Annotated in this window: 102 protein-coding genes and 4 pseudogenes (1 of these 106 cut by a window edge); 49 read left to right on the forward strand and 57 right to left on the reverse strand. The window is 63.3% G+C overall.

Annotation, left to right across the window (positions count from 1 at the left end; translation table 11 throughout):
- Positions 1 to 97 (forward strand): annotated as a pseudogene (locus IVA81_RS40735) (IS21-like element helper ATPase IstB); the annotation flags it as partial.
- A 326-nt stretch (positions 98 to 423) separates the two neighbouring features.
- Here the strand turns inward: IVA81_RS40735 and IVA81_RS27470 are convergent.
- The 7 genes from IVA81_RS27470 to IVA81_RS27500 all read right to left on the reverse strand — a co-directional run bounded on the left by IVA81_RS27470 (position 424) and on the right by IVA81_RS27500 (position 3904).
- On the reverse strand, positions 424 to 669 hold the full coding sequence (locus IVA81_RS27470; RefSeq protein ID WP_247323806.1) for a hypothetical protein: 246 nt from the start codon (positions 667 to 669) through the stop codon (positions 424 to 426).
- 183 nt (positions 670 to 852) lie between these two features.
- Positions 853 to 1467, reverse strand: a complete 615-nt coding sequence (locus tag IVA81_RS27475; RefSeq protein WP_247323808.1) for an SAVMC3_10250 family protein — start codon at positions 1465 to 1467, stop codon at positions 853 to 855.
- A gap of 545 nt (positions 1468 to 2012) precedes the next feature.
- Complete coding sequence (locus IVA81_RS27480; protein WP_247323810.1) at positions 2013 to 2183, reverse strand: hypothetical protein; 171 nt, start codon at positions 2181 to 2183, stop codon at positions 2013 to 2015.
- A 110-nt stretch (positions 2184 to 2293) separates the two neighbouring features.
- Positions 2294 to 2614 carry a hypothetical protein gene (locus IVA81_RS27485; protein ID WP_247323812.1) on the reverse strand — a complete coding sequence of 107 codons (321 nt, stop codon included), beginning with the start codon at positions 2612 to 2614 and terminating at the stop codon, positions 2294 to 2296.
- A gap of 205 nt (positions 2615 to 2819) precedes the next feature.
- Entirely contained in the window at positions 2820 to 3029 is a 210-nt protein-coding gene (locus IVA81_RS27490) for a hypothetical protein (RefSeq protein WP_247323815.1), read from the reverse strand.
- Between the two features lie 44 nt (positions 3030 to 3073).
- Positions 3074 to 3268, reverse strand: a complete 195-nt coding sequence (locus tag IVA81_RS27495) for a hypothetical protein (protein ID WP_247323817.1) — start codon at positions 3266 to 3268, stop codon at positions 3074 to 3076.
- A 435-nt stretch (positions 3269 to 3703) separates the two neighbouring features.
- Positions 3704 to 3904 (reverse strand): hypothetical protein, encoded by a 201-nt coding sequence (locus tag IVA81_RS27500; RefSeq protein ID WP_247323819.1) that lies wholly within the window; start codon positions 3902 to 3904, stop codon positions 3704 to 3706.
- Positions 3905 to 4177: 273 nt separating this feature from the next.
- Between IVA81_RS27500 and IVA81_RS27505 the strand changes: the two genes are divergently transcribed.
- Together IVA81_RS27505 and IVA81_RS27510 are read left to right on the forward strand one after the other, a co-directional pair.
- The gene (locus tag IVA81_RS27505) at positions 4178 to 4336 is read left to right on the forward strand and encodes a hypothetical protein (RefSeq protein ID WP_247004662.1); all 159 of its coding nucleotides are present in this window, start codon (positions 4178 to 4180) and stop codon (positions 4334 to 4336) included.
- Between the two features lie 285 nt (positions 4337 to 4621).
- Positions 4622 to 4804, forward strand: coding sequence for a hypothetical protein (locus IVA81_RS27510; protein ID WP_247323820.1), 183 nt, complete (start codon positions 4622 to 4624; stop codon positions 4802 to 4804).
- Positions 4805 to 6129: 1325 nt separating this feature from the next.
- Here IVA81_RS27510 and IVA81_RS27520 read toward each other — a convergent pair.
- Together IVA81_RS27520 and IVA81_RS27525 are read right to left on the reverse strand one after the other, a co-directional pair.
- Complete coding sequence (locus IVA81_RS27520; protein ID WP_247323822.1) at positions 6130 to 6390, reverse strand: hypothetical protein; 261 nt, start codon at positions 6388 to 6390, stop codon at positions 6130 to 6132.
- A gap of 3 nt (positions 6391 to 6393) precedes the next feature.
- Positions 6394 to 6818: pseudogene (locus tag IVA81_RS27525) on the reverse strand (hypothetical protein).
- A gap of 194 nt (positions 6819 to 7012) precedes the next feature.
- On the opposite strand from IVA81_RS27525, the gene IVA81_RS27530 reads away from it, so the two are divergent.
- Together IVA81_RS27530 and IVA81_RS27535 are read left to right on the forward strand one after the other, a co-directional pair.
- Positions 7013 to 7198, forward strand: coding sequence for a hypothetical protein (locus IVA81_RS27530; RefSeq protein WP_247323824.1), 186 nt, complete (start codon positions 7013 to 7015; stop codon positions 7196 to 7198).
- Between the two features lie 75 nt (positions 7199 to 7273).
- Complete coding sequence (locus IVA81_RS27535; RefSeq protein ID WP_247323827.1) at positions 7274 to 8854, forward strand: recombinase family protein; 1581 nt, start codon at positions 7274 to 7276, stop codon at positions 8852 to 8854.
- Positions 8855 to 9677: 823 nt separating this feature from the next.
- On the opposite strand, the gene IVA81_RS27540 is transcribed toward IVA81_RS27535, so the two are convergent.
- Both IVA81_RS27540 and IVA81_RS27545 read right to left on the reverse strand, forming a co-directional pair.
- The gene (locus tag IVA81_RS27540) at positions 9678 to 10094 is read right to left on the reverse strand and encodes a hypothetical protein (protein WP_247323828.1); all 417 of its coding nucleotides are present in this window, start codon (positions 10092 to 10094) and stop codon (positions 9678 to 9680) included.
- Positions 10095 to 10172: 78 nt separating this feature from the next.
- Positions 10173 to 10460 carry a hypothetical protein gene (locus IVA81_RS27545; protein ID WP_247323830.1) on the reverse strand — a complete coding sequence of 96 codons (288 nt, stop codon included), beginning with the start codon at positions 10458 to 10460 and terminating at the stop codon, positions 10173 to 10175.
- Between the two features lie 144 nt (positions 10461 to 10604).
- On the opposite strand from IVA81_RS27545, the gene IVA81_RS27550 reads away from it, so the two are divergent.
- From IVA81_RS27550 to IVA81_RS27625, 17 genes and pseudogenes are all read left to right on the forward strand, one after another.
- Complete coding sequence (locus IVA81_RS27550) at positions 10605 to 13628, forward strand: BTAD domain-containing putative transcriptional regulator (protein ID WP_247323832.1); 3024 nt, start codon at positions 10605 to 10607, stop codon at positions 13626 to 13628.
- Positions 13629 to 13981: 353 nt separating this feature from the next.
- Positions 13982 to 14806, forward strand: a pseudogene (locus tag IVA81_RS27555) (ABC transporter substrate-binding protein).
- A complete protein-coding gene (locus IVA81_RS40420; protein WP_253075492.1) occupies positions 14736 to 14951 on the forward strand; it encodes an ABC transporter substrate binding protein in 216 nt (71 codons plus the stop codon). Before IVA81_RS27555 ends, IVA81_RS40420 begins: the two are co-directional and overlap by 71 nt.
- Before the next feature lie 1162 nt (positions 14952 to 16113).
- Positions 16114 to 16998, forward strand: coding sequence for an AraC family transcriptional regulator (locus tag IVA81_RS27560; protein WP_247323834.1), 885 nt, complete (start codon positions 16114 to 16116; stop codon positions 16996 to 16998).
- A gap of 198 nt (positions 16999 to 17196) precedes the next feature.
- Positions 17197 to 18270, forward strand: a complete 1074-nt coding sequence (locus IVA81_RS27565) for a sugar ABC transporter substrate-binding protein (protein WP_247323836.1) — start codon at positions 17197 to 17199, stop codon at positions 18268 to 18270.
- A gap of 59 nt (positions 18271 to 18329) precedes the next feature.
- Complete coding sequence (locus IVA81_RS27570) at positions 18330 to 19154, forward strand: ATP-binding cassette domain-containing protein (RefSeq protein ID WP_247323838.1); 825 nt, start codon at positions 18330 to 18332, stop codon at positions 19152 to 19154.
- Positions 19151 to 20407, forward strand: a complete 1257-nt coding sequence (locus tag IVA81_RS27575; RefSeq protein WP_247323840.1) for a sugar ABC transporter permease — start codon at positions 19151 to 19153, stop codon at positions 20405 to 20407. The genes IVA81_RS27570 and IVA81_RS27575 overlap by 4 nt, the downstream gene beginning before the upstream one ends.
- Positions 20408 to 20434: 27 nt before the next feature.
- A complete protein-coding gene (locus tag IVA81_RS27580) occupies positions 20435 to 21163 on the forward strand; it encodes an SDR family oxidoreductase (RefSeq protein ID WP_247323842.1) in 729 nt (242 codons plus the stop codon).
- Between the two features lie 7 nt (positions 21164 to 21170).
- Positions 21171 to 22796 (forward strand): FGGY-family carbohydrate kinase, encoded by a 1626-nt coding sequence (locus tag IVA81_RS27585; RefSeq protein WP_247323844.1) that lies wholly within the window; start codon positions 21171 to 21173, stop codon positions 22794 to 22796.
- A 171-nt stretch (positions 22797 to 22967) separates the two neighbouring features.
- Complete coding sequence (locus IVA81_RS27590) at positions 22968 to 24299, forward strand: extracellular solute-binding protein (protein WP_247323846.1); 1332 nt, start codon at positions 22968 to 22970, stop codon at positions 24297 to 24299.
- 80 nt (positions 24300 to 24379) lie between these two features.
- On the forward strand, positions 24380 to 25333 hold the full coding sequence (locus IVA81_RS27595; protein ID WP_247323848.1) for an ABC transporter permease subunit: 954 nt from the start codon (positions 24380 to 24382) through the stop codon (positions 25331 to 25333).
- 4 nt (positions 25334 to 25337) lie between these two features.
- Complete coding sequence (locus IVA81_RS27600; protein WP_247323850.1) at positions 25338 to 26258, forward strand: ABC transporter permease subunit; 921 nt, start codon at positions 25338 to 25340, stop codon at positions 26256 to 26258.
- Between the two features lie 9 nt (positions 26259 to 26267).
- A complete protein-coding gene (locus tag IVA81_RS27605; protein ID WP_247323851.1) occupies positions 26268 to 27029 on the forward strand; it encodes a glycerophosphodiester phosphodiesterase family protein in 762 nt (253 codons plus the stop codon).
- A complete protein-coding gene (locus IVA81_RS27610; RefSeq protein ID WP_247323853.1) occupies positions 27026 to 28555 on the forward strand; it encodes an alkaline phosphatase D family protein in 1530 nt (509 codons plus the stop codon). Before IVA81_RS27605 ends, IVA81_RS27610 begins: the two co-directional genes overlap by 4 nt.
- Positions 28556 to 28651: 96 nt before the next feature.
- The gene (locus tag IVA81_RS27615) at positions 28652 to 29599 is read left to right on the forward strand and encodes a sugar-binding transcriptional regulator (RefSeq protein ID WP_247323855.1); all 948 of its coding nucleotides are present in this window, start codon (positions 28652 to 28654) and stop codon (positions 29597 to 29599) included.
- Positions 29600 to 29750: 151 nt separating this feature from the next.
- On the forward strand, positions 29751 to 30770 hold the full coding sequence (locus tag IVA81_RS27620; RefSeq protein WP_247323856.1) for an alcohol dehydrogenase catalytic domain-containing protein: 1020 nt from the start codon (positions 29751 to 29753) through the stop codon (positions 30768 to 30770).
- Positions 30771 to 30835: 65 nt separating this feature from the next.
- Positions 30836 to 31225: an NUDIX hydrolase gene (locus IVA81_RS27625; protein WP_247323866.1), complete on the forward strand. Its 390-nt coding sequence runs from the start codon at positions 30836 to 30838 to the stop codon at positions 31223 to 31225.
- Between the two features lie 65 nt (positions 31226 to 31290).
- Here IVA81_RS27625 and IVA81_RS27630 read toward each other — a convergent pair whose 3' ends face one another.
- The 6 genes from IVA81_RS27630 to IVA81_RS27655 form a co-directional block, all read right to left on the reverse strand.
- Positions 31291 to 32910: an inositol monophosphatase family protein gene (locus tag IVA81_RS27630; RefSeq protein WP_247323868.1), complete on the reverse strand. Its 1620-nt coding sequence runs from the start codon at positions 32908 to 32910 to the stop codon at positions 31291 to 31293.
- A gap of 71 nt (positions 32911 to 32981) precedes the next feature.
- A complete protein-coding gene (locus tag IVA81_RS27635; RefSeq protein WP_247323872.1) occupies positions 32982 to 34286 on the reverse strand; it encodes an ABC transporter substrate-binding protein in 1305 nt (434 codons plus the stop codon).
- A 29-nt stretch (positions 34287 to 34315) separates the two neighbouring features.
- Positions 34316 to 35140: a carbohydrate ABC transporter permease gene (locus tag IVA81_RS27640; protein WP_247324318.1), complete on the reverse strand. Its 825-nt coding sequence runs from the start codon at positions 35138 to 35140 to the stop codon at positions 34316 to 34318.
- Between the two features lie 50 nt (positions 35141 to 35190).
- Complete coding sequence (locus IVA81_RS27645) at positions 35191 to 36120, reverse strand: sugar ABC transporter permease (RefSeq protein ID WP_247323876.1); 930 nt, start codon at positions 36118 to 36120, stop codon at positions 35191 to 35193.
- Positions 36117 to 37283 (reverse strand): ABC transporter ATP-binding protein, encoded by a 1167-nt coding sequence (locus IVA81_RS27650; RefSeq protein ID WP_247323877.1) that lies wholly within the window; start codon positions 37281 to 37283, stop codon positions 36117 to 36119. Before IVA81_RS27650 ends, IVA81_RS27645 begins: the two co-directional genes overlap by 4 nt.
- A gap of 6 nt (positions 37284 to 37289) precedes the next feature.
- On the reverse strand, positions 37290 to 38114 hold the full coding sequence (locus IVA81_RS27655) for a metallophosphoesterase (RefSeq protein WP_247323878.1): 825 nt from the start codon (positions 38112 to 38114) through the stop codon (positions 37290 to 37292).
- A 1319-nt stretch (positions 38115 to 39433) separates the two neighbouring features.
- Between IVA81_RS27655 and IVA81_RS27660 the strand changes: the two genes are divergently transcribed.
- Positions 39434 to 42685 carry an outer membrane beta-barrel protein gene (locus IVA81_RS27660; RefSeq protein WP_247323879.1) on the forward strand — a complete coding sequence of 1084 codons (3252 nt, stop codon included), beginning with the start codon at positions 39434 to 39436 and terminating at the stop codon, positions 42683 to 42685.
- Here the strand turns inward: IVA81_RS27660 and IVA81_RS27665 are convergent.
- A complete protein-coding gene (locus tag IVA81_RS27665) occupies positions 42682 to 42819 on the reverse strand; it encodes a hypothetical protein (RefSeq protein ID WP_247323880.1) in 138 nt (45 codons plus the stop codon). The genes IVA81_RS27660 and IVA81_RS27665 overlap by 4 nt on opposite strands.
- 316 nt (positions 42820 to 43135) lie before the next feature.
- Positions 43136 to 43627 (reverse strand): hypothetical protein, encoded by a 492-nt coding sequence (locus IVA81_RS27670; protein WP_247323881.1) that lies wholly within the window; start codon positions 43625 to 43627, stop codon positions 43136 to 43138.
- Positions 43628 to 43888: 261 nt separating this feature from the next.
- On the opposite strand from IVA81_RS27670, the gene IVA81_RS27675 reads away from it, so the two are divergent.
- On the forward strand, positions 43889 to 46945 hold the full coding sequence (locus IVA81_RS27675; RefSeq protein WP_247323884.1) for an adenylate/guanylate cyclase domain-containing protein: 3057 nt from the start codon (positions 43889 to 43891) through the stop codon (positions 46943 to 46945).
- Between the two features lie 49 nt (positions 46946 to 46994).
- On the opposite strand, the gene IVA81_RS27680 is transcribed toward IVA81_RS27675, so the two are convergent.
- Positions 46995 to 48200: an ABC transporter substrate-binding protein gene (locus tag IVA81_RS27680; protein ID WP_247323886.1), complete on the reverse strand. Its 1206-nt coding sequence runs from the start codon at positions 48198 to 48200 to the stop codon at positions 46995 to 46997.
- A 165-nt stretch (positions 48201 to 48365) separates the two neighbouring features.
- Between IVA81_RS27680 and IVA81_RS27685 the strand changes: the two genes are divergently transcribed.
- Positions 48366 to 49133 (forward strand): FCD domain-containing protein, encoded by a 768-nt coding sequence (locus IVA81_RS27685; RefSeq protein WP_247323888.1) that lies wholly within the window; start codon positions 48366 to 48368, stop codon positions 49131 to 49133.
- Between the two features lie 69 nt (positions 49134 to 49202).
- On the forward strand, positions 49203 to 50816 hold the full coding sequence (locus tag IVA81_RS27690) for an acyl-CoA synthetase (protein ID WP_247323890.1): 1614 nt from the start codon (positions 49203 to 49205) through the stop codon (positions 50814 to 50816).
- Between the two features lie 32 nt (positions 50817 to 50848).
- On the opposite strand, the gene IVA81_RS27695 is transcribed toward IVA81_RS27690, so the two are convergent.
- Positions 50849 to 51538, reverse strand: coding sequence for a helix-turn-helix domain-containing protein (locus IVA81_RS27695; RefSeq protein ID WP_247323892.1), 690 nt, complete (start codon positions 51536 to 51538; stop codon positions 50849 to 50851).
- Here IVA81_RS27695 and IVA81_RS27700 point away from each other — a divergent pair.
- The gene (locus IVA81_RS27700; protein WP_247323894.1) at positions 51537 to 51677 is read left to right on the forward strand and encodes a hypothetical protein; all 141 of its coding nucleotides are present in this window, start codon (positions 51537 to 51539) and stop codon (positions 51675 to 51677) included. The genes IVA81_RS27695 and IVA81_RS27700 overlap by 2 nt on opposite strands.
- A gap of 398 nt (positions 51678 to 52075) precedes the next feature.
- Here IVA81_RS27700 and IVA81_RS27705 read toward each other — a convergent pair whose 3' ends face one another.
- Positions 52076 to 53278 (reverse strand): MFS transporter, encoded by a 1203-nt coding sequence (locus IVA81_RS27705; protein ID WP_247323895.1) that lies wholly within the window; start codon positions 53276 to 53278, stop codon positions 52076 to 52078.
- A gap of 173 nt (positions 53279 to 53451) precedes the next feature.
- Here IVA81_RS27705 and IVA81_RS27710 point away from each other — a divergent pair, with 173 nt between their 5' ends.
- The 3 genes from IVA81_RS27710 (at position 53452) to IVA81_RS27720 (ending at position 56383) form a co-directional block, all read left to right on the forward strand.
- The gene (locus IVA81_RS27710; RefSeq protein ID WP_247323897.1) at positions 53452 to 54255 is read left to right on the forward strand and encodes an MBL fold metallo-hydrolase; all 804 of its coding nucleotides are present in this window, start codon (positions 53452 to 53454) and stop codon (positions 54253 to 54255) included.
- Between the two features lie 155 nt (positions 54256 to 54410).
- Positions 54411 to 55421, forward strand: a complete 1011-nt coding sequence (locus tag IVA81_RS27715) for an alpha/beta fold hydrolase (protein WP_247323898.1) — start codon at positions 54411 to 54413, stop codon at positions 55419 to 55421.
- A 14-nt stretch (positions 55422 to 55435) separates the two neighbouring features.
- A complete protein-coding gene (locus IVA81_RS27720) occupies positions 55436 to 56383 on the forward strand; it encodes a fatty acid desaturase (RefSeq protein WP_247323899.1) in 948 nt (315 codons plus the stop codon).
- Positions 56384 to 56439: 56 nt separating this feature from the next.
- Here IVA81_RS27720 and IVA81_RS27725 read toward each other — a convergent pair whose 3' ends face one another.
- Together IVA81_RS27725 and IVA81_RS27730 are read right to left on the reverse strand one after the other, a co-directional pair.
- Positions 56440 to 56688, reverse strand: a complete 249-nt coding sequence (locus IVA81_RS27725; protein WP_247323902.1) for a hypothetical protein — start codon at positions 56686 to 56688, stop codon at positions 56440 to 56442.
- A gap of 136 nt (positions 56689 to 56824) precedes the next feature.
- On the reverse strand, positions 56825 to 57805 hold the full coding sequence (locus IVA81_RS27730) for a YafY family protein (protein ID WP_247323904.1): 981 nt from the start codon (positions 57803 to 57805) through the stop codon (positions 56825 to 56827).
- 103 nt (positions 57806 to 57908) lie between these two features.
- Here IVA81_RS27730 and IVA81_RS27735 point away from each other — a divergent pair, with 103 nt between their 5' ends.
- Together IVA81_RS27735 and IVA81_RS27740 are read left to right on the forward strand one after the other, a co-directional pair.
- Complete coding sequence (locus IVA81_RS27735) at positions 57909 to 58553, forward strand: glutathione S-transferase family protein (protein WP_247324319.1); 645 nt, start codon at positions 57909 to 57911, stop codon at positions 58551 to 58553.
- Positions 58554 to 58570: 17 nt separating this feature from the next.
- Positions 58571 to 59005, forward strand: coding sequence for a DUF6157 family protein (locus IVA81_RS27740; RefSeq protein WP_247323906.1), 435 nt, complete (start codon positions 58571 to 58573; stop codon positions 59003 to 59005).
- On the opposite strand, the gene IVA81_RS27745 is transcribed toward IVA81_RS27740, so the two are convergent.
- The 4 genes and pseudogenes from IVA81_RS27745 to IVA81_RS27760 all read right to left on the reverse strand — a co-directional run bounded on the left by IVA81_RS27745 (position 59006) and on the right by IVA81_RS27760 (position 63104).
- Positions 59006 to 59791, reverse strand: coding sequence for an enoyl-CoA hydratase/isomerase family protein (locus tag IVA81_RS27745; RefSeq protein ID WP_247323908.1), 786 nt, complete (start codon positions 59789 to 59791; stop codon positions 59006 to 59008). It lies immediately after the preceding gene.
- A gap of 12 nt (positions 59792 to 59803) precedes the next feature.
- Positions 59804 to 60910 (reverse strand): cyclic nucleotide-gated ion channel, encoded by a 1107-nt coding sequence (locus tag IVA81_RS27750; protein ID WP_247323910.1) that lies wholly within the window; start codon positions 60908 to 60910, stop codon positions 59804 to 59806.
- 188 nt (positions 60911 to 61098) lie between these two features.
- Positions 61099 to 61314, reverse strand: a pseudogene (locus IVA81_RS27755) (hypothetical protein); the annotation flags it as partial.
- Between the two features lie 344 nt (positions 61315 to 61658).
- Complete coding sequence (locus IVA81_RS27760) at positions 61659 to 63104, reverse strand: TAXI family TRAP transporter solute-binding subunit (RefSeq protein WP_247323912.1); 1446 nt, start codon at positions 63102 to 63104, stop codon at positions 61659 to 61661.
- Positions 63105 to 63520: 416 nt separating this feature from the next.
- Here IVA81_RS27760 and IVA81_RS27765 point away from each other — a divergent pair, with 416 nt between their 5' ends.
- Complete coding sequence (locus tag IVA81_RS27765; protein WP_063994636.1) at positions 63521 to 63868, forward strand: DUF3307 domain-containing protein; 348 nt, start codon at positions 63521 to 63523, stop codon at positions 63866 to 63868.
- A gap of 308 nt (positions 63869 to 64176) precedes the next feature.
- Positions 64177 to 64575, forward strand: coding sequence for a hypothetical protein (locus IVA81_RS27770; protein WP_247323914.1), 399 nt, complete (start codon positions 64177 to 64179; stop codon positions 64573 to 64575).
- Here the strand turns inward: IVA81_RS27770 and IVA81_RS27775 are convergent.
- Positions 64572 to 64895: a YkgJ family cysteine cluster protein gene (locus tag IVA81_RS27775; protein WP_247324320.1), complete on the reverse strand. Its 324-nt coding sequence runs from the start codon at positions 64893 to 64895 to the stop codon at positions 64572 to 64574. The genes IVA81_RS27770 and IVA81_RS27775 overlap by 4 nt on opposite strands.
- 16 nt (positions 64896 to 64911) lie before the next feature.
- A complete protein-coding gene (locus IVA81_RS27780; protein WP_247323916.1) occupies positions 64912 to 65610 on the reverse strand; it encodes a YafY family protein in 699 nt (232 codons plus the stop codon).
- Between the two features lie 120 nt (positions 65611 to 65730).
- Here IVA81_RS27780 and IVA81_RS27785 point away from each other — a divergent pair, with 120 nt between their 5' ends.
- On the forward strand, positions 65731 to 66006 hold the full coding sequence (locus IVA81_RS27785; protein ID WP_247323918.1) for a hypothetical protein: 276 nt from the start codon (positions 65731 to 65733) through the stop codon (positions 66004 to 66006).
- A 36-nt stretch (positions 66007 to 66042) separates the two neighbouring features.
- On the forward strand, positions 66043 to 66771 hold the full coding sequence (locus IVA81_RS27790; RefSeq protein WP_247323920.1) for a glutathione S-transferase family protein: 729 nt from the start codon (positions 66043 to 66045) through the stop codon (positions 66769 to 66771).
- Between the two features lie 267 nt (positions 66772 to 67038).
- Here the strand turns inward: IVA81_RS27790 and IVA81_RS27795 are convergent, their stop codons facing one another.
- The 9 genes from IVA81_RS27795 to IVA81_RS27835 form a co-directional block, all read right to left on the reverse strand.
- Positions 67039 to 68190: an ABC transporter substrate-binding protein gene (locus IVA81_RS27795; RefSeq protein ID WP_247323922.1), complete on the reverse strand. Its 1152-nt coding sequence runs from the start codon at positions 68188 to 68190 to the stop codon at positions 67039 to 67041.
- 90 nt (positions 68191 to 68280) lie between these two features.
- Positions 68281 to 68700, reverse strand: a complete 420-nt coding sequence (locus IVA81_RS27800; RefSeq protein ID WP_145630794.1) for a thioesterase family protein — start codon at positions 68698 to 68700, stop codon at positions 68281 to 68283.
- Positions 68701 to 68710: 10 nt separating this feature from the next.
- Positions 68711 to 69472, reverse strand: coding sequence for an SDR family NAD(P)-dependent oxidoreductase (locus tag IVA81_RS27805; protein ID WP_247323924.1), 762 nt, complete (start codon positions 69470 to 69472; stop codon positions 68711 to 68713).
- A 26-nt stretch (positions 69473 to 69498) separates the two neighbouring features.
- The gene (locus IVA81_RS27810) at positions 69499 to 71382 is read right to left on the reverse strand and encodes a feruloyl-CoA synthase (RefSeq protein WP_247323926.1); all 1884 of its coding nucleotides are present in this window, start codon (positions 71380 to 71382) and stop codon (positions 69499 to 69501) included.
- Positions 71379 to 72188: a crotonase/enoyl-CoA hydratase family protein gene (locus IVA81_RS27815; RefSeq protein ID WP_247323928.1), complete on the reverse strand. Its 810-nt coding sequence runs from the start codon at positions 72186 to 72188 to the stop codon at positions 71379 to 71381. The genes IVA81_RS27810 and IVA81_RS27815 overlap by 4 nt, the downstream gene beginning before the upstream one ends.
- A gap of 227 nt (positions 72189 to 72415) precedes the next feature.
- On the reverse strand, positions 72416 to 72877 hold the full coding sequence (locus tag IVA81_RS27820) for a DUF3237 domain-containing protein (protein ID WP_247323930.1): 462 nt from the start codon (positions 72875 to 72877) through the stop codon (positions 72416 to 72418).
- An 11-nt stretch (positions 72878 to 72888) separates the two neighbouring features.
- The gene (locus IVA81_RS27825) at positions 72889 to 74208 is read right to left on the reverse strand and encodes a TRAP transporter permease (protein ID WP_247323932.1); all 1320 of its coding nucleotides are present in this window, start codon (positions 74206 to 74208) and stop codon (positions 72889 to 72891) included.
- A gap of 2 nt (positions 74209 to 74210) precedes the next feature.
- Complete coding sequence (locus tag IVA81_RS27830) at positions 74211 to 74720, reverse strand: TRAP transporter small permease (RefSeq protein ID WP_247323933.1); 510 nt, start codon at positions 74718 to 74720, stop codon at positions 74211 to 74213.
- A 235-nt stretch (positions 74721 to 74955) separates the two neighbouring features.
- A complete protein-coding gene (locus IVA81_RS27835) occupies positions 74956 to 75972 on the reverse strand; it encodes a TRAP transporter substrate-binding protein (protein WP_247324325.1) in 1017 nt (338 codons plus the stop codon).
- Between the two features lie 262 nt (positions 75973 to 76234).
- On the opposite strand from IVA81_RS27835, the gene pobA reads away from it, so the two are divergent.
- Entirely contained in the window at positions 76235 to 77404 is a 1170-nt protein-coding gene (gene pobA, locus IVA81_RS27840; RefSeq protein ID WP_247323935.1) for a 4-hydroxybenzoate 3-monooxygenase, read from the forward strand.
- 231 nt (positions 77405 to 77635) lie between these two features.
- Positions 77636 to 78091: a PaaI family thioesterase gene (locus tag IVA81_RS27845; RefSeq protein WP_247323936.1), complete on the forward strand. Its 456-nt coding sequence runs from the start codon at positions 77636 to 77638 to the stop codon at positions 78089 to 78091.
- On the opposite strand, the gene IVA81_RS27850 is transcribed toward IVA81_RS27845, so the two are convergent.
- A complete protein-coding gene (locus IVA81_RS27850) occupies positions 78048 to 78932 on the reverse strand; it encodes a LysR family transcriptional regulator (protein WP_247323937.1) in 885 nt (294 codons plus the stop codon). The genes IVA81_RS27845 and IVA81_RS27850 overlap by 44 nt on opposite strands.
- A 121-nt stretch (positions 78933 to 79053) precedes the next feature.
- Between IVA81_RS27850 and IVA81_RS27855 the strand changes: the two genes are divergently transcribed.
- Positions 79054 to 79680: a pyridoxamine 5'-phosphate oxidase family protein gene (locus IVA81_RS27855; RefSeq protein WP_247323938.1), complete on the forward strand. Its 627-nt coding sequence runs from the start codon at positions 79054 to 79056 to the stop codon at positions 79678 to 79680.
- 220 nt (positions 79681 to 79900) lie between these two features.
- Here the strand turns inward: IVA81_RS27855 and IVA81_RS27860 are convergent, their stop codons facing one another.
- From IVA81_RS27860 to IVA81_RS27870, 3 genes are read right to left on the reverse strand one after another with little or no spacing between them, the layout of a single operon-like run.
- Positions 79901 to 80632: an ABC transporter ATP-binding protein gene (locus tag IVA81_RS27860; RefSeq protein WP_247323939.1), complete on the reverse strand. Its 732-nt coding sequence runs from the start codon at positions 80630 to 80632 to the stop codon at positions 79901 to 79903.
- Complete coding sequence (locus tag IVA81_RS27865) at positions 80629 to 82398, reverse strand: branched-chain amino acid ABC transporter ATP-binding protein/permease (protein ID WP_247323940.1); 1770 nt, start codon at positions 82396 to 82398, stop codon at positions 80629 to 80631. Before IVA81_RS27865 ends, IVA81_RS27860 begins: the two co-directional genes overlap by 4 nt.
- A 7-nt stretch (positions 82399 to 82405) precedes the next feature.
- On the reverse strand, positions 82406 to 83446 hold the full coding sequence (locus IVA81_RS27870; protein ID WP_247323947.1) for a branched-chain amino acid ABC transporter permease: 1041 nt from the start codon (positions 83444 to 83446) through the stop codon (positions 82406 to 82408).
- A 180-nt stretch (positions 83447 to 83626) separates the two neighbouring features.
- Here IVA81_RS27870 and IVA81_RS27875 point away from each other — a divergent pair, with 180 nt between their 5' ends.
- Positions 83627 to 84148, forward strand: a complete 522-nt coding sequence (locus IVA81_RS27875; protein ID WP_247323949.1) for a MarR family transcriptional regulator — start codon at positions 83627 to 83629, stop codon at positions 84146 to 84148.
- 110 nt (positions 84149 to 84258) lie between these two features.
- On the opposite strand, the gene IVA81_RS27880 is transcribed toward IVA81_RS27875, so the two are convergent.
- From IVA81_RS27880 to IVA81_RS27925, 10 genes are all read right to left on the reverse strand, one after another.
- Complete coding sequence (locus IVA81_RS27880) at positions 84259 to 85542, reverse strand: glycerate kinase (protein WP_247323951.1); 1284 nt, start codon at positions 85540 to 85542, stop codon at positions 84259 to 84261.
- A 194-nt stretch (positions 85543 to 85736) separates the two neighbouring features.
- A complete protein-coding gene (locus tag IVA81_RS27885) occupies positions 85737 to 86966 on the reverse strand; it encodes an ABC transporter substrate-binding protein (RefSeq protein WP_247323953.1) in 1230 nt (409 codons plus the stop codon).
- A gap of 179 nt (positions 86967 to 87145) precedes the next feature.
- Positions 87146 to 88375: an ABC transporter substrate-binding protein gene (locus tag IVA81_RS27890; protein ID WP_247323955.1), complete on the reverse strand. Its 1230-nt coding sequence runs from the start codon at positions 88373 to 88375 to the stop codon at positions 87146 to 87148.
- A gap of 248 nt (positions 88376 to 88623) precedes the next feature.
- The gene (locus IVA81_RS27895) at positions 88624 to 89850 is read right to left on the reverse strand and encodes an ABC transporter substrate-binding protein (RefSeq protein WP_247323958.1); all 1227 of its coding nucleotides are present in this window, start codon (positions 89848 to 89850) and stop codon (positions 88624 to 88626) included.
- Positions 89851 to 89970: 120 nt separating this feature from the next.
- Positions 89971 to 91206: an ABC transporter substrate-binding protein gene (locus IVA81_RS27900; protein WP_247323960.1), complete on the reverse strand. Its 1236-nt coding sequence runs from the start codon at positions 91204 to 91206 to the stop codon at positions 89971 to 89973.
- Between the two features lie 38 nt (positions 91207 to 91244).
- Positions 91245 to 92264, reverse strand: coding sequence for a branched-chain amino acid ABC transporter permease (locus IVA81_RS27905; RefSeq protein ID WP_247323962.1), 1020 nt, complete (start codon positions 92262 to 92264; stop codon positions 91245 to 91247).
- Positions 92265 to 92266: 2 nt separating this feature from the next.
- On the reverse strand, positions 92267 to 93145 hold the full coding sequence (locus IVA81_RS27910; RefSeq protein WP_247323964.1) for a branched-chain amino acid ABC transporter permease: 879 nt from the start codon (positions 93143 to 93145) through the stop codon (positions 92267 to 92269).
- A gap of 13 nt (positions 93146 to 93158) precedes the next feature.
- Positions 93159 to 93872: an ABC transporter ATP-binding protein gene (locus IVA81_RS27915; RefSeq protein WP_247323966.1), complete on the reverse strand. Its 714-nt coding sequence runs from the start codon at positions 93870 to 93872 to the stop codon at positions 93159 to 93161.
- Positions 93869 to 94666: an ABC transporter ATP-binding protein gene (locus tag IVA81_RS27920; RefSeq protein ID WP_247323967.1), complete on the reverse strand. Its 798-nt coding sequence runs from the start codon at positions 94664 to 94666 to the stop codon at positions 93869 to 93871. The genes IVA81_RS27915 and IVA81_RS27920 overlap by 4 nt, the downstream gene beginning before the upstream one ends.
- A gap of 66 nt (positions 94667 to 94732) precedes the next feature.
- Positions 94733 to 95599, reverse strand: coding sequence for an IclR family transcriptional regulator (locus IVA81_RS27925; RefSeq protein ID WP_247323969.1), 867 nt, complete (start codon positions 95597 to 95599; stop codon positions 94733 to 94735).
- Between the two features lie 131 nt (positions 95600 to 95730).
- Between IVA81_RS27925 and IVA81_RS27930 the strand changes: the two genes are divergently transcribed.
- The 7 genes from IVA81_RS27930 (at position 95731) to IVA81_RS27960 (ending at position 105607) form a co-directional block, all read left to right on the forward strand.
- A complete protein-coding gene (locus tag IVA81_RS27930) occupies positions 95731 to 97827 on the forward strand; it encodes a 3-hydroxyacyl-CoA dehydrogenase NAD-binding domain-containing protein (RefSeq protein ID WP_247323971.1) in 2097 nt (698 codons plus the stop codon).
- Positions 97828 to 97911: 84 nt separating this feature from the next.
- Positions 97912 to 99573, forward strand: coding sequence for a dicarboxylate--CoA ligase PimA (gene pimA, locus IVA81_RS27935; protein WP_247323972.1), 1662 nt, complete (start codon positions 97912 to 97914; stop codon positions 99571 to 99573).
- 25 nt (positions 99574 to 99598) lie between these two features.
- Positions 99599 to 100789 (forward strand): pimeloyl-CoA dehydrogenase large subunit, encoded by a 1191-nt coding sequence (pimC, locus tag IVA81_RS27940; RefSeq protein WP_247323974.1) that lies wholly within the window; start codon positions 99599 to 99601, stop codon positions 100787 to 100789.
- A 133-nt stretch (positions 100790 to 100922) separates the two neighbouring features.
- Positions 100923 to 102065: a pimeloyl-CoA dehydrogenase small subunit gene (gene pimD / locus IVA81_RS27945; protein ID WP_247323975.1), complete on the forward strand. Its 1143-nt coding sequence runs from the start codon at positions 100923 to 100925 to the stop codon at positions 102063 to 102065.
- Positions 102066 to 102220: 155 nt separating this feature from the next.
- The gene (locus IVA81_RS27950; protein WP_247323977.1) at positions 102221 to 102994 is read left to right on the forward strand and encodes a glucose 1-dehydrogenase; all 774 of its coding nucleotides are present in this window, start codon (positions 102221 to 102223) and stop codon (positions 102992 to 102994) included.
- Between the two features lie 229 nt (positions 102995 to 103223).
- Positions 103224 to 104729: a glycerol kinase GlpK gene (glpK, locus tag IVA81_RS27955; RefSeq protein WP_247323979.1), complete on the forward strand. Its 1506-nt coding sequence runs from the start codon at positions 103224 to 103226 to the stop codon at positions 104727 to 104729.
- 284 nt (positions 104730 to 105013) lie between these two features.
- On the forward strand, positions 105014 to 105607 hold the full coding sequence (locus tag IVA81_RS27960) for a GNAT family N-acetyltransferase (protein ID WP_247323981.1): 594 nt from the start codon (positions 105014 to 105016) through the stop codon (positions 105605 to 105607).
- 297 nt (positions 105608 to 105904) lie between these two features.
- On the opposite strand, the gene IVA81_RS27965 is transcribed toward IVA81_RS27960, so the two are convergent.
- On the reverse strand, positions 105905 to 106327 hold the full coding sequence (locus IVA81_RS27965; protein WP_247323983.1) for a DUF6636 domain-containing protein: 423 nt from the start codon (positions 106325 to 106327) through the stop codon (positions 105905 to 105907).
- 126 nt (positions 106328 to 106453) lie between these two features.
- On the opposite strand from IVA81_RS27965, the gene IVA81_RS27970 reads away from it, so the two are divergent.
- Positions 106454 to 107083: a glutathione S-transferase family protein gene (locus IVA81_RS27970; protein WP_247324327.1), complete on the forward strand. Its 630-nt coding sequence runs from the start codon at positions 106454 to 106456 to the stop codon at positions 107081 to 107083.
- A 241-nt stretch (positions 107084 to 107324) separates the two neighbouring features.
- Here IVA81_RS27970 and IVA81_RS27975 read toward each other — a convergent pair whose 3' ends face one another.
- From IVA81_RS27975 to metF, 3 genes are all read right to left on the reverse strand, one after another.
- Positions 107325 to 108182, reverse strand: coding sequence for a tetratricopeptide repeat protein (locus tag IVA81_RS27975; protein WP_247323985.1), 858 nt, complete (start codon positions 108180 to 108182; stop codon positions 107325 to 107327).
- Positions 108183 to 108604: 422 nt separating this feature from the next.
- Positions 108605 to 112462, reverse strand: a complete 3858-nt coding sequence (gene metH, locus IVA81_RS27980; RefSeq protein ID WP_247323987.1) for a methionine synthase — start codon at positions 112460 to 112462, stop codon at positions 108605 to 108607.
- Positions 112463 to 112468: 6 nt separating this feature from the next.
- Positions 112469 to 113389 (reverse strand): methylenetetrahydrofolate reductase [NAD(P)H], encoded by a 921-nt coding sequence (gene metF, locus IVA81_RS27985; RefSeq protein WP_247323988.1) that lies wholly within the window; start codon positions 113387 to 113389, stop codon positions 112469 to 112471.
- 390 nt (positions 113390 to 113779) lie between these two features.
- Here metF and IVA81_RS27990 point away from each other — a divergent pair, with 390 nt between their 5' ends.
- A protein-coding gene (locus IVA81_RS27990) for an LLM class flavin-dependent oxidoreductase (protein WP_247323990.1) crosses the window boundary here: on the forward strand, positions 113780 to 114298 show its 5' portion. It continues 501 nt past the right edge of the window; the window shows 519 of its 1020 coding nt (coding positions 1-519); the start codon lies at positions 113780 to 113782; its stop codon lies beyond the right edge, outside the window.

Here is a 114298-nt window from a genome sequence, read left to right on the forward strand (position 1 = left end):
GGCCAGCTCCGACGAGACGAGCGCTACCAGCAAAGCCCGCCGTGCTAAGGGGTCAAAATTGGACGCCGATGAGGGGTCAAATTTGCAAGCCGATTGACAGCTGTTCGGCGGCTTTCCGAAATTCTGCAGCTTCCTCGATGAGCCCCTGACTGAACGAGGCGGACTGCTTGATGCGGCGACGCATGCCAAAATATCCTCGAGATCGGCCATTGGCGGAACTCTTGACGCCCCAACGCAGACGTTCAATTTAGGTCCCGAGTGAGGAACAGAGTGCCGGCGGGTCTTTGAATGACGTGATGTCAAACCTGGTCGTTCTGCAGTGGTCTGCGGGGAATTTGCTGCCCTCCGAAAAACCTCCAGGCTGGAGCCGATGTGGTCTCTACTCCGGCCGATGCAATCGGCTTGATGTAGAGCAGTCGGAAGTCAGTTTAATCGGATGTCATAGCGACGTTTGAGCCGGTCGCTTGTCGTCTTTGCGGCGTATTGAACGCGCGCAAGATCGCAGCCTTCCTGTGCGACGACATGCAGCTTCCAGTCTGTGGTGCCGAGTCGGTAATCTGGCTCGAACTCAACTTCGATGGAGACAACCCTTTCTGTGCCTGGAAAACTCCGGATCTCTTGCAGCGCAATTCGCTCAAGCTCGTCCTTCGAAACCGGTGATCTCGACACCGTTCGCTCCTAAGGGGTGGAGGCGGCAGTTTAAGCCGCTCGACTACTCAATGCAGTCATGATCTCGACGTTCCCCCGAGGGGCGCATCGCGATCCTCCAAGCTCGCGCCGATCTTATGGGCTGATCAGGGCATTTCGTATCGGGAACGGCGAGAGAAAATCGGACGCTGGGTGGGGACGAGCTCAAGCCTCGCGGACGAAAATTGGACTGGCAACCAAGAAGTTGGGCGATGCGAGGATCACTTTGGCAACGAATGCCACAGGTCGGGGACGATTTCTAACGCGTTTTAGAGCATCGACGACAGACGCTTCCATCTGTTTCTCGAAATTCTCATACCTCTCTCTCTTTGCTGGGAAAGTCGGATTAATTTCGTCGCTCGTTTCTGCCATGAACTTGATTTCGTAGTAGTCGATCGTGTGGTTCGCGTCCTGTTTCGCCGCACCAATCAAACTCGACGACGAACCTATTAATGCAACGCTTTTCGAGCCGACGATGCCGCCAAAAAACGCGATCTCTGCCGCGTAATCCGCGACGCGGCCGAATGAGAGGTTGGCAGTATCATCGACATACGCTTTCGGGGCGGCAATCGTACCGCACTCCCCTCCCGCGAGAATTTGGTTTCTGATTTCTTCCGCCTTTGCGTAGATCGACTTCTTCCCGGCGTCGCTATCCACCGATGCTTCAAAAAATGGCATCTTCAGTTTTATGGCAGCTTTGATTTTGCTGAAGCGCGTCACTCCAATCTGGCTGTGAAGCATGCCCACCTTGGTTTCGGAAATGTACAGGTAGTATTTCATCGGCAGCCTCATTTGTTTGTCAAAATGCGCCGAGCGGATGCTCATCGAGTTCGGGTCGCGCTAGAAACGGGCGATTCGGCGGACAGCGCGGCAGGTCCGTTACGGGCCATGAGCCGAACTTCCGCACCGGCCGTTTAGCTCCCGTTAGTGTTTGGTGATGCAGAGCTGACACGTGTCCAACCGTGTAGGGCGCTATGAAACGCGCAAAACAGACTTTGGCTTTAGTTGGCTCGGTGCTGTCGATGTCTGTCATCGCAAGCGCAACTTACTTTCTGTTTTGGCATAAGAGCCTGACGGCAATTCTTTCCTTTGTGTCTATCGTCCCCGTCTTTCTAATTATCGCCCTCGGCCTTCTGAAATTAGCTCGCGATAGGTGAGCGCACCGCCGTATATCCGCTCTGGGTCACAAGCGTTCTTCGAACGCATGCCTCCTGGAAGCGGACGTTGCAACCGTCGGAGCGAAGCCCGTTGCGGGCCAGAAGACGACTTGGAATGATATCCTCGGAGATCGGTGAAGAGCGTGGCTGGCTAACCGTTCACTCCCTTCAGGTTTGCAGGACCTCAAAAACCACGGCGACCCGTCTTCTTATTTCGTCCTCGATTTCTTTGAGCAGCTGGAGGAGGTTGGGGCCGTCCATTTCCTCACGCGCCGCCCGCTTATAGCGCTCCAGGATCGTCAGCTCGGTCGTCGAAAGAGGCCCAGCCCCGATTTCCATGCGCGTTTCCCATTCCAAAGGTTCGTGGCCTCTACTCTAGCTCATCGTCCCAAACGTGTTTGCGGCGCGACTGGCATTGGAAGTATCGGACGTTTCGATCATTGTGGGGATCAAACACCTTGAGGACAACGACCAACACGCCCGAACACCGAGGACAAGAAGGTCTGGGCGACGCGGTCCGCGATGTGGCGAGCTCGGTCATCAGGCATGCATACGTTGAATCGAGACCGGGCCGCATTGTCCTGGGTTAGTAAATCAGGCCTGATCTTTGTCCGGCCGCGCGGCTTCCCGAGGAATGTTGACGGCAGTGGCTGCCTCAACAGCTCCATACTGCGTGCGATTAGCTCGCGGGTTCGGGCGATCAGCTCGATGTCACGCGAGGCGAGACGCCGCCGCAAATCATTATGGTCATTGTTGATCGACTTGGACATCAGCCGCTCCTCTGCCTAGCAGGCAGGAGCGCGGCGCGTCTCTCAGCCACCGACGCCTACGGGCAAAGCCTCGGCCGGTGATACGCAGACCGTGCGCTTATCTTTCGCGGATAGCCAGCTAATTAAATCGGGCTATGCAAGATCCAGCTATGTGAAGGCTGGAACATGTCGGGCTGCGTGACGCTCTCTACGTGCGAAAGCGCGGTTAATCGGCCCCGGTCGCTAACTGGCGGCCTTGCTCTTTGTCTTCTTGGTAGCCTCTGACCTCTGTGCGCACCATGTAGCTAGCGAGCAAAGCGCGGCGGCATTCGGTGCGGATCAATTCGCCATTCAGATCGAGGGCGTCTCGCTCGTCCCGCAGTTTGCGGGCTTCTTGGATGGCAAGTTCGGCACGACAGAGCAGCGCATCTGGCATTGGCAAAAAATGCACGTGCTAAACAAAGGTTGCATTTGCATAGGTTAGGGATGATCCGACAACGAGCCCTCGTCTTTCACCGCCCGGGTCAGCAATTGCTGAGAACGCCAGAGCATTTCGCTTGCGATGGCGAGGCGTTCGGCCGTCTCTGATCGTGCCAAGAGACACTTGGACTGAAGCTGCTCCAGCTCGCCCGCGATCATTCGATGAAGAATATCCGGGAGGGGAAACGCGGTCATAGGAACCATCCTTGGTTCCTACAAAACGCTGTTCCCCGCGGCCGGTTCCCCCACCCAAAGTAAGGCCGCAGGCGCTGCGTTGAAACAGAACCTGCGGCCGGTGCCTCGACGTTCCGCACGATCGGCGGGGCACGCCACGTTGCTAGCATAATGGACGGCTAGCATGTACTGGCGGGCCCCATTGATCAGGGATCTGGCCTCAAAGTCGCTTGGCGAGCGCGACAACCGGTGTGGCTTTGGTGCCGCCTCGGAGCCGGCTAGGAATCCGGTCACGAGCTGCATAGCCAGCCGCAGAATCGAGAGCGCGTCTTCGGGCGCCTCCGGCAGGGCGGACACGATTTGGACAGCGTGGCGGCAATGCCAGAGCTCCTCTTTCATGCCATTGCCCCGTGCTGCCAACTCTGCGAGCCGACTTGGTCGAGCAAGCTGTCAAGGTCACCTATGCCTGTCGTCCGGCTCCCGGCCATCGTACTCCTGCTCGGTGTCGTCCGTGCAGCCAACCGCCCAGCGCTCCTGGTTGCTGCTGTTGGTCGAACCGAGCGACGGCTCCTGGTCGCCCGCAGCGCCTTCGTCCTCGCACTGCTCCTCCAACTCGGTGATGACGTAGATATCGGAGGCGTCGAGGAAGGCGATCAACCGCTCGATTTCGGCCTGAGGGCGGTTTGGCGGCGCCGCTCTTGGCGAGCGAGGCGGATCGTTGGCACAAAGTCGGATCCCGGCAAGGATCGCCCCGCCATCGTCCTGGTGCCAAACGCAGCCCGGCAAGGCTGTTTGACGGGAGTTCTCACGCTCCGCCTGTCATCTCACCTGATTAACAAATCCATCCCCTTCAGGGGCGAGTGCGCTGGAACGTTTGGTGCCGCGGCGCGTCCTGAAGAGGCATCGATCCTGTTGCCTGTGGATCGACCGATGGACACAGTAGTTGCCTATGCGATCTCGGCCTTTATCGTCGGCTTTGGCATCGGGATCTTCATTGCCGGTCTAAACTCTGGCGCGCCAGCTTTCTGGGCCTGCGTCGCCCTGATACCCGTTGCGATCGGGCTCCTGAGCGCTTTCGGTCCCAAATAAGAAATCCATCCCCTTCAGGCGCGCTTCGGTGCGCCCGGGACTGTTGGGACCGTTGACCCCACGTGCCTAATCCGAATTGCCTACTGCCCTAATGCGCGCCCCCCCGGCTGATCGACACCGGCAGAGAAACGGCCCCAGCAAAATCACGATGGTGCTGGGGCCGCTGAAGTGCCTGGCGGTAATGGAAACGCCAAGGTGGTTTGAGCCTAGGAAAAACCGGCAATCAGTTCTGTCCGCTTTTGCACACACCGGGTATAGTTCCCGTTTGGGAACGGACCGACCGCAATGAAAGACATGCAGGCTCAGTTGGAAAAGCTCCGCAGGGATGCGGCGGAGTGCGCCCTCATCCGCGATTTGGCCAGCGATGCTAAGAAGCGAGAACTCTTCAGCCGGCTGGCGGATCACCTAAGCGTGCTCGCCGCCGAAGTCGAGCGTGCGATTGCGGAGGGTGTGAAGAGCAAAGGATGACTGGGGGGCGGCCTTTCGAAGATCCGATAGACCTAGGCGGGTCTCCCAAGCTGGTGACGCTGCTAGACGTCGGCGAGTGCAGGAAAGGTCCGCCAGAAAGCGGCCGCCAATTGGCGCGGCCTTAGTTCATCTTCCGGCGGAGCTTCCGGATGATCTCTCGCAAGTCGTTGGCGTACTCCTCAACGATCCGCCGTGCCTCCTCCACGAGAGTGGCTCGGCCTCTTTCTCCTCGCTCTGTTCCTCGGGTTTGGTCATGGCCCGATGGTGCAACTAGCTTTAAAGAAGCCCGTTGACTTAAATCAAGGCCTTACTCCGTTTACCGCAACCCCGGTGAGTAAGCCAATCGCTGAGATGGGCGCCGGTCTCAGCTAAGCGTGCCCTTCTAAGAAGCCCCTCGCGCTCACTACCCGCAGGCAATTGGTCAGCCAGTGCTTTCAGTGGGCGGCCTGTTCGGCCAATCGTTCTTCAAGGGTTCGAGTTTGCTTCACCCTTCGGCGGCGCTGTGTCATGGCGCGTTCCTCAGCCGTTTACGAGGACTCCGCAACGGTATTAGGCAGGTTCAGTTCCTAACATGAAACGAGGCCACGCCTCGGGAGCCAGGCCTGCGTCGCTCAGTGCTCAGAAGGCCTCTCCCTTTGGGCTTTGCGCGCCATCTCCATCCACTCTCCTGCGAGCTTCAACCAAGCCTCCTTGTCGACCTCCCACGTGGCCTTCCGAGCCTCGTCTAGGCAGTCCTGCGCTTGCTGAACGTATCTTGCAAAATCAACTTCGCTCATCGCGATCAATGCGGCCGCGAAAGGAAGGTGCCTGCAAAAGTAAGCCGCAGGCGCGCTGGCTTGAGACAGATCCCGCGGCCGGTGCCGCGACGAACCGCGCCAGCATCGCGACATGCAGGACGCGCAATGCCAAGTGCCCCTTGGCTCGATCCCAAACCGCTGAACGCCTCGCGATCGCAGGCGAAATGTTCTTTCGTTGGCGAGTGAGAGTTAGCCCCCTCGATTGCCGCCTACACGCCGCACCAGGGGTATCTTACGAGGAACGACTCTCCGGCCGGGGAGATTAGGATTTCGGTCTGTGGCGCGATCTAGACGCGTCATCCACCCGGGACGGTCCGTCGTCAGACGCGCGTTTGGCGATGGGCCGGCTCTCGCAAGCCCACCGCAGCCTCTTCCCTAGGAACTGGTAGCAAGTAACTGGATTGGTGCTGTGCTCCGGCTCAAAGCCCCCCTTGGGGCCGGAGCGTTCCAACGGCCCCAGCCGCCGCCAAACGCTGGGGCCTTTTTTTTGCGCCGAATTGCGGCCGAGGAGGACCCGAAGTTGCTAGGTCACAGGCTCTTGCCTGGACTTAGAAGGCGCACATAGGTGCCGCTCTCGTGCAGCTCGAGCAAGCCTTGCTGGACAGCGTGCTTGATCCCCGCGCCGAACTCCGCGCCGCTGCCCTTCAGCGTGTAGAGGAAAGGTGCGTTGATTTTCTCAATATGAATGCGGCCGTCCTGGGCCGGCTCGATGCTGGCGGTGAGCTGAACCAACTGACGCGCTGCGGTTTCAGGATCTGAATAGGGTCGTTGGGCCGTGAACCTTGTCATGCTCTACCGCTCTTCGGTCGGATGCACCCATTTATAGGGCGTGATCTGCCTTGTCTCGGTCAACTTGATCATGCGGGCCGGGGCGCGTAGCGTGGCGTGCGGCACGATCGACATTTCAGGGAAGCTTCCAACTTCCAGAGCGGGGTGTCTCGAGGTCGGCGAATGGCCTCCAGTGGCAGGCTGGCGCGTGTCTTACAGCGGGAGCACTCGACTTCCAGCCAGGCAAGCCGTCCGTTAAGACATTGGCCGATCGTTGGAGAGGGTTGGGCAGGACCGCCGTAGCCCTCCATGCGAACGGACCAGGCGTCGGCCTCCGCCCGGTCTGCCTCACGGGTGGCCTGCTGGGCACGCTCACGCGCTCCCTTAGCATGGATCTTTGCACCCATGATCCGGCCGCCCCAGATGACCTCTCGCGACTTGGTGCTCATGCCAGATAGATTCCGGCGAATGGATCAAGAGGCAAGCCGCTAGCCCTATCTACCTACCGTCCCGTCGCCGCCAAAAGGTTGGTCAAGCATCGATGGACGTCCTAAGATCAAGTTTTGAAAAACCGAAATAATCACTTGCTCCGTCGGGCAAAACGGTGGTTCATAAGACGCTGGCTCTAACCAGAGGACCAGCCATGGCGGATGAAGCCGAAGCTTCTAACGAGTTGTCCAAGATCGCTAAGCTCAACGGTGACTTCAGGAGGAACTACGGAACCCTTCTGGGGGCGTTCCTGTACCTGAGATCGATCAGTGCCGCGCGCGGGCGCTCTTGGCTATGGGGCGGCCTGTTTTCCGTCGTCTGCTCGGCCGTGCTAGGATGACTGAGCAAGCACGGTTTCTCGTTGCTCTGGTGACTGCATCAAGCGGAAGTGAGCCCCTTTATAGCGGAGGCGCACATGACCAACGCCGTGATCATTCGCCCTGCGTCTGATCTGCTATCACCCTCAAGCGCGGGACGGGCCGCCCAATACGTGCGGATGTCGACGGACCATCAGCGCTACTCTACGCAGATCCAAGCCGCCGCGATTGCCGTGTATGCCGCGCAGCATGAGCTCGTGATTGTTCGCACCTATGGGGACGAAGGCCGAAGCGGTCTTCGCATCCAGCGTCGCGAGGGGTTGATCGAGCTAATTGATGACGTCCGTAGCGGCCGCGCGGATTTCGATCATATCCTCGTCTATGACGTGAGCCGATGGGGAAGATTTCAGGACGTCGATGAAAGCGCATACTACGAGTTCACTTGCCGGCAGGCAGGGATCAAGGTTTGCTACTGTGCGGAGGAGTTCGATAACAACGGCAGCGTCATCGCAAGCATCGTGAAAAATATCAAACGGGTGATGGCGGCCGAATATTCACGAGAGCTCTCGGTCAAGGTCCATGCTGGCGCCTGCCGCGTCGCCAGTCTCGGGTTCAAGCAGGGTGGCCCTGCGGGGTATGGCCTCCAGCGCGAACTGCTCGATGAAAACGGGCGCTCAAAGGGGATATTGCTGAAAGGCCAACGCAAGCATCTACAGACGGACCGGGTCGTGATCCGGCCGGGGGCGGAGAACGAGCAGCGTATCGTAGCTCGCATCTTTCGGGAATTTGTCGTTCATGGCCGTTCGCGAGGATCCGTTGTTCGCTGGCTGAACAATGAGGAAATCCCCAACCACAGAACGAAGCCGTGGTCACTTGCCATAGTCCGTCAGGTCTTGAGTAACGAGACCTACATTGGCAATAGCGTCTATAATCGAATGTCAGTCCGGTTGAGGCAGGCGAAGAAGAGGGATCCACCGGAGCTATGGATTCGAGCCACTGGTCTTTTCGAGCCGATCGTTGACAAGAGCATATTCCTTAAAGCCCAGAATCTGTTGGAGGAAAAACAAGGCAGGTGGTCGAATGAACTGCTTCTTAGGAAGTTGCGGGAGACGTTGTCGGCGAATGGGAAGCTGAGCGCCTCGATTCTGGCTGGTACGGAAAATGTGCCGAGCCCCGCACTTTACGCACACCGTTTCGGAAGCCTGAGGGAGGCCTTTCGCCGTGTCGGATACGTTGATTCTGAGCGGAGTTACGATTACGCCGACGCGCGAAAGCTATCAAAAGCTGAGCTATCGAGACAGGTAGAAACTCTGGTCACTCATATCACGGCGCGTGGTGTCACCGCAGTCTTTGATGCCGAAACTGGAGTGATGACGGTTGCAGGCAAGCTCGCGATCTCGGTACGGATGGCGCGGTATTACGTCGGGAGATGCCACGCGCCATGCTGGTTCGTCCATCGGCGCACGATCGAACCAGCCGGACTGATTCTTGCGCTACGATTGGATGATAAGACAAACAGGGAGGTCGTTGACTACTTCCTCATACCTTTGAGCGAAATGGCCAAGCATGTAATTGGGCTAACGGCGACGTCCCGCTCTCGCTATGCAGTCTATCGCTGCCCCACGATAAGCGATGTGCTGCGGGTCACGATGGAGAAGGTCGCGGCATCGTTGAGGTGACGGGCTGGGGGCGCCGGTGTTCATTACAAGTCCGCGCGCCGGCAATCGCCAGATATCCGATGGGAGTAGTTGAGGCACCTGCCATGGTGGGGCGCTCGAAGGAGCTTGCGACTGACAAGCTGAAGTTTTTCGAGCGCATTGAAGAGGCGGCCGAATGGCTTGGCGGGGTCCACCTTGTCCATTCAAATGGAGCTATACAATACGTCCGGAATCCACTGGAAACCGTCGAGACGCTGTGCTCCGTCGGCCCAACAAAATTGGTCTGGCAGCGCGTGCTCATCGGCGCGGAGACTAGGTGCGAGGTTCAGACATCATTCCTAAATGACAACGGCCCAGGGACATCGCTGGCTTCCAAGGAGAAGCTCGTCAAGTACGGGCGAACTTGGATATCTCGAAAGAGAATTCGTTCACGCTCATCAAGGCTATCGCATTGTGCAGCGAGGGCCAGATCCGGATGAGCGGGGACGGAGCAATTCAAGTTCGAGCGCTGCTAACTGTGCAGTTCACGCAGCTACAAAGAAATGAGGGTGTTCTCGGCGCGGTCGCATGCGGCCATTGTTGATGACCAATCCGCCGTGTTGATGCAGTGCCCTTCGGCGTCCTTCAGGCACCTTGCTCTCCCGGCTTGCCTAGGATCCGCCGATCGGCCAATCGGAGGAGTGTCGGCCGCTCGCTAAGGGCTCGCGTAGGGAGAGCCATACTTCTCGCAAGTTTGCGCTACGCAGTTGTCCGGGGCGCAATCGGCTTTCAGAGCGCTAGCGGACCAAGGGCGAGTATGTGACCCCATGGCGGACTTGCGGTGCTATTGTTTGCCAGGGGAGGATCATCCCTCCGGTCCGGGAATGAAGCAGCGCCACAAAGGAGTCATTCTTCCATCGGCGTAGGACGGCCACCACCAAACCATCGACCTGCCGCTGAGGTTCTGCCGGTTGAGCACGACAGAGTTTGGCACGTCAAACCACTGCCCGGGTTCGTTGGGCCGATGCGGATGTTTCAGAAGGACTCTATAGCCATTTTTTGCCATATCCCACTCGGCCTCCGCATATTGGCCGTCCCCACCATCACAGCACGGCTCACCTGCCTTGTTCTTAAGACTTTTGAACCAAGCGTTCAGTTCTGGTCGCATCAGGTCATGTGAATAGGCTGTGTTGATGCCGAAAAATGTGACCGTACACAATCCCACCGTGCGCGCTACGATCAACCGACAAAGATGCGCCGGGCGTCCATTGGAACTGGTCATGGAAACCTCCGTTTCCCCACCCGTTTGCGTGGGCCGCGCGGTTCTATTGGGAGCCAGACACCGCGCGACGCCCGCGACTTACCGCGAAGGCTCGATCGCCATAACCGGGGAGAGTACCAGCGCTGTGATCGCTCGGCCGCCGCTGGTGCTCTGCTCGTCGCGTGCTCCTTGGCGCGGCGCCAGAACCGGGCCTGACAGGCCGGCCGTGGACGTGTCTTGTCGCGCATTGGCGGGACCCACTGCCGCGAACTGATGCGGCGTGATCGGAAAACCCATAACTTCATACGTCGGCAGTTCTGCAGCGTTGGCTCCGATTGTGCCCATCATGAAGGCTGCGGCGGCTGCGATCGACAAGCGGTTCCACATGGTGATCTCCATTGGTGTTAGTGGGCCCTGACCTCGCACGCAGACTACTTGCCGGTCGCAATGGACCTGTCGGCCCGAGCGTGATAAATTCGCAAAATCGTCGGACCGGGTGCTTTTTGCATCCTGAGCCTAGGGCCGGCGGATATGGCGAAGGCAAACCTCGCACTTCTCGGCGGTTTCCGGCTCCAGATGGAGGACACCGGAGAGCCCATCCCGTTGGTCACCAAAAAGACGACAGCCCTGCTGGCCTATATGGCGCTGCACGAGGGGGAGGCACAGGCCCGGCCCAAGCTTGCGGCGCTGCTGTGGGGCGACCACATCGAGGCGCAGGCCCGCGACAGCCTTCGCCAGGCGCTGAGCCTTTTGCGCAAGGCATTGTCATACGCCTGTCCGGGCGCGTTGATTGCTCACGAGGATACGATCGGTCTCGCGCCAGCCGCTCTCACGATCGATGCAAGGACATTCGAGGATCTCATCAGGAAATCGGGTGTCGAGAATCTGGAGCGGGCTATCGAACTCTACCGTGGTGAATTCCTTGAGGGCTTTCAGGTAGCGGCACCGGAATTTGAAAGCTGGGCAGCGACGGAGCGTCAGCGGTTCCGTCAACTTGCCTTAGATGGTATGGCAAGACTGCTCGATCATCACCTCTCTGCAGGTGCGCTCGAACGTGGCATTCACATCGCAACACGCCTGCTTGCCGCAGATCCTCTGCAAGAAGTGGTTCATTGCACCCTGATGAAGCTATATGCCCAGCAGGGCAGACGGGGCGCGGCGCTCCGCCAATATCGCACTTGTGTCGAACTCCTCTCCAGAGAATTGGGCATCGAGCCCGATGCGCAAACCAAAACACTTCACCGCGACCTCCTGCGAGAGTGGAATCGTACACAGCTCAACTCCTCCGTGGTGCGCAGCGCAGTGCCACAGGGACCTGCCAGCGTGAGCAGCGATGGATCGCCACCCGCGGACGTTTTGGACAAAAGCATTTCCTCGTCGATGCACGCGATTGCTGCGCCTGGTAATCTACCTGCCGAGACAACGAGCTTTCTCGGGCGTGACAGGGATATCGCCAAGGCCGGCGGCATCCTGTCCAGCGCGCGGCTGGTGACGCTGACGGGTCCCGGCGGGATCGGCAAGACACGACTTGCACTGCGGCTTGCGGCACAGATGCATCGAGATTATGCAGACGGCACGTGGCTGGTGGAGCTTGCCGCATTCGATGATCCCAATGCGATCGGTCATGCTATCGCCGATGTCTTCGGCATTGCGCAGCAGGCCGGCAAGACCATTGAGCAAAGCGTCGCCCATTCGCTGTCGAGACGAAGCTTGCTTCTCATTCTCGATAATTGCGAGCACTTGATCGATGCGATAGCCGCTCTTGCACGGCAGATTCTGTCGGCATGCCCACACGTCAGCCTGCTGGCGACCAGTAGAGAGACGCTGATGATAGAGGGCGAGCGAACCTACCCGCTGGCGCCACTCGAGTGCGGCGGCGGAGTTGAAGCACCGGCCGTGGAGTTGTTCGTGGAGCGCGCGCGATGCGCGGAACCACGCTTCGAGCTCAATGGTGACGCCGAAACGGTGCTCGAAATATGCCGCCGCCTCGATGGCATCCCCTTAGCCATCGAACTCGCAGCTGCCCGAACGCGCGCAATGAGTCCCGCTCAGATACGCGATCGCCTGCATGAACGCTTCCACCTGCTCACCAACGGGTCGCGACGCGTCCTGAAGCGGCATCAGACGCTGCGCCACGCCGTGGAATGGTCGTATGACCTGTTATCGTCGTCTGAGCAGGCCCTCCTTTCGCGCGCGTCGGTGTTCTCCGGAGGTTTCGGGCTGGAAGCTGCCGAGTGCGTTTGCAGCGGCGGCGACATCGCTACCCCGGACGTTCTGCTTATCCTGGACTCGTTGGTGCGGAAATCGCTGCTCGGTACCAGACGAGTCGGGAATGCTGTCCGATACAGCCAGCTCGAAACGATTAGACAGTTTGCCGAGGAGCGGCTCGCGGTGCTGGGCGAAAGGGAGGCCGTTCGCGATCGTCATGCGCAATTTTTCGCGCAGGCAGCAGAGACGCACCACAGAGTTTGGCGAAGCCCGCAGCAACTGATGGCCTACGCCTGGCTCGATCAGGAGATCGACAACCTGCGGGGGGCGTTTCGGTGGGCGAGTAGTCAAGATAATATCGACGTCGCGGCCCGCATTGCGTCGAGGATTCCGGGCATGGCAGTACTCCGGGTGCGCAGCGAGCCTCTCAATTGGCCGACAGAGATCGTCGATGCAGTTCGTCGTGCCGATCATCGCCGGCTCGGAGCCGTGCTAACCTATGCAGCGATCCGGACGTGGAACCTGGGAAATGTTCAAGAGGCGACGCGCTACGCCGAGGAAGCGATAGCGCTGATCGGCAACGCCAACTTTGATCCGCCGGTATGGGCGTTCGCGGTTCTAGCCATGATCGAGTCCCGACAGGGCAATGCCGAAAGAGCGGTCAGATTTGCGCGGGCCGGCGCCGAGCACCCAGCTGACCAGCGCGAGCGGCAATGCCTCGCCACGCTTCCTTTCTATCTGGCAATGGCCGGCGCGCATGAAGAGGCGATGGCGATCGCCGACGACATTTTGGAAAAGGTTGCGGCCACAAGAACGCCAAGTTCGCTCGTTGCTGCGCTGTTTTCCCAAGGAAGAGCCTTCAGCAAAGCCAACCCAGTACGTGCCTTGGATGCGCTCGAGAAGGCGCTGGCTCATGCGAGGACATCTGGCAACCGTTACTGGGAGATCGTCATCATACCGGCCGTCGCGGAGCTGCAGGTGCGGAACGGTGATCCGGGCAAGACGTTACGATCGCTCCCCCAAATGCTCGAAATCTGGGGGCAATCAAACGAAATTGGGCTTGCGACCCTCACCACTGCTACCCTGATTCTCCTGTTTGAGCGACTTGGCCATCCGACGGCTGCGGCCACGCTCAGCGGTGCCCTCTCGCAAATGATCCCGTCCAGCAGTTTTTTCCCGGAGCTACCTGACACCGTCGCCCGCATCCGCCGCGTGCTGGGCGATCCCTCCTTTGAGCAGGCGAAAAGGCACGGTGCGGGAATGACCCATCGCGAAGTGGTTGATTATGCGTCCAATCAGGTCCGGCACGCATTAAATGTAATGGGTGCGTCCACTGCGGCCTCGTGATGGAATTGATCCCGAAGGGTGCGGCAGGCGTGACTGACGATTGCTCGCAGGGCGTCGGATTTGATGATGTAGAAAGAAGTGACGAGGGCACGTCTGAATAAGCCGAAGCGAAGCAAGGTAGCCTTCTAGCGAGGTCAGCTTCTGGCCCTTTTGGGAGGTGGCTGCTAACCTCGCGTGCGTCCGATTGTCGGTGCAGACCGGAAGTGCGCGGGCAGTAGTCCAAACGGCGCTTTGGCCCATTGTCACTCTCGCTAATGCCCGATTTGCGACGCAAATGCGCCCGCACTGAGTGCGACAATCATTGAGGCGTGATATTCTGCATCCCGTCGTCCTCAAGCAGCCATGAGGAACGAATGAAGCGGCGGGAGTTCATAGCGGCTACTGCGGCGGTGCTCGTTTCGCCCCAGAGTTTGTGGGCACAGAGGAAGCCTCGTCGCATTGGCTTTCTTGCGGTCGGTGATGGGAGCGGGCGGGCCCTTAATCAAGCCGAGCGTGTATTCCTTGATGGGCTGCGACACCACGGCTGGGTAGGTGGAAATCTGATTATCGAATTGCGCTTTTCTCATCCTCCCCATCAACTGCCAGCTTCAGTCGCCGACCTGATCGCCCTCAATCCCGATGTGCTAATCGCCGCGGGACCTCAAGCGGCCCTAGCCCTGAAATCGGCAACTGCCACCATTCCAATTGTATTCGTCGCTGTGCTGACCCCGTCCGCCTCGGCCTCGTTCAAAGCCTATCGCGACCGGGGGTAACATAACGGGTATTACGACCAACGTACCCGAAGATTTTTCGGTAAACGTATCGAAATCCTTCGCGAACTTATTCCCGGCGCCTCGAGAATCGCGATCTTGGTCAATCCAAAGAACCCAATGCTCTACTTAGTGGAAGAGACACGCAGCAAGGCGCGGAAGCTCGGCATAGTGCTGCTGACAGTTGAAGCGGCCACGGCCGAGGAACTTGACATCGCCTTTGCTTCGGCTTCTGCCCAGAACGCCGATGCGATAATTGATTTCGGTGATCCGCTCACCTATGTCGAGGCGCCGCGAATAATCGCACTCGCGGCGAAGCATCGTCTGCCCGCAAACTACTTGTTTCGAGTCTACGCCAATGGCGGAATTGTCGATCTACGGCGCGGATACAGCCGATCTATTCCGCCGTGCAGGCAATTTGGTCGATAGGATACTCAGAGGCACCAAACCTGTCGACCTACCGGTAGAGCGGCCGACGAAATTCGAGCTTGTGATCAACATGAAGACCGCCAAGGCGCTTGGCCTCACCGTGCCGCCCTCACTACTCGTCCGCGCCGATGAGGTGATCGAATAATGTCTTGCTAGGGTCCATGACTCCCTGCCGGGACCAACGAAGATTTGGCTGGATCCGCAAAGACCATGCCAGCGGAGTGCAACCTGGTTTCACGCAGAGAGCGCTGTAGGACTATCGGGTGGGTGGCACCTTCCATCCATAGGACTGGCGCGGGATCTGGCCAGTAACGTCGACGTCCTTTTCGTCAGAGAGGCGCCAGGCCGCCACTCCGAAGCAGACGGTCAGTACCACGGCTGTTGTTAGCAGCAGCATCGATAGAAACTGGCTCAAATCAACACCCCTGAACGCGACGCATGGGCGAGCGACCATGGAACGTCGATTCGGAAAATGCAGATGCGTTGACCTAACGGTGGAATTTCCCCAAGCTTCTGCTGCGGCCGGCGAACTTAAGTGCTGGAGGGGACCATTAGTGCTGGCGCGAACCGTTCCGAGAATGTTGCGGCCTTCGCATCCCGCGCTGCAGAAACGGCGGCCGAAATAAACGATGAAAATCCGATCGTTGCCAGAGCTACGAGCACTACGCCGAAAATCAGGCTACGCATCTAACCCTCCTTCAGGGCCGATCATCGTTTCTCAATATGGGATCGCATTGTTTCAACACCGCTTCGTGCGGCGACCAAAATGGCTTCGTGTGCGCGGCGTGCGCACCGAGAGATCAAAATGAAGCCAGTCATGATCATTGCGAGCGTACGTTCTGAAGAGCAGGGCCCCGGTCGCAGCACACCATTCTATGGGTTGAATACGAGCGGCGAAAAACAGCCTCAATCATCGGACGTGGGCAATCCTTCCGCGGTCATGACCTGCTGTGCGCAACCCGGCCGGTCCGCGAGATCGCACTTTCAATAGAGCCGCCATCACGGAACGCCGTTTCGCGGAGAGTGCAAACCCGGAAAGATTTGGTCTCAAATCCCGTTCATGTTGGGCGCGGCGTCCAAGCACTCCCGGCGCGACGACTGCCGCCGATCCGCACACGCGTAGGATTCTGCGGGTCTCGCAACTGCGTTCTGCACGTCAAAAAAGTATCAGTTGCACATTGAAATGGTGGTGGCGTGCCTGGGTACCGGTCGCTACTCTTCCGACGAGAGGAAGCGCTGAGCAAATTCAGCCAATAAGGGAACAGGGGCGGATCATTGCAAGCCGCACCGGCCCGAAGGGAGCGGACATGGAACCGGACCTGGAAGTTGTCCAGATACGGCGCGGCGAGTCATTCAAGGCGTGGTCACACGGCTACCCGTTCCATACGGTCCGCTGGCATTTCCACCCCGAATACGAGCTCCATCAGGTTGTAGCCACCTGCGGTCGCTATTTCGTCGGCGACTTTATCGGCGAGTTCGAGCCGGGCAATCTCGTCCTTACCGGCCCCAACCTGCCGCACAATTGGGTGAGTGATCTGCCGGCGGGGAGTACCATTCCGCTGCGGGGACGCGTCCTCCAGTTCAGCGAAGAATTTGTAGGCGACCTGATAAAGGTCATGCCTGAGCTTTCTGGCCTTGCCTCGCTGCTCGAATTCTCCCGCCGCGGCGCGCTTTTCACCCGCAGCGCGAGCGACAAGATCGCCCCGCTCATGGAGGAGATCGTGACGGCGAACGGCGTGCGTCGGATCGAGCTGTTCCTGACGATCTTGGGAACACTCTGCCGCGCCCGAAATGCGCGCCCGCTCTCCAGCCCGAATTATATGCCCGACCCGTCTGGTTATATGTCTGCGGGCATGAACAAGGCGCTCGCCTTCATCCGGCAGAACCTGACGCAGTCTTTCGGTGAAGCCGACCTCGCGGCAATCGCAGGCCAGTCGCAGAGCGCGTTCTCGCGCTCCTTCCGCCGGCACACAGGCATGTCGCTGGTGCAATACGTCAAGCGGCTTCGCATCAACCTCGCCTGCCAGATCCTGATGAGCGACGAGCAGGCGTCCATCACCGACATCTGCTTCGAGGTCGGCTTCAACAATCTCTCCAATTTCAACCGGCAGTTTTTGGCCGAGAAAGGCATGCCGCCTTCGCGCTTCAGGCGATTGCTCGCGCAAAACAGCAACACGGCACGCGCTGCCTAGTCGGCGAAAAAGAAGAGGAGGACGAACAACGGGACGAAGAACGTGGGCATGCCGATGGCAGCCCGCGACAGGAATCGCTTGTCCAGGAATTCCGCGCGACTTCGCAGCACCGGCACTCATCACCGCCGGGGACGGGAGCGGCGATGACTCATCTTAGGGATCAACCACAGCACTCCAGTTCTGGAAAGGAAAGTCCGAATGAAAAGGTTCTCCTCGAAAAAGACGGGCACATTGGCCTTGGCTTTGTCGCTGCTCGGTACAACGGCCATGTTCTCGCAGGCCGCGGAAGTGAAGGACGCGACCGTTGCCTTCCTGATGCCGGACCAGGCTTCCACCCGCTACGAACAACATGACTATCCGGGTTTCGCCGCGGAGATGAAGAAGCTCTGCGAGAGCTGCAAGGTGATCTACCAGAACGCCAGCGCGGATGCTGCGCGGCAGCAGCAGCAATTCAACTCGGCGATCTCGCAGGGCGCCAAGGTGATCGTGCTCGATCCCGTCGACTCGACCGCCGCGGCCTCCCTGGTCAAGATGGCACAATCGCAAGGCATCAAGGTCATTGCCTATGACCGGCCGGTCCCGGACGCCAAGGTCGATTTCTACGTGTCCTTCGACAATCAAGCCATCGGCAAGGCCATCTCCGAATCGCTCGTTAAGCATCTCAAGGCCACCAACGTGACGGCGAAGGAGGGTGAGGGCGTGCTTGAAATCAATGGATCGCCGACCGATGCCGCGGCAGGACTCATCAAGAAGGGTATCCACGAGGGCCTTGATAAGAGCGGCTATCCCATTCTCGCCGAATACGACACGCCGGACTGGGCGCCGCCGAAGGCGCAGCAATGGGCGAGCGGCCAGGTCACGCGCTTCGGCAAGAAAATCCTCGGCGTCGTGGCCGCCAATGACGGCACGGGCGGTGGGGCAATTGCCGCTTTCAAGGCCGCAGGTGTCGATCCGGTGCCGCCGGTCACGGGCAACGATGCGACGATCGCCGCGCTCCAGCTCGTCATCGCTGGCGATCAGTACAACACGATCTCCAAGCCCAGTGAGATCGTGGCTGCTGCGGCTGCCCAAACGGCGGTGAAGTTCCTCTCCGGTGAGACGCCCAAGGCGGAAACCACGCTATTCAATGCGCCATCGAAGCTGTTCGTGCCGGCGGTTGTCACGCAGGAGAACCTGAAGGCGGAGATCATCGACAAGAAGATCCAGACGGCTGACCAGCTCTGCACGGGCCGATATGCCGCCGGCTGCAAGAAACTTGGCATCACGCAGTAAACTGCGTCCGTCCCGGCCGCTCGGCCGGCCGGGACGAACGTCGAGAGGGCGGACAGGACATGACAACGATCCCGGATGTCGATCAGGCGCAGGGCGGACCGCGCGAGCCGGTCTTGAGTCTTCGCGGAATTTCCAAGCATTTTGGCGCCGTGTCCGCCCTGACCAACGTTGATCTCGACGTGCATGCCGGCGAGGTCGTAGCGCTTGTGGGTGACAACGGCGCTGGAAAATCCACACTGGTGAAGATCCTTGCCGGCGTGCATCAACCGACCTCCGGGACGATTGCCTTCGGCGGCGAACATGTCGTCCTGTCCGATCCATCCACCGCACTCGGCCTCGGCATCGCAACTGTTTTCCAGGATCTGGCGCTCTGCGAGAATCTCGATGTGGTCGCAAATATCTTCCTCGGCCGCGAGCTCAATCCGCTGCGGCTCGACGAGGTCTCCATGGAGCTTCGCGCCTGGACCTTGCTCAACGAATTGTCGGCGCGGATCCCGAGCGTGCGAGAGCCCGTTGCGTCGCTGTCCGGTGGACAGCGCCAAACCGTGGCGATCGCCCGTTCACTGCTCACTGAACCGAAGCTCATCCTGCTCGACGAGCCCACCGCCGCGCTTGGCGTCGCCCAGACCGCCGAGGTGCTCGACCTCGTCGAGCGCGTTCGCGCCCGCGGCCTCGGCGTCATCATGATCAGCCACAACATGGAGGACGTCCGCGCGGTCGCCGACCGGATCGTGGTGCTGCGCCTCGGCCGCAATAACGGCGAATTCGAGCCTGACGTCTCCAATCAGGATCTCGTCACGGCCATTACCGGTGCGGATGAAAACTCGGTCTCGCGGCGCGCCAACCGGCGCCGCGCCCATCAGTCGCCGGAGCTTGGGCGATGACCGACGATACGCAACAGGTTTCGACGGCGCGGCTGCTCGACCGCAGTGACGAACGGGTCAAGCACGCGGACACGCTTGGAAACACGATCCGCGCTTTTGTGGACCGTGTGCGGTCGGGCGACCTCGGTTCGCTGCCGGTGGTCGTCGGGCTCGTTGTCATCTGCACGGCATTCGAGAGTCTCAACCCGGTTTTTCTCGCGCCGAACAATCTGGTCAATCTGCTGTTCGATTGCTCGACGGTGGGCGTGATCTCGCTGGGCATCGTCTGCATCCTGATGGTCGGCGAGATCGATCTCTCGGTCGGCTCGGTGAGCGGGTTTGCATCGGCGCTGGTCGGCGTGCTCTGGGTCGGGCAGGATTGGCCGGTCGCCGTGGCGATCGTCACGGCGCTGATGCTGGGCGCTGCCATCGGCGCGCTCTATGCGTTTTTGTTCAATCGCCTGGGGATGCCGAGCTTCGTTTCGACGCTGGCTGGGCTGCTGGCGTGGCTCGGCCTGCAGCTGTATCTGCTCGGCTCATCCGGTTCGATCAACCTTCCGTACGGATCGCCGCTGGTCAATTTCGGGCAGATGCTCGTCATGCCTCCGATCGTGTCCTATGTGCTGGCGGCGGTTGCGAGCCTGGTGATGTTCGTGACCAGCTACCGCACGGCGGCGCGCCGACGGCAGGCGGGGCTATCGGCCAGTTCGCTCGGCCGCATGGTGCTGAAGGCGCTGCTGGTCACCATCGTGCTCGAATTCGTCGTCTATTATCTCAATCTCGGACGCGGCATTCCCTGGATGTTCGGTCTGTTCGTCGGCCTGTGCGTGGTCATGAACTACGCGTTGACGCGGACCAAATGGGGCCGCTCGATGTCTGCCGTCGGCGGCAATCGCGAGGCGGCGCGCCGCGCCGGCATCAACGTCCGCCGGGTCTATTTGTCCGCGTTCGTGCTGTGCTCCACGCTGGCAGCTGCCGGTGGCGTATTGGCCGCAGCGCGGCTGGCATCGTCCAGCCAGCAGGCCGGGACCGGGGATGTGAACCTCAACGCGATCGCCGCTGCGGTCATCGGCGGCACGAGCCTGTTCGGCGGCCGCGGCAGCGCCTATTCCGCACTGCTCGGCGTCATCGTCATCCAGTCCATTGCGAGCGGCCTCACGCTGCTCGATCTCTCCTCGTCGCTACGGTACATGATTACGGGCGCGGTCCTTGCCATTGCGGTCATCGTCGATTCGCTGGCAAGGCGCTCACGCCTCTCCCATGGCCGAGCTTGAATAACGCTCACAAGAAAAGGACAAGCCTTGGCCCAAGACCTTGTAGGAAAAGTTGCCGCGATCACCGGCGCCGCGTCGGGCATCGGTCTCGAATGCGCCAGAACGTTGATCGGGGCCGGCGCGCGGGTGGTGCTGATCGACCGGGCGGAGGAGGCGCTGAGCAGCGCCCGCGCCGAGCTGGGCGATCAGGCGATTCCATTGCGTATCGACCTCACCGATCCCCCGAGCGTGGAAGCCATGATGCCGCAGGTGCTGGAAAAGGCGGGCCAGCTGGACATCTTCCATGCGAATGCCGGCGCCTATGTCGGCGGCGAGGTGCTTGGCGGCGATCCCGACGCCTGGGACCGCATGCTCAATTTGAACATCAATGCGCTGTTCCGGTCGATCCATGCGGTACTGCCGCACATGGTCGAACGTAAAAGCGGCGACATCATCGTCACCAGTTCGATCGCAGGTCTCGTCCCGGTCGTCTGGGAGCCGATCTACACCGCCTCCAAGCACGCCGTGCAGGCTTTCGTGCATACGCTGCGCCGGCAGGTTGCCAAACATGGTTTGCGCGTCGGCGCCGTTGCGCCCGGTCCGGTCGTGACCGCGCTCATCAAGGATTGGCCCAAACAGAAGATCGAGGAGGAAATGGCGGCTGGCGGCTTGATGCAGCCGGTGGAGGTCGCGCAGGCGGTGCTCTTCATGTTGACGCGCCCGAGAAACGTCACCATCCGCGACCTCGTCATTCTCCCACAGAGCAACGATCTGTAGAGTCTTCATGACCAAGCAACCCGATGACCGCCATTTCCTTGGCATCGATGTCGGCACCGGCAGCGCACGGGCCGGCGTGTTCGACTGCTCCGGCAGACTGATCGCGAGTGACAGCGCCCCTGTGGCGCTTTGGCGGGAAGCCGGCGACGTCGTCGAGCAGTCGAGCGAGGATATCTGGCGTGCCGTCTGCCGGAGCGTGCGTGGCGCAGTGGCACAGGCCGGCATCGCGCCGGACAGCATCGCCGGCATCGGCTTTGACGCGACCTGCTCGCTGGTCGTGCTCGGCGAGGGGGGCGAGCCGCTGCCCGTCGGGCCGTCCGGCGATCCTGCCCGCAACGTCATCGTATGGATGGATCATCGCGCCGCCGATCAGGCGCGCCGGATCAACCAGACGGGCGAAAAAGTTCTCGACTATGTCGGCGGAACAATCTCACCCGAGATGGAGACGCCGAAACTGTTGTGGCTTGCCGAGAACATGCCCGATACATTCTCCCGTGCGTGGCAGTTCATGGACTTGACGGACTTCCTCACCTGGCGCGCGACAGGAAGCTTGTCCCGCTCCATTTGTACGGTGACGTGCAAGTGGACCTATCTGGGTCACGAAAACCGTTGGGACGACGAATTCTTCCGCAAGGTCGGCCTCGGTGTGCTCGCGGACGAGCAGTTCCGCAGGATCGGCACCGAGATCGTGCCCGGCGGAACAAGGCTGGCGGCGGGCCTGACGGCGGAGGCCGCGGCCGATGTCGGTCTCACCGCGGGTACACCGGTCGCCGCCGGCCTGATCGATGCACATGCCGGCGGGGTTGGCACGGTGGGCGCCCGGGGTACGGCGGGCACGGTGCTCACGCGCATGGCCTATGTGTTCGGAACCTCCGCCTGCACCATGACGACCACGACGGACCCGTCCTTCGTGCCCGGCGTTTGGGGACCCTATTTCTCCGCCATGGTGCCCGGGCTTTGGCTCAATGAAGGCGGGCAGTCGGCCGCCGGCGCTGCCATCGAGCATCTGTTGCAGATGCATCCGCATGCCGCGCAAGCGACCCAGGCTGCAAGCCAGAAGCAGCAGGCGCTTGCCGATTGGCTTGCCTCGGAAACAGAATCCCGCGGCGGTGCCGCAATGATTCCGCAGTTGGTCGGGGAGCTTCATGTCGTTCCCGAATTCCTCGGCAATCGCGCACCGTTCGCGGATTCCGACGCGCGTGCGTTGATTGCCGGACTCGATATGCGCTCGGATCTGGAGAGCCTGCTCGCGCTTTATCTGGCCGGGCTGTGCGGTCTCGGCTGCGGCGCGCGGCAGATCGTTCGCGCTCAGCAAGACAAGGGCATTGCCGTCGATACGATCGTGGTCAGCGGCGGCGCCGCCAAGAGCCGTCTCGTGCGGCAAGTCCTCGCCAATACGACGGGCCTGACGGTCGCTACGTCGGCCTCCCCGGAGGCCGTCCTGCTCGGCTCCGCGATGCTTGGATCCGTTGCCTCAGGCGACCATGCCAATCTCTGCGAGGCGATGCAGGCGATGTCGGTTTTAGGAGACATCCATCAACCCCAGGCCGCTCTGGCAGACTGGGCCGATCGGCGCTTTGCCGCCTTTGAGGCCCTGCAAAAGGTCGGTCGGGCGATCAGAAGCTCTTCTTAGCCGCTCTGCCGGCTCGACCCGGCGTCCCCAGGCACGTTTGTATCTGGCGCCGTGCGTTGCCTGTCGTGCGAGAGGGCCCTTGACCGCTCTTTCATCATCTCGACACATATGTCATGATAGAAATACAAATGTACAGTCCGGGCTTCTTTGCCTGGCGAGGGAGGGGTGCCCATGGGTAGGAAAGTCGCTTTCATTGCGGCCTTGTTCGGTGCGTTGGCATTGGCTGGTCCGGCGCAGGCGCGGGTCGAGGTCCAGTGGTGGCACGCCATGAGCGGCGTCCTCGGCGACCGGCTCAATGAGCTGGTCGAGAAGTTCAACACCTCGCAGGACAAGTACAGGGTCGTCGCGGTTGCCAAGGGGAACTATGACGAGGTGACCAACGGGGTGATCGCTGCCTATCGCGCCAAGCGGCCACCGGAGATGGTGCAGATCGCCGAGCGAGGTTACATGACGATGCTGCTGTCAGGAGCCCTTGTCCCCGTGCAGGATCTGGTGGAGCAGAAGGGTTACAAGATCGACTTTTCGGACTTCATCAAGCCCGTGGCGAGCTTCTGGAGCTACAAGGGACGGATGTCGGCGATGCCCTTCAACTCGTCGACGCCGATCTTCTGGTACAACAAGGATCACTTCCAGAAGGCCGGCTTCGACAAGCCGGCCGACACCTGGCAGGAGCTGGAGAAGCAGCTCTACGCCATCAAGTCCAAGGGGATCAGCGAGTGCGGCACGGTGCTGCCCGGCGATTTCTACTGGAGCCTGCTCGAGAACTACAGCGCCATCAACAACCAGCCCTACGGCACGCTCGCGAACGGCTTCGACGGGCTCGGCACCGAGTTCGTCTACAACAAGACGAAGGTGGTGTCGCAAGTCGCGCGGCTCAAGAAATGGCTCGACGACGGCGTGATGCAGATCGCGGGCCAGGGCTTCAGTCCCGAACAATTGTTCACGTCGGGCCGGTGTTCGACCTTCGTCAATTCGACCGCATCGCACGGCAACATCGAGCGCAATGCGACCATCAGCTGGAGCGCCACTTTCCTGCCGCACGAAAGCGACATCAATCCGCCTCTCAACAGCACCATCGGAGGCGGCGCCATCTGGGTCATGAAGGGTCACACGCCGGAGCGATACGAGGCTGTCGCGGCCTTTCTGGATTTCGTCGCGCAGCCGGAAACCCAGGTCTGGTGGCACGGCGCGACCGGCTATGTTCCCGCCACCAACCGCGCCTATGCGCTCGCGCGGGAGCGGGGTTATTACAAGGATCATCCGACCCGAGAGATCGCGGTGCTGCAGCTCTCGCGCGGCACGCCGAACGAGAACTCGCGCGGCTTCCGCTTCGGCAACTTCGTGCAGACGATGCTGGCCCAGCGCCAGGAGGTGGAGGCGGTGTTCGCCGGTCAGAAGCAGCCCCAGCAGGCCATGGATGACGCGGTCAAGCGGGGTAACGAGATCCTGCGGCAGTTCGAGAAGCTGAATGCCGGAAAGACTCCGGAAACCGAGCGTCCATGACGCTGCGCCTGTCCATCCCGTGGCGTGATGCGCGCGCGCCCATGCTTTTGCGAAGGCACGGGGGAGGCGGGTCCGAGGCCGTGCCGGCGGCAACTGCCGGCAGCTCGCGCAGGTCGGGAAAGACGCGGCGGCGCGAGGAGGCCGGGCTGAAGCGAGCCAATTTCGGCGACGGTCCGGGCCTGCCGACGCTACTGTTGCTGCCGCAATTGCTGATCCTGCTGTTCTTCTTCTTCATTCCGTCGCTGCGGGCGCTGATGCAATCCGTCCTGCTCAGCGATCCCTTCGGCAATAACGTCCAGTTCGTGTGGTTCGACAATTTCAAGGCGCTGCTTGCGAGCAGCGACTACCGCCAGTCGATCGCGGTGACGTTCTGGTTTACGGTGGCTCAGAACGTGCTCACATTGGGCAGCGCGCTCGTGCTGGCCTTTGCCACAGACAGGATCGTGCGCGGCCGCTCGGCCTATCGTACGATCATCCTGTTGCCCTATGCCATTGCGCCCGCGATTGCCGGCATCCTGTGGGCCTTCCTGTTCAATCCGGCGGTCGGCCCGCTCGCGCAGCTGCTGCACCATTTCGGCATTGCCTGGGACCCAAACCTCAATCCGACCGATGCGCTGATCCTGGTGACGCTCGCCGCGTCCTGGAAACACATCTGCTACGACTACATCTTCCTGGTCGTGGGGTTGCTCGCGGTGCCGGTCTCGCTGATGGAGGCCGCCGCCGTGGACGGCGCAGGGCCGATCCGCCGCTTCGTCTCGATCGCGCTGCCGATGCTCGGGCCCACCATCTTCTTCCTCACGGTGATGAACTTCATCTATGGCTTCTTCGAAACCTTCGCCATCATCGATGCCGTGACGAAAGGCGGCCCCGCCGGCGCGACCAACATTCTGGTCTACAAGGTCTTCGTCGACGGCTTCGTCAATCTGGATCTCGGCTCTTCGGCCGCACAATCGGTTCTCTTGATGAGCTTTGCGCTGCTCTGCACGCTGCTGCAATTCCGCTACTTCGACCGCAAGGTCAATTACGGGGTCTAGCCGCATGGTCGAACGCTCGCCGGTCCTCAACATGGTCTGCCATGCGATCCTGATCGCGGGCGCACTGATGGTCTGCGTACCCCTGTATTTCGCGTTCGTGGCGGGCTCGCTCACGGTGGCCGAGGTGCAGAAGGTGCCGTTGCCGTGGCTGCCGGGAGGCCAGTTCTTCGACAATCTGCAGCTGGCCTGGAGCAAGGGCAATTTCAGCCGCACCTTCGCCAATTCGATCATCGTGGCGCTCGGCATCACGGCCGGCAAGATCGCGGTATCGCTGCTCTCGGCCTTCGCCATCACCTACTTCCGCTTCCGCTATCGAATGCTCGCATTCTGGCTCATCTTCATGTCGCTGATGCTGCCGATCGAGGTTCGGATCGTGCCGACCTTCGAAGCCGTGGCAAACGCGGCGCTGCCCCTGCAATGGCTCCTGGAAACCCTGCATATCGCTGATCTCTGGGGCTGGATCAGCGGTCATGAGGTCGCGATCGCGCTTGAATGGAACATGGTCAACACCTATCCCGGGTTGATCCTTCCGCTGATCGCCTCGGCCACCGCCACGTTCCTGTTTCGCCAGTTCTTCCTGACCATCCCGGAGGAGCTGTGCGAGGCGGCGCGGCTGGACGGCGCCTCGCCGCTACACTTCTTCTGGAGCATCCTGCTGCCGCTGTCCGTCCCGAACATGGTGGCGCTCGCCATCATCCTATTCCTGTTCGGCTGGAATCAATATCTCTGGCCGTTGCTGTTCACGACCGATAAGGACATGGCAACGGCGGTCATCGCGTTGAAGGGCCTGATCCCGCGCTCCGACAGCGAGCCGGCCTGGAACATCGCCATGAGCGGTGCGCTTCTCACGATGTTGCCGCCGGTATTGGTCGTCCTGCTGTTGCAACGCTGGTTCATCAAGGGTCTTGTCGACAGCAGCAAATAGAGTCTGATCATGGTTTTCATCGCCGGGCATCGCGGCGGACGCAATCTTTGGCCGGAGAATAGCCTGACCGGCTTCCGCAACCTGTGCAGGGAAGGGGTCGACGCAGTCGAGTTCGACGTCCATCAGAGCACGGACGGCGGGCTGGTCGTGATCCATGATCCGCTGCTCGATCGCACCACATTCGAGAGCGGGCCGGTGGGCGAGCGCAGCCTGCGGCAATTGACGGCCGCGCGTCTACGCGACGCCGGCGATGAGTGCATTCCGACCCTGGGCGAGGTGCTCGATGTGTTCAGCGACACCACGCTCGAGCTGCATATCGAGATCAAGACGGATGCGCTCGGCAATCCCTATTCGGGCCTCGAGGCGCCGCTCATCGACGAGATCAAGCGGCGGGGCCTGGAACGGCGCGCCGTCATCACCAGCTTCGTGCCCGGCGTGATCGAGACCGTGCGCCGGCTGTGGCCGGAGGCGCGGGTGCTCGTCTCGCTTGACCGCCGTTCGGCAGAGATGATGGGGGGAATTGAGCCTGCGCTGGCGCAATTGGCCGCCATCTCCGGCTGCATCGTCGCGGTCGAAAAATCGCTGCTGGGGCTCGCCCTGCCGCTCGCCCTCAAGATGCTCGGCTCCGAGCGTCTCGGCGCATGGGTGACCAACGAGCCGGAGGACATTGCTTACTGGCTTGCCCAGCCGGTGCGGCAGATCACGACCGATCGGCCGGATCTCGCCGTGAGCATTCGTCGCAGGCTCGAAACGATGCCGGCGCGCCCATGATTCCCCGCCGTCGCTTTCTCGTGGGGTCGCTGGCCAGCGCCGCCTTGGCTGCGCCCGCTGGCTTCGTGCGGGGAGCGCCAGTCTCGTTCAGCGCAGATCCCTTCGCGCTCGGTGTTGCCTCTGGATGTCCGCGTGAGGATCGCGTCATCCTGTGGACTCGCCTTGCACCGCAGCCGCTCGAGGGCGGCGGCCTGCAGGCCGCGTCGGTGGACGTGGAATGGCAGGTTGCCGACGATGAAGGCTTCTCGCGCATCGCCTCCCGCGGGGTCGAGCGGGCCACGGCAGAGCTGGCGCATTCCGTGCATGCCGAGGCGACGGGTTTGCTGCCGGATCGCGTCTACTGGTACCGCTTCCGTGCCGGTCCGGCGCTCAGCCCGGTCGGACGCACCCGAACCGCGCCCGCGGGGTCGGCGAGACCGTTCCGTTTTGCCTTCGCATCCTGCCAGCAATACGAGCAGGGCTATTTTACCGCCTACCGCGACATGGCTGCACGCGATCTCGATCTCGTCGTGCATCTCGGCGACTACATCTATGAGAAATCCTGGGGATCGCGCCACGTGCGCCAGCACGGCGTAGGAATTCCGACCACGCTCGAGGAATTCCGCAGCCGCTACGCGCTCTACAAGAGCGATTCCGACCTGCAAGCGGCGCACGCGGCCTTTCCCTGGCTCTCGGTCTGGGACGACCACGAGGTCATGGACGACTATGCCAATGATCGCTCCTACACCGTGCGCGACGCCGGTCAGTTCCTGAAGATCCGTGCGGCCGCCTATCAGGCCTATTACGAGCACATGCCACTGCCGCCTTCGGCGCGCCCACGTGGCGCGAACGCCACCATCTATGAGTACTATCGCTTCGGCGAAATGCTCGACGTGCTCCTGCTCGACGACCGGCAATATCGCTCGGCATCGGCGTGTGTCGGAAGTGGGCGGCCGACCTGGGCGACGGATTGTGCAGGCCGGACCGACGAAGCGCAGACCATGTTGGGCCAGGAACAGGAGCAATGGCTGGATGCGCGCCTGCGCGACTGCCGCGGCCGCTGGACCATCGTCGCGCAGCAGACCTTGATGGCGCAGGACAAGCGCGAAGGGGACGATGGCCCGCACTTCTGGATGGACGGCTGGGACGGCTATCCCAATGCGCGCCGCCGTCTTCTTGATTCGATTATGGCGCATCGTCGGCGCAATCCAATCGTGATCGGCGGCGACCGTCACGCCTTCTTTACCACCGATCTGAAGCGTGATTACGCCCGCCCAGATGGCCCGACCATAGCGACCGAGTTCGTAGGCACGTCGATCACCTCAGACGGGCCGAGCGAAGCCAGCGTGCGCAAGGCGCTGGCGGAGAATCCGCATCTGATCTATGCGCGTGGCGACAAGCGCGGCTATGCGATCGTCGAGCTCGACACCCGGCATTGCACCGTGAGATTCGAGGCGCTCGACGACGTCAAGGACGCCGCGAGCGCCGTGCGCCGGCTGAGGAGCTTTGTGGTCGAGGATGGCGTGCCGGGCGCGAAGACCCCATGACGACATCCGCATGCCGCAGATTTGACGGCCAACGAAAGATCGCCTCAAATGCCTCGACGTCTGACTGTGCTTTGTGGCCGCTGCGGGGGGTGAGCCGTGACTGATCAAACCATCCTGCGGGTCGCCTGGCTCTACTACATGGAGAACCTGACCCAGGCCGAGATCGGCGAGCGGCTCGGGTTGACCCGCGCCCGCGTGAACCGCATGCTGTCGGATGCGCGGCAGACCGGCATCGTCAACATCCGCCTCAACTCCGCCTTTGCGAGCTGCACGGAGCTGGAGCACCGCTTGCGCCGGGAATGCGGCCTCGAAGATGCCATCGTCATCCCGAGCCCGGAGAATCCTGAGCAGGTCGGCAGCCTAATCGGGATGGCGGCGGGCGCGTATCTGTCCAAATTCCTCGAGCAGAAGCGTCCGCGCATCATCGGTATCGGCTGGGGCGCGACCTTGCGCGAGACCATCCGTTACGTCACGCCGGCCGACTATCCCGAGCTCTCCATCGTCAGCATGATGGGCGGCCTGTCGCGCGGACTCGAGCTCAACACTTTCGAGATTGCGGGCGAGCTCGCCCGCCGGCTGCACGCCCAGTGCAGCTATCTGGCGGCTCCGATCTTCGTCAGCAGCCGACGCTCACGCGACACTTTCCTGGCCCAGGAGGTCTATCAGGAGGTGCTGAACAGTTTTGAGAAGATCGATCTTGCGCTTTTGAGCATGGGAGACATGACGCCGCGCTCGCTGTTGATGCGGCATGGGCTGCCGCCGGACGTCCGTGCCGAGCATCTGCGGGCGGCAGGCGCCGTCGGTGACGTGTTGGCGCAATTTCTCGACAAGGCCGGCCGTCCCATCGACCACGGCATCAACAGCCGCGCCATTGCGATGCCGCTCGACGAGCTGGCGCGCGTATCGACCTCGATGCTGATCGCCGGGGGGCTTAACAAGGCGCCGATCATCGCGGCGGTGCTGCGCGGCCGGATCGGCAAGGTGCTGGTGACCGACGAGAACACCGCCATCGCCGCGCTGAAGCTGATCGACAAGCACAAATAGCCGCACTTTCCGCCACCGCTATGACATCCGCGACGTCGACACCCTCTCCACGCGCAGCCGACGTGCGCCGAAAGGCGTGCAAAAGCATTTGTCACATCGCAGTTACATATGTAATATGAGGGAGACAATTGCTCAGAAGGATGGCGTCGACATGCGCGCTGCGGTACTCCAGGACATTCGTGATATCCGCGTCCTCGATATCCCCGAGCCGAAGCCGCTCGCGGAGGACGAGCTCATCGTCCGCGTCAAGGCTGTCGGCGTCTGCGGCAGCGACCTGCATTCCTATCTTGAGGGCGGAACGACCGGTCCGACCAGCGTCAAGCCGTTCGTCCTGGGGCACGAATTCTCTGGCGTGCTCACGCCGGACTCGGCGCGCAAGGCGGGGTTCTCGGCGGACGCGCTGGTGGCGGTCGATCCTTCCATTCCCTGCGGCCATTGTGAATGGTGTCACCGTGGGCAGACCAATCTCTGCCCCAATGTGAAGTTCCTCGGTTACGCCCCTCACAACGGCGCCATGGCCGAATTCGTTTGCGTGCCGAAATCGGCCGTGCATTTGGTGCCTGACAGCATCGACCCGGCTGGCGCAGCGATCCTGGAGACACTCGGCGTCGCGATCCATGCCATGGATCTGGCGCGTCCGCGGCTTCTGGAAAGCGTGGCGGTGCTCGGCTGCGGGCCGGTGGGATTGCTGCTGGTGCAACTAGCGCGGCTCGCGGGCAGCGGAAAGATCATCGCGATCGACCCGGTCGAGCAGCGTACCGCACTGGCCTGCGACCTCGGTGCGGACGTGGCGTGCCGCAGCTATGCCGAAGTTGGCGGCGCCACCGAAGGCCGCGGCGTCGATCTGGTGATCGAGGCAACCGATTCCTCCCACGGCTTCGAGCATGCGGCGCGTTGCGCCCGTATCGGCGGCCGAGTGGTTCTCGTCGGCATCCCCGAGAACAACCAGTACATCCTCAGCGGCGCGGAGTCGCGCCGGAAAGGTCTGTCGATCAAGTTTTCACGGCGCATGCCGGAAGTCTATCCGCGTTCCATCGCGCTTACGCGAGGCGGGCAGGTCAAGCTGGCGCCGCTGGCCACGCATCGCTTCTCGCTCGACCAGACGCCTGCCGCGTTCGAGCAGCAGGTCGCGCGGCGCGATGGAATCATCAAGGCGATCATCTGCCCGTAGATTGAGTGCCGTCTCGTCAAGAGCCTGGTGCAGTGGGAGCAGGCACAGAAGCAGGACCGGTCGTGATGGCGAAATCGTCGAAGTTGGTCGTCGCCCGAAAAGGGCGCGTGCTGATGGTCAGACGCAGACGCGACGGGCTCTGGATGTTTCCCGGCGGCCGAAGGCGGGCAGGCGAGAGCGACAGGAGTTGCCTCCGTCGCGAGATCAAGGAGGAGCTTCCCAAGCTGAAGCTCGGGCCGTTGAAGCTCTGGAAGGAAGTCAAAGCGAGGAAGAGCCGAACCGGCCGGCGGATGAGCGATGCGATCTTCCTGGCCAAGAAGGTGTCGGGGCGGCTGAAGGTCGGTGACAAGAAGGAGATCGACAGAGCGGTTTGGCGCAAGCCTCGCGGCGCCAGACTGACGCCGACCTCGCGCTACATCCGCGACAAGCTGTTTCCCAGGCGCGGCCGCCGCTAGGTCTTTTGCGCCAATCGGATCCTTCGGGCGAAGGGTCGCCTATCATGCGGGTCTGGAACTGCTGGTCATTGCAGCGCCTGGCGCAGGAGAGCGAGCAACTCCTCGTGGATCCACCCGTTGGAAGCGATCTTGTCGAGGTCGTCGTTGCGGCACGGACGCCCCGTCAGTGTCGTGACTTTTCCGCCGCCGGCCCACACCATCGGCATCGCGGCCGCATGCGAGACGATGTCGGCTTTCAGGGAGACAAAGCCGTCCAGGCGACCCGAGGCCACCATCGTCGTCTCGAAAGCGCCCGAGACGACGATACGCACGCCGCGCACCACTGTGCCGAGCAGTTCGATCACGCGCGTCGTCCGCCGGACTTCGTCGGGCGAGAAATGCGAGGTCAGAATCACCGAGATCACCGCATCCGATAGTGACCGCGTCGTGGAGACGCGGGCAGGCACGCCGTCGATCGTCGCGCCTTCCCCCGCGAGATAGCGCGCCGTCAGTCCGATCTTGGGCGCGTTGATCAGGCCAAGTTTCGTCTCACCGTCGACCTCGTAGGCGACCGTGACGGAAAACCACGGCAGCCCCCGCGCGTAGTTGATCGTGCCGTCGAGCGGATCGATGATCCAGCGCGCCGCATTGTCCCCCGGGCTCGCGCCGCTCTCTTCGGCCAGGATGCCGGCATCCGGCGTCAGCGCCTTCAAGCCCGCGACGACGATCGCTTCGGCGGCGAGATCCGCCTCGGTGACGATGTCGAGATGGTCCTTGCGCTCGGTGCGCAGCGGCGTGGATTGCATCGCGACCAGCCGGGTCGCCGCCTCGGCGACGACGGCCTCTGCGCGCGCTAGCAGTGTCGGAAGGCCATCGCCCCGGTCCGCTCCCGGACGGTCTTGGTCGGCCGCGATCTCGAATGGGCGACCATAGTCTCCGACCGGAACGAGGTGGCTGCTGGTGCCCATGTCCGGCCGCCAGACATGCAAAGCGAATCCCGACGGCTCCTTGATGAAGCGATTGCTACGACCGGGCCGCAGGTCGAGCGCGACCTGATGCGCCGTGCTTGGGGCGACGTAGCCCACGGTCCCCGCGTAGCGCACCGTGATCGAGCGATGATAGTGGCCGCACAGCACGCGTTCGATTTCGGGATGGTCCTTGATGATTGTGTCGAGCGCGTCTGCCCCGAGGAGCCGCAGATCGTCCATCCCGTCGGCCCCGACCAGGAACGGCGGATGATGAATGACGACAACCGTCGGCTTGCCGCGCCCGGTCGCGAGCACGTCGCGCAGCCATTGCTGCCGGGCCACGCAGAAGGTGCCGTGAATTTTTCCGGCTTCGACGCTGTCGAGGAAGATCAGCCGAACCGGGAAAGCATCCACCACAAAATTAATGAAGCCGTCGGATGGAAGATAGCGGTGGCGCGGGCGGAGCGACCGGATGAGCTGCTCGCGGCGGTCGTGGTTGCCGGGAATGACGAACACCGGCATCGGCAGCCTGGCAAGGCCAGCGGCGACAATCTCGTATTCCTCTTCGAGCCCCTCATCCGTGAGGTCGCCGCTGATCATTACGCAATCGGGCCGTGGGTCGAGCCTCAGCACGGCGTCGATCGCGTCGTGCAACATCGCGTTGGTATCGACATCGCCGTAAGCGAGCTTGCCGGGCGGTCGGACGTGCAGATCGCTCAACTGGGCAATGATGAACACAGAATTCCGCCTCCCGAACAGAAGAGTTGCGGCCGGCGTCCGGCCGCTTGCCGCAATTCATCGCCAGCTGCCTACGAGCTCTTCATCAAGGCGTTGCTTTCCTTGACCATGCGATCTAGTCCGGCTTCGACGGGCGTCTCGCCGCGCATGACGGCATGGATGATCTCGCGCTGCGTGCGCCAGATCTTCACGGACTGTCCGCCGGGATAGCCCTGCCACGGTTTCGCGCGCTCGATCTGCTGCGACACGGTGCGGAAGTTCGGGTTCTTGTCATAGAACGGGGCCAGGAATTCGGGACCTGAGGCACGCAAATTGGTCGGCATATAGCCCGTGGTCTCGACAACGATCTTCTGCGCTTCCGGACCGCTCACGAATTTCAGGAACTCCCACGCGGCCTGCTGCTTCGCCGGATCTTTCGCCGTGATGATCGCCGCGTTGCCGCCGGTGGGCAGTCCACCCTTCTGCTTGTCGTCGATCGGGAAGGTGCAGGTGCGCAAGGTGAACTTGTCGCCGATCAAGTCCGTGACTTGGCGCAACCGAGCCGGTGTGTCGGCGAAAATGCCGGTTTTCCCGGCGATGAACTGCTGACGCGAGGAGTCCCAATCGATCAGCGGCATCTTGGCGTCGGCAACGAACCGTCGGCAATGGGTCAGGGCCTTCACCCCGGCGTCGTTGCCGAAACCGGCAGCGGTTTCCGACGCGTCGAGCATCTGGCCACCACCTTGCAGGATCAGGGAACGGAACAGCCAATCGTCGGGCCAGTCGTGGATGTTATAGGCGATACCGGCGACATCGGACCCCTTGCTCTTGATGCTGACGGCGAGGGCGATCATGTCCGTCCAGTTGTGGGGCATCTTGTCGGGGTCGCCACCCGCATCCTTCACGAGCTGCGTGTTGAAATAGATGATCGGTAGCGAGGCATTGAACGCGAGGCCGTAAATCTTGCCGTCGACCGCCCCGAGCGCCAGGATCCCGTCGGAATAATTGGCCTTGCGCCAGGCGGCGTCCTCCTTCTGCAGCAGCGGGGCAACCTCGGTGATCTGCTTGCGTTTCATCAGCGTACGCACGAGCTCGGCGAGCAGGTGGTAACCCGAATAGTAGACGTCGGGCAACTGGTTGGTGACGGCCTGCCGCAGCATGGTCTGATGACCTTCGTCATAGCTCGCCGCCGGCGCCCGGAACTGGATCTTGATGCTCGACTGCCGCTTCATGAACTCCTGAGCGATCGGCTCATGGAATTTCGCGAAGGCGGGAAAGGCATAAAGCACATCCAGCGTCACGTCTTGCGCTTGCGCCGAGCGCGTCAGGAACGGGCTGGAAAGCACGGTCGTCCCGACGGCAGCGGCGCTCTTCAGGAGGTCTCGGCGATGCAGCATGACGGTGTCTCCCCTGGCAGTGGTTGAAGTCATTTGATTCCGGTCATCGTGATGCCAGCAATGAAACGCCGCCGCGCGATCAGGAACGCGATGACCAGTGGCGCTGTGATGATGGTGGCGCCGGCGGCGAGCGCCCCGTAATTCGAGCCCAACTCGGAATCGGCGAAATACATCATGCCGAGCGGCGGCGTCGCGAGCTTGGTGTCGGAGACGACGATGAGCGGCCAATACAGGTCGTTCCAGTGTGCCACGACTGAGAAGATCGAAAACGCCGCGATGGCCGGCCAGGCGCTCGGCACGACGATGCGCCACACGATCTCGAACTCGCCGACGCCGTCCAGCCTCGCGGCCTGGATGATCTCGTCCGGATAGGACTTGAAGAACTGGCGGAACAGGAAGATCGCGAATACTGACAGGAAGAACGGCATCATCATCGAGAGGTAGGTGTTGAGGATGCCGAGCTCGGCGAACGCGATGTAAAGCGGGAGCGAAGGCGCCTGGACCGGAATGCAGAGTCCGAGCAGGACCAGCGAAAACAGGATCGGCCGTCCCGGAAACCTCAGCTTGGCGAGCGCATAGGCGCAGGGAATGGCGACTAGCAGCTGGACGACGAGGATGCCGCCGCAGACGATGAGACCGTTGAGCAGGAAGCGCAGCAGCGGCGCGGTGCTCAAGGCAGATTCGAAGTTCTGCCAACCATAGAACTGGCGGGGCCAGAGCCGGAACGTCGCCTCGAAGATCTCGCCCGGAGGCTTGATCGCGCTGGTCAGCATGAAGACGAACGGCAGCAACATGAAGACCGCGCCGCCGATCAGCACCGCGTGGACGAGCGCAAGCGACACGAGGCGCCGCATCCGGATCGCCACTGGCGTGGGCGGGCGAGCGATCGTGGTCGATGTGCGCATCAATAGTGCACCCGTCGGTCGAGGATGAAGGTCTGCAGCACCGAAAACACCAGGGTGAACGCGAGGAAGACCAGCGTGAGTGTCGCCGCATAGCTCATGTGAAAGTACTGAAACCCCTCCAGGTAGATGGCATACAGGAGCACCTCGGATGCGCCTCCAGGACCGCCACGCGTCATCACCGCGACCGTGTCGAAGATCTTGAACGCCGTGATGAACGTCGTCACGGTCACGAACATCGTCGTCGGACCGAGCATCGGCCAGGTCACTTTCAGGAAGCGATCAATGGGATGGCTCGCGCCGTCGATGTCGACGGCCTCATAGAGGTCGCGAGGGATCGCCGAGAGGCCGGCGAGGAACAGCACCATGTTGAACCCAACGAGCTGCCAGATGCCGATCGCCGCGAGCGTCGGAATGACGAGGCGCGGATCGCTCAGGAATGCCGTCTCGGCGAAACCCAGCCCCTTGAGAGCCTGATTGATGAGCCCCAGCGTCGGGTGCAGCAGGAACTGCCACATCGTGGCCATTGCGATGAGCGTCGAGGTGACGGGGAGAAAATAGATGACCTCATAGAGGCTGCGCGTGCGCTTGCGCTGGTGGATCAGGATTGCGACGAGCAGCGAGATCAGGACGCCGCCGGGCACGACAATCGCCACGTAGAGCAGCGTGTTGGTCACCGATCGGCGAACTACGGAATCCTGCAGCGCCGCGCTGAAGTTTTTGAGGCCGACGAACGAGAAATCGAGCGCGCCCAGCTCGTAGTTGGTGAAGCTGAGAAATGCGAGAGCAGCCAGCGGCGCCAAGTTCGTCAGGACCAACAGGATGAAGGCCGGTGCTGCAAAGCCCAGGCCCGCGAACCGTTCGATCCATCGCTGGCGGCTGGCTGGCGGCGCCGCGTCGAGCGGAGTGATTTGAGCCGTGGCCGTGGTCATCGGACCTCGCTCGCGCGGCGTACGTCGCGGCTGGCCGCATTGCGGCTTTCCACCTCGATGCGGCGGCCATTGTTGTCGAACACGTGACAATCCCGTGGCTCGAAGGCGAGCGTGACCTCGCCCTCGGGAATGGGCATGCCATTGTCGATCCGACAGAGTACCGCCACCTCCGGAGAGGCCACGAGGTCGAAGTGAAGGATGCTTTCGGAGCCGAGATTTTCGCGGCGCCGGAACCTGCACGTGACGGCGCACGGGCCGCCTCCGATCCGCATCGCTTCCGGACGCACCCCGACCGTCAGTTCCGGAGCCGGCACGTTGCGAACATCGATCGGCAGCGTCCGGCCGAGCAGCTCGACCTGGCCGCCGGGGCCCACACGGGCCGGAAATAGATTGATCGCCGGACTGCCGATGAACTGCGCGACCGCGGTCGTGGCGGGCCGGTCATAGACGTCGGCGGGTGTGCCGAGTTGGAGTATGTCGCCGTGATCCATCACGGCAAGGCGATCAGACATCGTCATCGCCTCTATCTGATCGTGTGTCACGTAGATCATCGTGACGCCGAGACGCGCGTGCAGCTCGGTCAGCTCGCCGCGCATGTGCACACGCAGCTTGGCGTCGAGATTCGACAACGGCTCATCCATCAGGAAAGCTTGCGGATGACGCACCATGGCGCGGCCGAGCGCGACGCGCTGCCGCTGCCCGCCCGAAAGCTGTCCAGGACGGCGGTGAAAGAACGTCTCGATGCGAAGCTGCTCCGCGACGGCCCGGACCTCACGCGCGATCTCGTCCATGACGCGCCTGCGGCGGGGCGACAGATGACGCATCAAGGGCAGGCGCTCGAACAGGTTGAGGCGTGTCATGGTGAGCGGCAGCGCCATATTGTCGAACACCGACATGTGGGGATAGAGCGCGTAATTCTGGAACACCATGGCGATTCTGCGTTCGTGAGGCCGCAAATGGTCGACCGAGGTCCCGCCGATCGACACCGAGCCGCGATCCTGCGATTCGAGGCCGGCGATGATGCGCAGGAGTGTCGACTTGCCACATCCGGAGGGGCCAACCAGCGTCAGAAACTCGCCGTCCGCAATATCGAGATCGATGTCGTTGAGGACGGCCGTGTCGCCGAAAGTCTTCCGGATACCGCGCAATGTGAGGCCGGCCATCGCAGATCACGCCTCAGCTTCACGCGGCGGATAGACCTCGTGCACCACGTCGTCGATCCAGTAATCGGTAAGGCCTGGCACCGGACGAATGCTTACGTCGATATTTTCGCCGTCGATGTCGTAGATCACTGCTCCAAGCCGCGCGGTGCCGCCCATCGGTGGCGCCAATTTCTCACCGACCAGAAAGCCGGCCGCCGGCCCCCAAACGTAGTGCGTGCCGTTCAACCGAATTTCGTGCCAGCGATGCAGATGTCCGCTTGCCACGATCTCGACCCGATAGCGATGCAGCAAATTGAGAAGGGCCCGGCGCGGCTCCGGCTTGACCGACCAGTAACCAGTGTCGGCCTCGGTCGGTGACTCTATAAAGAGTGGCCGGTGCGTGAACCAGGCAATGCGACGTCCCGCAGCATCGGCCATCGCGGCCTCGAGCCATTGGGTCTGCCGCGCCTCCTCGGGTCCGCCGCCGAAGATCATCGAATTGAGCCCGATCAGGCGCCAGCCGTCCACATCGCGTAGCCAGCGGTCGTCACCGAAGTGGCGGCGAAAACGATCGAGCCGCTCCTCATTCACCGGCTGGTGCGGATTGCCGACCTCGCCGACATCATGATTTCCGGGAACCGCCACGACCGGGACGCCGAGCGAGGCCAGTTGGGCCGCGCAATATGCCGCGTCGGTCTCTTGATCGGCCGCATCGACCGTCACGTCGCCAGTATGTATGACGAGATCTGGCTTGTGTTGCGCGATCCAGCATGCAAGGGGCGCCCAGTTTGCCTCGAAGTGCTGCTTGCTTGGGCTGAGATGCGTATCGGAAATCTGAACAACTCGGACCATGACGCCTCTGCTATGGGTCGCGTGTCACGCCTTGCGTCGACCGCGCAGCGGTCTCTCGCTCGAATCGAACGCGCTGCTCCTCGCCGCGCGGACTTGGCGGTGATTGCAATCGTGGGATCTGAGGTTTTGGCTCTCCTCCCCTGATGACATCGCTAAGCGGATTGAATATTTTCGAATATACATATGAACAACAACGGTGACAAATGTAATTTCAAGTCCGAAGTCTGGACGGCGGTTTCGATCACTGCACTGGGGTTCGGCCGTGGTAAGACTACCCCACAGCGGCTGCGAACGAGCAGCTCGATGAGAAAAAGCCTACCCCGGGCACTCCGATGCCGTTCCTTTTCGCCGCACGCGAGGGAGAACTCATCTAACATTGGCACCAGGCGCGGACCGCGTCCGGCCTTGAGTGTGGATCGGCGTGGCTATTGACCCCCGACCGGCGCTCAAGGTTGACCACCGCATACTCAGCAAGCGCCCAAATCCATTTGGCATTAAGGCAGGTGCTGGGGTCCTTGTTGGAAGCCGAAAGGGGTCAATATTCCGAGCCGCAGTACACCGTAGCTTGCGAGCGTAGGTTTGAAGGAGAGATCAAACGATCGAAGCGTGGCAAAGCTCATCCCGATCGAGGTTGAATGCAGAAAGGAGGTGCGGCCAATTAGTTAGATCGCCACCTGAACCGGATGTCGGTATCGGTGGTTGCGCCTCCCCGCAACCAAATTCGGATCGACCGGATCCGATACGAAAATGGCCCGCATGATGCGGGCCATTTTTGTTTGTGATGCAGTCGCGGCCTTTGTGGACGATGCCGTCGCGCTCGTGCAACGCAAGGCGCGCCTGAGTTACCGACCGGATTGGCTTGGCGAGAGGTGATCTCATCGCAAACCAATTGAATGCATCGCCTCGCCATTCGCTTGATCAGCGTCACGCTGCCGCCTCTTGCATTATGTCACCGGCGGCGCGCGTTCACCGATTGAAGTATCACTGGGAGGCGCTGTTCGCCCGCCCGCGGACTCCAGCATCTCGAGGGCCGGATGGATGGTCCGCCGGTCTCACGGTCCCACCCGGGCCACCAAGTTGCACCTTCAGGGCGCGACAACCTGCCGCATCCAGATTGTATTTCAATGACTTAGCGGCTGCTCGCCCCTCCGAAAAATGTCAAATTGTTGTACGCGCGCCACGGCTTTTCATTTCGCCCTCCGGTAACATTTGCTTGTTTTGGAATTGTGGAATTGGAATTGGAATTGGAATTGGAATTGGGGGTTGGGGTGAAAAGGCTGACATCACTGACGAGCGCTTCGTTGGCCGGCGCTTCGGTCATGATTTCTGTGGGAGCTTTAGCCGCCGACCTGACTGTGAAGGCGCCGCCGAGGCCGGCCTGGACCGATAGCTGGGCAGGGCCCTATATCGGCGCTTATTTCGGCGCCGGTGCCGGACGTGTGAAGGAATCATCGACCGGCTCTTTCAGCAGCAGCTCTGTTTCGACGACCGCTGGCGTGGTCACGTCGAACTCGAGCCTGCTTGGGACGACTGCAAGCAATCTTTCGGGCGACGTGACCGGTTCGATGGTCGACCTGTTTGCGGGATATAATTGGCAGGCCGGGCATATCGTCGCGGGCGGGCAGGTTGAAGGCACGATCTTTTCCGATGTCGCCTTGAAGCCGTTCGGTAACCAGACGTTCAACAGTGTCAGCACCAACGTGCTGCTTGGCGTGGTGACGGGGACCGCCGCCGGCTCGGCGACTGTGCAGAGCAACCAGCAGCTGCGCTCGCGGGTTGGTCTGATCGGCCGGCTCGGTTTTCTCGCGCGTCCGGATCTGCTGCTTTATGGACTCGGCGGCCTCGAGCTTGGTCACTTTACCTTTGCCGACAGCGCCGATCCGTTCGGCGGCGACAATAGCAAATGGGTGGCGGGCTACACGGTCGGCGCCGGCGGCGAATTGAAGCTGACCGGCAATTGGTCGCTTCGCGGCGAATACCGGTACTTGAATTTCGGCTTCAATCGGAGCGCAGCCGCCGGCGGAACGACCAGCTCGGCGACGGGCGCAACCACTTTTGTGTCGACCAGCAGCGAATCCTCTTCGACACATACAAATGCCGATTTCCACCTTGCCAAGATCGGTCTGGTCTACCAATTCGGCGACGCCGGACCGCTCTCCGCAATGGCGGCGATACCTCCGGTAGGACGCGGGACTCCATCCGCAACCGCCTGGGGCGACAGCTGGGCTGGTCCTTATGTCGGTGCTTACTTCGGCGCCGGCGCCGGGCGCGCAAGGCAGACCTCCACGAGATCCGACAACGAAGGCAGCGTCAGCATCCCCGGCGGGACGTCGGCAAGTACGCAGTCGGGATTCGGCAATCTCGCCGGCGATATGACGGGGTCGATGGTCGATCTCTTCGCGGGCTACAACTGGCGAAGCGGCAATGTCGTGGTTGGCGGGCAGATCGAAGGCACCCTGTTCAGCGACGTCACCACGAAGACGGTCGGCAACGAGGCATTCAGCTCGGCTTCGAGCAACAACGGCGTCGTTACCTCGACCAATTCAGGGACGAACAGCATCGAAGACCGGCAGCAGTTGCGGTCGAACGTCGGCGTGGTCGGCCGGGCCGGTTATCTGGTGACACCGAATGTGCTGCTTTATGGCCTCGGCGGCCTCGCGCTGGGACATCTGACCTATCCCGACAGTTATCCAGATTCCGAAGTGCGCGTTGGCGGCAAGAACGGCAAGTGGGTGGCCGGTTATGTCGCGGGCGCCGGCGGCGAGGTCAAGCTGACGGACAACTGGTCGCTGCGCGGCGAATACCGCTATATGCATTTCGGATACGACCGCAACGAGCCGTCAGGCAACTCGCAGACGTCCGTATCGGGTGGTGGTACCACCACGTCCACCAACAGCACCGTCAACGGGCGGCATATCGACGCCGATTTCCACGTCGGCAAGGTCGGTCTGGTTTATCAATTCGGCGCGTCAGGTCCGCGGTCGGCGATGGCGGCACTGCCGGGCGCGGCCTGGAACGACGGCTGGGCGGGACCTTATATCGGTGCCTATTTCGGCGCCGGCGCCGGACGTGCCGCGGAAAGCATCGCGGGCAACAGCAGCAGCACGAGCACTTTCACCTTCGTCGGGACCACGACGTCCACCGGTACCCAATCGACGGCCGGCCGTCCCGTCGGCGACGTGACCGGCTCGATGGTCGACCTTTTCGCGGGCTACAATTGGCGCGCCGGCAATGTCGTGGCCGGAGGCCAGATCGAAGGCTCGGTCTTTTCCGACGTTACGTTCAAGACCATCGGCCCTCAGACATTCTCCTCCGTTGATACCTCGAATGGAGCTGTCACCTCGACGACTTCAGGTACGCAAACCGCCGCCAACCGAACCCAACAGCAGCTGCGTTCGAACGTCGGCCTGATCGGCCGGGCCGGTTATCTGGTGACGCCGGACGTGCTGCTCTACGGCCTCGGCGGACTGGCACTGGGACATTTCACCTACCCTGACGGGGACTTCAGCCGCGGCGATGCCAACGGCAAGTGGGTGGCCGGCTACACGTTAGGCGCTGGCGGCGAGGTGAAGCTCACAGGCAACTGGTCGCTGCGCGGCGAATATCGCTACACGCATTACGGCTTCAGCCGCAACGAAACCAGCAGCTTCGCATCGAGCACGCAATCGACGGGATCCTCCAGCACCTCTTCGTCCACCGACAGCACCACCCGTCAGATCAATGCTGACTTCCACACCGGAAGGATCGGTATGGTCTACCGGTTCGGTGAAGGAGGACCCCGCTCGGCCATGGCGGCGCTGCCCGGCGCACCCAGCGACCACTGGGCAGGACCTTATCTCGGCGCCTATTTCGCCGCCGGCGCAGGTCGCGCCCGACAAATCCTCGCCTCCACTGCAGACTCTGCCCAGCAGAATTTCACCGGCGCCGTGATGACGACGGATTTCGTCAGCAACACGACGAACCGCGGCAGTGCCGTCGGCGACACGACGGGCTCGATGGTCGATCTGTTCGCAGGCTACAATTGGCGGGCCGGCAATATCGTGGCCGGCGGTCAGATCGAAGGCACGCTGTTCTCGGATGTTGCCTTCAAGACGACCGGCGAGCAAACGAGCAACACCCGTCAAGTTCTCAACGGCGTCGTGGCCACAGGTGCCAATACGACGACGATGCAGGCCAGCGAGCAACTGCGTTCGAACGTCGGAGTGATCGGCCGGGCCGGCTATCTCGTCACCCCGAAGCTGATGCTCTATGGTCTCGGCGGCCTGGCGCTGGGCCATTTCACCTTTCCCGACCCCGGCAACGTCAACGGACCCAACGGCAAGTGGGTGGCGGGCTATACGGCTGGCGCGGGCGGCGAGTTCAAGCTGACTCAACGATGGTCGCTGCGCGGCGAATATCGCTACATGCATTTCGACATCGACCGCAGCGAGACACGTACCAGCTCGAGCACGCAGATCCAGGGCGCGACGACCATTCTCAGGTCCAACGCGGACAGCACGTCGCGCAAGACCAGTGCAGACTTCCACATGGCCAAGATCGGCGCGGTCTACGGCTTCTGCTATTGCGACTAGAAGCCCGGCGGCAAGCGCGAATGCAAGTCGCGTTTGCCGCCAAAACGACGCCCCTCAAAACTGCCCTCTCGCCTTCCCTGCCAGAACTGCTTGACCTCGATGGTGCCTTCGACCTCCAGCAGTCCAAAGGGCATCGGCCGCTCCTGTCCAACCGGCGCGACGGCCGGCCTTCCGCGAAAGACCACTCGCGCACAGTGGGGAGCAGCCGATCATCTTCGTGCGGCGGGCCCATGACATGAGACAGGCGCGATGCGCTCGCGGCTGCGGCGACAGCTCTGGACTGACACGAAGCTGACGGCGGCGTTCGCCACGGACGGCTCGACACCACCGGTGGGCCGGCAAGGCGATCGAACGGGCAAGATTACCTGATCGATGCCTCCCGCGTGCCAGTGGCGCGGGCGAGAGGTGATGATGGCTGTTCGCTTGATCGCGCCAGATGCGGTCGAAGGATCACGACCTGTGCGGGCAGACCATCGTCAGGTTGAGTAGCGTCGGCTTGTCCGAGCCCTTCTTGTACTCCCACTCCAGCCGGATTTCGTGCCGGTGGGCATAGGCATCGCTGGCTGCGTGGGTGATGATCTTCGTCTTCATCGGGATCGGCGGCTCGGAGTTGAAGCACTTCCGGACGCAGGCATCGAGCAGGTCGCATCGCGTCAGCGGGATGACGCCGGGTTCGTCCTTGGAGAGAGGGACGGTGTTCGGCTGGGTGCTGAGGTCGACGCGGGCCCGGCCCTTCTCCTTGTGCCAGTACTTGGCGCTTCCCTGCGGCCAGTTCGAGGGTGGGTTCAGGATCAGGTGGTATTGGCCGTATTCCAGGGTCGGCAGGTCGATGTCGTCGGATGCCTTGAGCTTGGCGACGCTCCTCTTCATGTTCGCCAGGGGGTAGTAATTGGCGTTCATCAAATCTCGAAATGCCTTGCCGCTATATACCAGTCCGGCCATCGCCTCTTTCCTCGATATGTCTGTTTGTCAAAAACCATAGCGTCTGGCCGCAAATACGCGCGACGGGCGGCCGATCACACAATTTGTTGTGTGCAGCCACGCTACCACCCACGACTGTACGTCGTCCAGACAGCCACCATCCGGTAACATCGCATATCCCGCAAGCCCAATTGCCATGCATTCCCCTGTGGGTAATGTAGATCGAACGTCTCGCGGGTGTTGGTGCGAGGGCTGCAGAGGCAGTCTTTTGAAGGCGCTGGAATGCATTGCTTCGCGTGTCAGTCGGCGATCGGTCCGGGCGACAGCTGGTGCTCCAAATGCGGGGCGGCGGTCCGTCAACGCGTTGATCCCGATAGCGAACGACGGTTCGTGACAATTCTGCGCGCCGACGTCGTCGATTCCACGGGTCTTGTTGCCGAGCTGGAGCCCGAGGCGGCGGTGTCGCGCCTCGAGCCGGCGCTTGCGGCCATGCGAGGCGCGGTGCGTCAGTTCGGCGGCATCGTCAGCAAGGAGCTTGGTGACGGGTTGGCCGCGGTGTTCGGCGCCCCGATCGCCGACGACAACCATGCGCCGCTGGCCTGCCATGCAGCCATCGAGCTTGTTCGGCGCGTTGGCGGCCTGGGTGATCCCGGACTTCAGGTCCGGGTCGGCCTCCACTCCGGCCATGTGGTTGCTTACATGGTCTCCAGCGAATTTTCCAAAGTCTACGAGATCGGCGGCGCCGCTCAGCATCTGGCCGCACGACTGGAAGCGGCGGCCGAAGCGAACCAGATCTACGTCTCCGAGGCCTGTCAGAAGCTCGCGGACGGCCACGTCCGCTTCGAATTCCTGGGCCGCAAGGCGCTCCGGGGTTTTGGCGAGCCGATGCCCGTGTACCGGGTCATGGGTGCAAGCGATCTGTCGAGCTGGCGGGTCCGACGTGCGCGCAGCGTTTCCCGGTTCGTCGACCGCACGACGGAACGGGCCTTGTTGTGGCGCGCGGCGGAAAGGGTCAGTGACAGTCGGCAGACGGTTCTGCTGATGGGTGACGCCGGTATTGGCAAGTCGCGGCTAGCGCATGAGTTCGCGCAGGACCTTCGGGCTGGCGGCTGGCGGCTGGTCGATGCCGAGTGTAGCCCGAATCTCCAGGGTGCACCGTACAGCACCCTCAAGCGCCTGTTGCTTTCGATTCTCGATGGAGCTGCTAGAGATCAGGCTAGGACCGACGCCCCTAGAGACGCGCTGCCGTGGGTGCAGCAGCGGGCGATTGACGCGGTCCTGGACCTGCCCATTTCCGATCCACAATGGGACGAACTGGAGCCTCACGCCCGCGGCCGCGCGATCTCAGACGCGAGCTGCGCAATCGTTGAAAGCATCGCCCGTCGCCAGCCGACGATCCTTCTGATCGAAGATCTGCATTGGATCGACCGGGCCAGCGACACGGTCGTGGCCACTCTTGCCGCGCTGCAAATCCCCGGTCTGCTGGTGCTGCTGACGACGCGGCCCAATGGGATGCCGGTGTGGATCGCGCGCTGCCACGCAGAAATCGTGGCGATGCAGCCGCTCGACGACGATTCGGGCCTCGCCATGCTCGCGGAGATGCTCGGCCCCGCCACGACGCACGAAGACCTGAAGAACCGGATCATCTCTCATACGGCCAACGTGCCGTTGTTCATCGAGGAAGTCTGCCGAAGCCTGAAGGACAACGGCATGCTCCTGGGGCAGTGGGGCGACCTTTCCCTGGCACGTCCCGTCGACGAGCTCGGCATCCCCAGCAGCATTCAGGGCGTGATCGCGGCGCGGCTGGACCGGGTGTCACGACAGGAACGGTCGCTTCTCCAGATCGCCGCGGCGCTTGGACCTCGAACCAACCAGGCCATCTTGCGAAAAGTCGCGGCCTTGCCGGAAGACGTCCTGCAGGAGTGCCTCACCGCGCTCGATCGGGCCGAGCTGCTCGTCAGGATCGATAGCGAGTTGGAGGACTCGCTCGAATTCCGGCACGAGATGGTCCGGCAGGTGACCTACGATTCCATGGTCGAAAAGGTGCGCGAAGGCATCCATGTCAGCATTCTCGCCGCTCTCGAGGAAGATGAGGCATGGGCCGATGGTCCGGACGCGCTCTGCTATCACGCGACGCGGGCGAAGAATTGGCAGAAGGCGTTTCACCATGGCAGGAGCGCCGCTCGGAAATGCCTGGCGCGTTCGGCCTATGCCGACGCGGTCGATTATTTCGAGATCGCGATGGGATCGCTCGACAAGACCCCAGTGACGGACGCACGAGAGGCGGACGCCATCGATCTCCGGATGGAGGCGCGTTTGGCCTTCGCCGGATCGGGACGCGTCGCCGAGGCTCTGGATCTGGGACGGGAAGCCGAGCGACGTGCCGATGCGATCAATGACATTGGACGCAAGGTCGCGGCCATGACGATGCGGGCGGGCGCGCAGAACTTCTATGGCACGCCGGTCGAGGCCGTCGTGATCGGCGAAGACGTCGTGCATCTGGCGGAAAGCTCGGGCAATCCCGGCTCGCGCAATCTCGCGCAATACAGTCTCGGACAGGCCTATTTTCTGTCCGGCCGCTACCAAAGCGCCCGGAATATGCTGGCTGCGGCCCGCATCCAGCTTGCGGGTGAGGCCGCGAGTGTTCCGATCGGCACCACGCCGCGCTCCTTGCTCCTCCTCTGCTGCATGATGAACAGCATCACCCACACCGTCATGGGCGAGCTCGAGGCCGCCGAGCAGCTCCAGCGCGAGGCTTCCGCGATCGCCGAGGAGACGGGCCGTCCCTACGACCGCGTCGCTGCCGCCTACAGCGGCGGCTGGCTGAAGCTCGGTCAGAACGATCCCGCTGCGGCCGCCGCCATTCTCGAAGACGGCTTTGTCCTTGCGCAGAAGCACGGCATCCGGCTGTTCGTGCCGGTGCTCGCCTGCCACCTCGGCATCGCCTATCTGGAGCAGGGTCTGTTCGACCGGGCGCGCGGCATGCTGGCCGAGGCGCGCGAGGAGGCGAAGGCGGTCGGCTATACCTCGGCGGTGCTGCGCAGCTCGATCTACCTTGCGCTCGCGACCTCCCGCCTCGGCGACGTCCAGGCGGCGCAGAACATGCTGCGCGAGGCGCGCAACACCGCCCGCCAGCAAGGGTTTTCCGGCCTCGAGGCCGAAGCCCTGTTCGGTGAGGCCGTCGTGACGCCTCCCTCAGGCGAGGCGAACAAGGCCGCGATCCTTGCCGCCCTGCGCGCGGTGGTCACGATCGCTTCCGAAAGCGGCGCGCAGCCACTCCAGAGCAAGGCCGAGGCGATGCTGGCCGGGATGCTGGCGCGAGGCGACGAGCTGACCTGACTCCGTCCCGCCCGGGTTCGCGATAACGCCGCCGCGGCCGATATGGGCCTCACTTCACCAGCGGGCAGCCGCCATCCTTCAGCGGCCGAAACGCCTGGTCGGCGGGCACTTCGGCGAGCAACTTGTAGTAATCCCACGGCCCCTTCGATTCCTCCGGCTTCTTCACTTGAAACAGGTACATGCTGTGCACCATGCGGCCGTCCTCGCGCAGGGTGCCGTTGTCGGTGAAGGCGTCGCGCACCGGCAGCTCGCGCATCTTCGCCATCACCGTCTTGGTGTCCTTGGTGCCGGCGGCCTGGACGGCCTTGAGGTAATGCAGTGTCGCGCTGTAGGTCGCGGCCTGGTTCATCGTCGGCATGCGCTTGACGCGCTCCAGGAAGCGCTTGCCGAAGGCGCGGGTCTTGTCGTTGAGATCCCAGTAATAGGCCTCGGTGATGATCAGGCCTTGCGCGAGCTTTAGCCCCAGGCTGTGCACGTCGGAGATGAACATCACGATCGCGGCCAGGTTCTGGCCGCCGGCGACGATGCCGAACTCGCCTGCCTGCTTGATCGCGTTGATGGTGTCGCCGCCGCCATTGGCAAGGCCGATGATCTTGGCCTTGGAGGCCTGGGCCTGGAGCAGGAATGACGAGAAATCCGCCGTATTGAGCGGATGCTTGACGCTGCCCAGCACCTTGCCGCCGGCGGCCTTCACGACATCGCCGGTGTCGCGCTCGACCGAATGGCCGAACACGTAGTCGGCGGTGAGGAAGAACCAGGTGTCGCCGCCGTTCTTGACGATGGCGCTGCCGACGGTGTGGGCGTTGGCGTAGGTGTCGTAGGTCCAGTGCGCGGTGTAGGGCGAGCAGGATTTCCCCGTGATGTCGGAGCTGGCCGCATCCGTCACGATCATGATCTTCTCGTACTGCTTCGACAGCTCCATCACGGCAAGCGCGGTCGCCGACGTCGGCAGGTCGATGATCATGTCGACGCCTTCGGTCTCCCACCATTTGCGGGCGATGGTGGAGGCGACGTCGGGCTTGTTGAGCACGTCGGCTGAGACCATGTCGATCGGCTTGCCGAACATCTGGCCGCCGAAATCCTCGATCGCCATCTTGGTCGCCTCGACATTCCCCATGCCGCCAATGTCGGAATAGACGGAGGAGAAGTCCGAGAGCACGCCGATCTTGAGCGATGCCTGCTGGGCGGAAGCGGGGATAGTCAGGGCAGCCGACAGCAAGCCGGCCGCAGACACGAGTGCTGCGATAGGTCTCATGGATACGTTTCCTCTTGAGCGGGACTATTTTGTCCCTTTGTCCGACAAAGTTAAAGCTCGGTCCCGGAGGAGTCAATTTGTTGCCTATGGGGCCTAATTGTCGCAGTTTGACGCGTCCTCCGGCCGGTTCTATAGTTTGTCCGACAATCGCCATTGGAGACCGATTTGCCTGTCGCGCCGCTTTTCCGACCGATCGATGTCGCGCCGGCCTATCAGAAGGTCGCCGACGCCATCGAACGCGAGATCGTCAATGGCCGCATCAAGCCGGGCGATCCCATCGGCACCGAGCACGATTTGGTCCGCCAGTTCGGCGTCAATCGCTCGACCATCCGTGAGGGGATCCGTGTGCTGGAGGAGGGCGGGCTGATCCGGCGCGATTCCTCCCGCCGCCTGCACGCCTGCCTGCCGCGCTACAGCAAGCTCGCAAGCCGTCTCAGCCGCGCGCTGGTCCTGCACGAGGTCACTTTCCGCGAGCTCTACGAGGCCTCCATGACACTGGAGGTCGCCAGCATCGAGGGCGCGGTGGAGCGCGCGACCGACGACAATCTCGCCGAGCTCGACGACAACCTCGTGCGCAGCGAGGCCGTGGTCGGCGATCCCGCGAGGCTGGCCGAATGCGATGCCGAATTCCACGTTCTGGTCGCCAAGGCCTCGCAGAACCGTGTGCTCCAGCTCGCGCGCGAGCCCGCAGCGCAATTGTTCTATCCGACCACCGAGATGATCGTGACCGGTGTCGCCGAAGGCGGCCCACGTCTCGTCGCGGCGCACCGCCATCTCATCGACGCGATCCGCTACCGCGACCGCGAGGCCGGCGTGCTCTGGACGCGCCGGCATTTGCAGGACTGGCGCCGCGGCTTCGAGAAGATCGCTTCGCTCGATCGTTCGGTCGAGCACATGTACATGGAGCACGCGCAGGCGGCCCGGCGCAGATAGCGCAAACAAACAAGACGCAAGTTCTCAAGCAATAAACCTAGCAAACAAAGACATCACATGGAGGGACACATGACCGGCGACACCGCAGCCACCATCTCGAAAGCCCGCGAGCATTCCATCGGCGACCTCCTGCGCCGCTCCGCGGGCCGAGAGCCGAACAAGCTTGCGCTGAGCTGCGGCGAGGTGAGCTGGACCTTCGCCGAGATGGACGCGATCTGCAATCGGCTCGGCCGCGGCCTGCTCGGCCTCGGCGTCAAGAAGGGTGACCGCATCGCGGTGCTCTCGCGCAATTCGCACGCCTTCGCCGCGCTGCGTTTTGCGGTGGCGCGGATCGGCGCGGTGCTGGTGCCGATCAACTTCATGCTCAATCCGGACGAGATCAATTTCATCCTGAAGAGCTCCGGGGCAAAATTGCTCGCGACCGGTCCCGATTTCGTCGACCCCGCGCGCACAGCCAGCGCCAAGGATTGCGCGGTCGAGAAGATGATCTGGCTGCCGGGCGAGGATCCTGCGGCCGCGCCTGCGGGCCTCACCACCTTCGACGATCTGCTTCACGCCGACCGCTCGTTCCTGCAAGCATCGGTCGACAGCCGCGATCTCGCCCAGATCGTCTACACCAGCGGCACGGAATCGCTGCCCAAGGGCGCGATGCTGACCCATGAAGCCGTGATGTGGCAGTATGTCAGCTGCATCATCGATGGCGGCATGAGCGTGGAGGACAAATTCCTGCACGCCCTGCCGCTTTATCACTGCGCCCAGCTCGACGTCTTCCTGGGGCCGCAAATCTATCTCGGCGCCTCCGGCGTCATCACGGGCAAGCCGACGGCGGACGGCATTCTGGCGCTGATCCAGGCGCACAAGATCACGTCCTTCTTCGCGCCGCCGACGATCTGGATCGCGATGCTGCGCTCGCCGAATTTCGACAAGACCGATCTGTCGACGCTGCAGAAAGGCTATTACGGCGCGTCGATCATGCCGGTGGAGGTGCTGCTCGAGCTTCAGCGCCGCCTGCCCAATGTCAAATTCTGGAACTTCTACGGCCAGACCGAGATCGCGCCGCTCGCGACCGTGCTGCGGCCGGAGGACCAGCTGCGCAAGGCGGGCTCGGCGGGCAAGCCCGTGCTCAATGTCGAGACGCGCGTGGTCAACACCGCGATGGAGGACGTCAAGGTCGGGGAGGTCGGCGAGATCGTGCACCGCTCGCCGCATCTATTGTCCGGCTATTACAACGACCCCGTGAAGACCGCGGCCGCGTTCTCCGGCGGCTGGTTTCACTCCGGCGACCTTGCCACGGTCGACGAGGATGGGCACATCACCGTGGTCGACCGGGTCAAGGACATGATCAAGACCGGCGGTGAGAACGTCGCAAGCCGCGAGGTCGAGGAGATGGTCTACCGCATTCCCGCCGTCTCCGAGGTCGCCGTGGTCGGCCTGCCCGATCCGCGCTGGATCGAGGCGGTCACGGCCATCGTCGTCGTCAAGAGCGGTGAAAAGCTGGACGAGGACGCCGTCATCAAGCACTGCGCCGGCCAGATGGCGCACTTCAAGGTGCCCAAGCGCGTCATTTTCGTCGACGCCTTGCCGAAGAATCCGAGCGGCAAGCTGCTCAAGCGCGAGCTGCGCCAGCGCTTCGTCGGTGGCGAGACGCTGGACAAGGCGATCCAGAAGAATTTTGGGACGTAGAACCGGGCGGCGTTCGGCAGCGTCGAGTTTGGCTAGCCGGCGCCGCCGGCCAGCTTCCTGACATCGTCGGGCGTCTGTCCGAAGCGGCGGCGAAACGCGCGATGGAAGTAGGAGACATCGTGGAAACCCGCGAGATGCGCGATCTCGATGATCTTGCGGGTGCGCATGGCAGGATTTCGAAGCAGCCGATCGGCGCGCAGCAAGCGCTGCTCCAGCACGAAGCCGCTATAGGTGATGCCCGCCTGCTCGAACAGCAGCTGGATCGTGCGTGGGCTGACCCGGTGCGTGGCCGACAGGACGGTGAGCGACAGCGCGGGGCTGTCCAGCTGCGCCAGGATGTCGGATTTGAGCGTCTCGAGACGCGCTGCGGCAAGACCGCGCGTCCGAGCTTCCTCGGCGACATCGCCGCGGGCTCCGATCATCAGCACCGAAAGGTCGAATAAATGCTGCGAGACCGCATCGAGCTCCGCGGGCGCGAGCTTGTCGGCATAAGCATGCGCGAGATCGTAATATCGCAGGAACATCGATGTGATCGGATTGGCGCCGGGGATCGACTGAGCAATCAGGTCCTCGGCATTCGGGCAGACGCGCAGCAGCGCCTTACGCGGCAGCAGCGCGGTCCGGAAGTTACCGTTCCCGGTCTGAGTGATGTAGGCGCCTTTGATCGAGGGGTCCCCGATTGTGACGTCGCCCGCCGCGATCTCCAGCGGGCGTTTTCCCATGGTCCCGCGCAACGCCGAATTGGGCGACGTCGTAATCACCAATTCGTCGTTCGTCCCCAACGACACGAAAGATATCGGCGAGCCGAACGAGGCCGAGAGTCTGATGCGGGGAAGAATGGCCGGCGCAATGGTCCGGTGAACTCGCCCTTCCCCGACCGGCACGAAATCGACGTTCGCCACCTGACGGCAAAACTGCTCGCGCCATCTTTCATAGGCCGGGCCATTCGGGTCGCCGTCAAAGGAGAGTTGAGGCTGGATCATCGATCGGGAAGGGCAGGTTAGTTGGCGATTGCGGCAGGTTGTATCGTTACGCCGCTGCGCCGCAACGGCAAAAGCGCAGGATTGCGTGATAAGCCACTCGCGATGACGCGCTGAGACCGCGACCAGGTGCCGCAGTCAAGTGGGTGTCCGGACCGCGCCAGGCGCCGCCGCTGTCGCTGCCTTTGACTTCACTCGATTCGCCGGTTCGTCCCTCGCGGCGAACGAGACCGGCTCCAGCCCTAATCGTCGGCGTGACATCGGTGACGGCGATGAAGCTCAATACCTCTTCACCGCTGCCCCGAACGCGAACCACAGCGCCATCGATGCGAGCCCGAAGCCGCCGAGCAGCAGGAAGGTCGGACCGTAGCCGATCCATTGCGCGATCCAGCCGCCGAGCGCGGGACTGAGGCTGGCGCCGACACCCTGCACCGTGATCACGGCGCCCTGGCCGAGATTGATGCGGCCGGTGCCATTGAGCGCGCGCGCGACCATGCCGGGAACGGCAACGGTTTGCAGACCCGTGCCGATGCCGTCGAGCACCTGCATCGGCACGACGCCCCACCATCCCGTAACGAAGAAGGCGAGCACGCCGCGAATGGGCAGGAACATGAAGGAGATCAGGATGATCGGCCAGTAATTGCGCTTGCTTGCGGCCTTCATCGCGATCAGCGACGTCACGACCATCACGCCCTGTGCGATCACCACGGTGGTCGCGACGAAGCTCGGGCCGTTGGCCTGTCCCTCGGCTACCGCCGCGAGCCCGTAGAGCGGGACGATCGCGGCATTGCCGAGGTGGAATAGCGCGAGCGCGAGCGCCAGCACGAGCAGCGCCCGGTGCTTGAGCAGCATCGTCATCGCATCCGGCGGCGCCTTGGAGTCATCCTCCTTGCTGCCGCGCGCGGCCCGGTCATCGATTGCCTTGGCCGGGATCATCAGCACGCACGCGATCGCGATGGCACCGAACACGGCCGCCAGCATGAACACGGCGACATAGCCGTATTTGTAGCCGAGATAGCCCGACAGCGCGGCGCCGACCATGTTGCCCGCGTGGTTGTACGCCTGGTTGCGGCCGTTGAGTGCGTTGAAACCCTTCTGCTTGGCGATGCCCAGCGTGATGCCCGTCACCGCCGGCACGATCGCGGCGCTCGCCAACGATTGCGCGACTTGCGAGAACGTCACCGCCCAGAAATTTTGCGAGATCAGGATGATGGCGGAAGCGAGAACGACGCAGATGCCGGGAATGACGACCCATAGCCGCTTGTTGCGGCTGGCATCGATGAAGCCGCCGATCGGCGTCGTGATCAGCATGCCCGCGACATTGCCGATCGTCAGCGCAGTGCCGATCAGCCCGGTCGCCCAGCCGCGCTCCTGGAGGAATACGCCGACGAACGGACCGATGCCCGACTGCATGTCGGCCATGAAGAAGTTGAGCGCGAACAGGGGCCAGAGGCGGGAGGGAGAAGGGGATCGCGATGTCATCGATACCTAGACATGCTCTTCGTGTGTCGTGGTCCTCTTGGCCAATCGTTCTGGCGTGGATCTGAACGTAACGGACGTTCGCGGCGTTGGTTCCAGTCACCCTTGCCGCTCATCGACCTTGCTGAACGCTCGTTCGCAATGTCATCCTGCGATCTTCCCACGGAGCTCGAGTCATGCCTCTCTGGACCTGCGAAACCTGCGGCGCGCAATTCCGGAACGGCGGAAATCCGCCCGCCTCCTGCCTGATTTGCGAGGACGAGCGGCAGTTCGTGAACTGGAAAGGGCAGAGCTTCCTCGCGCGCGAGGAGCTCGCGCGGGCGTACCGGTTGGTGGGCCGCGACGATCTCGGCCTCACCGGCATCGGCCTGGAGCCGAGCTTCGCCATCGGGCAACGCGCGCTGCTGGTGCCTCAAGGCGACGGCTGCGTGATGTGGGATTGCATTCCGCTGGCAACCGATGAAGCCATCCAATACGTTGCAGCACTCGGCGGACTGAAGGCGATCGCGATCTCGCATCCGCACTACTACGGCGCGGTCGCCGACTGGAGCGATACCTTTGGCGGCGTGCCGGTCTATCTGCATGCCGACGATCGCGCTTTCGTCACGCGGCCGCATCCCTCGATCGTGTACTGGACCGGCGAAAGCCACCGCATCTCCGACGATTTGCTGCTGCTGCGCACCGGCGGTCATTTCGCCGGCGCCACCATGCTGCACGCCGCGCGCGGTGCGGACGGCAGGGGCGCGCTGCTCACCGGCGACATCGCCCAGGTGACGATGGACCGCCGCTTCGTCAGCTTCATGTATTCCTACCCCAACTACATGCCGCTCAATGCCGCCGCGGTGCGGCGGATCGCGGCCGCCGTCGCGCCGCTCGCCTTCGATCGCATCTATGGCGCATGGTGGGGGCGCAACATTGCCACTGGGGCCAAGGCGGCCTTCGCGGCATCGGTGGAGCGCTATATCGCCGCCATCACCTGAGCGGGCGGTCCGGTGGATTTATCTTGCCGGTCCAAAATAACTGTACTAAAAGTACAGTTATTGAGCGCGGCGCAACGGCGCGTCCGCGGGCTCGGTATGATCGATGCATTGCCGCGCCAGCGGCGTATTCTGGGCCGCGAGCGGGAGTCCGGTTCATGACGGCGCACTACGACATCTTCGAAGCCGGCGACGTCACCCTCCAGTCCGGGGCCGTCTTCTCCTCGCTGAAGCTTGCCTACAAGACCTACGGCACGCTGAGCCCGGCAAAGGACAACGTCATCCTCTATCCGACGTCGTTCAGCGCGCAGCATTTTGACACCGAGTGGCTGATTGGCCCGGACGGCGTGCTCGATCCCACGCGCTACTTCATCATCATCCCGAATCTGTTCGGCAACGGCCTGTCGTCCTCGCCGTCCAATAGCGCGGCGCCGTTCCCGGAGGTGACCTATCACGATGCGGTCGCGGTCCAGCACCGGCTCCTCACCGAGCGCTTCGGCATCGCAAAGCTTGCGCTCGTCTACGGCTGGTCGATGGGCGGCATGCAGGCCTATCACTGGGCGGCGCTGCATCCCGATATGGTCGCGCGCGCGGCCGTGGTCTGCGGCAGTGCGCGTTGCGCGCCCTACAATTACGTCTTCCTGGAAAGCGTGAAGGCCGCGCTAACCGCCGATCCCGCCTTCCGCGACGGCCGCTTCGCCGAGAAGCCCGTCGCCGGCTATCGCGCCATGGGGCGTGTCTATGCCGGCTGGGCGATGTCGCACGGCTTCTATCGCGACGAGCTCTGGCGCGAGGCCGGCTTCAGCTCGCTGGAGGACTATCTCGTCCGTGCCTGGGATGCGACCTTTGCTCGGCGCGACGCCAATGATCTGCTGGCGCAGATCGGCATCTGGCAGCGCGGCGACATCAGTCGCTGTAGTGCATTCGGCGGCGATCTCGATCGGGCGCTGGCGGCGATCAAGGCGCACATGCTGCTGATGCCGGGCGCGACCGATCGCTATTTCGATGTCCGCGACAACGAGGACGAACTCGGCCGGCTGACCAACGCCAACTCGGCCGTGCTGCATCCGATCCCGTCCCTGCACGGCCATCGCGCCGGCAACCCCGTTGGCAATCCGCGCGACCAGGCCTTCATCAAGGCCGAGGTCGCAGCCTTCCTCGGCAAGTGACAAGGCATCCGACCATGACTGACGCGACCGTTTCAGAATCCGGCCACCGCCTGAAGCCGCTGACGCCGGCGATGCTGCGCGAACTGTCGGTCCGCTCCAATCTCAGAGGCGCGGCGCAGAGCCTTGGCCATTATGGCGTGATCGTGCTGGTGGGCGCGCTGATCTGGATGGTCGCTTCCCGCCATGGCGCGCTCTGGGCGCTGCCGTTGATGGCGGTGCAGGGCTATTTCGTCGCCTTCCTGTTCATGGCGGTGCACGAGACCGCGCACAAGACCGCGTTCAGGAGCCGCGGCCTCAATCTCGTCGTCGGCCATCTCTCGGCATTCATCATCGGATTGCCCTACGAATATTACTGCCTGTTTCACTGGGACCATCACCGCTACACCCAGGATCCCGACAAGGATCCCGAGTTGATCGTCGGGGTGAAGCCGGCATCCGACACGCAGCTCGCTATCGCCTATAGCGGCCTGCTGCAAGTCGCCGGGCGTCTGCGGCTGATGCTCGGCCATGCCGTCACGGGTAAGGTCGTCGTGCCCTGGATTCCCGAGGGCAAGCGCGCCACCATCGTTATCGAGGCGCGTGCCTATGTCGCGCTCTATGTCTTGCTGCTCGCGCTCTCGCTGTGGTTTTCGTCCGCGTTGCTGCTTTGGGTCTGGATCGTCCCGCTCGTCATCGGGCAGTTCTTCCTGCGGCCCTATCTCTATGCCGAGCATACCGGCTGCTACCGCACCCGCAGCGCTTTCCAGAACACCCGCACCACCTATACCGGCGCGGTCGTCAAATGGTTCGCGTGGAACATGCCCTACCATGTCGAGCACCACGCTTATCCCTCGATCCCCTTTCATGCGCTGCCGAAGCTGAACGAGATCGTCGATGGCGAGATCGTGCATCGCGGCCGCGGCTACATCAGAACGACGCGCGAGACCTGGGCCTGGTTTCGCCGGCAGCGGCAGGGCGGCTAGTCAAATGCAAAGCTCCGGTCGCGGTGCGACCGGAGCTTTGTCGTGAAGGCGAGATATCAGTACATCCCGTAGGCACAGACATTCACGACGCGCACGCGCAGGCCGTGACGGGTCTGGATCAGGCGCTCCTGGTAGCAATTGCTGACGCCGGTGTTGAGGTAGATCCCGCCAAAGCCCCAGCCGGGACCCCAGTGGTGATGACCGTGATGGTGATGGAAACCGCCGGCCGAGGCCGCGGTGGGGGCGAGAGCGGCGACAGCGAGCGAGCCGGCGGCGATCAGACCAAGAGCAAGCTTACGAAACATCTTCATTCTCCATTTGGCGCGGGGCCGTTGTTGTGTCCCTGCATCTCGGTCGGGCTGAAACGCGAATGCGTTCACGGCTCGCGGCGAGAATCGTGTTTCAGGATTGTTTCGTGGCCTGCGGCAAAGTGTGCCGCCGTCAGGCTTTTTGCACCGCGCGATAGCGCGCGGCCATTGCCTGCGTCAGCTCCACCATCTTGTCGCGAAGATCGGCGGGCTCCAGCACTTCGGCCTCGGGACCGAGCCGCAACAATTCGGCCGCGGCGTGCCAGGAGGTCTTGCCAACAGGCACGCGCGCAATGCGCCAGCCGTCAGCATCGATGGTCTCCTCGAACTGCGTGCGCGCCTTGACGTAGGGCTGGCTCAGCGCATCAAGCAGCTTGACGCCGAACGGCGACAGTCGCACGACCGCGACATTCGGATGCATCTCGGCCTCGAGGCGAAGTGTCGCGGCATGCCAGTAGGCAGCGAGATCGAAATCGGCTGGGCGATCGAAGCCGTCGTCGAGCATCGTGCAGTCGAGCACGCGCGCGACGCGATAGGTGCGCACGCTGGCGTCGACCTGACCTGCGAGGTACCAGCTCCCACCCTTCAGCACGAGGCCGAGCGGCGCGAGGCGGCGCTGCTTCTCGGATCGCCAGCTCTGATAGCGGATCTTGATCAGCGTCCCGCGCAGCAGCGCGCCGGTAATCGCGCGCAGATGCTTCGGCTGTTCCGCCTCGCCGAACCAGCCGGGCGCGTCCAGATAGAAACGCTCCTGCATCCGGCTGGCATCCTGGCGCAGATGGATTGGCAGCGCCGCCATCAGCTTGTTTCGCGCGGCGATCATGGCCGCATCCAGCCCGAGCGCCGCGGCGGGGCCGGGGAGCCCCGCGAGGAACAGCGCGCCCGCCTCGGTCTGTGACAGACCGTTCAGCCGCACGCGGTAGCCGTCGAGCAGGCGATAGCCGCCCTCCGCGCCGCGATCGGCGTAAACGGGAACGCCGGACGCGGCGAGCGCGTCGATGTCACGATAGATCGTGCGCACCGACACCTCGCAGGCATCCGCGAGTTCGGGCGCGGTGACTTGCCCCCTGGCCTGGAGGGTGGTGAGGATCGACAGCATCCGGCTCGCGCGCATGATTGCTTAAACCATACCTGACACAGGATGTCAGGTATGGGCCTCTACAAGATGCGCCTAGTCAGACGACGCCCCCGGGAGACCTGCCATGACCAGACCTGCCATGACCGATCCGAACCGCATCACGCTGTATTACTCGCCGCAAAGCCGCGCCACCGGCACGCGGGTGCTGCTGGAGGAACTGGGGGCGCCCTACGTTCTCCATGTCCTCAACATGAAGGCGGGCGAGCAGCGTCAGCCCGACTATCTCGCCATCAATCCACTCGGCAAGGTGCCGGCGGTCCGTCACGGCGATGCCCTGGTGACCGAGCAGGTCGCCATCACCATCTTTCTCGCCGATCTGTTTCCGCAGGCAGGTCTGACGCCCGCGCTGAACGATCCGCTGCGCGGTCCTTATCTGCGCTGGATCGCCTATTACGGCTCATCCTTCGAGCCGGCGCTGATCGACAAATTCATGCAGCGCGAGCCGGCCCCCATCACGCATTCGCCCTATGCCGACTACGACACCATGCTCGGCGCGCTCGAAGCGCAGCTGTCGAAGGGGCCGTATCTACTCGGCGAGCGGATGACGGCTGCCGATGTGCTGTGGGGCGTCGCATTCAGCTGGACCATGATGTTCGGCATCGTGCCGAAAAAGGACGTGTTCGTGCGCTATGCCGAACGTATGACGTCGCGGTCGGCGTTCCAGCGGATCAATGCGGTCGATGACGAGATGGCGGCGCAGCATGCCAAGGCTGCTGGGGGCTGAATGATACAAGGTGGCAGATGACGAAGCCGATGCACACGACCAACTGCTTCAACACCTTCATCCGGGTTGCCGAAGACTGTCCCGCGCGTACTGGCGAGGAGCCGCCGTTGCGCGCGGGAAAGCCGACGGTGGCGTGCCTGCAATACGTGATGATCGCCAAGGCACCCTACAAATACACGTCCGACGACGTGATCTTCGCGACGTCTGCGCCGGGACGCGAGCTCGATGTGAAGGCGACGAAGACGGAGAAGCATGCGGCCCGCGAAGCGTTCTTCTCTCGGGGGCAAGCGTGCATGAGGGCGTCGAGCCTGGGCAAGCGCTTCGGATGGGGCGTTCATGCCGATCGCGAGGGCCGGATCGCGATCTACGCCATCGACAGCAAACGCTATCAGGCGCTTGTCCGCGATCCCAAGCTCACGCAGGTGCGCGCGATGCGGTCGAAGCGGGCGTGATCAGAATTTTGGCGCTCGCTTCTCCGCGAACGCCTTGATGCCTTCCTTGATCTCGTCGCCGCGCATGCTGTCGCGGTGGCGCTGGTCGGCGGCGCGATCATCGAGCTCGCCGCGGGCGAATTCGTTGATCGCACGCTTCATGCCGCGCATCGCCTGCGGCGCGTTGCCGGCGAGGACGCCAGCGAGCTTGTCGACTTCCTCGTCGAGGAACTCCACCGGCACCATGGCGGTGAGATAGCCGATGCGCAGCATCTCCGGCGCGCTGATCTTTTGCGCGGTCAGGAACAGCTTTTTCGCATTGTCGAGGCCAAGGCGGGTGACGTAGCGTTTGATGCCGCTCCGGTAATAATGCAGCCCGAGCCGCGCCGCCGGCATGAACATCTCGGCGGTGTCGACGCCGATGCGGAAATCGCAGGCGAGCGCGAGGTCGGTCGAGCCGCCGTAGACGCCACCGTTGAGCCGGCAGATCGTCGGCACGCCCAAATCCTCCAGCCGGTTGACGACCACCTCGAAGGCGGAGCCCGCGCTCTGCTGCTCGTTTGCGCTGACGGCGCGCTCGGCGACCGAATTGAGGTCATAGCCGGCGGAGAAGACGCGGCCGGTGCCGGTCAGCACCAGCACGCGGATGGCAGGATCTGCCTCGACCTGGTCGAACAGTTTGACGAGCTCGTCGAGGTCCTCCGCCTGGAGCCGGTTGAGATGCTTGGGCCGGTTGAGGCGGATGGTGGCGCGTGCGCCGTCGCGTTCGAGCAGGGGGCCGGTGGCTGCGTCGGTGATGTCCGACATTCTTGTCTCCATTTAGCTGTTTTCGAGCGCACGCCGTTTCGCCTCGGCGTCAATGGTCTCGGCGAGATCCGGGTGCCGTGCCATCAGCACGCGGAAGTCGACGAGGTCGAGCACCAGAAGCCGCGATACTTTCGTGGTCGAAACGTTGGCACCGCGCTTGTTGTTGCCGAGCAGCGCCATCTCGCCGAAGAAGGCGCCTTCGCCGAGCTGAACCTTCTTGCCGGGCAGGTCCACCTCGACCTCGCCGGCGGCGATGAAATACATGCAATCGCCCTGCGCCCCCTTGCGGATGATCATGGTGCGCGCCGGCAGCTCCATAGTCCGCAGCATGTGGGTGACGTCGGCAATCGCAGCAGGTCCGAGCGCCGCGAAGAACGGCACCTTGCTGACGGATTCCCAGGTCTTGAGGAAATTGTCCCGCCGGGTCTCGGCGGCAAATCCGGTCGCCAGAATACCGGTCCAAAGGCCGAACACGCCGAGGCCGGAGATCATCACCGCGGCCGCCACCAAGCGCCCGAGCGGCGTGACCGGCACGACGTCGCCGTAGCCTGTCGTCGTCAGGGTCACCACCGCCCACCACAGCGCGGCGGGCACGCTGCCGAAGGTCTGCGGCTGCACGTCCCGCTCCAGGAAATATTCGGCGACGGAGGCGAGGAAGACCACCATCAGGAAGATCACGAGCACGCTGACCAGCGGCCCCGATTCCAGCACCAGCACGCGGCGAAGCTGCCGCAGGCCCGGAATGCCCGGAATGACCTTTAACACCCAGAGCACGCTGAGTAGCCAGGCCGTCCCGGGCTCGACGCCGAGGACCAGCGCGACCGGCACCGCCAAAGCCCCGATCGCGTCGACCAGCCCGGCAGAGGAGGACATATAGAGCGAAAGCCGCCCCTGCTGCGTCATATGGCGCAGCCGGACCAGCCATTCGAAGACGAAATAGGCCAGGCACGCCCAGAGCAGACCGTTGATCCAGCCGTGCGCCCCATGGGCCCGCTTGTCCGTCAGCAACACCATGCCGAGCACGCCGACGGTCACCGCGACATAGGCCGCCTTGGTCATGTTGCGGCCGGCCGTGGCGGCCGCGAACTGGGCCAGAGCGGAAATTAGCGGCTTGGACATGCGCGAAGGCGGCTCGGTCTTGAGATCGGTGTTGGGACAAGTCTCGGCGTCCCGACTGGACGTCGGCGCCAAAGTGCCCGCCCGGGCGGAGGCCGTCAACGACGGGGGCGACAAGGCAGGCAGCATGGATCGGCTCTGCTGCACCGAGCCCCGCGGACCGGCGCGGCTATCGCTGGCGAGCTTGTATACCTGAAATGTGGCGGCTCGTCGTAACCGCGGCGGCTGCTGAAGAACAGCAGCACCATCAGCCCGACCCCGACAATGATGGAAAACCCCGCGCCCAGTGCCAGCGCCACATAGCCTTCCGTTGGGATCGGCTCACCTTCGACCGCCATTGCGGAATAGGCGAAGTAGCCGGCCGCCGCCAGCATTCCCAGTAGGAGGATGATGAGGAGTGCACGCATGCTGCGGTCTCCGCTTGCAACCGGAACCAACGGTTGCAGATCGCGGCGGTTCCCGACGGCCGGCTATTGATCGGACTTTTGCAAAGCCCCAACCTTGCTGGCAGGGCTCTCGCCTATGGCGTTTCGGCGGCGGTCTGGGCGCGCCTCTCGTCGTTCTAGACGTCTCGACCTCAGCCTCGTGCCCCGGACGCGGCGCAGCACGAAGTGATGCGCTGCAGAGCCGGGGCCCATTCAGCAACGCACGCTGCGGCTCCTGGGTCCCGGCTCTGCGCTGCAACGCCTTTGGCATTGCAGCTTGTCCGGGGGACAGGAGAGTGGTGGACGGCCCAACTGGCCCGGCTCCCTCAGGCGCTCTGGGCGGTCTTCACTACCACGACATTGCTATCGTCGTGCTGGGCAGGGGCCGCATCGCGCGCCGCCTTTTCGGCCTCGCTGGCATGACGTTTCAGATAGTCGCGGCGCATGCCGATCTCGTCGCGGACGAATTCGTAGCCGAGCTTGAAGGTGTCGAGCCCGTCGGTACTGATCGTGCCGTCTCGCAGGCCGATGACGGCGCCGCGCAAGATGCCCTCCAGCTCGTCCTGGAGACATTCGAGCTGATCCAGAGAGTGGGCGTGCTCGATCCGCTCGCCGATGTCGAGGATGGCGGTGGAGAGCTCGCTGGCCTTCTCTGGCGCGATGCGGGTGATCTTGGCGTAGATCGCGGCGAAGATCGAGCCGATGACGCTGAGCGCCGCGGCGCCCAGATACATCAGGTCGCTGTACTTATCCATGAACGACTTGGTGTCGTCATTGATGTAGTCGGCCGCGCCCTGGTGCGCCATCACGAAGGCGTCCTTCTCGACGGAGGCCGGCTCTATCCTGGTGGCAAAGCTGTTGTCGAGCCCGAGCGCCGATTTGTTCTCGTAGACGATGCGTGCGAGCTCGCCTGCCGTGCTCGGGGACATCCTGGATTGCGCGACCAGCAGCCATTCGAGCCCGATCGTGTCGAGATCGTCGTCGGGAATTTGCGGCGAGGTCGACAGCGTACCCGCCGTCAGCGTCTCGCTGGAAATGCCCGGAAGTCTGCGCGCCAGCACCTTGGCCTCGTCGATCGCGTTGAGCGTGAAGCCGCCGCGCTTGGCGACCTGCTCATAGGCCTTGTCCCGCACCGCCCTGGAGGCATGGACGATGGCAATCACCGCGCCGAAGCCGTTTGACGGCGCAAACAGCTTGTCGAGCGTTGCGCCCTGCGGCGCCATCTGGATTTTCGCGGCGTCCGGACCATCGGGGATGTCGAGGATGCTGCGGACGAAGGCGAGGGAGGACTCGTTCTCGGCGACGACCGCGACCTTCTTCTTCTTCAACTCGGCGATCGACTTGATCTTCTTGTTGCCGGGACCGAGCAGAAGCACGAGATCGTGCTCGAGGATCGCGAGCGTGCGCGCCCGCAGCGGTACCTTGGCGTCGGTACGCAGGACGGCAAGGTCAGCCTGCTTGCGGTCGAACTGTGCGAGCGCCTTGGCGTTGTCTGCGTTGTTGACGATCTTGATCCGGAAGCGCGAGGCGTTGGTCTTCAGCACGGTGGCGAGCTTGGCCGCGAACAGCGCCTCGTCGCTGTTGGGGGCGCCGACGGCAAAGGTCAGCGTTTCCGAATTGTGCAGCATGGCGCGGCCGCCCCAGACGGTGGCGAGCGACAACAGCAGGGTCAGCACGACGTAGAGGAAGACCTGCTGCTGATTGGTCTTGATCACCTTGGGGCGCCGGGGCGGCGGCTCCGTCGGTGACGAATTGGGGCCGTCAGTACTCATGGCAGCACTCTGGCCTTATCTATCGGTGGCGGGCGGCTCGCGGACGTAATCGCGGCGGGCGCCCTGCAATTCGTAAACGCCTGAAAAAAAGAACGATATTCTCTGCCGTCAATGATACCGCGAAGGCAGCGGAAAGCAAATTTCGAGCCGTAGGTAACCTTACTCCACGCCGCCGCGGCGATTGGTCATCCTATCACCAGTTAGCCACACTTGGCGATTTTCCGGTTCCCCCCGGCTGCATTCGGCCGCGGGAGATGTCATAAATCGCACGTCCCGGCGATTTGACCGGTCCAAGAACCGGTCCAAGAAGAAGTTGCGCTGAACGCTCCAGTTTTTCTTGTCACGTCAATGAGGGCGTCAGCTTGTCGTTTCCAACCATGTCATCGGCGGTTCCAGTCGAAGCGCTCATTGGCTGGATGTTGCTGCTCACCTTCAAGCACATCATCGCCGATTTCGTCCTCCAGACCGCCTGGATGGCGCACGGCAAGGACCAGAAGCACGGCTGGGCCCTGCCGCTGCTGGTGCACTGCCTCGTTCACCTTGCGGTTGCGCTGCCGCTGATCCTGATCGTGGCGCCGAAATTCTGGTTCGTGGCTCTGATCGACTTCGTGATCCACATCACGATCGACCGCGCCAAAGGGTTCGTCTCGGCCAATTTCGGGGTCGATCTTGCGCATCCGTGGTTCTGGACCTTGATCGGCGTCGACCAGGCCCTCCACCATCTCACCGGCTTTGGCCTCTCCATCTTCATGGCGGCGAACTGAGGCCGGCCTTCTCTCGGCCGCCGGTTGGAAGCGATCGCTATCAGCATAAAAGGTCGTCATGCCCGGGCTTGTCCCGGGCATCCACGTTCTTTGTGCCTCTTTCCGGGGATGGCCGGGACAAGCCCGGCCATGAAGTCGTGGAGACTTTCGCGGCCACCACTCCTGCTATTGCAATAGCCGGCCGGGTCCCGCTTCCCGCCCCCTGATTCGCGGCCAGGGCGCAACTACCCCGGGTGACTACCGGGCAGCGTGGTTAACCTTTCATTAGAGAATTGCGCTGCATCTTCGCCACACGAGGGAGAACTGCAATGTTTTCAAGCCGCGATTCCATTGAAAGCGATTTCTGCCCGGTCCGCGACGAGCTCCTTGGCGAGATGTATCGCGCCAGCGAGAGTGGCCTGCCGAGGTTGGTTGAGAGTGTTTCCCCTGACGCGCGCGCCAGGCTGGCGCTGTTCTGCTATCGCCGCAGCCATCTGCATTCGCTGGCGGTCGCGATCGCCGGAAGCTGTAGCGAGCGCGACCTGATCGAGAATGGTGGCCGCGTCGGCTCGACGCTCTACGCGCTGGCGCGCGAAGGCAAGGCGAAATCCTCGCCGTCGCTGTCGGGCGGCCGCAAGCCGATCACGCTGTCGACCAAACCGCTCTCGGTGCTCGCACCGCTCGAGGACGAATTCGACGACGAGATTAGCGAAGCCGTTCCGGCCTAAGCGACCTCTATTACCGGCAACCCGAACTTCCGCCGCGCCATCGCGCATTCGGCATCGCCCGGCATGCAGGTGCGGCACACCTCCGGCCGCATCGCATAGATGCCGCACGCGGTCGCTTTCCCAATTTCCCCCTGCAAGGCCGAGCAGCGATCGCCCTCGCAATGCATGCCGGACTGGCGTTCGTTGACCAGCGTCTCCGGAATCGCGGCAAGTTCCTCGTCGCTCTCGATCGAGAAGCGCGGCCAGTTGGCCGAATAGCCGCAGCACGCGCCGCAATTCTGGCAACAGCTCGACAAATCGGTGGGGGAGCTCTCTTCCATCATCGTCACGTGTTCTTCAAGTATCTTTGGGAGGGCCCCAGACCAGGCTCTGCCGCCATCTTGCGCGCAGCACGTCGCGTCGTTCCGGATATTTCTCGTCGAGATAGTTCGCCTCCACGACGCGGTCGGTGCGGAAGCTGCGGAAGTCGCCGCGCAGCTCGCACCAGGCTGCGAGCAGCCGCACGGCTTCGAGATAGCCGACCGAGATCGGCCAGATCATGCGTTCGCTGGCGCGGCCCTGCTCGTCGCGATAGCGCAGCATGATCTTTCTGCCTTCGTGGATCTGAGTGCGGGTGCGGACCATGTCCAGACGGTCCGGCTCCCTGTTCCAGCTCGGCCGCGCACGGCTCGCCGGCTCCAGCACGAAGGGCCGCAGGCGCTCAGGCACGGTGTCGGCGATCTTGGCCATCAGGTCTTCGGCCGCGCGTGCCAGTGCCGAATCGGCATGGCCGGCAACCCATTGTGCGCCCAGCACAGCCGCCTCGATCTCGTCGGGTGTCAGCATCAGCGGCGGCAGGTCAAAACCCTTTTCCAGGATGTAGCCCATGCCGGCTTCACCGCGGATCGGCACGCGTTGACCGATCAGCGTGGCGATATCGCGATAGATCGTGCGCTTCGAGGTCTCGAGCTCGGCCGCAATGGTATCCGCCGTCAGCGGCTTACGCGTGCGCCTCAGCACCTGGATGATTTGAAACAGCCGATCGGCGCGTCTCATGAGGGGTCTCTTGTCGCTGCTCAGGGGTTTTTTCAGAAGGCGGCGCGCGGCTGCTGACAGGATGTTGGCAGCAGGGGGGTTCTATACCGGGACAACACATCGACTGAAGAGGATTTGTCCATGATCATTCCAACCCATTTCGGCCCGGCCGTTCCGTTGTGGCGCGCCCAGATGTGGCAGGCCCAGATTTGGCAAGCATTGGCGCTCAGCCGCCTCGTTTCGCTCGATCTCATGGCCGTTGACCTCCGATTGGCACTCGCGAGCCTGGTGACACGCTCGCTGGTCCAGGCCGCGGACGCGCTGGTCCGCCATGTGATGGGCCGTGCCTGGCGTGGCGCCCGCTTCGCAGAAGATATCACGGCTGCTGCCACCATGGTGGCAGCAGCCGGTCGCTAGGTTCCGTCAACTTTCGAGAGGTTCAGGAGAGCTCGCATGATCACGCTTTATGGCTTTGGCACGGGCTTTGGCCTGCCGGAAATCAGCCCTTTCGTCACCAAGACCGAGGTGCAGCTCAAGATGGCGGGATTGCCCTACCGGAAGGAGCGGGCGATGCCGCCGGCCTCGCCCAAGGGGCAACTGCCGTTCATCGACGACGGCGGTGAGGCGGTGGCCGATTCCACCTTCATCCGCGCCCATATCGAGCGCCGCTACGGCTTCGATTTCGACGCCGGCCTGTCGCTGGCCGAGCGTGCGCAGGCCTGGGCGTTCGAACGGATGATCGAGCACCATGTCTATTGGGGGCTGGTCGGGGCGCGCTGGGTCGACCCGGTCAATTTCGCCAAGGGTCCCGCGCATTTCTTCGACGGCGCACCGGAGCACAACCGCGAGAAGCTGCGCGAGGATGCGCAATTCCGCGTCGCCGAGAACTATCTGCTCTCTGGCCTCGGCCGCCACGCGCCCGACGACGACGTCGACCTCGCCGTGCGCTCGCTGTTCGCATTGTCGGTGCAGCTCGGCGACAAGGCATACCTGATGGGCAACAAGCCCTGCGGCGTCGATGCCACGGCCTTCGGCATGCTCGCCGGTATCCTCTCGCCGTTCTTCGAATCGATCCTGCGCGAACGCGCCGAGGGCTTTCCGAACCTCACGGCTTACGTCGACCGCATGATGGACGATTACTATCCCGAGTTCGCCTGGACCCCGCTGCGGCAGGCGGCGTAGCGATCAGTCTCGCCACGAGCTCGGTGCAACCTCTCCCGCAAGCGGGAGAGGTCGGCGCGGAGCGCCGGGTGAGGGTTCTCTCCGCTGGGGGATTTTCTCGGCGAACATCAGACAATCCCTACGCGGTGACACCCTCTCCCCAACCCTCTCCCGCAAGCGGGAGAGGGAGCGCAGCGACGCCGCGGCGGCAGCTTGCGATCGACTGCCAAACAAAAGAGCCGGCCCATCGGGCCGGCTCTCTCGTCGTCTCGAGACTTTCGCTTGCTGTTACTTCACCAGCATGTACTTGCCGTTCTTCACCGTGAGCAGGATGCGCGAGCGCTCGTCGAGGCCGTAGCGGTCCTTTTCGGTGAAGTTGTAGACGCCTTGGCTCGCCGCCAGCTCCTTCTCCGTCAGCAGCGCCTGGCGGATCGCTTCGCGGAATTCCGGCGTGCCGGGCTTTGCGGTCTTCAGCGCCGCCGGGATGATGCGCTTCAGAATCTCGAACGCATCGTAGGAGTGACCGGCGAACTGGCTGCGGCTGTTCGGGCCGTACTTGGCCTCATAGGCCGAGTTGAGCGCGAGGCCCGGCTTCTTGGTCGCGGCTTCATCCGGCTGGTCCTCGGGGTCCATCACCGGGCCCGAGGCCATCAGCACGCCTTCCGCCGCTTTGCCCGCGATGCGAATGAAGTCCATGCTGGCGGCGCCATGGGTCTGGTAGATCAGGCCCTGATAGCCACGCTCGCGCAGCTCGGTCTGCGGCAGCGCGGCCGCGGTGCCGGAGGCGCCGATCAGGATGGCGTCGGGATTGGCGGCGACGAGCTTCAGCACCTGTCCGGTCACTGACGTATCGGGACGCGCGAAGCGCTCCTCGTCGACGATGGTCATGCCCATCGGCACGGCCTGCGCCTTGAGGTCATTGAACCAGAGGTCGCCATAGGAGTCGGAATAGCCGATATAGCCGAGCGTCTTCACGCCCTTGGCTTTCATGTGATCGTACAGCACCTTGCCCACGATCGGGATCGGCTGCGGCATCGCCACCGACCACTTCATGCGCTCCGGCGTGATCGGGAAGGGCGCGAGGCCGAAATGCGGAATGCCGGCTTCGTTGGCGACGTTGGAGACCGCGATCGTCGGCGGCGTCAGCGCCGAGCCCATGATGATGTCGGCCTTGGATTCAGTCACGAAGCGGCGGGCATTGGTGGTCGCAGTGGTGGGATCGCCGCCGTCGTCGAGCACGATCACCTTCAGCGGCACGCCGCCGATCTCCTTCGGCACGAATTCCAGCGCGTTGCGCTCGGGAATGCCGAGGGCTGCGCCCGGACCGGTCGTGGTGGTCGTGATGCCGATGGTGATTTCGCTGGTCTGGGCCAGCGCGGGCAGCGCCGGCAAGGCAAGCGTCGCCGCGGTGATGGCGGCAGTCAGGTAAAAGCGTTTCATCTATTCCTCCCTTTACGTGTTTCTTTGAAAGCAGAAATCGGGGGGTAATTCAGCCCCCTCTTTTGGTGATGCGGCGATTTAGCTTCAGACCTAGCTCCCCGTGAATTTGGCGACCATTTCCGCAGGGAACGGTGCCGATTTCAGCTTGTCGGGGTTGTCAGGATCACGGCCGACCAGAACACGGGTCTCGAAACCCTCGATCGCCAGCGCCTCGCCCTTGTAGACATTGTGCTTCACCTCGAAGCTCGAGCGCTTGATGCTCTCGATCTTGGTTTCGATGGTGATCCAGTCGCCATAGGTCGAGGGGATGTAGAACTTGGCCCGCGTGTCGACCATGGGGATTCCCACCAGGCCGTATTTCCGGACCAGGTCCTGCTTGGAGAAGCCGGCGACCTCGAACAGGGTCGAGGTCGAATCGTCGAACATCGCGAAATAGCGCGGGTAGTAGACGATGTTGGCGGGGTCGCAATCACCCCACTGGATCTGGACGTCGCGCCGGTTCACGAACATGCGCGGTGCCTTATTTCGGCGCCATGCGCAGCGAGCCGTCGAGGCGCACCACCTCGCCGTTCAAATACGTATTCTCGACCATGTGCAGCGCAAGCGCGGCGAACTCGTCGGCCTGACCGAGCCGGCGCGGGAACGGGATCGCGGCGGCGAGCGAGTCCTGGGCTTCCTGCGGCAGGTTCGCGAGCAGCGGCGTCAGGAAGAGGCCGGGTGCGATGGTCAGCACGCGCACGCCGAACTGCGCCAGCTCGCGCGCGATCGGCAGCGTCATGCCAACGATGCCGCCCTTCGAGGCCGAATAGGCTGACTGGCCGATCTGGCCGTCATAGGCAGCAACGGAAGCGGTGTTGATGATGACGCCGCGCTCGCCGGTCGCCTGCGGCTCCAGCTTGGACATCTCGGTGGCGGCAAGGCGCAGCATGTTGAAGGTGCCGATCAGATTGACCTTGATGACCTTGTCGAAATCGGCGAGCGCCATCGGGCCGTCGCGGCCGACCACGCGCTTGGCAACGCCGATGCCGGCGCAATTGACCAGCACACGCGCCGGGCCGTGAGCTTTCGCAGCCTGCGCGACCGCGGCCTCGGCGGAGGCGGCATCAGAGACGTCGCAGGTCACGGCCACGCCGTTGATCTCGGCGGCAACCGTCTCGGCAAGCTTGGCATTGAGATCGCAGACCGCGACCTTGGCGCCCTGCGCCGCCAGTTTTCGCGCAGTGGCCGCGCCCAATCCCGATGCGCCGCCGGTGACGATGGCTGCCTGATCCTTCAACAACATGGCGTTCTCCTGTGGCGATGATTTTCTTAAGCGACCGATATCACACGGTCCGACGGATTGGCAGCGTAGAGCTCCTCGATCAGGGCTGTGCGATGCTCGAGCACCGCGCGCTGGTTGATCGAGCCCTTGTCGGTGACCTCGCCCTTGTCGATCGAGAGCGGCGCGTCCATCAGGATCGCGCGCGTGATCCGGGTCGAGGAGCCGGTGGCTTGGCTGAGGAAACCGGTCAGGCGCTCGCGAAAGGCTTCGCGCACCAGCCGGTCACGCGTCGCGACGACGAGGTCGTCGGTCGGGAGCGTCGGGTTGATCAGCCGGCAACCGTCGAGGTCGAGCACGACCAGCGCGGAGACCTCGTCGCGGTTGATGCCGGCGATGACGACGTCGCGCACCAGCGGGGCGCAGGCCGCTGTGAGGCGCGCGCGCAGCGGGCCGACGCTGACCCAGGTGCCGCTGGCGAGCTTGAAGTCTTCACCGACACGGCCGTCGAAATCGAACCCGGCGTTGAGATCATCGGGGTCTGCGGGCTTGAGCGCATCCCCCATCTTGTAAAATCCCTCCTCGTCGAAGGATTTCGCGCTGATGTCGGGCTGGCGCCAGTAACCGGGCATGACGTTCGGCCCCTTGGCGCGGACTTCCAGCTTGCCGTTGTTCGGCACCAGCTTGGCGTCGTTGCCCGAAACAGGCAGGCCGACATGGCCGGAGCGGCTTGTGCGCGGATTGACCGACATGAAGAACGGCGCGGTCTCGGTCGCGCCGAGCCCGGTCAGCATCGGCACGCGATACCCCTTTTCCTTCACCGCGAGTTCGTCGAGGCTGTCCCAGATGAAGGGCGACAGCGCCGCGCCGGAGAAGAACATCGCGTGCAGCCGGTCGAAGAACTTTGCGCGCAGGCCCTGGTCGTCGCGCAGATAAGGCAGCAGCGACTCGTAGCCCTTGGGGACGTTGAAATAGACCGTCGGCGAAATCTCCTGGAGATTGCGCACAGTCTCCTCGATGCCGCCCGGCACCGGCTTGCCGGCGTCGAGATACATCGAGCCGCCATTGTAGAGCGTCAGCCCGATATTGTGGTTGCCGCCAAAAGTGTGGTTCCAGGGCAGCCAGTCGATGATGACGGGCGGCTCGTCCTTGAGGAAGGCCAGCGTCTCGCGCAGCATCACCTGGTTGGCGCAGATCATGCGCTGGGTGTTGATGACGGCCTTGGGATTGCCGGTCGAGCCCGAGGTCAGCAGGAATTTCGCGATCGTGTCGGGGCCGATTTTTTCGTGGGCCTCGTCGAGATCGCCGCGGATCGGCGTCGCCATGAGGTCGGCGAGCAAGGTGACGTCGCGGCCCGGCACGTGGCCATAGGACGCGGCGATCTCGGTGCCGAGCGAGACGTTGGCGGCCAGCGCGTCCGCGAACTTGTCGGCGTCCTCGGCGAAAACGAGGCCGGGCGTCAGCAGCTTCATCAGGTAAGAGAGCTTGCCGTAATCCTTCGAGACCAGCGAATAGGCCGGCGACACCGGGCAAAACGGAATGCCGGCATAGTAGGCGCCGAACGCCAGCAGCGCGTGGTCGATCGAATTGCCGGAGAGGATGACGACCGGCCGCTCCGCCGACAGGCCGCGCGCAATCAGGCTTGAAGCGATGTGCCGGCTCGCGGCGAGCAGCTCGGCGTAGGTGATCTTGCGCCAACCGCGGCCGCCTGCGCGCTCGGCCATGAAAACGCGGTCCGGCGTCGTCGTCGCCCAATGATGCAGGCGGTCGGTGAGGCGGACCGGATAATCGCCGAGCGGCTGTTTGGGCCGCAGGTAAATCGTGCCGTCGTCGCGCCGCTCGATGTTGACGACGGGATCACCGAACGAAATGGGCCGCAGCGGAGAAGTGCTCGCGCCGCGCTCCATGCTGGAAGAGGACGGCTGCGCGCTCATGATTTCGGCTTCACCTTTGCGGTCTTGTGTTCGAGGAACTCGCGGATCCTGCGTTTTGCCTCTTTGTCGCTCTGCGCGACGGTCGCCATCAGCGATTCCATGAGGAGGCCGGTCTGCGGGTTGGCCTCGGCGATCATCGGCAGCGCCTGGAGCACGGCGAAGTTGGTCAGCGGCGCGTTGGAGGCGATCTTGGTCGCAAGCTCCAGCGCCTTGCCGAGCCCGTTACCGGTCTCCGTGAGGTATTGCGCGAAGCCGTAGGAGGCGCCTTCGGTCGCGCTATAGACACGGCCGGTCAGCATCATGTCCATCATCCTGGCGACGCCGATCAGCCGTGGCAGCCGCACCGAGCCGCCGCCGCCGACGAAGATGCCGCGCTGCCCTTCCGGCAAGGCGAAATAGGTCGAGGGCTCGGCGACGCGAATATGGGCGGAGCAGGCGAGTTCCAGCCCGCCGCCGATCACGGCGCCCTTCAGCGCCGCGATCACGGGCACGCGGCTGTACTGGATGCGGTCGAACACCCGGTGCCACATCTGAGAATGCAGCAGGCCGCCAGTGGCGTCATGGTCGGTCAGCTCGGAGAGGTCGAGGCCGGAGGAGAAATGGTCGCCGATTCCATGGATGACGACCGCGCCGATATCCTCGGGCAGGGAGGCAAAACACTCGCCGATTTCCAGGATGATACCGTCGTTGAGCGCATTGCGCTTGGCCGGCCGGTTCAGACCGATGGTCAAAACCCGGTCCGCCCGCTCGATCCTCAAAAGCCCGGAGGCGCCCGCGTCAGCGGTCTCGGCGTTTCCCTGTGTCATTTGCGTCCTTGTCAGAATAGTTATGTTGTATAACGAATTCTGGGGGAGTCAAGCTGGGGCAGCAAAATGCTGCTCTGCACACACTATGTCGTCCCTGCGAACGCAGGGACCCATATCCCCAAGGAGGAGTTTGGCGAAGGCTCGTCGTTCGGTACCCAGCCAACCAAAACCGATAGATCACGCGGTATGGGTCCCTGCGTGCGCAGGGACGACGGCGGAGTGCGTGGTTACATAACTTGATGCACGTCGATCACCACCCGGTCCGCATGCCGCGCGGCCGAGCCGACGAAAATGTGCTCCATCAGCCAGCGATACTTGTCATTCCCGGTCTCGAACCGCGGGACGGTGCGGAAATAGATCAGCTTGGGATCGACCGGCTCGCCGCGCTTGAGCTTCTGCAGCAGCTCGACCGGTCCGAAGCGCATGCCCTTGTTCTCGACATAGACGGTCGCGCCGTCATCAGTCTCGAAGGCGTATTTCGCCTCGAGGTCGATCAGCTCGTTGGGGCGGATGGTCTGGAAGTCGGCGCCGTATGGCAGCACCTCGCCGCTGATCGCGCCCTTCACCGCACCGCCCAGGATCGGGATGATGCGACGGACGCCGATGCCGGTCTCGCCAACGGTGATGACGTTGCCGATTTCAGCGATGATGGTGAAGACGTATCTGGTCTCGAGCGTCGGTATGGTCATCGTTTCACCGCTCAATGTGCCATCATGCGTGTCGGCAGCCAGGTCGCCAGCAGCGGGAAGGCGATCAGGATCACGAGGCGGATCAGGTCCGTGACCACGAACGGAATCACGCCCTTGAAGATCGTGGAGAAGGAGACGTCCTTCACCACGCTCTTGATGACGAAGACGTTCATGCCGACCGGCGGGTGGATCAGGCCGAGCTCGACTGTCATGACGATGATGACGCCGAACCAGATCGGGTCGAAGCCGAGATGCGTGATCACGGGGAAGATGATCGGCACGGTGAGGATGATCATCGCCATGGCGTCCATCAGGCAGCCGAGCACGAGATACATCACCATGATCAGCGCCAGCACGCCGTAGCTGCCGAGGCCGAGGCCGGTGAGGAATTCGGTCACTTTCTGCGGCGTCTGCGTCACCGTCAGGAAATAGCCGAAGATCAGCGCGCCGATCAGCACGGTGAAGACCGCGGCCGCGGTGCGCGTCGCCTGGAGCAGCGAGGCCAGGATCTTCTCGCGGTCGAGGCGGCCCGTCAGCACGCCGATGATGAACGCACCGGCGGCGCCGACGCCGCCGGCTTCCGTCGGCGTGAAGCGCGGCAAATAGGGCAGGCCGTAGAGACCGCCGATCACGAACACGAACAGCAGCACCGGCGCCCAGATCTCCTTCAACCCGGCGAAGCGCTCGCGCCACGATGTCACCTTGCCCTTGGGCAGGAAGTCGGGGCGGAAATAACCGATCAGGAAGATCGTGATCATGTACATGCTCATCGCGAGCAAGCCCGGGATGATGCCGGCGATGAAGAGTTTTCCGATGTCCTGCTCGGTGATGATGCCGTACACCGCAAGCACGGTGGAGGGCGGCAGCATCGCGCCTAACGTACCGCCGGCCGCGATCACGCCGGTGGCAAAGGATTGCGGGTAGCCGAACCGGCGCATCTCGGGATAGGCGACGGCGGAGAAGGTCGCAGCGGTCGCGACCGAGGAGCCGCAGATCGCGGCAAAGCCGCCGCAGGCGCCGACGGTGGCGATGCCGAGCCCGCCGCGCAAATGTCCGACGAAGCCGTTGGCGGCGCGGAACAGCTCGCGGCTCATGCCGGAATTGCTGACGAACGAGCCCATCAGCAGGAACATCGGGATGACGCCGAAGGTGTAGTCGGTGACCGTGCGCATCGAGGTCTGGCCGACCAGCTTCAGCGCCGCATTCCCATTGACGAGATAGGCGAAGCCGGAGACGCCGACGAGGCCCATGGCCATGCCGACGGGCACGCGCAGCAGCATCAGGGCGAACAGGGAAACGAAGCCGATTACGGCGACGGCATCGGTGCTCATGATTACTCCGTCGCCTTCAATTTGGGGGCATGCATCTCTTCGGGATGGAAGATCAGCCGGTAGGTGCGGATCGCGATCAGCAGCACGGCGCAGATGTCGCCGATCCATGCGACCGCGAAGAACGGCCAGGTCGGCATGTGCATATCAAAAGTCTGGACGTTGTCGTTGTAGGTGCCGCGCACCTTGTCGAACAGTGTCCAGGTCTGCACGGTCACCACGAACAGCAGCACCAGCGTTGCGAACACGTCGATCCAGCGCTGATAGCGCGGCCCGACATTGCCCCAGACCAGATCCACCGTGATGTGGGTGCCGCGATAGGAGGTCGCCGCGATGCCCCAGAAGATGAGGATGCCGAGCAGCATGCGGCCGATGTCGAAGCTGTCGGGAATCGAGTAGTTCAGCGTGTTGCGCAGCAGCACCGACAGGAAGATATCGAGCGCGACGATGCCGACGAAGCCAGCCGCGATCCATTCGATCGTGTCGATCACGCGATCCATCCAGGAGCGCTTCATGGGGAAAGAGTCCTTCCGACGAGTGCAAGGTGTGCCCGCGATGGAGCTGCGCTCCCTCCCCCGCTTGCGGGGGAGGCATAGGCGGCCTTCAGCCGCCGTTCTTCAAGAACGCCGATGCGGAGCATCGGCAATGGGAGAGGGTGCTTCCACAATCGAGAACCCCGAAGAGGAGAGAACCCTCGCCGACCTCTTCCGCAAGCGGGAGAGATGCAGCGAGTGCAGCCGCAGCTTGGGGCTACTCCGCCAGCGCGTTGTACTTCTTCAGCGAGGCCTTGAGGTCCGCAAGCGCGGCGTCCGGATCGGCGCCGCCCTTCTTGGCGTTGTCACTCCAGGTCTTCACCAGCGGCTCGGCGGCCTTCTTCCAGGCGGCGGTCTGCTCGGGTGTCAGCTTGTAGACCTCGTGGCCGGATTCAGCTTTCACCTTGTCGATGCCGGCATCCTCGAACTTGCCCCAGTGCTCGCCGACCACGCCCGCCATTTCGACCGAGCAGTTCTTGTCGATCGCGGCCTTCTGCTTGTCGGACATCGCATTGTACTTGTCCTTGTTGATCACGAACACGAAGGTCGTGGTGTAGAGCGGCGCCTCCATGTCGTATTTGGTCACCTTGTCGATGCCGAACAGCACCAGGGAGCCCCAGGGGAAGGTGACGCCGTCGGCGACGCCGCGCTCGATGATGTCGCGCACTTCTGGCGCCGACGACTGCACGTTGGTGCCGCCGAGCGAGGTGACGAAATTCGCCATGGTGGCGTGCGCCGGGCGGATCTTCATGCCCTTCACGTCCTCAGGGCTGACGATCTTCTTGGTTTTGGAATGGAAGGAGGAGGGCGAGTGGACGAAGGCGAGGCAGTATTTGACGTCCTTCATCTCCTTCTCGGCATATTTGCGATACCAAGCGTCCAGCCCCATCGAGCCGCCCTTGGCGTCGGAGATCAGGAACGGCAGCTCGCCGGCGCCGACGATCGGGAAACGACCGGGCTGGTAGCCGGGATTGACGTAGGTGACGTCGGCGATGCCGTCGCGTGCCATGTCGTAATGGTCGAACGCCTTGCCGAGCTGCTGAGCCGGAAACACCTTGCCCTTGATGGTGCCGCCGGAGTCCTTCTCCACCGCCGCAGCCCAGTCTTCCAGCGACTTCTGCAGCGGATGCGAGGCCGGCACCCAGTGCGAGATCTTCAAATCGAAGGTCTTGTCCTGCGCCAAGGCAGGCGTCACGCTCGCGGCCAGCAGCAATGCCAGACAGGCTTTTCTCATCACGCGTCTCTCCCTTTTTCGACGGCGGGCTTCGATGGCCCGGTCTCGTTAATTAACATGTTATCTAATTGGCCGGCGCGTTCAAGCCGGAACTAGCGCACGCCCTATCGCACCGTCTACGTCAGCCATGTTGCATGGATTTGTCGCTGCCCGGCGACGACCGCTCCCCTTTTGCCCAAACGTTATATGATATAATTATCGTCTGCGGGCCGGCGCGACAAGCGGGCCGCACGAAAGCCTACAGGATCGGAAGGAGCAAGTATTGCGGACAAAAGTCGCAATCATCGGGGCCGGGCCGGCCGGATTGTTGCTTGGGCAACTGCTGCACGCTTACGGCATCGACAATGTCATTCTGGAGCGGCAGAGCCCGGACTATGTGCTTGGCCGCATCCGTGCCGGCCTGCTGGAGGAGGGAACCGTCGCGCTGCTCGATCAGATCGGCGCCGGCGCGCGGGCGCATGCCGAAGGCCTGCTGCATGAAGGCATCGAGCTCGCCTTTTCCGGTCGCCGTCACCGCATCGACATGAAGGCCGCGACCGGCAAGACAGTGATGATCTACGGCCAGACCGAGGTCACGCTCGACCTGATGAACGCGCGCAAGGCTGCCGGCCTCGTCTCGGTCTACGAGGCCAGCGACGTGCAGCCGCATGATTTCGATGGCAGTCACCCGCGCGTAACCTACGTCAAGGACGGCGTCACCCATACGCTCGATTGCGATTTCATCGCCGGCTGCGACGGTTTTCACGGCGTTAGCCGCGCCAGCGTCCCGGCCACGGCGATCGAGGAGTTCGAGCGGGTCTATCCGTTCGGCTGGCTCGGCATTTTGTCCGATACGCCGCCTGTCAGCCACGAGCTGATCTATTCCAACCATGCGCGCGGCTTTGCGCTCTGCACCATGCGCTCGACCAAGCGCAGCCGCTACTATGTGCAATGTGCGCTCGACGACCATGTCGACCAATGGCCGGACGACCGGTTCTGGGACGAATTGAAGCGAAGGCTCGACCAGGAAGCGGCCGACAGCCTCGTCACGGGGCCCTCGATCGAGAAGAGCATCGCACCCTTGCGCAGCTTCGTCGCCGAGCCGATGCGCTTCGGCAAGCTGTTCCTGTGCGGCGATGCCGCCCACATCGTGCCGCCGACCGGCGCCAAGGGGCTGAACCTCGCTGCTTCCGACGCGCATTATCTGTCGAGCGCCTTGCGCGAGTTCTACGACGAGAAATCGAGCGCCGCGATCGACGCCTATTCCGCCACGGCGCTGGCGCGGGTCTGGAAGGCCGTGCGCTTCTCGTGGTGGATGACCTCGATGCTGCACAAATTCCCCGACACCGGCACCATCGGCGCCCGCATCCAGCTTGCCGAGCTCGACTACGTCACGCAGTCGCAGGCCGCGATGACGTCGCTGTCGGAGAATTATGTCGGGCTGCCGTTTTAAGGGCGGGCGCAGGTGCCGTAGGGTGGGCAAAGGCACGAAGCGCGGTGCCCACCGTCTTGCTGCAATTAAGAAAGTTCGTGGGCACGCTTCGCTTTGCCCACCCTACGGGATCCGTGCTCGCAGCATCGTCCGTTTCAAACGCCCGTGCAAATTCCGTTTAAAACTTTGTAGGCGGTGAAACTGTCGTCCACATCGCGTTCAATGCTCGCGACACAGCAACCCGAGACAGCCATGACGTCCACCGACATCCCCGCCGGCTTCGAGCCGCTCGTTCGCAAGAGCCCTCTTACCGAGCCCTGGGAGCCGCTCTACTCAAGGAACACCGACAAGGCCGTCATCATCGGTTTGCGGTTGGCGAGGCCCCACACCAACGGCCGCGGCCTGATCCACGGCGGCCTCATCACCGCGCTCGCCGACAACGCCATGGGCTATAGCTGCGCGCTGGTGACGAACTGGACCACGTCGTTCGTGACGGTCTCGCTCTCGGTCGATTTCGTCGGCTCCGCCGAGATCGGCCAGTGGTGCTCGATCGAGAGCGATGTAATCAAGACCGGCAAGACGATCTGCTTCGCGCAGTGCCTGATCAAGGCCGATGGCGTTGTGATCGCGCGGGCGAGCGGGACGTTCCGAGTGGTGCCGAAACCTACCCAAACCGCCACTCCGCCGTCTCCACCACGAGATCGATGAACGCGCGCACCTTGGCCGAGAGCAGGCGCGAGGTCGGATAGACAATGTGGATAGGCAGCGCCGGCTGTTCGTAGGCCGCGAGCACGATTTTAAGCCGTCCGCGCTTCAAGCCGTCGGTGGCCTGATAGGCCAGCACGCGCGTCACGCCGCCGCCGGCCTCGGCATATTGCAGCGCCGCGTCGGCGCTGTTGCTGATGAAGCGGGGAGACGGCGTCACCTCGATGTCGCGGCCGTCGCGCTGGAAGCGCCATTCGGACCAGGGGCCGAACTGGATAGTCTGATGTACGGGGAGGGCTTCCGGCGTCTTGGGTTCGCCGTGGCGCTTGAGATAGCCGGGCGAGGCCACCACGATCCGCCGCATCTCGCCGACCTGACGCGCCACCAGCGAGGAATCGGCGAGATGGCCGATCCGCACCGCGGCGTCGACGGCATCCTCCACGAGGCTGACCAGATGGTCGGACAGCCGCAATTCGCAGGCGACCTCGGGATAGCGCTTGAGATAGGCGGTCATGACCGGCCCGACATGCAGACGGCCGAAGCCGACCGGCGCCGATACCACGAGCCGTCCGCTCGGCCGGTTGCGCTCGTCCCGCGCTGAGCCGTCGGCCTCCTCGACATCGGCGAGGATGCGCCGCGCGCGTTCCAGATAGCGCGTGCCGACATCGGTCAATCTCACCTGCCGCGTGGTCCGCTGCAGCAGCCGCGCGCCGAGATGCTCCTCCAGCGCCGCGATCAGCCGCGTCACCGCCGAGGGCGACAGTCGCAGCTTGCGCGCCGCCGGCGCAAAGCCGCGCAGATCGGCGACGGTGACGAAGACGTGCATGGCTTCGAGCCGGTCCATGGGCATCATTGCATATATTGCAACGATGAAGTGTCAAGCGGCTGGATTGTTTTAAGCGGTGGGAGGTCCATCTTAAGCAACGAAAACGCAGACATGTGCCTGAGTTTCAGGAGACGTTCCGATGACGACAACAGCCGACACCTATGCCAGCGACGTGGCCTTCTCGCCCGCTGTGAAGGCGATCCAGGCGCGCAAGGGTTCGCGCGAGGCTTATGCGCGCAGCGAGCAGCGCGGTTGGCGCACCGAGGTCGACGACAACCTCGAAGCCTTCCTCACTGACGCCAACAGCTTCTATTTCGCCACCGCCTCGGCCGACGGCCAGCCCTATATCCAGCACCGCGGCGGCCCGAAGGGCTTTTTCAAGGTGCTGGACAAGCAGACGCTGGCCTTCGCCGACTATGCCGGCAACCAGCAATTTATCACCCAGGGTAACCTCTCGGAGAACTCCAAGGCCTATATCTTCGTGATGGACTACGCCCATCGCCGCCGCGTGAAGATCTGGGGCGAGGCGCGCGTCGTCGAGGACGACGAGGCGCTGACGACGTCACTGATGCCGAAGGGCTATCGGGCGCGGCCGGAGCAGGTGATCCTGTTCAAGATCGCGGCATGGGACACCAACTGCCCGCAACACATCCCGCAGAAGTTCGATGCGGGTGATGTCGCGGCGGCGCTGGCGATGAGAGACGCGAGGATAGCGGAGCTGGAGGCGGAAGTGGCGGCGCTGAAGGGCGAGAGGGGAGCGACGTAAGCCGCCGGTCACTTACCCTCCCCTGGAGGGCAGGGCAATGCATGTGAGCTTTGCACTTGGGACGCGATAGTCCCCACATCGTCATGGCTGGGCTTGTCCCGGCCATCCACGTCTGGCTACGCAGCACAAAGAACGTGGATGCCCGGGACAAGCCCGGGCATGACGACCTCTTGTGACGGTCCATATGCGATCCCGCTGCCCTCCAGGGGGGCAAGAGAAATCAGATCGCGCTGTCACCTTCGTGCTGGAAGCCGAGATAGCTGGCCGCGACGCGTTCATTCGCCGCGATGTCGCTGGCCTTGCCGCTGAGCACGAACTCACCGAGCTCCATGACATAGGCCTGGTCCGCGATCTTCAGCGCGGCCTGCGCGTTCTGCTCGACCAGCAGCACGGAGACGCCGCTGGCGCGCAGCTCGGTGACGATGCGGAAGATGTCGGCGACGATGATCGGGGCGAGGCCGAGGCTCGGCTCGTCCAGCATCAGGAGCTTCGGCTCGCCCATCAGCGCGCGGCCCATCGCGAGCATCTGCTGCTCGCCGCCGGAGAGCGTGCCGGCGAGCTGCTTGCGGCGCTCCTTCAGCCGCGGGAACAGCGTGTAGACGCGCTCCATCGACGCTTTCGCCTTGCTTCGCTCGATGCGAAAGGCCCCGAGCTCGAGATTGTCCTCGACATTCATGGTCACGAACAATTCGCGGTGCTCCGGGACGAGGCCGAGGCCCATTGCGACGCGGTCCTCGATGTCGAGCCGGGCGAGATCCTGGCCGGCAAAGGTAACGCGGCCCTTCAGCGGCAAAATGCCCATGATGGCGGAAAGAAGCGTTGTCTTGCCGGCGCCGTTGGCGCCGACGATGGTGACGATCTGGTTGGCGCCGACCTCGAGCGAGACCGAGCGCACCGCTTCGACCTTGCCATAGGCGACATGGGCGTCGGTGACGGACAACAGCGCGCTCATGCCGCCACTCCGAGATAGGCCTTGATCACTTCGGGGTTGGTCTTGATCGTGGCGGGGCTGCCCTCCGCGATCTTGGTGCCGAAATCGAGCACCACGATGCGGTCGGCGAGGTTCATCACGAAGCCCATGTCGTGCTCGACCAGGAGGACGCTCATGCCGCCGTCGCGCAAGTCCCGCAGCAACTTGGCGAGCTGCTGCTTCTCCATGTGGCGCAGGCCGGCGGCCGGCTCGTCGAGCAACAGCAGCATCGGATCGACGCAGAGCGCGCGGGCGATCTCGACGATGCGCTGCTGGCCGAGCGAGAGACTGCCCGCGAGCTGATGCATCTGCTCAGTGAGGCCGACACGCTCGATCTGGCGGGCGGCCTCCGCGAGCAGTTTTGCCTCATCAGTGCGGTCGAGCCGCAGCATCGAGGCAATCGGCCCCGAATGGCCGCGCAGATGCGCGCCGATCGCGACGTTTTCCAGCACGGTCATGTCAGGCACCAGCTTGACGTGCTGGAAGGTCCTGCTGATGCCGAGCTTGACGATCTCCTGCGGCGGCGCCTTGTCGACCTTCCTGCCCAGCACCGAGATCGAGCCTGAGGTCGCCGATAGCACGCCGGTGATCAGGTTGAACGTCGTGCTCTTGCCGGCGCCGTTCGGGCCGATCAGCGCGACGATCTCGCGGGCCTGGACGTCGAAGGAGACGTTGTTGACGGCGACCACGCCGCCGAACTGCTTTCGCGCTTTATCGACCTGGAGCAGGACGCTGGACTGGCCGGGCGAACGGGTGCGCTGCGCCAGCTTCAGGGACGTGTCGGGCTTCTTGCCACGGGTAGGTTCAGGCAGGAACGACATCAGCCACGGCCAGAGGCCGCCGGGGGCGAGTTGCAACAGGGCCACCAGCATGATGCCGAACACGATGGTCTCGACCTGTCCGGAGCCGGGCAGGATCAGCGGCAAATAGCTTTGCAGCACCTCCTTCAGGACCACGACGATCGCCGCGCCCAGGACGCCGCCCCAGACATAGCCGGCGCCGCCGACCACGGCGATGAAGAGATATTCGATGCCGGCCTGGGCGCCGAACGGTGTCGGGTTTACCGCGCGCTGGAGATGCGCATAGAGCCATCCCGAGAGGCCGGCGAGAACCGCGGCATGGATGAACACCAGCAATTTGGCACGGGGCGTGTGCACACCGAACGCTTCGGCTGCGACATGGCCGCGGCGCAGCGCGCGGATGGCGCGGCCGGTGCGGGAATCCAGCAGGTTCATCGTCAGCAGCGCCGACACGATCACAGCGACCCAGATCGCGTAGTAGATCGAGCCGGGCGAGAGCATCTTGAACGTGCCGATCGAGAGCGGCGGGATTGCCGAGATGCCGTCGTTTCTCCCGAGGAATTCCAGCTTGCTGAAGAGATAGAACAGTCCTAACCCCCAGGCGAGGGTGCCGAGCGGCAGATAATGGCCGGAGAGGCGGACGGTGATCAGCCCGAGCAGCACCGCCAGCGAACCGCTGACGACCAGCGACAGCGGCAGCGTCAGCCAGGGCGACAGGCCATAGGCCGTCGACAGCACCGCGGTGGTGTAGGCGCCGAAGCCGACGAAGGCAGCCTGTCCGAACGAGGTCAGGCCGCCGACGCCGGTGAGCAGGACGAGGCCCATCGCGACCAGGGCCGCGAGACCGATATTGTCGAGCAGCACGATCCAGAACGGGGGCATCCCCGGGACAAACGGGATCGCCGCCATGAGAGCTGCGAAGACGATGATGGGAAGCCGGCTCTGCATCTTGGCGTCAGTCCTTCTCTTCCTCGACCGCGGGCGCGGCGAGCGAGCGCAGCAGCAGCACGGGGATCAGCAGCATGAAAACGATCACCTCCTTGTAGTTGGAGGCATAGAAGGACGAGAACGCCTCGACGAGGCCGACGACCAGCGCCGCGACGGCGGTTAAGGGGTAGCTGACGAGGCCGCCGATGATCGCGGCGACGAAGCCCTTCAGGCCGATCAGGAAGCCGCTGTCATAGTAGAGCGTCGTGATCGGCACGATCATGATGCCCGACAACGCGCCGATGACGGATGCCAGCAGGAAGGCGATCTGCCCCGATAGTGTGGTGCGGATACCCACGAGTCGCGCCCCCAGCCGGTTCACGGCGGTCGCGCGCAGCGCCTTGCCGTAGAGCGTCAGGCCGAAGAACAGCCAGAGCCCGACGATGAAGGCGATGGTGATGCCGTAGACGGTGAGGCTCTGGCCGGTGAAGCGCAGCGCGCCGGCGGTGAAGGCGCCGGACAGCACGGCTGGTCCGCGCTGACCTTCGGCACCGAAGAACAGGAGGCCCAGTCCCTGCAGCGCGAGGTGGACGCCCACTGAGGCGATCAGCAGCACCAGCACGGAGGTGTGGGCCAGCGGCTGGAATGCGACGCGGTAGAGATAGAGGCCGATCATCGCCACGATCACCAGCGACAACGCGATGCTGACCGCGACCGGCGGCTTCTGGCCGGCGAAATACACGGTCAGGGCCAGCACGATGGCCGGCAGCACGATATTGGTGACAGCGCTGCGCAGGATCAGCCGCCCGTGCAGCGCCTTGCGCGCGACGAACAGGTCGAAGGCGAAGGCGCCGATGCCCAGCGCAAGCGCGAGCTTTGCCGTGCCCGGCATCTGGCCCGCCGCCAGCGAGGCATAGGTCAGCGCGCCGTAGGTGACGAATTCGCCCTGGGGAATGAGGATCACGCGGGTGACGGCGAACACCAGCACCAGCGCCAGGCCGAGCAGCGCATAAATCGCGCCATTGGTGATGCCATCCTGCACCAGGAACAGCATGATGGTGGTATTCAAGACCGGACGCTCCCCCTAAAGATTACGGACCGGTCCCCCTCGATTGCGGTGGACGGTCCGCTCACAGCCATTGAAAAACGCATGCGATATTTGATATGGTCCATAACAATTATCAAATATAACATCAAGGGTGGGACGGACGACCTGTCCCGAATTTAGCGGGATTACGAGCACGAGGCGATGACCGTTTCCAAAACCGCTGAAAAGTCCTCTGAGAAGCCTGCCGACACGGCCAAGGGCCGCAAGGACGCGGCCGAGGCGCAACCGGAGGCGCTCCAGCTCGGCGAGCTCTCCGAGCAGCTCGGCTATATCCTGAAGCGGGCGCAGCTCAAGGTGTTCGAGAACTTCCTGCGCTGCATGGCCTCGCTCCAGCTGACGCCGGCGCAGTTCTCCGTTCTGCTGCTGGTCGAGAAAAATCCCGGCCGTAACCAGACCGAGATCGCCTCCACCCTCGGCATCCTCAGGCCGAACTTCGTGGCCATGCTCGACAATCTCGAGAGCCGCGACCTTTGCGCCCGGATCCGCTCCACCAACGACCGTCGCTCGCACATCCTGGTGCTGACCGACAAGGGCAAGGCCGTGCTGGCCCGCGCCAAGAAGCTCGTCGCGACCAAGCATGAGGCCCGGTTGAACGATTTGCTCGGCCAGGCCAACCGCGAAGCCCTCATCGCGATGCTCTCGAAGGTCGCGAACGAGTTTTAAGGGACGCTCCACGTCCACGTCATGCCCGGGCTTGTCCCGGGCATCCACGTCTTCCTGCCGCGAGGGAAGGCGTGGATGGCCGGGTCCATGACGGAGGGGAGATCTCGGCCTCAATCCACCAAAATCACCCTGATATCATTCACGTTGGTCAGCGTCGGGCCCGGCAGCAGCAGGTCCCCCGTCGCCTCGAAGAACGCGGTGGCGTCGTTGTTGTCCAGGTAGGCCTGCGGCTGGAGCGCTAGCGCCTTCATCTTCGCGAACGTGGCCGCGTCGATCAGCGCGCCGGCGGGGTCGGTGGGGTTGCCGGCGCCGCCGTCGGCACCATCGGTGTCGGCGGCCAGCGCCGAGATATCTGGCGTGTCCTTGAGCAGGCTGGCGAGCGCCAGCGCGTATTCCTGGTTCGGCCCGCCGCGCCCCTGGCCGCGCACGGTGACCGTGAGCTCGCCGCCGGAGAGGATCGCGAGGCGCTTGCCTTGCGCGCGTGCTTGCAGCGCCAGCCTGGCGTGAGCAGCGGCGACCTCGCGCGCCTCGCCCTCGAGATCGGCGCCGAGATCGATCGTCTCGTAGCCGGATTCGCGCGCGAGCTTCACCGCGGCGTCGAGCGACTGCTTGGGTCGCGCGATCAATTCGAAACGCGCGCGCGCGAAGGCGGCATCGTCAGGCTTGCAGCTTTCGTTGCGTTCGTCCTCGAGCGCGCGGCGCACGGCGTCGTCGATGTCGAGCTTGTATTTCGCGACGTTGGCGCGCGCATCGGCCAGCGTGGTCGGATCGGGGACGGTCGGACCGGAGGCGATCGCGGAAGGATCGTCATGCGGCACGTCCGAGATCGCGAGCGTCACGATCTCGGCGGCATTTTTGCCGGCGCGGGCGAGACGGCCGCCCTTGATCCGCGACAGATGTTTCCTCACCGTGTTCATCTCGCCGATCGGTGCGCCCGAGCGCAGCAGCGCCTTGTTGACGGCCTGCTTCTGCGCGAAGCTGATGCCGTCGCTCGGTGCGATCCAGTTCGCCGAGCCGCCGCCGGTGAGCAGCACCAGGAGCAGATCATCCGGCCTTGCCTCGCCTGCGAGCGCGAGCGTGTCGGCTGCGCCCTTGAGGCCGGCCTCATCGGGCACGGGATGTCCGGCTTCGACGACGCGGATGCGGCGCGTCGGCACGCCGTAGCCGTGGCGCGTGGTGGCGATGCCGACGAGGCGTTCCGGTGCGAGCTCGAGCGTGTCGAGATAATGCCGCTCGGCCGCTGCGGCCATGGCACCTGCGCCCTTGCCGGCGGCGAGGCAGATCACGCGTCCTTTGGGCGCGCGCGGCAAGTGCGGTGCCAGCACCACATTGGGATGGGCGGCGCCGACGGCGGCGTCGTAGAGCGCGCGGAGCAGGGGACGTCGGTCGGTCATGACGATGGCCTTCGGCAGACGGAAGAAACCGGCGGCCAACGCCGCCGTTCACCTGCCTACCGCATCGGGCGTCAAAGCGTAAGCCGGCTTTGCCATCATTCGATTATGCAATCGCGTGATCATAATCGGCGCGCAAGCAAAAGCCCCCTGCGATGGCCTCGCAGGGGGCTTTTCGTCGTCAAATCGTCAGGCGGCTAGCCGCCGACGTCGGCGCTGATCACGTCGCCGAACAGTTCCCACTTCTCGCCCTTGAACCTCTCGAGCTGAAGCTGGCTGATCGGTGCGAAATCGGTCGGCGAGGTGTTGATCTTCACGCCCGGCAGCAGCGCCTCGGTACGGAAGTCCTTCAGGCTCGCCGCCTGCTTCATGACGTTCGCGCGGGTGAGATCGTCACCGCACTGCTTCAACACCTGCACGAGCGTCTGCGCCACGGCATAACCCACGATCGTGCCTTTATCGAGCTTGTCGCCCTCGGGGAAGTATTTGGTCATGAATGCCAGGAAGTCCTTCATGCCGGCATCGTTAGCCCACGCGGGATCCGACACGTCCTTCAGATAATCGGCCGAGATGATGTCCTGGCCGTTCTCGAAGCCGGCGGGCTTCATCACGCTGCCGACCGAGGCCGAGACGTTGTTGAGGAAGTGCAGCGGCTTCCAGCCGATCTCGGCGTTCTTCTTGATCGCCTGCGCTGCGAATTTCGGCGTCGTGATGTTCATGAAGACGTCGGCGCCGGTCGACTTCAGCTTGACGATGTGATTGTCGACGGTCGGCTCGGAGGTCTCATAGCTCTCCTCCATGACGATCATCGAGGCGGCCTTGGCGCCGAGGCCGTCCTTCAGGCCCTTCAGGTAATCCTTGCCGTAATCGTCGTTCTGAAAGAGCACGGCGATCTTGGCGTCCGGCTTGTTCTTCAAGAGCCACTTCGCATAGATCTGCGTTTCGCTCTGGTAGTTGGGTTGCCAGCCCATGGTCCATGGGAAGTCCTTCGGATCGTTCCACTTGGTGGCGCCGGTGGCGACGAACAGCTGCGGCACCTTCTTGGAATTCATGTATTTGTGAATCGCCGAGTTCGGCGGCGTGCCGAGCGAGTTGAAGATGAACAGCACCTCGTCGCTCTCGACCAGCTTGCGCGCCTGCTCGACGGTCTTCGGCGGCGAATAGCCATCGTCGTAGGAGATGAAGTTGATCTTGCGGCCATTGATGCCGCCCTCTTCGTTGATCTTCTTGAAATATGCGGCTTCGGTCCGCCCGATGATGCCGTAGGCGGAGGCCGGTCCGCTGTAGGGCATAATGTTGCCGATCTTGATCTCGGTATCGGTCGCGCCGGTATCGTATTTCTTCTGGGCCGACGCAGTGGAGGTCGTGGCCGCAAAGAGCGCGAGCGCCAGTGAAGCGGCCGCAAGCTTGCCGGTGACAGCGGGCATTCCTATCTCCCTATTTTCTTGGTGTGTGTGCGTCCCTTTTCTTGGCTTGATTGTTTTTGGCGACGCTGCCGCAATTCAATACGATTTACCCGAGGGCTTCAAGGAAAAGCCCTTGCGGCAAGGCCGCAGGGGCTGCGTCTTTAGTCGATTTGGGCCATATCTTCAGTGACTGGTTAATGTCAGCCGCCGACGTCGCCGCTCAGGATGTCGCCAAATCGCTCCCAGTTCTCGCCCTTGAACCGGATCAGTTGCAGCTGCGAGAGCGGTGCGAAATCGGTCGCTGAGGTGTTCACCTTGATGCCCGGCAACAGGCCGGCCGGCTCGTAGTCCTTGATGTTGGCGGCATGCTTCATGACGTTCTCGCGGGTCAGATTGTCACCGCAGGCCTTGAGCACGTGAACGAGGCCCTGGCTGACGATGTAGCCATACATCACAGCGGCGTCGGCGCGGTTCGCTTCCGGATAGTACTTGTCCAGGAATTCGTTCCAGCCGATCATCGCCGGGTCGCTCTTCCACTGCGCGTCGGTGGGATCCTTGAAATATTGCGACGAGATGACGTCCTGCGCGTTCTCGAAGCCGGCCGGCTTGATCACGCTGCCGATCGAGTTCGAGACGTTGTTGAGGAAATGCAGCGGCTTCCAGCTGAGCTCGGCGTTCTTCTTGATCGCCTGCGCCGCGAATTTCGGCGTGGTGATGTTCATGAAGACGTCGGCGCCTGAGGCCTTCAGTCTCACGATGTGCGAATCGATGGTCGGCTCGGAGACCTCATAGGTGTCCTCGATGACGATCATCGAGGCCGCCTTGGCGCCGAGCCCGTCCTTGAAGCCCTTCAGATAGTCCTTGCCGTAATCGTCGTTCTGATAGAGCACCGCGATCTTGGCGTCCGGCTTGTTCTTCAGGATATACTTGGCATAGATGACGGTCTCGCTCTGGTAGTTCGGCTGCCAGCCCATCGTCCACGGAAAGTTCTGCGGGTCGTTCCACTTGGTGGCGCCGGTGGCGACGAACAGCTGCGGCACCTTCTTCTGGTTCAGATACTTCTGAATCGCAGAGTTCGGCGGCGTGCCGAGCGAGTTGAAGACCACGAGCACCTCGTCGCTCTCGACCAGCTTGCGCGCCTGCTCCACGGTCTTCGGCGGCGAATAGGCGTCGTCATAGGAGACGAAGTTAATCTTGCGGCCGTTGATGCCGCCTTCCGCATTGATCTTGCGGAAATATGCCTCCTCGGTCTTGCCGATCACGCCGTAGGCGGAGGCTGGTCCGCTGTAGGGCATGATATTGCCGATCTTGATTTCGCTGTCGGATGCGCCGGTGTCGTATTTCTTCTGCGCGAACGCTGTCGTGGATAGCGTGGCAGCCAGCACGAGGGCGGCCGACAAGGCCCCCAATCGCACATGCATTGCAGGCATCTTGCTCTCCCTAGGTCGGTTTGAATGTGTCGATGTTCTTGATTGGAAGCGATCGTTTCGCGTCGCTCCGGCACACATTCAATACCCTTCCCAGGCGGCCAGCAAGGAGAACGCCTTTGCAGCTAGGCGATCTTTATTCGAGACGATGCGGAATATTCCGGCGCGTGAGATGAAATGCGCCGTCAATCGGCTGCGCGGAAGTTGTCTTGTGGAATATAAGCTATTTTTAATTGTGAGCCCGCTCGGCTTCAGTGACCGGTCTCGCTGGAGATGATGTCGCCGAACGGCTCCCATTTCCGGCCCTTGAAGCGCATCATCTGGAGCTGCTCGATCGGGGCAAAATTGTCCGGCGCGGTGTTGATCTTGATGCCGGGCAGCAGCGTGTCGGGTGCGAAATCCTTCAGGCGGGCGGCCTGCTTCATGACGTTCTCGCGGGTGAGATCGTCGCCGCACATCTGCAACACCTTCACCATGGTCTGCGCGGCGGCGTAACCGAACACGACGCCGGCATCGAGCTTGTTGGCCTTGGGATCGTATTGCGCGAGGAAACTATAGAACCTCTTCATGCCGTCGTCGGCGTTCCACTGCGGATCGGCGCCGTCCTTGAGGTAGCTCGCCGACAGGATGCCCTGGGAGATCTCGAGGCCCGCCGGCTCGATCACGCCGCCGACCGAGGCCGAGACGTTGGAGACGATGTGGACCGGATGCCAGTTGATCTCCGCCGCCTTCTTGATCGCCTGCGCGGCGAACTTCGGCGTGGTGATGCTGATGAACACGTCGGCGCCCGAGGCCTTCAGCTTGACGACGTGTTCATCGATCGCGGGCTCGGAGGTGTCGTAGGCCTCCTCCAGCACGATCATCGAGGCCTTGGCGCCGAGACCGTCCTTCAGCCCCTTCAGATAGTCCTTGCCGAAATCGTCGTTCTGGTAGAGCACGCCGATCTTTCCGTCAGGCTTTTCCTTCATGATGTACTTGGCATAGATGCGCGCTTCGCTCGCGTAGCTCGGCTGCCAGCCCATGGTCCAGGGATATTGCTTGGGATCGTTCCACTTCGAGGCGCCGCTCGCCACGAACAATTGCGGCACCTTCTTCTCGTTCATGTATTTGCGGATGGCGCCGTTGGTGGACGTTCCGAGCGAACCGAAAATCAGGAGCACCCCGTCGCTCTCGACCAGCTTGCGTGCCTGCTCCACCGTCTTCGGTGGCGAATAGGCGTCGTCATAGGAGATGAACCTGATCTTGCGACCGTTGATGCCGCCCTCGGCGTTGACCTTGCTGAAATAGGCTTCCTCGGCCTTGCCGATCGCGGCATAGGCCGAGGCCGGGCCGCTATAGGGCATGATGTTGCCGATCTTGATCTCGGTATCGGAGGCGCCGCTGTCGTACTTTTTCTGCGCCAGTGCCGGGTTGCTCATCGCAGTGCACAAAGCGAGCCCGGTCCAGAGGGCCACAACCTGAAAACGAACGGCGGTCATTGTTCTCCTACCCCGAGTTGGATCGGCGCCGCATTGAACAAGATTGACGCCAGCCGTCAACAAAAAGCCCCCGCGATCGTTCGCGGGGGCTTTCGAGGGGCGGACTATTGCGTCAGCGTGTCACTCGGAAGCGACGTCGCCGCTGATGATCTCGCCAAACAGTTCCCACTTCTCACCCTTGAAGCGCTGCATCTGGAGCTGCGAAATCGGGGCGAAGTCGGTGGCGCTGGTGTTGAGCTTGACGCCGGGCAGCATGGTGTCCGGCGTGAAGTCCTTCAACGAGGCCGCCTGCTTCATGATGTTGGCGCGGGTCAGATCGTCGCCGCACATTTCCAGCACCTTGGCGAGGGTCGAGGCGGCGCCATAGCCGTACACCATGCTGGTGTCCGACTTGTCGGCGCCCGGCATGTACTTGTCGACGAACTCGTTCCACTTTTTCATGCCGGGGTCGTTGGCCCACTGCGGATCCGTCGAATCCTTGGCATAGGCCGCCGACAGCACGCCCTGCGCGTTCTCGAAACCGGCCGGCTTCATCACGCTGCCGACCGAGATCGACACGTTGGTAAGGATTTGGAGCGGCTTCCAGCTCAGCTCGGCGGTCTTCTTGATGGTCTGGGCCGCGAACTTCGGCGTGGTGTAGATCAGCAGCACGTCGGGATTGGCGGCCTTGATCTTGACGATATGGCCGTCGATCGACGGCTCGGAGACCTCGTAGCTCTCCTCCATGATGATCATGGACGAGGCCTTGGCGCCGAGGCCGTCCTTGGTGCCCTTGAGGTAGTCTTTGCCGAAATCGTCGTTCTGATAGAGGATCGCGACCTTGGCGTCCGGCTTCTCTTTCATCAGCCATTTCGCGTAGATCTGCGCTTCGCTCTGGTAGGAGGGCTGCCAGCCGATGGTCCAGGGGAAGTTCTTCGGGTCGTTCCACTTGGTGGCGCCGGTGGCGACGAAGAGCTGCGGGATCTTCTTGGCGTTGAGGTATTTCTGGATCGCCGTGTTCGAGGGCGTGCCGAGCGGGTTGAACACCACCAGAACCTCGTCGCTCTCGACCAGCTTGCGGACCTGCTCGACGGCCTTCGGCGGCGAATAGCCGTCGTCGTAGGTGACGAAGTTGATCTTGCGGCCGTTGATGCCGCCCTTGTCGTTGATCATCCGGAAATAGGCTTCTTCGGTCTTGCCGATGACGCCATAAGCCGACGCCGGACCGCTATACGGCATGATGTTGCCGATCTTGATCTCGGTGTCGGACGCCCCGGTGTCGTATTTCTTTTGAGCGAGTGCAGCGCCGGAGGTGAGGGCAATGGCCGCCGTTGCCGTGACCAGCGCGGCGGCTCGCAGTGTTCTTTCAAAACGCAATTCGGTCTCCTTCGTTTAAACAACAGTCTTTGCGAGTTTCAGTTTCTTCTGAGCTTGTCGGCGAATTGCTGGCCCAGGATCGCGATCTGCCTCGCGCCATGCGGCACGAGGTAGATGACGAGGAACAGCAGGACGCCGAATACCGCGCCGGAGAGGCCCTTGGAGATGCTTTCCGCCATGTTCGGCACGAAGATGATGAAGGCAGCACCGACGAACGAGCCGGGCAGCCAGCCGACGCCGCCGACGACCATGCCGAGGAACAGCGAGATCGCCAGCGTGATGGTGTAGCTGTCGGGCGCGACGAACTGCACGGCGATGGCGCCAAGCGAGCCGGCAACGCCGGTAATGCCGGCGGACACCCCGAAGGCCAGCGTCTTGTACCGCGCGACGTTGACACCCATCGAGGAGGCCGCGATCTCGTTGTCGCGGATCGCCATGAAGGCGCGGCCCGAGCGGGAGCGCAGCAGGTTCACCGAGAAGATGTAGATCGCGAGCGTCACGAGGAGGGTGAAATAGTACAACCACATGTCCTGCGACATCGGCAGGCCGAATGGCGCGTCAGGCTTGGTGACGACGAGGCCCTGCACGCCGCCGGTCCAGTGCTCGAGGAAGTTCAGCTTCAGCAGCTGCGGCATCGCGGTGGCAAGCGCGAAGGTCGCGAGCGCGAGATAGACGCCCGAAAGCCGCAGCGCCGGCTTGCCGAACAGGTAACCGAATCCGAAGCAGACCGTTGCGGAAATCGGAATCGTCAGCGCGTAGTTGATGTTGGCGTGCTCCATCAGCACCGCCGACGTATAGGCGCCGACGGCGTAGAACGCGCTCTGGCCGAGCGAGAACTGGCCGGAGCCACCCGTCAGGATGTTCAGCGCCAGCACGGCCAGCCCGTAGATCAGGAGCATCGTCATCTGGAAGATGATGAAGTTCTTGACGAACACCGGCACGATCAACAGCACCACCAGCACCAACAGCGAGGTGCCCGTGCCCAGCGTCATGGCCCGCTTCGGAACCGCCTCGACCGCTTCGTGGCCTTCGCCAACGACTTCTTCTGCAGCGCTCATGATCAAACTCGCTTGACGATTTGCCGGCCGAACAGGCCAGCGGGTTTGACGACCAGGACGGAGATGATCAGCGCGAGCGCGATCGGAAGTTTCAGCTCGTTGCCGACGCCGGGGATGTAGGTGCCGGCGAGGTTCTCGAAGACGCCGACCAGGAAGCCGCCGACCACGGCGCCGAACGGGCTGGTCAGTCCGCCGAGCACCGCGGCGGCGAAGCCGTAGATCAGCACGCCGCCCATCATGTTGGGCTCGAGGAACACGACCGGAGCAATCAGCATGCCGGCGATCGCACCAATCGCGGTCGCCATGCCCCAGCCGAGCGCGATCATCCAGGACGTGTTGATGCCGACCAGCCGGGCCGATTCAGGCACCGAGGCGGCCGCACGCATCGCAAGGCCGATGCGCGTGTACTGGAAGAAGAAGTAGAGGCCGAGCAGCAGCAGCACGGTGACGCCGATCATGCCGGCCTGGTGGGTCGAGATCAGCTGGCTGCCCAGGAACGGCGAGGAGCCGAACGGGGTCGGATACTGCTTGATGGTGAAGTCCCAGATCAGGCCGGCCGAGGAGTTGATGATCGCAAACAGCGCGATGAAGCCGGCGACATTGGTCAGCACCGGTGCCTTGGCGAGCGGCTTGAACAGGATGCGCTCGATCGCGATGCCGGCGACAAAGGAGAATGCCAGCGTGATGATGAAGGCGGCCCAATAGGACACGCCCCACTGCATCAGCTGCCAAGAGATGAAGGTCGAGAACATCGCCATCTCGCCTTGCGCGAAGTTGAGATGGTCGATGGCCTGGTAGATCATGACCACGGCGAGCGCCATACAGGCATAGATCGCGCCGGTGGCGATGCCGGCCAGGACCTGGTTAGTGAACAGCTCCATTGTCCCGGCTCCCTCAGTAACCCAGATAGGATTTGCGGATTTCTTCGTTGTTCGCGATGTCCTTGGCATTGCCCGACATCACGATGCGGCCGGTCTCGATCACATAGGCTTGGTCGGCGAGTTCGAGCGCGAGTTGGGCGTTCTGCTCGACCACCAGGATCGACACCTTGTCCTCGCGGTTGATCTTGCCGAGGATGCCGAACAGGTCGCGCACGACCAGCGGGGCGAGGCCGAAGGACGGCTCGTCCAGCAGCATCAGCCGCGGCCGCAGCATCAGGGCACGGGCAACCGCGAGCATTTGCTGCTCGCCGCCGGACAGCGTGCCGGCCTGCTGAGTGTGGCGCTGCTTCAGCACCGGGAAATGCGCGTACATCCGCTCGATGTCGGAGACGATGCCGGCGCTGTCCTTGCGGGTGATGGCCCCGAGCTGGAGGTTCTCCTCCACCGTCATGGTGGTGAAGGTGCCGCGGCCCTGCGGCACATGGGCGATGCCGAACCGCACGATGTTCTCGGTCGAGCGGTTGTTCAGCGGCTTGCCGTCGAACTCGATCGCGCCGGTCGAGCGCACCATGTTGCAGATCGCGCGCAGCGTGGTGGTCTTGCCGGCGCCGTTGGCACCCAGCAGCGTCACGAGCGAGCCCTCGTTGAGCGAGAAGGACAGGCCATGGAGCGCCTGGACCTGGCCGTAATAGGCGCGCAGGTCCTTGACGTTGAGCAGCGTCGTCATTGGTCCTTGCTCCCGAGATAGGCCTTGATGACGTCGGGGTCGGCCTGCACCTGGGCAGGCGTGCCTTCCGCGAGCTTCTTGCCGAAATTCAGCGCGACGACGTGGTCGGCGATCGACATCACGAGGCCCATGTGGTGCTCGACCAGCAGCACGGTCATGTGGCGCTCGTCGCGGATGCGGCGAATGAGGTCGCCGAGCACATAGACTTCCTCATGGTTGAGGCCTCCGGCCGGTTCGTCGAGCAGCAGGATCTTCGGATCGGCCGCCAGCGCGCGCGCCAGCTCGACGCGCTTCTGCGTGCCGAAGGGCAGGCCGGACACGACGGTGTGGGCTACGTCCTCGAGATCGAGATAGGCGAGGATCTCGTGCACCTTCTTGTTGACGTTGGTCTCGCTGCGCCGGACCCAGGCAAGCTTCAGGGAGTCGCTGATAATGTCGCTGGAGGTCTTCGAATGGGTGCCGACGCGGACGTTGTCCATCACCGACAAGTTCGGAAACAGCGCCACGTTCTGGAAGGTGCGGCCAATGCCGATCTCGGCGATCCGGTGCGGCGGCCGCGTCAGGATGCTTGCGCCTTCCATCAGGATGTCGCCGGACGACGGCTGATAAAGCCGGGACAGGCAGTTGAAGAGCGTGGTCTTGCCGGCGCCGTTGGGACCGATCAATCCGAGGATGGCGCCCTTGTGCATGTCGAAGGACACGCCGTTGAGCGCGATGATGCCGCCGAACACGACGCTGACGTCGCGAACCGCGAGCAGGGGCGATGTCCCCTGCGCGAGCTGTGCCTGCGTCATCTCGTCTCGCCCACATCGTTCAGTGAGCGAAGGGGCGATGCGAACCGCTCCCGATGATGACAAAGGCTATCTGAATCCCTCGGCCACACGCGCAACTTTCCCTCCTGATTTCAGCTTTTTGCTGACGTCTTTTTTGGAATGCGGCATCAGACCCCCGAGCGCCGCTTCGATGTTCCTTACCATCGCTAAGAGACGCGGTCCAATGTCGTTGATCAAATGCTCTTCCGTGAAACGGAATGCGGGCGCGCCGCAATTGAATGCGTAAGGACCGGTTCCGTCGTTGAGCTTGAGCGCGACGCCGGCGGCGCCGATGTCGTCGTGCCAGTCGCCGACGGAGATCGCAAAGCCGTATTTCGCGACGGTCTCGCCGGAACGTTCCAATCCATCGCGCATCTTCGGCCAGCGGCTGCCGTAATGCTCGCGCAGCAGGCGCGAGAGTTCTGCGCGATCGTCGCTGTCGAGCGCCCAGAAATAGGCGCGACCCATCGCGCTGGTTGCAATCGGCACGCGGGCCCCGACGTCAAGTTGGACACCGACCGTCTCGCTGCCGCGGCTCTGCCCGAAATAGATCATGCTGTGACGGTCGCGGCCGCCGACGGCGACGGCGCCGCCGGTCGCGCGCATCACGTCCTCGCGAAACGGTTCGGACAAATGCCGAACACCGAGATTGGCGAGCGCTGCGTAGCCGAGCGACATGGCGGCGGGCGTGAGCTGGTACTTCTCGAAGCGGGGAACCGGCGCCAGATAGCCGAGCTTGGTCAGTGTATAGGTCAGGCGTGACACGGTCGGCTTCGGCAGGTTGGTCCGCGCCGCGATCTCCTGATTGCCGAGAAGGCCGTCATTGGGTTCGAATGCGCGCAATACGTCCAGTCCGCGGGAAAGCGCGACGACGAAGTTCCGATCGGTCGCGGTCTTCTTTCCTGTACGCTTCATCCCTGATCTGCTTCTTGCGCGGAGTCGTTGACAACGTCCGTGCTTCAAAATAACCCTGCCGTCAAGATGCGGAATTAAATTCCGCACCGCGAAATCGACAAAAGTATATAGCCCCACCAAGGAGGGACACCGTGAGCGAAGTGGTCAAGCTTGAGCGTCATGACGAAGTCGGGATCGTCACGGTCAACAGCCCTCCGGTCAATGCGCTGAGTGCCGCAGTCCGCGGGGGCATCCTGGAATGCATCAAGGCCGCAATCGCCGATCCTGCCATCAAGGGCATCGTGCTGACCTGTGCCGGCCGCACCTTCATTGCGGGGGCCGACATCACCGAATTCGGCAAGCCGCCGAAGCCTCCCGCCCTCAACGATGTGCTGTCCGAGATCGAGAACTCGCCGAAGCCGGTGGTCGCTGCGATCCACGGCACGGCGCTCGGCGGCGGCCTCGAGGTCGCGCTCGCCTGTCATTTCCGCGTCGCGGTCAAGGAAGCCAAGCTCGGCCTGCCCGAGGTGAAGCTCGGCCTTCTGCCGGGTGCTGGCGGTACCCAGCGCCTGCCGCGCGCGGTCGGTCCTGAGCTCGCGGTCAAGATGATCGTCGGCGGTGATCCCATCGGTGCCGCGGAAGCGCTGAAGAACGGCCTGATCGAGGAAATCGTCGAGGGACCGGCGTCGGGCGGCGAGGCCTTCGTGCGCAAGCTGCTGGCCGAGAAGCGTCCGCTGCGCCGCCTGCGCGACGACGATTCCAAGATCGCGGCCGCCAAGGCCGACCGTTCGATCTTCACCAATGCGGTCGCCGCCATGACCAAGAAGTCGCGCGGCCTGGAGGCGCCGTTCGCCGCCGCCGACGCGGTGGGCTACGCCATTGACCTACCTTTCGACGAAGGCCTGAAGAAGGAGCGCGAGGGCTTCCTGAAGCTCGTCGCCAGCGACCAGTCCAAGGCGCAGCGCTATGCCTTCTTCGCCGAGCGCGAAGCCAGCAAGATCGCCGGCGTCCCTGACGGCACCAAGTCGCGTCCCGTGAACCGCGTCGCCATCCTCGGCGCCGGCACCATGGGCGGCGGCATCGCGATGTCCTTTGCCAATGCCGGCGTTCCCGTCACCCTGATCGAGACCGGTGAGGAACAGCTCAAGCGCGGCATGGGCATCATGCAGAAGAACTGGGAAGCGACCGCGGCGCGCGGCGGTATCCCGGCTGACGCGCCTGCCAAGCGCATGGCGCTGATCAACGGCGTCGTCGGCATCGAGAATGTCGGCGATGCCGACCTCGTCATCGAAGCCGTGTTCGAGACCATGGCGGTGAAGAAGGAAGTGTTCGGCAAGCTCGATCAATACGTCAAGCCCGGCGCGGTGCTCGCCTCCAATACCTCGTATCTCAACATCGACGAGATCGCGAAGTCGACCAAGCGTCCGCAGGACGTGCTCGGTATGCACTTCTTCTCCCCGGCCAACGTCATGAAGCTGTGCGAGATCGTCCGCGCCGACAAGACCGCGCCGGATGCCCTGGTGACGGCCGTCACCATCGCGCGGAAAATTGCAAAAGTGCCGGCCGTGGTCGGCGTCTGCGACGGTTTCGTCGGCAACCGCATGCTGGCACAGCGCGGCAAGCAGTCGGAGAAGCTGTTGTTCGAGGGTGCCCTGCCGCAGCAGGTCGATGCCGTGGTGACGAAGTTCGGCATGCCGATGGGTCCGTTCGCGATGGGCGACCTCGCCGGGCTCGACATCGGCTGGCGCTCGCGCAAGGACCGCGGCATCAAGTCGGAGATCGCGGACGCGCTGTGCGAAGCCGGCCGCTTCGGCCAGAAGACCGGCAAGGGCTACTACAAGTATGAGGCAGGCTCGCGCTCGGCGCTGCCCGATCCGGAGGTCGAGAAGCTGATCGACGAGACGCTGCTGCGTCTCGGCCGCAAGAAGCGAATCGTCAGCGACGACGAGATCCTCGAGCGGATGATGTATCCGATGATCAACGAGGGCGCGAAGATCCTGGAAGAGGGCATCGCCGCACGTCCATCCGACATCGACGTGGTCTGGCTCTATGGCTATGGCTGGCCGATCTATCGCGGCGGCCCGATGTTCTGGGCCGACAGCGTCGGCCTCAAGCACATCGCCGATCGGCTGGCCTTCTACGCCAAGGAGACCAACGACCCCAGCCTCGAGCCCGCCCCGCTGCTGAAGAAGCTCGCGGCCGAAGGCAAGACGTTTGCCTCGCTGGCGGCGGCGTCGAAGGCGGCGTGATGGGGCTTTGCGCTCCAACTCTCAGTCATTCCGGGTTCGCCCTTCGGGCGCCCCGGAATGATTGCTGTGTGGTTTAAGGAAGCAATGACCCATCCTGGCGAACAGTTTTACCCCGAGGGCGTGCGGTGGGACGACACCATCGTCCAGGGCTCGCTGCCTGACCTGCTGGCAAAAGCCGCCGCCGACTACGGCCCGCGCACCGCGCTGGAATTCCGGGACCGTTCGATCACCTATGCCGAGCTCGCCGCGATGGCCGAGCGCGCCGCCGCGGCGTTCCTGCGCGCCGGCTGCGGCAAGGGCACGTCAGTCGCGCTGTTCCTCGGCAATTCGCCGGATCACCCCGTCAATTTCTTCGGCGCGCTGAGGGCCGGCGCCCGCATTGCGCATCTGTCGCCGCTCGACGGCGAGATCGCACTGACGCACAAGGTCTCCGATTCCGGCTCGCGCCTGCTCGTCACGTCCAATCTCGCAGCGCTGCTGCCGAACGCGCTGAAGTTTCTGGAGAAGGGGCTGATCGATCGCCTCGTCGTCTGCGAGGACGATCATTGGGGCAAGGTCGGCACGCCGCAGGCGGCGATCCCCAATGATCCCCGCATCGTGACCTTCAAGGCGTTCGTCGAGGGTGCGACCACACCGGCAGAATGGCCTGCCGTGACGGCAGACGACGTCGCGCTGCTGCAATATACCGGCGGCACCACCGGCCTGCCCAAGGGCGCGATGCTCACGCACGGCAATCTCACCTCCGCTGTGTCGATCTACGACGTCTGGGGCAAGCCGTCGCGTGCCGCGCGCGGCGACGTGATTGAACGCGCGATCTGCGTGCTGCCGCTGTTCCACATCTATGCGCTCACCGTGGTGCTGCTCTCCTCGCTCAGCCGCGGCAATCTGATCTCGCTGCATCAGCGCTTCGACGTCGAAGCCGTCATGCGCGACATCGAGGTCAAGCGCGCGACGTATTTTCCGGGCGTGCCGACGATGTGGATCGCGATCGCCGCGCTCCCCGACCTCGACAAGCGCGACTTCTCCTCGCTCGCCACCATCGGCTCCGGTGGCGCGCCGCTGCCGGTGGAGACCGCGAACTTCTTCGAACGCAAGGTCGGCAAGAAGCTGCGCAGCGGCTGGGGCATGACCGAGACCTGCTCGCCCGGGACCGGTCATCCGCCCACAGGTCCCGACAAGCCGGGCTCGATCGGCCTGATGCTGCCCGGCATCGAGCTCGATGTGGTCGCGCTGGACAATCCGACAAAAGTGCTGCCGCCGGGCGAAGTCGGCGAGATCCGCATCAAGGGGCCGAACGTTACTCAAGGCTACTGGAACAAGCCCGAGGGATCGGCGGAGGCCTTCGTCGACGGCCGCTTCCTCACGGGCGACATCGGCTATGTCGACACCGACGGCTATTTCTTCCTGGTCGATCGCAAGAAGGACATGATCATCTCCGGCGGCTTCAACGTCTATCCGCAGATGATCGAGCAGGCGATCTACACCATTCCAGGCGTGCACGAGGTGATCGTGCTCGGCATTCCCGACCCCTATCGCGGCGAGGCCGCAAAGGCCTTCATCAAGCTGAAGCCGGACGCAAAGCTGCTCTCGCTAGACGAGCTGCGCGCGCAGCTCGCCGGCAAGCTCGGCAAGCATGAATTACCGGCCGCGGTCGAATTCGTCGACGATCTGCCGCGCACGCCGGTCGGAAAGTTGTCGCGGCATGAATTGCGCCAGCAGCAGAAACCGTCACAATCCAAACCATAGATAAGTAAGTTCACAGGAGGATCCGATGGATCTCGCATTCACGAAAGAAGAGCAGGCGTTTCGCGAGGAAGTGCGATCATTCTTCCGCGATAACGTGCCGCCGGATACGCGGCGCAAGCTGGTGGAGGGCCGCCACCTCTCGAAGGACGAGATGGTGACGTGGTGGCGCATCCTCAACAAGAAGGGCTGGGGCGTCAGCCACTGGCCCAAGCAATATGGCGGCACGGGCTGGACCTCCGTGCAGCACTACATCTTCAACGAGGAGCTGCAGTCCTATCCGGCGCCGCAGCCGCTCGCCTTCGGCGTCAGCATGGTCGGCCCGGTCATCTACACCTTCGGCAATGAGGAGCAGAAGAAGCAGTATCTGCCGCGCATCGCCAATGTCGACGATTGGTGGTGCCAGGGCTTCTCCGAGCCCGGCTCCGGCTCCGACCTCGCCTCGCTCAAGACCAAGGCCGAGCGCAAGGGCGACAAGTGGATCATCAACGGCCAGAAGACCTGGACGACGCTCGCCCAGCACGCCGACATGATCTTCTGCCTGTGCCGCACCGACAACAACGCCAAGAAGCAGATGGGCATCTCCTTCATCGTGTTCTCGATGAAGTCGAAGGGCGTCACCGTGCGCCCGATCCAGACCATCGACGGCGGCGTCGAGGTCAACGAGGTCTTCTTCGACGACGTCGAGGTTCCCTACGAGAACCTGATCGGCGAGGAGAACAAGGGTTGGGACTACGCGAAATTCCTGCTCGGCAATGAGCGCACCGGCATCGCCCGCGTCGGCGTCTCCAAGGAGCGCATCCGCCGCATCAAGGATCTTGCCTCCAAGGTCGAGTCCGGCGGCAAGCCGATCATCCAGGACGCCGCGTTCCGCGAGAAGCTGGCGGCCTGCGAGATCGAGCTGAAGGCGCTGGAGCTGACGCAGCTGCGCGTCGTGGCCGACGAAGGCAAGCATGGCAAGGGCAAGCCCAATCCGGCGTCCTCCGTGCTGAAGATCAAGGGCTCCGAGATCCAGCAGACCACCACCGAGCTGCTGATGGAAGTGATCGGCCCGTTCGCCGCGCCCTACGATGTGCACGGCGACGATGGTTCGAACGAAGCCATGGACTGGACCGCCCAGATCGCGCCGAGCTACTTCAACAACCGCAAGGTCTCGATCTACGGCGGCTCCAACGAGATCCAGCGCAACATCATCGCCAAAGCGGTGCTGGGGCTGTGATCGCACCTCGTCACCACGCACTTGCCGTCATTGCCGGGCTTGACCCGGCCATCCACGCCTAACGGCACGAAGAACGTGGATGCCCGGCACAAGGCCGGGCATGACGACATCAATACCGGGAGAGTAGAGAAACATGGATTTTGATCTGAACGAGGAGCAGCGGCTTCTCAAGGAAAGCATCGACGGCCTGCTGACCGATTCCTACGATTTCGAGCAGCGCAAGAAATATATGAAGGAGAAGGGCGGCTGGAGCAAAACGGTCTGGCTCAAGTTGGCCGAGCAGGGCCTGCTCGGCCTGCCCTTCGCGGAAGCCGATGGCGGCTTCGGCGGCGGCGGCGTCGAGACCATGATCGTGATGGAAGCGCTCGGCAAGGCGCTGGTGCTCGAGCCCTATCTCGCGACGGTCGTGATCGGCGGCGGCTTCCTGCGCCATGCCGGCACCGATGCGCAGAAGGCCGCGCACGTGCCCGGGATCGTCGATGGAAGCAAGACGCTGGCCTTTGCCCAGCTCGAGAAGAACTCCCGCTACGATCTGTTCGACGTCACCACGACGGCGAAGAAGAAGGGCGACAGCTGGGTCATCGACGGCGAGAAGTTCGTCGTGCTCAACGGCGAAAACGCCGACACCCTGGTCGTCACTGCCCGCACCAAGGGCGACCGCCGTGACAAGACCGGCATCGGCGTGTTCCTGGTCCCCGCCAATGCCAAGGGCGTTGCAAAGAAGTCCTACCCGACCCAGGACGGCCTGCATGCCGCCGACATCACCTTCACCGGTGTCGAAATCGGCCCCGATGCGGTGCTCGGCAATCCCGAGGATTCGCTCGCGCTGATCGAGCGCGTGGTGGATGAGGCCCGCATCGCGCTCTGCGCCGAGGCAGTCGGCTTGATGGATGAATCGCTGAAGACCACCGTCGAGTACATCAAAACTCGAAAACAGTTCGGCGTCGCGATCGGCTCGTTCCAGTCGCTGCAGCACCGCGCCTCCGACATGTTCGTCGCGGCCGAACAGGCGCGATCGATGTCGATGTTCGCGACCATGGCTGGTGATTTCGAGAACGCGCAAGAGCGCTCCAACGCCGTCGCTGCGGCCAAGGTGCAGATCGGCAAGTCGCTGAAATTCGTGGGACAGCAGGCGATCCAGCTGCACGGCGGCATCGGCATGACCATGGAGGCCAAGATCGGCCACTACTTCAAGCGCCTCACCATGATCGAGAACAGCTTCGGCGACACCGACTACCACCAGCGCCGCGTCGCCGATGCGGGTGGGTTGAACTAATCGCCGTAACGCGAGGCGGCAGCCGCACAAAGATCGTCATGCCCGGGCTTGTCCCGGGCATCCACGTCTTGGCGGCGAGAAGAACGTGGATGGCCGGGACAAGCCCGGCCATGACGGTGGAGCAAGCAAGCACGAAGTAGAAGAGGAAGCAGGTAGTGAAAAACACCCCGTTCGATCTCACCGGCAAGGTCGCCGTGGTCACCGGCTCCAGCCGCGGCATCGGCCGCTCCTCCGCCGAACTGCTGGCCAAGCTCGGGGCCAAGGTCGTGGTGTCCTCGCGCAAGGCGGATGCCTGCAAGGAGGTCGCCGACGGCATTATCGCTTCCGGCGGCGATGCCACCGTCATCGCCTGCAACATCGCGCGCAAGGCCGAGGTCGAGGCGCTGATCGCGGGCGCGACCAGGCATTACGGCAAGATCGACATCCTCGTCTGCAACGCCGCGGTGAATCCCTATTACGGCCCACTGCTCGACATCACGGACGAGGCCTTCGACAAGATCATGGGCTCGAACGTCAAGAGCAACATCTGGCTCTCCGCGCTGGCGATCCCGCAAATGGCGGAGCGCGGCGGCGGCTCCGTGATCATCATCTCCTCGATCGGCGGCTTGCGCGGCTCCACCGTGATCGGCGCCTACGGCATCTCGAAGGCGGCCGACTTCGCCCTGTGCCGCTCGCTCGCCGGCGAATGGGGCCCGAAAGGCGTCCGCGTCAACTGCATCGCGCCCGGCCTCGTCAAGACCGATTTCGCCCGCGCGCTCTGGGAGGACGAGGCCATGCTGAAGCGCCGTACCGCCACCACGCCGCTGCGCCGCATCGGCGAACCCGACGAAATCGCCGGTGCCGTCGCCTACCTCGCCTCGGATGCGTCGAGCTTCATGACGGGACAGACCATCGTCATCGACGGCGGCGTCACCACGGCGGCCGTGTAGCGGATCGTGTCCCGGACGCATTGCAGCGCGAAGCGCTGCTATGCTGAGCCGGGACCCAGCAGCCCTGGCATTGGGCCCCGGCTCAGCAGCGCACCGCCAAGGCGCTGCGCTGCGTCCGGGGCACGAGACCGAGTCCAACCTTGACCTTCCGCCTCCAATCCGCTCCCTTTGGCGCGACACAATGACTCCCTCCAGGGAAACGCCAAGCTAGACGCCAGGGTAAGCCGCCATGTCTTTCGTCCTCGCCATCGACCAGGGCACCACCTCCTCGCGCGCGATCGTGTTTCGCGGTGATATTTCCATCGCGGCGAAGGCGCAGCAGGAATTCCCGCAGCATTTTCCCGCCTCGGGCTGGGTCGAGCATGAGCCGGAGGACATCTGGACCTCGACCGTGATGGTGTGTCGCGAGGCGATCGAGCAGGCCGGCATCAATGCAAAGGACATCGCCGCGATCGGTATCACCAATCAGCGCGAGACCACCGTGGTGTGGGACCGCGCCACCGGGCAGGCCGTGCACCGCGCCATCGTCTGGCAGGACCGCCGCACCGCCGACATCTGCGCGAAACTCAAGGCAGCAGGCCGCGAGCCCGTGATCTCGCAGAAGACCGGCCTGATCATCGATCCCTATTTCTCCGGCACCAAGGTCGCCTGGATCCTTGACCACGTGCCCGGTGCCCGGGCCCGCGCCGCGCGCGGCGAGCTGATGTTCGGCACCGTCGATTGCTATCTGCTCTGGCGCCTCACCGGCGGCAAGGTGCACGCCACCGATGCCACCAACGCCTCGCGCACGCTGCTGTTCAACATTCACACCGGCCAATGGGACGACGAGCTGCTGGAGATCATCGGCGTGCCGCGCTCGATGCTGCCCGAGGTGAAGGATTCCTCCGCCCGCTTCGGCGAGAGCACGCCCGAGCTGTTCGGCGGCGCGATTGCCATCTCGGGCATCGCCGGCGACCAGCAGGCCGCGACCATCGGCCAGGCCTGCTTCCGTCCGGGCATGATGAAGTCGACCTACGGCACCGGATGCTTCGCGCTGCTCAACACCGGCACCACGCCTGTGGTATCGAAGAACAAGCTGCTCACCACCGTCGCCTATCAGCTCGACGGCAAACGCACCTACGCGCTGGAAGGCTCGATCTTCGTCGCCGGCAGCGCGGTGCAATGGTTGCGCGACGGCCTCGGCATCATCAAGCACGCCGCCGAGACCGGACCTCTTGCTGATCAGTCGGACTCAATGCAGAGCGTCTATCTCGTTCCCGCCTTCGTCGGCATGGGCGCGCCCTACTGGAATCCACGCGTGCGCGGCGCGCTGTTCGGCCTCACCCGCAACACCGGTCCCGCCGAGCTCGCACACGCCGCTCTGGAAAGCGTCTGCTACCAGACGTTCGACCTTTGGGCCGCGATGCGCGCGGACTGGCCAAGCTCCGAAACCGCCAGCGTCGTCCTCCGCGTCGACGGTGGCATGACCGCATCGGACTGGACCATGCAGCGCCTCGCCGATTTGCTCGACGCCCCCGTCGACCGTCCCGTGATCCAGGAGACCACCGCGCTGGGCGCCGCCTATCTCGCCGGCCTCAACGCCGGCGTCTATCCCGAGCCGACGAAGTTCGCCGACAACTGGCGCCTCGAACACCGCTTCAAGCCGAACATGAGCCAGGCGACAAGGGAGCGAAAGCTCGCGGGCTGGGCAAGGGCGGTGAAGGGCGTGCTGGCGAGCGATGAGGGGGAGGGGTAATACGGCATTTGCGCGACGACCTGGAGCGCGCGCCTCGTCCTTCGAGACGACCGCTTCGCGGTCTCCTCAGGATGAGGCTAAGAAGCATTGGTGCTCGTTGAAACTGTGGCCGCGCACTCAATCCTCATCCTGAGGGCCCGCCAGCGGCGGGCGTCTCGAAGGATGGCCGCAGGCGAGATCGCCTCCATATGCGATTGTCATGCGGATCTGCGCGTGCTTAAGGCGCGCTTGGCCGGGACGACAATGGAGTATGCAACTCACGCCCGGCTCTACAGGAAACAACAATGATCCTCCCCGACGGCTACTCCGACGTCCCCGCCGGCAAGATCGCGGCCGTCGTCACCCATCTCGAGATGACCGCACCTCCCGCGCGCCGCGACGATCCGCCGGGCGCCTGGACCCTGCGCAAGGTCGAAGCCCCCGCGCTTCCTTGGTACCGCGATCTCTTCCGCCGCGTCGGCGAGGATTGGCTGTGGTTCTCGCGCGCACGCATGACCGATACGGAGCTCGCCGCAATCATTCATGCGCCGGGCATCGAAGTCTACGCACTCTCCATGAATGGCCGCGACGAAGGCCTGCTTGAGCTCGACTTCCGCGAGCCCGGCCAGTGCGAGCTGATCTATTTCGGCGTCACCGCACCCCTGATCGGCACCGGCGCCGCCCGCTTCCTGATGAACCGCGCGCTGGAGCTCGCGTGGTCACGTGACCTCCGCCGCGTCTGGGTCCACACCTGCACCCTCGACCACCCATCGGCCGTTGCCTTCTATCAGCGCTCCGGCTTCCGCCCGTTCCGCCGCCAGATCGAAATCGCCGACGATCCGCGCCTCGACGGCGCGGCGCCGCGCGATGCGGCGAAGCACGTGCCGATTATCGAATAGTGCGCGGCTGCCTCCTCACCGCCATTGCGAGGAGCTCGCGACAAAATTGCGAAGCAATTTTGCGCTGATGCGACGAAGCAATCCAGGCTGTCCCGGCGGAAAGATCCTGGATTGCTTCGCGGAGCCTGTCATCGGGCCGCGCTACGAGCGGACCCGTTGGCTCGCAATGACGGAGTATGGGCACCGCCGTCGCTCTTCCAAAAGATCAACTCGCGAGCAGGCCGTAGCCCGGATGAGCGCAGCGATATCCGGGACAATATCCCCGCATGTCGCTGCGCTCATGCGGGCTACGACTTGTCAAAATACCTCCTGCTTCCCCCTTGCCAGCGAAAACCCACGCTGCATCGCGTTGAAGCACGTCAGCCCCGTCTGCTCCGATCGGCAGGTGAATCCAGCGCGCTGCCACACCTCGCCATAGGCCAGCACCGGCAGCGAGGCGTCCATCACCGTGTCGCCGGCGCAGATGCGGCCCGGGGCTCCCTTCGCGCTCATCTCGAAGGCGTGGCCATAATCCAGCTCGCAATCGGCGGGGCGGCGCGGGCGGGTCTCCATGTTCATGATGTCGCAACGGAGCACGCCCTGGCCGTTGTCGGTGAAAAACTGGCAGACGATGTTTTTCGACGGTGTCAAGAAGCCGATCGGGGGGGCCTGCGCGTGGGCAGGGCTCGCCGCGGCGAGCACGGCGACGCCAAGTCCCATCATTGCAAATCGCCGCATCATGCATGCTCCTGCGTCCGGCTCTGTCATGCCCGGACTTGATCCGGGCATCCATCCCTATTCTATAATGGGCTCGTGAAAAAGATGGGTGGCCGGGTCGAGCCCGGCCAGGACACGCGGGCGCGAACCATGTTTCTGATCGGCCAATATGATTCCCCCTTCGTTCGCCGCGTCGCGATTGCGCTGAAGCTTTACGGCCTTACCTTCGAGCACAGACCGTGGTCGACCTTCGGCGACGCCGACAAGATCGCGCCGTATAATCCGCTGCGGCGCGTGCCCACGCTGGTGCTCGACGACGGCGAGGCGCTGATCGAGAGCACGATCATCCTGGATTATCTCGACGAGCACGTCGGCGAGGCGAAAGCGATGCTGCCGCGCAGCGGCGCCGAGCGGCGCAAGCATTTGCGCATCTGCGCGCTCGCGTCCGGGCTCGGCGACAAGGCGGTCAGCCTGCTCTACGAGCGCGTGCTGCGGAAGGAGCAGCTGACGCTATGGGTCGAGCGTTGCCAAGCGCAGATCGGCGACGTCCTGAAGGTGCTCGAGGCCGAGCGCACGAAGGTGCCGACGCCGTACTGGCTGGGCGATCGGATCGGTCACGCCGACGTCGCGGTGGCCTGCGTCGTCCGCTTCACCCGCGAGGCGCACCCGCAGCTGTTCGACGCGTCGCGCTATCCGGCATTGTCGGCACACGCCGAGCGCTGCGAGGCGCTGGCGCCGTTCAAGGAGATCGTGCAGCCGCTGGCCCCGCCGAAGGGATGAGGCACACGTGTCCCGGACGCGGTACGGCGTGCAACGCTGCGCCGCAGAGCCGGGACCCAGATAGCTGAACACGCGGCGAATGTAGGCCCCGGCTCTGCAGCGCATCACTTCGTGCTGCGCAGCGTCCGGGGCACGAGACCGAGATGCTTGTTCGCTCCCAAGGCGGTGCCGTAGCCCGGATGAGCGTAGCGATATCCGGGAAGTCAGGTCCCGCATGTCGCTTTGCTCATGCGGGCTGCCGCTATTTCCTCCGCGTCACGCCGTTCGTCCGCAGATACTCGTCCAGTTCGAACCCCAGATCCTCGGCGCGATCGAAATACGCCTCCGCGGCATCCGGGTCCTTCGCCATCCCTTCGCCGCGCGCGGCCATCACGCCGAGCGCTGCGGCGGCGCGGCCGATGCCGAGATCGGCGGCGCGCTTGTACCAGTGGATGGACTCGCTGAGATCCTTCTCGATGCCAGGCAATTGCCCGGTGGCATAGAACGCGCCGAGATTGGCGCAGGCGCGCGGCTGGTCGCGTTGTCCGGCCTGCTTCAGGTAGAACACTGCCTTGTTGCGGTCACCGATGCCTTGCATCGCATAGACGAACAGCTCGAAATAGGCATCGGCGTTGCCGCGCTTCGCCGCTTCTAGATGCAAAGCAAGGCTTTTGGCCACGTCCTTCGTTTGCCCGCGACCGTTGTAGGCCATCAGTCCCAGGAGATAGCGCACGGCGCCATCGGGGTCGTCGCCTGCAAGCGCATTCTGGGCGTAAGCATAGGCGTCATCATATTTCCTGAACGTCCAATAGAGATTATAGGCGGTGAGATAGGCGCCATAATCCGAGCCGAGTTCGGCCGCGCGTTTGTAGGCGGCGATCGCCGCGTCGCGATCGCGCGGCACGCCCCAGCCGTTCCAGAGGCAGCGGCCATAGTCGACCCAAGCTTTGGCGTGCCCGCCGAGCGCGACCTCATGCAGCGCCCGTGCCAGCGTGTCGCGACTCTCGACCGGCGCCTCGCTTGTTTCGATCGCTTTGAACAGGGCCACCGCGGCGGCATAGAGCTGGTCATCGCGCGACGGCGAGCGCGGGGCGGCGAGGAGCTTTGTGACGTTTTGCATGATTCCGCTGGCATCATTTGATTTGGACGGCTGCTGTGCAACCTCCGCCGCCGCCGCTTCGAGCGGGGCAGCACGATGCGAGACAAAGATCCCGCCAATCATCATGAGGCAGATGACCAGGATTTCCAGACGATTACGAATGCTTCCCTCCCGCGCGCCGAGCGGATGTTCGTCGGCACGACGTGCTGCCTTCCGGGTCCCGGTTTTGCGGAGCGGCACCTCGTTCCATATCGCGTCCGGGACACAGATCGAAGCACGCGGCATCCGACGGAGTGCGGAACTCACGCGGCAGGCGATGATAGAATACTACCTGTGTTTTGCCCGACGGATCAAGTCGTTTCGGTAACGCCGAAATTACTTAGGGTTTTCAACCCCATCGCTACTGTGCATGGGGTTGTTTTTCGCTTTTGGCTTTCCGAGGCCTACCCTGCTCCCGCGCGCTTCTTCTGCCAGACGAGGTGCACAGCGCAGGTGCAGCCGGGCGGATGCGAGGCGAGGTCCTTGGACGTCTCGTCGTTCGCGGGTGTTGCCGCAAACGCCTTGTCGGTCCCCTCACGCGTCGGAATGTAATTCAGCACCGGCGCGAGCCAACGCTCGGTCTCCGCCACCGTCATGCCCTTGCGCGCGGCATAGTCCTCGACCTGGTCGCGTTCGATCTTGCCGACGCCGAAATAATAGCTGTCGGGGCTGGCGAAATAGAGCCCGGATACGGAGGAGCCCGGCCACATCGCAAAGCTCTCGGTGAGCTTCACGCCACAGCTGGCTTCCGCATCGAGCAGCTCGAACAGCGTCGCCTTCTCGGTGTGATCGGGCTGTGCGGGATAGCCGGGGGCGGGACGGATGCCCTGGTATTTCTCCAGGATCATTTCGTCGTTGGAGAGCGCCTCGTCCGGTGCATAGGCCCAGAACTCGCGGCGCACGCGGGCATGCATGCGTTCGGCGAAGGCTTCGGCGAGCCGATCGGCCAGCGCCTTGCACAGGATCGAGGAGTAATCGTCGTTGGCCATCTTGAAGCGGTCGGCGACCGCGTCCTCGCCGATCCCGGCGGTGACGACGAAGCCGCCGACATAGTCGGGCACGCCGGTGCCGGCGGGCGCGACGAAGTCGGCCAGCGCCGCGTTGAAGCGGCCCTCGCGCTTCTCGAGCTGCTGGCGCAGCGTGTGCAGCGTCGCGATGCTCTTCGTGCGGCTCTCGTCGGCATAGAGCACGATGTCGTCACCTTCAGCGTTCGCCGGCCAGAAGCCGATCGCCGCGCGCGCCCGGAACCATTTCTCCTTGACGATGGTGTCGAGCATCTTGCGCGCGTCGTCATAGAGCGAGCGCGCGACCTCGCCGACCTTGGCATCGTCGAGGATGGCGGGGAAACGTCCCGCGAGCTCCCAGGTCTGGAAGAACGGCGTCCAGTCGATGCAGTCGACCAGCTCGGCGAGGTCGTAGTCGTCAAAGCTGCGGATGCCGAGGAAGGTCGGCTTCACCGGCTTGCTCTTGGCGAAATCGACCGGCACGCGATTGGCACGCGCGGCCGCGAGCTTCAGGCGCTTCTTGTCGGCCTGCGCGCGCAGATGCGCGTCCGAGATCTTGGCGTATTCGGCGCGGACCTCGGCGGCATAGGCCTCGCGCTTCTCGGGCGAGAGCAGCGAGGAGGCGACGCCGACCGCGCGGCTGGCATCGTTGACGTGCACGACGGGACCGGCGCGGTAGCTCGGGTCGATCTTCACCGCGGTATGCACGCGGCTCGTGGTGGCGCCGCCGATCAGCAACGGCAGCTTGAGGCCTTCGCGCTGCAATTCGCCGGCGAAGAACGCCATCTCGTCGAGCGAGGGCGTGATCAGGCCTGATAGCCCGACGATGTCGGCCTTCTCCGCCTTCACGGTCTCGACGATCTTGGCGGCCGGCACCATCACGCCGAGGTCGATCACCTCGAAATTGTTGCACTGGAGCACGATGCCGACGATGTTCTTGCCGATGTCGTGGACGTCGCCCTTGACGGTCGCGAGCACGATCTTGCCAGCGGAGGAGGAGCTCTCGGTGCCGATGCCGTTGGCGAGATTGCGCGCCTTTTCTTCCTCCATGAATGGCATCAGCCAGGCCACGGCCTGCTTCATCACGCGGGCGGACTTCACCACCTGCGGCAGGAACATCTTGCCGTCGCCGAAGAGATCGCCGACCACGTTCATGCCGGCCATCAGCGGTCCCTCGATCACGTCGAGCGGGCGCGACGAGGCCTTGCGGGCTTCTTCGGTGTCCTGCTCGATGAATTCGGTGATGCCGTGCACCAGCGAATGCGATAGCCGCTTCGCCACTGGCCATTCGCGCCAGGCGAGATCGGCTTCCTTGGTCTGGGTCTTGTTGCCGCGGAATTTCTCGGCCAGCGCCAGCAGGCGCTCGGATGCGCCCGGATCGCGATTGAGGACGACGTCCTCGCATACCTGGCGCAGCTCCGGGTCGATGTCGTCATAGACGATCATCTGCCCGGCGTTGACGATGCCCATGTCCATGCCCGCCTTGATGGCGTGATACAGGAACACCGAGTGCATGGCTTCGCGCACCGGCTCGTTGCCACGGAACGAGAACGAGAGATTGGAGACGCCGCCCGAGATGTGCGCGCCCGGCAGGTTCTGCCGGATCCACCGCGTCGCCTCGATGAAGTCGACGCCGTAATTGTTGTGCTCCTCGATGCCGGTCGCGATCGCGAAGACATTGGGATCGAAGATGATGTCCTCGGGCGGGAAGCCGACCTTGTTCACCAGGATGTCGTAGGCGCGTCTGCAGATCTCGGTCTTGCGCGCGAACGTGTCGGCCTGGCCGACCTCGTCGAACGCCATGACAACGACGGCCGCGCCATGGCGGCGGGCGATCCTGGCCTCGAAGATGAACTTCTCCTCGCCTTCCTTCATCGAGATCGAGTTGACGACCGGCTTGCCCTGCACGCATTTCAGGCCGGCTTCGATCACCGAGAATTTCGAGGAATCGACCATGACGGGGACGCGGGCGATGTCGGGCTCGGCGGCGACGAGGTTGAGGAAGGTCACCATCGCGGCTTCGGAATCGAGCAGGCCTTCGTCCATATTGACGTCGATGATCTGCGCGCCGTTCTCGACCTGGTCGCGTGCGACTTGCAGCGCGGCTGTGTAGTCGCCGGCGGTGATCAGCTTGCGGAAGCGGGCCGAGCCGGTGACGTTGGTGCGCTCGCCGACGTTCACGAAGGGAATCGCGTCCGTCAGCACGAACGGCTCGAGGCCGGAGAGCCGCAGGCGCGGTGCAATCTCCGGCACGATGCGCGGCTTGTGCGGGGCGACGGCGGCGGCGATCGCCGCGATATGGTCCGGCGTGGTGCCGCAGCAGCCGCCGACGATGTTGACCAAACCATCGCGCGCGAACTCGCCGACCAGGCGCGCCATGTATTCGGGCGTCTCGTCATACTGGCCGAATTCGTTGGGCAGGCCGGCGTTGGGATAGGCGCAAACAAGCGTGTCGGCGACGCGGCCGATGTCGGCGATGTGCGCGCGCAAATCTTCGGCGCCGAGCGCGCAGTTGAAGCCGATGGTAACAGGCTTCGCGTGCCGCACCGAATGCCAGAACGCTTCCGGCATCTGGCCCGAGAGCAGGCGGCCGGATTTGTCGGTGATGGTGCCTGACACCATCACCGGCATGTCGATGCCGCGCGCTTCGGTGATCTCGGCGATCGCATAGAGCGCCGCCTTGGCGTTCAGCGTATCGAAGATGGTTTCGACCAGCAGCAGATCGACGCCGCCGTCGAGCATGCCGTTGATCTGCTCGCCATAGGACTTTCGCAAATCGTCAAAGGTGACGGCGCGGTAGCCGGGATTGGAAACGTCGGGCGAGATCGAGGCGGTGCGGTTGGTCGGGCCGATGGCACCGGCGACGAAGCGCGGCCTGCCGTCCTCGGCCTCGACGCGCCGCGCGGCGTTGCCGGCGAGGCGGGCGCCTTCGCGCGCCATCTCGTAGACGATGTCGGTGAGGTCGTAATCGGCCTGCGCGATCGAGGTCGTCGAGAAGGTGTTGGTCGCGACGATGTCGGCGCCGGCGCGCAAATAGGCGGCGTGGATGTCCTCGATCGCCTGCGGCTGGGTCAGGATCAACAGATCGTTGTTGCCGCGCAGGTCGCGATGGAAGTTCTTGAAGCGCTCGCCTCGGAAGGCTGCCTCGTCGAACTGGAGGTTCTGGATCATCGTGCCCATCGCGCCGTCGAGCACGAGGATGCGCGCGCGCGCGGCATTGAGCAGGGCAGTTCGCTTCGGAGAGGTGGATACGGTCATGTTGTCTTAAGCCGCCTTCTGCGCGCTCTTGGCGCGGATGCCGAGCAAATGGCTGATCGCGAACACGAGATCGGCGCGGTTCATGGTGTAGAAGTGGAAGGTGTCGACGCCGTGCTTGGCAAGCTTCTGCACCTGGCCGGCGGCAACGGTCGCGGCCACCAGCTTGCGGGTCTCGGCATCGTCATCGAGGCCTTCGAATTTCGCGGCGAACCAGTCCGGCACCGAGGTGCCGGCGCGGGTGACGAAATTGCGAGCCTGCTTGAAATTGTGCATGGGCATGATGCCCGGCACGATCGGAATGTCGATGCCGCGGGCGCGGACGCGGTCGAGATAGCGGAAATAGAGATCGTTATCGAAGAACACCTGGGTGATCGCGCGGCTCGCGCCAGCATCGACCTTGGCCTTCAACGTGTCGATGTCGGCATCGAAGTCGCGGGCCTCGGGGTGCTTCTCGGGATAGGCCGAGACCGACACCTCGATATCGGCGTGCCGCTTCTTGATCCCCGCGACGAGGTCGGCCGAACTCTGATAGCCGTCGGGATGGCTGGCATAGGGCGTGCCGATGCCGCCGGCCGGATCGCCGCGCAGGCCCACGATGTGGCGAACGCCGACCTCGTGATAGCGATCGACGATCTCGTCGATCTCGCCGCGCGAGGCGCCGACGCAGGTCAGATGCGCCGCCGGCAGCAGCGCGGTCTCTTTCAGGATGCGCGAGATGGTGGAGTGGGTACGTTCGCGGGTCGAGCCGCCGGCGCCGTAGGTCACCGAGACGAATTTCGGGTCGAGCGGAGCGAGCCGGTTGATGGTCTCCCAGAGATTGCGCTCCATCTCTTCCGTCTTGGGCGGGAAGAACTCGAACGAGATCGCAGGCCGCTTCAGGTGCCCGTCTTGCCCGTCGGCTCGGGCAGGAATCGTCAGGTCGGTCATGGCACCACTTGCTCCAGATTGCGTCGCCAGATTTGGCGGCCGCCGGTCAGGTTCTCGCTTGAACGGCCTAAGATAGGGCAAAGGCGAATTGATCTACAGCCCATCGCGGATGGGAAATGGCCCACTTCGTGCTAAATATATTGAATTCGTATGCCTTAAGGCAAAATTGTGGGATACGGATTCTATCGAAAATTGTACGTAAAATCAATATTATATGGCCGAAGAGCTGGAGCTAACGGGCAAGGTAAGGCGGTGGGCAGTGTGAATTGACGATGATGTGGTCGCCAATTGTCCCAACGTCTACTGGACGGCCGGTTCGCAGCCCGCACACGCCAGACCCGCGCCGTCAGCCCATTGCCGCGGCGTCGCCCGCAACTAACTTAGCGCGCCATGATCCCGCTCTCAGTCCTCGACCTCTCCGTCGTTACATCAGGCACCAAGCCCGCCGCGGCGTTGCGCAACAGCATCGATCTGGCGCGCCATGTCGATGGCCTCGGCTATGTCCGCTACTGGCTCGCTGAACACCACAACCTCGCCTCGGTCGCGAGCCCCGCGCCCGACGTCATGATCGGGCAGATCGCGGCAGTGACGACGCATATCCGCGTCGGCTCCGGCGGGGTGATGCTGCCCAATCACGCGCCGCTGGTGGTGGCCGAGCGCTTCAAGATGCTGGAGGCGCTGTTTCCCGGGCGCATCGACCTTGGCCTCGGCCGTGCGCCCGGCACCGACGGCGCGACGGCTTACGCGCTGCGTAGCCGGCTCGACCGCCGCGAGGGCGACGATTTTCTGGAGCGGCTGCACGAACTGATTCTGTGGCAGACGCGCGAATTCCCCGCAGGGCACCCCTACAACAACGTCGTCGCCATGCCCGACGACACCGCCCTGCCGCCGATCTGGCTGCTCGGCTCC

This window comes from Bradyrhizobium sp. 141, from assembly GCF_023074055.1.
In the GTDB taxonomy this organism is placed as follows: Bacteria; Pseudomonadota; Alphaproteobacteria; order Rhizobiales; family Xanthobacteraceae; genus Bradyrhizobium.

Bases quoted from the DNA above. Each gene is read 5' to 3' on its own strand.
- IVA81_RS27765 (WP_063994636.1), top strand. From the start codon at position 63,521: ATGTTGCTGCTCACCTTCAAGCACATCATCGCCGATTTCGTCCTCCAG.
- IVA81_RS27740 (WP_247323906.1), top strand. From the start codon at position 58,571: ATGACGAAGCCGATGCACACGACCAACTGCTTCAACACCTTCATCCGG.
- pimC (WP_247323974.1), top strand. From the start codon at position 99,599: ATGGATCTCGCATTCACGAAAGAAGAGCAGGCGTTTCGCGAGGAAGTG.
- IVA81_RS27745 (WP_247323908.1), bottom strand. From the start codon at position 59,791: ATGTCGGACATCACCGACGCAGCCACCGGCCCCCTGCTCGAACGCGAC.
- IVA81_RS27865 (WP_247323940.1), bottom strand. From the start codon at position 82,398: ATGCAGAGCCGGCTTCCCATCATCGTCTTCGCAGCTCTCATGGCGGCG.
- IVA81_RS27925 (WP_247323969.1), bottom strand. From the start codon at position 95,599: ATGAAGCGTACAGGAAAGAAGACCGCGACCGATCGGAACTTCGTCGTC.
- IVA81_RS27480 (WP_247323810.1), bottom strand. From the start codon at position 2,183: ATGGAAATCGGGGCTGGGCCTCTTTCGACGACCGAGCTGACGATCCTG.
- pimA (WP_247323972.1), top strand. From the start codon at position 97,912: ATGACCCATCCTGGCGAACAGTTTTACCCCGAGGGCGTGCGGTGGGAC.
- IVA81_RS27770 (WP_247323914.1), top strand. From the start codon at position 64,177: ATGTTTTCAAGCCGCGATTCCATTGAAAGCGATTTCTGCCCGGTCCGC.
- IVA81_RS27640 (WP_247324318.1), bottom strand. From the start codon at position 35,140: ATGCGGCGCCTCGTGTCGCTTGCGCTCGTCCACGCGGTGCTGATCGGC.
- IVA81_RS27475 (WP_247323808.1), bottom strand. From the start codon at position 1,467: ATGAAATACTACCTGTACATTTCCGAAACCAAGGTGGGCATGCTTCAC.
- IVA81_RS27570 (WP_247323838.1), top strand. From the start codon at position 18,330: ATGACAACGATCCCGGATGTCGATCAGGCGCAGGGCGGACCGCGCGAG.
- glpK (WP_247323979.1), top strand. From the start codon at position 103,224: ATGTCTTTCGTCCTCGCCATCGACCAGGGCACCACCTCCTCGCGCGCG.
- IVA81_RS27775 (WP_247324320.1), bottom strand. From the start codon at position 64,895: ATGGAAGAGAGCTCCCCCACCGATTTGTCGAGCTGTTGCCAGAATTGC.
- IVA81_RS27505 (WP_247004662.1), top strand. From the start codon at position 4,178: ATGGACACAGTAGTTGCCTATGCGATCTCGGCCTTTATCGTCGGCTTT.
- IVA81_RS27850 (WP_247323937.1), bottom strand. From the start codon at position 78,932: ATGGACCGGCTCGAAGCCATGCACGTCTTCGTCACCGTCGCCGATCTG.
- IVA81_RS27700 (WP_247323894.1), top strand. From the start codon at position 51,537: ATGGTCCCGCGCAACGCCGAATTGGGCGACGTCGTAATCACCAATTCG.
- IVA81_RS27725 (WP_247323902.1), bottom strand. From the start codon at position 56,688: ATGTTTCGTAAGCTTGCTCTTGGTCTGATCGCCGCCGGCTCGCTCGCT.
- IVA81_RS27715 (WP_247323898.1), top strand. From the start codon at position 54,411: ATGACGGCGCACTACGACATCTTCGAAGCCGGCGACGTCACCCTCCAG.
- IVA81_RS27680 (WP_247323886.1), bottom strand. From the start codon at position 48,200: ATGAGACCTATCGCAGCACTCGTGTCTGCGGCCGGCTTGCTGTCGGCT.
- IVA81_RS27735 (WP_247324319.1), top strand. From the start codon at position 57,909: ATGACCGATCCGAACCGCATCACGCTGTATTACTCGCCGCAAAGCCGC.
- IVA81_RS27625 (WP_247323866.1), top strand. From the start codon at position 30,836: ATGGCGAAATCGTCGAAGTTGGTCGTCGCCCGAAAAGGGCGCGTGCTG.
- IVA81_RS27810 (WP_247323926.1), bottom strand. From the start codon at position 71,382: ATGAGCGCGCAGCCGTCCTCTTCCAGCATGGAGCGCGGCGCGAGCACT.
- IVA81_RS27645 (WP_247323876.1), bottom strand. From the start codon at position 36,120: ATGACCACGGCCACGGCTCAAATCACTCCGCTCGACGCGGCGCCGCCA.
- IVA81_RS27790 (WP_247323920.1), top strand. From the start codon at position 66,043: ATGATCACGCTTTATGGCTTTGGCACGGGCTTTGGCCTGCCGGAAATC.
- IVA81_RS27650 (WP_247323877.1), bottom strand. From the start codon at position 37,283: ATGGCCGGCCTCACATTGCGCGGTATCCGGAAGACTTTCGGCGACACG.
- IVA81_RS27550 (WP_247323832.1), top strand. From the start codon at position 10,605: ATGGCGAAGGCAAACCTCGCACTTCTCGGCGGTTTCCGGCTCCAGATG.
- IVA81_RS27545 (WP_247323830.1), bottom strand. From the start codon at position 10,460: ATGTGGAACCGCTTGTCGATCGCAGCCGCCGCAGCCTTCATGATGGGC.
- IVA81_RS27655 (WP_247323878.1), bottom strand. From the start codon at position 38,114: ATGGTCCGAGTTGTTCAGATTTCCGATACGCATCTCAGCCCAAGCAAG.
- IVA81_RS27605 (WP_247323851.1), top strand. From the start codon at position 26,268: ATGGTTTTCATCGCCGGGCATCGCGGCGGACGCAATCTTTGGCCGGAG.
- IVA81_RS27825 (WP_247323932.1), bottom strand. From the start codon at position 74,208: ATGAGCACCGATGCCGTCGCCGTAATCGGCTTCGTTTCCCTGTTCGCC.
- IVA81_RS27910 (WP_247323964.1), bottom strand. From the start codon at position 93,145: ATGGAGCTGTTCACTAACCAGGTCCTGGCCGGCATCGCCACCGGCGCG.
- IVA81_RS27730 (WP_247323904.1), bottom strand. From the start codon at position 57,805: ATGCGCGCGAGCCGGATGCTGTCGATCCTCACCACCCTCCAGGCCAGG.
- IVA81_RS27705 (WP_247323895.1), bottom strand. From the start codon at position 53,278: ATGACATCGCGATCCCCTTCTCCCTCCCGCCTCTGGCCCCTGTTCGCG.
- IVA81_RS27590 (WP_247323846.1), top strand. From the start codon at position 22,968: ATGGGTAGGAAAGTCGCTTTCATTGCGGCCTTGTTCGGTGCGTTGGCA.
- IVA81_RS27530 (WP_247323824.1), top strand. From the start codon at position 7,013: ATGGCGGATGAAGCCGAAGCTTCTAACGAGTTGTCCAAGATCGCTAAG.
- IVA81_RS27575 (WP_247323840.1), top strand. From the start codon at position 19,151: ATGACCGACGATACGCAACAGGTTTCGACGGCGCGGCTGCTCGACCGC.
- IVA81_RS27490 (WP_247323815.1), bottom strand. From the start codon at position 3,029: ATGCCAGATGCGCTGCTCTGTCGTGCCGAACTTGCCATCCAAGAAGCC.
- IVA81_RS27635 (WP_247323872.1), bottom strand. From the start codon at position 34,286: ATGCTGCATCGCCGAGACCTCCTGAAGAGCGCCGCTGCCGTCGGGACG.
- IVA81_RS27795 (WP_247323922.1), bottom strand. From the start codon at position 68,190: ATGAAACGCTTTTACCTGACTGCCGCCATCACCGCGGCGACGCTTGCC.
- IVA81_RS27600 (WP_247323850.1), top strand. From the start codon at position 25,338: ATGGTCGAACGCTCGCCGGTCCTCAACATGGTCTGCCATGCGATCCTG.
- IVA81_RS27710 (WP_247323897.1), top strand. From the start codon at position 53,452: ATGCCTCTCTGGACCTGCGAAACCTGCGGCGCGCAATTCCGGAACGGC.
- IVA81_RS27835 (WP_247324325.1), bottom strand. From the start codon at position 75,972: ATGAGAAAAGCCTGTCTGGCATTGCTGCTGGCCGCGAGCGTGACGCCT.
- IVA81_RS27495 (WP_247323817.1), bottom strand. From the start codon at position 3,268: ATGACCGCGTTTCCCCTCCCGGATATTCTTCATCGAATGATCGCGGGC.
- IVA81_RS27890 (WP_247323955.1), bottom strand. From the start codon at position 88,375: ATGCCTGCAATGCATGTGCGATTGGGGGCCTTGTCGGCCGCCCTCGTG.
- IVA81_RS27880 (WP_247323951.1), bottom strand. From the start codon at position 85,542: ATGACCGACCGACGTCCCCTGCTCCGCGCGCTCTACGACGCCGCCGTC.
- IVA81_RS27800 (WP_145630794.1), bottom strand. From the start codon at position 68,700: ATGTTCGTGAACCGGCGCGACGTCCAGATCCAGTGGGGTGATTGCGAC.
- IVA81_RS27660 (WP_247323879.1), top strand. From the start codon at position 39,434: ATGATTTCTGTGGGAGCTTTAGCCGCCGACCTGACTGTGAAGGCGCCG.
- IVA81_RS27690 (WP_247323890.1), top strand. From the start codon at position 49,203: ATGACCGGCGACACCGCAGCCACCATCTCGAAAGCCCGCGAGCATTCC.
- IVA81_RS27895 (WP_247323958.1), bottom strand. From the start codon at position 89,850: ATGACCGCCGTTCGTTTTCAGGTTGTGGCCCTCTGGACCGGGCTCGCT.
- IVA81_RS27750 (WP_247323910.1), bottom strand. From the start codon at position 60,910: ATGTCCAAGCCGCTAATTTCCGCTCTGGCCCAGTTCGCGGCCGCCACG.
- IVA81_RS27805 (WP_247323924.1), bottom strand. From the start codon at position 69,472: ATGTTGTTGAAGGATCAGGCAGCCATCGTCACCGGCGGCGCATCGGGA.
- IVA81_RS27565 (WP_247323836.1), top strand. From the start codon at position 17,197: ATGAAAAGGTTCTCCTCGAAAAAGACGGGCACATTGGCCTTGGCTTTG.
- IVA81_RS27815 (WP_247323928.1), bottom strand. From the start codon at position 72,188: ATGACACAGGGAAACGCCGAGACCGCTGACGCGGGCGCCTCCGGGCTT.
- IVA81_RS27830 (WP_247323933.1), bottom strand. From the start codon at position 74,720: ATGAAGCGCTCCTGGATGGATCGCGTGATCGACACGATCGAATGGATC.
- IVA81_RS27695 (WP_247323892.1), bottom strand. From the start codon at position 51,538: ATGGGAAAACGCCCGCTGGAGATCGCGGCGGGCGACGTCACAATCGGG.
- IVA81_RS27670 (WP_247323881.1), bottom strand. From the start codon at position 43,627: ATGGCCGGACTGGTATATAGCGGCAAGGCATTTCGAGATTTGATGAAC.
- IVA81_RS27520 (WP_247323822.1), bottom strand. From the start codon at position 6,390: ATGACAAGGTTCACGGCCCAACGACCCTATTCAGATCCTGAAACCGCA.
- IVA81_RS27780 (WP_247323916.1), bottom strand. From the start codon at position 65,610: ATGAGACGCGCCGATCGGCTGTTTCAAATCATCCAGGTGCTGAGGCGC.
- IVA81_RS27820 (WP_247323930.1), bottom strand. From the start codon at position 72,877: ATGACCATACCGACGCTCGAGACCAGATACGTCTTCACCATCATCGCT.
- IVA81_RS27785 (WP_247323918.1), top strand. From the start codon at position 65,731: ATGATCATTCCAACCCATTTCGGCCCGGCCGTTCCGTTGTGGCGCGCC.
- IVA81_RS27975 (WP_247323985.1), bottom strand. From the start codon at position 108,182: ATGCAAAACGTCACAAAGCTCCTCGCCGCCCCGCGCTCGCCGTCGCGC.
- IVA81_RS27905 (WP_247323962.1), bottom strand. From the start codon at position 92,264: ATGAGCGCTGCAGAAGAAGTCGTTGGCGAAGGCCACGAAGCGGTCGAG.
- IVA81_RS27610 (WP_247323853.1), top strand. From the start codon at position 27,026: ATGATTCCCCGCCGTCGCTTTCTCGTGGGGTCGCTGGCCAGCGCCGCC.
- IVA81_RS27620 (WP_247323856.1), top strand. From the start codon at position 29,751: ATGCGCGCTGCGGTACTCCAGGACATTCGTGATATCCGCGTCCTCGAT.
- IVA81_RS27915 (WP_247323966.1), bottom strand. From the start codon at position 93,872: ATGACGACGCTGCTCAACGTCAAGGACCTGCGCGCCTATTACGGCCAG.
- IVA81_RS27875 (WP_247323949.1), top strand. From the start codon at position 83,627: ATGACCGTTTCCAAAACCGCTGAAAAGTCCTCTGAGAAGCCTGCCGAC.
- pimD (WP_247323975.1), top strand. From the start codon at position 100,923: ATGGATTTTGATCTGAACGAGGAGCAGCGGCTTCTCAAGGAAAGCATC.
- IVA81_RS27845 (WP_247323936.1), top strand. From the start codon at position 77,636: ATGACGTCCACCGACATCCCCGCCGGCTTCGAGCCGCTCGTTCGCAAG.
- metF (WP_247323988.1), bottom strand. From the start codon at position 113,389: ATGACCGACCTGACGATTCCTGCCCGAGCCGACGGGCAAGACGGGCAC.
- IVA81_RS27720 (WP_247323899.1), top strand. From the start codon at position 55,436: ATGACTGACGCGACCGTTTCAGAATCCGGCCACCGCCTGAAGCCGCTG.
- IVA81_RS27970 (WP_247324327.1), top strand. From the start codon at position 106,454: ATGTTTCTGATCGGCCAATATGATTCCCCCTTCGTTCGCCGCGTCGCG.
- IVA81_RS27585 (WP_247323844.1), top strand. From the start codon at position 21,171: ATGACCAAGCAACCCGATGACCGCCATTTCCTTGGCATCGATGTCGGC.
- IVA81_RS27510 (WP_247323820.1), top strand. From the start codon at position 4,622: ATGAAAGACATGCAGGCTCAGTTGGAAAAGCTCCGCAGGGATGCGGCG.
- IVA81_RS27855 (WP_247323938.1), top strand. From the start codon at position 79,054: ATGACGACAACAGCCGACACCTATGCCAGCGACGTGGCCTTCTCGCCC.
- IVA81_RS27965 (WP_247323983.1), bottom strand. From the start codon at position 106,327: ATGATGCGGCGATTTGCAATGATGGGACTTGGCGTCGCCGTGCTCGCC.
- IVA81_RS27675 (WP_247323884.1), top strand. From the start codon at position 43,889: ATGCATTGCTTCGCGTGTCAGTCGGCGATCGGTCCGGGCGACAGCTGG.
- IVA81_RS27920 (WP_247323967.1), bottom strand. From the start codon at position 94,666: ATGACGCAGGCACAGCTCGCGCAGGGGACATCGCCCCTGCTCGCGGTT.
- metH (WP_247323987.1), bottom strand. From the start codon at position 112,462: ATGACCGTATCCACCTCTCCGAAGCGAACTGCCCTGCTCAATGCCGCG.
- IVA81_RS27760 (WP_247323912.1), bottom strand. From the start codon at position 63,104: ATGAGTACTGACGGCCCCAATTCGTCACCGACGGAGCCGCCGCCCCGG.
- IVA81_RS27485 (WP_247323812.1), bottom strand. From the start codon at position 2,614: ATGTCCAAGTCGATCAACAATGACCATAATGATTTGCGGCGGCGTCTC.
- IVA81_RS27885 (WP_247323953.1), bottom strand. From the start codon at position 86,966: ATGCCCGCTGTCACCGGCAAGCTTGCGGCCGCTTCACTGGCGCTCGCG.
- IVA81_RS27540 (WP_247323828.1), bottom strand. From the start codon at position 10,094: ATGACCAGTTCCAATGGACGCCCGGCGCATCTTTGTCGGTTGATCGTA.
- IVA81_RS27960 (WP_247323981.1), top strand. From the start codon at position 105,014: ATGATCCTCCCCGACGGCTACTCCGACGTCCCCGCCGGCAAGATCGCG.
- IVA81_RS27535 (WP_247323827.1), top strand. From the start codon at position 7,274: ATGACCAACGCCGTGATCATTCGCCCTGCGTCTGATCTGCTATCACCC.
- IVA81_RS27560 (WP_247323834.1), top strand. From the start codon at position 16,114: ATGGAACCGGACCTGGAAGTTGTCCAGATACGGCGCGGCGAGTCATTC.
- IVA81_RS40420 (WP_253075492.1), top strand. From the start codon at position 14,736: ATGGCGGAATTGTCGATCTACGGCGCGGATACAGCCGATCTATTCCGC.
- IVA81_RS27860 (WP_247323939.1), bottom strand. From the start codon at position 80,632: ATGAGCGCGCTGTTGTCCGTCACCGACGCCCATGTCGCCTATGGCAAG.
- IVA81_RS27665 (WP_247323880.1), bottom strand. From the start codon at position 42,819: ATGCCCTTTGGACTGCTGGAGGTCGAAGGCACCATCGAGGTCAAGCAG.